This window comes from Parafannyhessea umbonata (assembly GCF_012844235.1).
Classification (GTDB): domain Bacteria; phylum Actinomycetota; class Coriobacteriia; order Coriobacteriales; family Atopobiaceae; genus Parafannyhessea.
The window spans coordinates 1-115,343 of sequence record NZ_JABAGR010000005.1; the positions used below are offsets into that span (position 1 = coordinate 1).

90 protein-coding genes, 7 tRNA genes and 1 pseudogene (1 of these 98 running past the window's edge) are annotated in these 115,343 nt (G+C 66.9%); 60 read left to right on the forward strand and 38 right to left on the reverse strand.

Features of this window, described 5'->3' with window-relative positions; genetic code table 11:
- Both HF885_RS05735 and HF885_RS05740 read left to right on the forward strand, forming a co-directional pair.
- Positions 1 to 76: transfer RNA gene (locus HF885_RS05735), tRNA-Lys, on the forward strand.
- A 37-nt stretch (positions 77 to 113) separates the two neighbouring features.
- A tRNA-Lys gene (locus HF885_RS05740) sits at positions 114 to 189 on the forward strand.
- Positions 190 to 245: 56 nt separating this feature from the next.
- Here the strand turns inward: HF885_RS05740 and HF885_RS05745 are convergent.
- On the reverse strand, positions 246 to 1,040 hold the full coding sequence (locus HF885_RS05745; RefSeq protein ID WP_170103960.1) for a 2,3-bisphosphoglycerate-dependent phosphoglycerate mutase: 795 nt from the start codon (positions 1,038 to 1,040) through the stop codon (positions 246 to 248).
- 167 nt (positions 1,041 to 1,207) lie between these two features.
- Between HF885_RS05745 and HF885_RS05750 the strand changes: the two genes are divergently transcribed.
- From HF885_RS05750 to HF885_RS05780, 7 genes are all read left to right on the forward strand, one after another.
- Positions 1,208 to 1,807: a 5-formyltetrahydrofolate cyclo-ligase gene (locus HF885_RS05750; RefSeq protein ID WP_170103961.1), complete on the forward strand. Its 600-nt coding sequence runs from the start codon at positions 1,208 to 1,210 to the stop codon at positions 1,805 to 1,807.
- 183 nt (positions 1,808 to 1,990) lie between these two features.
- The gene (locus HF885_RS05755; RefSeq protein ID WP_170103962.1) at positions 1,991 to 3,658 is read left to right on the forward strand and encodes a formate--tetrahydrofolate ligase; all 1,668 of its coding nucleotides are present in this window, start codon (positions 1,991 to 1,993) and stop codon (positions 3,656 to 3,658) included.
- A gap of 79 nt (positions 3,659 to 3,737) precedes the next feature.
- A complete protein-coding gene (locus HF885_RS05760) occupies positions 3,738 to 4,382 on the forward strand; it encodes a cyclodeaminase/cyclohydrolase family protein (protein WP_328804339.1) in 645 nt (214 codons plus the stop codon).
- 2 nt (positions 4,383 to 4,384) lie between these two features.
- Positions 4,385 to 5,239: a bifunctional 5,10-methylenetetrahydrofolate dehydrogenase/5,10-methenyltetrahydrofolate cyclohydrolase gene (locus HF885_RS05765; RefSeq protein ID WP_170103963.1), complete on the forward strand. Its 855-nt coding sequence runs from the start codon at positions 4,385 to 4,387 to the stop codon at positions 5,237 to 5,239.
- Positions 5,240 to 5,893 (forward strand): GTP cyclohydrolase I FolE, encoded by a 654-nt coding sequence (gene folE, locus HF885_RS05770; RefSeq protein WP_170103964.1) that lies wholly within the window; start codon positions 5,240 to 5,242, stop codon positions 5,891 to 5,893.
- Between the two features lie 45 nt (positions 5,894 to 5,938).
- Entirely contained in the window at positions 5,939 to 7,456 is a 1,518-nt protein-coding gene (locus tag HF885_RS05775) for a bifunctional folylpolyglutamate synthase/dihydrofolate synthase (protein WP_170103965.1), read from the forward strand.
- 1 nt (position 7,457) lies between these two features.
- Positions 7,458 to 7,883 (forward strand): 6-pyruvoyl trahydropterin synthase family protein, encoded by a 426-nt coding sequence (locus HF885_RS05780; protein ID WP_170103966.1) that lies wholly within the window; start codon positions 7,458 to 7,460, stop codon positions 7,881 to 7,883.
- Between the two features lie 414 nt (positions 7,884 to 8,297).
- On the opposite strand, the gene HF885_RS05785 is transcribed toward HF885_RS05780, so the two are convergent.
- Positions 8,298 to 9,968, reverse strand: coding sequence for a DEAD/DEAH box helicase (locus tag HF885_RS05785; RefSeq protein ID WP_235927334.1), 1,671 nt, complete (start codon positions 9,966 to 9,968; stop codon positions 8,298 to 8,300).
- Positions 9,969 to 10,135: 167 nt separating this feature from the next.
- On the opposite strand from HF885_RS05785, the gene HF885_RS05790 reads away from it, so the two are divergent.
- A complete protein-coding gene (locus HF885_RS05790) occupies positions 10,136 to 10,828 on the forward strand; it encodes an NUDIX domain-containing protein (protein ID WP_170103969.1) in 693 nt (230 codons plus the stop codon).
- 111 nt (positions 10,829 to 10,939) lie between these two features.
- Here the strand turns inward: HF885_RS05790 and HF885_RS05795 are convergent.
- Positions 10,940 to 11,016, reverse strand: a tRNA-Arg gene (locus HF885_RS05795).
- Positions 11,017 to 11,309: 293 nt separating this feature from the next.
- On the opposite strand from HF885_RS05795, the gene pfkB reads away from it, so the two are divergent.
- Together pfkB and ptsP are read left to right on the forward strand one after the other, a co-directional pair.
- On the forward strand, positions 11,310 to 12,239 hold the full coding sequence (gene pfkB, locus HF885_RS05800) for a 1-phosphofructokinase (protein ID WP_090862241.1): 930 nt from the start codon (positions 11,310 to 11,312) through the stop codon (positions 12,237 to 12,239).
- A 97-nt stretch (positions 12,240 to 12,336) separates the two neighbouring features.
- A complete protein-coding gene (gene ptsP / locus HF885_RS05805; protein ID WP_170103970.1) occupies positions 12,337 to 14,040 on the forward strand; it encodes a phosphoenolpyruvate--protein phosphotransferase in 1,704 nt (567 codons plus the stop codon).
- Between the two features lie 137 nt (positions 14,041 to 14,177).
- On the opposite strand, the gene HF885_RS05810 is transcribed toward ptsP, so the two are convergent.
- The 4 genes from HF885_RS05810 to HF885_RS05825 all read right to left on the reverse strand — a co-directional run bounded on the left by HF885_RS05810 (position 14,178) and on the right by HF885_RS05825 (position 15,752).
- Complete coding sequence (locus HF885_RS05810; RefSeq protein WP_170103972.1) at positions 14,178 to 15,134, reverse strand: diacylglycerol/lipid kinase family protein; 957 nt, start codon at positions 15,132 to 15,134, stop codon at positions 14,178 to 14,180.
- Positions 15,135 to 15,288: 154 nt separating this feature from the next.
- A tRNA-Gly gene (locus HF885_RS05815) sits at positions 15,289 to 15,364 on the reverse strand.
- A 3-nt stretch (positions 15,365 to 15,367) separates the two neighbouring features.
- Positions 15,368 to 15,444, reverse strand: a tRNA-Pro gene (locus HF885_RS05820).
- Positions 15,445 to 15,548: 104 nt separating this feature from the next.
- Positions 15,549 to 15,752 carry a hypothetical protein gene (locus HF885_RS05825; protein WP_170103974.1) on the reverse strand — a complete coding sequence of 68 codons (204 nt, stop codon included), beginning with the start codon at positions 15,750 to 15,752 and terminating at the stop codon, positions 15,549 to 15,551.
- Positions 15,753 to 15,820: 68 nt separating this feature from the next.
- Between HF885_RS05825 and HF885_RS10550 the strand changes: the two genes are divergently transcribed.
- From HF885_RS10550 to clpX, 8 genes are all read left to right on the forward strand, one after another.
- Positions 15,821 to 15,946 carry a hypothetical protein gene (locus HF885_RS10550; protein ID WP_268935589.1) on the forward strand — a complete coding sequence of 42 codons (126 nt, stop codon included), beginning with the start codon at positions 15,821 to 15,823 and terminating at the stop codon, positions 15,944 to 15,946.
- A 322-nt stretch (positions 15,947 to 16,268) separates the two neighbouring features.
- On the forward strand, positions 16,269 to 17,600 hold the full coding sequence (gene gdhA / locus HF885_RS05830; protein ID WP_170103976.1) for an NADP-specific glutamate dehydrogenase: 1,332 nt from the start codon (positions 16,269 to 16,271) through the stop codon (positions 17,598 to 17,600).
- Between the two features lie 304 nt (positions 17,601 to 17,904).
- Positions 17,905 to 19,173: a glutamine-hydrolyzing carbamoyl-phosphate synthase small subunit gene (gene carA, locus HF885_RS05835; protein ID WP_170103977.1), complete on the forward strand. Its 1,269-nt coding sequence runs from the start codon at positions 17,905 to 17,907 to the stop codon at positions 19,171 to 19,173.
- Positions 19,173 to 22,412, forward strand: coding sequence for a carbamoyl-phosphate synthase large subunit (gene carB, locus HF885_RS05840; protein WP_170103979.1), 3,240 nt, complete (start codon positions 19,173 to 19,175; stop codon positions 22,410 to 22,412). The genes carA and carB overlap by 1 nt, the downstream gene beginning before the upstream one ends.
- Before the next feature lie 112 nt (positions 22,413 to 22,524).
- Positions 22,525 to 22,611, forward strand: a tRNA-Leu gene (locus HF885_RS05845).
- Positions 22,612 to 22,685: 74 nt separating this feature from the next.
- Positions 22,686 to 24,026 carry a trigger factor gene (tig, locus tag HF885_RS05850; protein WP_170103981.1) on the forward strand — a complete coding sequence of 447 codons (1,341 nt, stop codon included), beginning with the start codon at positions 22,686 to 22,688 and terminating at the stop codon, positions 24,024 to 24,026.
- Between the two features lie 142 nt (positions 24,027 to 24,168).
- Complete coding sequence (locus HF885_RS05855) at positions 24,169 to 24,780, forward strand: ATP-dependent Clp protease proteolytic subunit (RefSeq protein ID WP_170103983.1); 612 nt, start codon at positions 24,169 to 24,171, stop codon at positions 24,778 to 24,780.
- Between the two features lie 32 nt (positions 24,781 to 24,812).
- The gene (clpX, locus tag HF885_RS05860; protein WP_170103985.1) at positions 24,813 to 26,108 is read left to right on the forward strand and encodes an ATP-dependent Clp protease ATP-binding subunit ClpX; all 1,296 of its coding nucleotides are present in this window, start codon (positions 24,813 to 24,815) and stop codon (positions 26,106 to 26,108) included.
- 192 nt (positions 26,109 to 26,300) lie between these two features.
- Here clpX and HF885_RS05865 read toward each other — a convergent pair whose 3' ends face one another.
- The 5 genes from HF885_RS05865 to HF885_RS05885 form a co-directional block, all read right to left on the reverse strand.
- Complete coding sequence (locus HF885_RS05865) at positions 26,301 to 28,403, reverse strand: DUF6273 domain-containing protein (RefSeq protein ID WP_170103987.1); 2,103 nt, start codon at positions 28,401 to 28,403, stop codon at positions 26,301 to 26,303.
- A 9-nt stretch (positions 28,404 to 28,412) separates the two neighbouring features.
- On the reverse strand, positions 28,413 to 29,378 hold the full coding sequence (locus tag HF885_RS05870) for an FHA domain-containing protein (RefSeq protein WP_170103989.1): 966 nt from the start codon (positions 29,376 to 29,378) through the stop codon (positions 28,413 to 28,415).
- A gap of 174 nt (positions 29,379 to 29,552) precedes the next feature.
- Positions 29,553 to 31,094, reverse strand: coding sequence for a DUF2252 domain-containing protein (locus HF885_RS05875; RefSeq protein WP_170103991.1), 1,542 nt, complete (start codon positions 31,092 to 31,094; stop codon positions 29,553 to 29,555).
- A 58-nt stretch (positions 31,095 to 31,152) separates the two neighbouring features.
- Complete coding sequence (locus HF885_RS05880) at positions 31,153 to 31,923, reverse strand: TatD family hydrolase (protein WP_170103993.1); 771 nt, start codon at positions 31,921 to 31,923, stop codon at positions 31,153 to 31,155.
- A gap of 2 nt (positions 31,924 to 31,925) precedes the next feature.
- Complete coding sequence (locus HF885_RS05885) at positions 31,926 to 32,774, reverse strand: tRNA threonylcarbamoyladenosine dehydratase (protein WP_170103994.1); 849 nt, start codon at positions 32,772 to 32,774, stop codon at positions 31,926 to 31,928.
- Between the two features lie 230 nt (positions 32,775 to 33,004).
- Here HF885_RS05885 and HF885_RS05890 point away from each other — a divergent pair, with 230 nt between their 5' ends.
- Positions 33,005 to 35,692 (forward strand): valine--tRNA ligase, encoded by a 2,688-nt coding sequence (locus tag HF885_RS05890; RefSeq protein ID WP_170103996.1) that lies wholly within the window; start codon positions 33,005 to 33,007, stop codon positions 35,690 to 35,692.
- Between the two features lie 142 nt (positions 35,693 to 35,834).
- Here the strand turns inward: HF885_RS05890 and HF885_RS05895 are convergent, their stop codons facing one another.
- Positions 35,835 to 37,703, reverse strand: coding sequence for an ATP-binding cassette domain-containing protein (locus tag HF885_RS05895; RefSeq protein ID WP_170103998.1), 1,869 nt, complete (start codon positions 37,701 to 37,703; stop codon positions 35,835 to 35,837).
- Positions 37,704 to 38,211: 508 nt separating this feature from the next.
- On the opposite strand from HF885_RS05895, the gene HF885_RS05900 reads away from it, so the two are divergent.
- The 6 genes from HF885_RS05900 to HF885_RS05925 all read left to right on the forward strand — a co-directional run bounded on the left by HF885_RS05900 (position 38,212) and on the right by HF885_RS05925 (position 45,903).
- On the forward strand, positions 38,212 to 40,104 hold the full coding sequence (locus HF885_RS05900; protein ID WP_170104000.1) for a thiamine pyrophosphate-dependent enzyme: 1,893 nt from the start codon (positions 38,212 to 38,214) through the stop codon (positions 40,102 to 40,104).
- The gene (locus HF885_RS05905) at positions 40,094 to 40,672 is read left to right on the forward strand and encodes an indolepyruvate oxidoreductase subunit beta (protein ID WP_170104002.1); all 579 of its coding nucleotides are present in this window, start codon (positions 40,094 to 40,096) and stop codon (positions 40,670 to 40,672) included. The genes HF885_RS05900 and HF885_RS05905 overlap by 11 nt, the downstream gene beginning before the upstream one ends.
- Before the next feature lie 43 nt (positions 40,673 to 40,715).
- Positions 40,716 to 41,951, forward strand: coding sequence for a phenylacetate--CoA ligase family protein (locus HF885_RS05910; RefSeq protein ID WP_170104004.1), 1,236 nt, complete (start codon positions 40,716 to 40,718; stop codon positions 41,949 to 41,951).
- A 169-nt stretch (positions 41,952 to 42,120) separates the two neighbouring features.
- Entirely contained in the window at positions 42,121 to 42,552 is a 432-nt protein-coding gene (locus HF885_RS05915; protein WP_090846166.1) for a zinc ribbon domain-containing protein, read from the forward strand.
- 550 nt (positions 42,553 to 43,102) lie between these two features.
- A complete protein-coding gene (gene thrS, locus HF885_RS05920) occupies positions 43,103 to 44,872 on the forward strand; it encodes a threonine--tRNA ligase (RefSeq protein ID WP_170104006.1) in 1,770 nt (589 codons plus the stop codon).
- Positions 44,873 to 44,982: 110 nt separating this feature from the next.
- The gene (locus HF885_RS05925) at positions 44,983 to 45,903 is read left to right on the forward strand and encodes a PLP-dependent transferase (protein WP_170104008.1); all 921 of its coding nucleotides are present in this window, start codon (positions 44,983 to 44,985) and stop codon (positions 45,901 to 45,903) included.
- A 53-nt stretch (positions 45,904 to 45,956) separates the two neighbouring features.
- Here HF885_RS05925 and HF885_RS05930 read toward each other — a convergent pair whose 3' ends face one another.
- From HF885_RS05930 to HF885_RS10640, 6 genes are all read right to left on the reverse strand, one after another.
- A complete protein-coding gene (locus tag HF885_RS05930; RefSeq protein WP_170104009.1) occupies positions 45,957 to 46,472 on the reverse strand; it encodes a dihydrofolate reductase in 516 nt (171 codons plus the stop codon).
- 7 nt (positions 46,473 to 46,479) lie between these two features.
- Complete coding sequence (gene thyA / locus HF885_RS05935; protein ID WP_170104010.1) at positions 46,480 to 47,328, reverse strand: thymidylate synthase; 849 nt, start codon at positions 47,326 to 47,328, stop codon at positions 46,480 to 46,482.
- 77 nt (positions 47,329 to 47,405) lie between these two features.
- Positions 47,406 to 47,699 (reverse strand): hypothetical protein, encoded by a 294-nt coding sequence (locus HF885_RS05940; protein ID WP_170104012.1) that lies wholly within the window; start codon positions 47,697 to 47,699, stop codon positions 47,406 to 47,408.
- A 44-nt stretch (positions 47,700 to 47,743) separates the two neighbouring features.
- The gene (locus HF885_RS05945; protein ID WP_170104014.1) at positions 47,744 to 48,178 is read right to left on the reverse strand and encodes a (deoxy)nucleoside triphosphate pyrophosphohydrolase; all 435 of its coding nucleotides are present in this window, start codon (positions 48,176 to 48,178) and stop codon (positions 47,744 to 47,746) included.
- The gene (locus tag HF885_RS05950; protein WP_170104015.1) at positions 48,178 to 48,897 is read right to left on the reverse strand and encodes an acyl-[acyl-carrier-protein] thioesterase; all 720 of its coding nucleotides are present in this window, start codon (positions 48,895 to 48,897) and stop codon (positions 48,178 to 48,180) included. Before HF885_RS05950 ends, HF885_RS05945 begins: the two co-directional genes overlap by 1 nt.
- 65 nt (positions 48,898 to 48,962) lie before the next feature.
- On the reverse strand, positions 48,963 to 49,901 hold the full coding sequence (locus tag HF885_RS10640) for a diacylglycerol/lipid kinase family protein (RefSeq protein ID WP_170104017.1): 939 nt from the start codon (positions 49,899 to 49,901) through the stop codon (positions 48,963 to 48,965).
- 126 nt (positions 49,902 to 50,027) lie between these two features.
- On the opposite strand from HF885_RS10640, the gene rnd reads away from it, so the two are divergent.
- From rnd to HF885_RS05985, 6 genes and pseudogenes are all read left to right on the forward strand, one after another.
- Positions 50,028 to 51,158, forward strand: coding sequence for a ribonuclease D (gene rnd, locus HF885_RS05960; RefSeq protein ID WP_170104019.1), 1,131 nt, complete (start codon positions 50,028 to 50,030; stop codon positions 51,156 to 51,158).
- Positions 51,159 to 51,384: 226 nt separating this feature from the next.
- Positions 51,385 to 52,071, forward strand: a complete 687-nt coding sequence (locus HF885_RS05965) for a zinc metallopeptidase (protein WP_170104020.1) — start codon at positions 51,385 to 51,387, stop codon at positions 52,069 to 52,071.
- Positions 52,072 to 52,073: 2 nt separating this feature from the next.
- Entirely contained in the window at positions 52,074 to 53,501 is a 1,428-nt protein-coding gene (gene xseA, locus HF885_RS05970) for an exodeoxyribonuclease VII large subunit (protein WP_170104022.1), read from the forward strand.
- A 26-nt stretch (positions 53,502 to 53,527) separates the two neighbouring features.
- Positions 53,528 to 53,797 carry an exodeoxyribonuclease VII small subunit gene (xseB, locus tag HF885_RS05975; RefSeq protein WP_170104024.1) on the forward strand — a complete coding sequence of 90 codons (270 nt, stop codon included), beginning with the start codon at positions 53,528 to 53,530 and terminating at the stop codon, positions 53,795 to 53,797.
- Positions 53,798 to 53,842: 45 nt separating this feature from the next.
- A pseudogene (locus tag HF885_RS05980) lies at positions 53,843 to 54,124 on the forward strand (HIT domain-containing protein); the annotation flags it as partial.
- A 213-nt stretch (positions 54,125 to 54,337) separates the two neighbouring features.
- Positions 54,338 to 55,516, forward strand: coding sequence for an acetate/propionate family kinase (locus tag HF885_RS05985; protein ID WP_170104168.1), 1,179 nt, complete (start codon positions 54,338 to 54,340; stop codon positions 55,514 to 55,516).
- A 180-nt stretch (positions 55,517 to 55,696) separates the two neighbouring features.
- Here HF885_RS05985 and HF885_RS05990 read toward each other — a convergent pair whose 3' ends face one another.
- Positions 55,697 to 56,578 carry an aldose 1-epimerase family protein gene (locus tag HF885_RS05990; protein WP_170104026.1) on the reverse strand — a complete coding sequence of 294 codons (882 nt, stop codon included), beginning with the start codon at positions 56,576 to 56,578 and terminating at the stop codon, positions 55,697 to 55,699.
- 157 nt (positions 56,579 to 56,735) lie between these two features.
- Here HF885_RS05990 and pckA point away from each other — a divergent pair, with 157 nt between their 5' ends.
- From pckA to HF885_RS06015, 5 genes are all read left to right on the forward strand, one after another.
- Positions 56,736 to 58,337: a phosphoenolpyruvate carboxykinase (ATP) gene (gene pckA, locus HF885_RS05995; RefSeq protein WP_170104028.1), complete on the forward strand. Its 1,602-nt coding sequence runs from the start codon at positions 56,736 to 56,738 to the stop codon at positions 58,335 to 58,337.
- 200 nt (positions 58,338 to 58,537) lie between these two features.
- Positions 58,538 to 60,343, forward strand: coding sequence for an NAD(P)-binding protein (locus HF885_RS06000; RefSeq protein ID WP_235927335.1), 1,806 nt, complete (start codon positions 58,538 to 58,540; stop codon positions 60,341 to 60,343).
- Positions 60,337 to 62,160 (forward strand): [FeFe] hydrogenase, group A, encoded by a 1,824-nt coding sequence (locus HF885_RS06005; RefSeq protein ID WP_206109823.1) that lies wholly within the window; start codon positions 60,337 to 60,339, stop codon positions 62,158 to 62,160. The genes HF885_RS06000 and HF885_RS06005 overlap by 7 nt, the downstream gene beginning before the upstream one ends.
- Before the next feature lie 258 nt (positions 62,161 to 62,418).
- Complete coding sequence (locus HF885_RS06010) at positions 62,419 to 63,012, forward strand: TetR/AcrR family transcriptional regulator (RefSeq protein WP_170104030.1); 594 nt, start codon at positions 62,419 to 62,421, stop codon at positions 63,010 to 63,012.
- Positions 63,013 to 63,069: 57 nt separating this feature from the next.
- The gene (locus HF885_RS06015; protein WP_170104031.1) at positions 63,070 to 64,059 is read left to right on the forward strand and encodes a DUF5692 family protein; all 990 of its coding nucleotides are present in this window, start codon (positions 63,070 to 63,072) and stop codon (positions 64,057 to 64,059) included.
- Between the two features lie 118 nt (positions 64,060 to 64,177).
- Here the strand turns inward: HF885_RS06015 and pta are convergent, their stop codons facing one another.
- The gene (gene pta / locus HF885_RS06020; protein WP_170104032.1) at positions 64,178 to 65,155 is read right to left on the reverse strand and encodes a phosphate acetyltransferase; all 978 of its coding nucleotides are present in this window, start codon (positions 65,153 to 65,155) and stop codon (positions 64,178 to 64,180) included.
- Positions 65,156 to 65,358: 203 nt separating this feature from the next.
- On the opposite strand from pta, the gene glf reads away from it, so the two are divergent.
- Both glf and HF885_RS06030 read left to right on the forward strand, forming a co-directional pair.
- On the forward strand, positions 65,359 to 66,558 hold the full coding sequence (gene glf / locus HF885_RS06025) for a UDP-galactopyranose mutase (protein WP_170104033.1): 1,200 nt from the start codon (positions 65,359 to 65,361) through the stop codon (positions 66,556 to 66,558).
- A gap of 64 nt (positions 66,559 to 66,622) precedes the next feature.
- The gene (locus HF885_RS06030) at positions 66,623 to 67,654 is read left to right on the forward strand and encodes a glycosyltransferase family 2 protein (protein WP_170104034.1); all 1,032 of its coding nucleotides are present in this window, start codon (positions 66,623 to 66,625) and stop codon (positions 67,652 to 67,654) included.
- A gap of 265 nt (positions 67,655 to 67,919) precedes the next feature.
- Here the strand turns inward: HF885_RS06030 and HF885_RS06035 are convergent, their stop codons facing one another.
- From HF885_RS06035 to ppk1, 6 genes are all read right to left on the reverse strand, one after another.
- Positions 67,920 to 69,032 (reverse strand): glycosyltransferase family 8 protein, encoded by a 1,113-nt coding sequence (locus tag HF885_RS06035; RefSeq protein WP_170104035.1) that lies wholly within the window; start codon positions 69,030 to 69,032, stop codon positions 67,920 to 67,922.
- A 173-nt stretch (positions 69,033 to 69,205) separates the two neighbouring features.
- Positions 69,206 to 70,222: a P1 family peptidase gene (locus HF885_RS06040; RefSeq protein WP_170104037.1), complete on the reverse strand. Its 1,017-nt coding sequence runs from the start codon at positions 70,220 to 70,222 to the stop codon at positions 69,206 to 69,208.
- A complete protein-coding gene (locus tag HF885_RS06045) occupies positions 70,207 to 70,836 on the reverse strand; it encodes a Maf family protein (RefSeq protein WP_170104038.1) in 630 nt (209 codons plus the stop codon). Before HF885_RS06045 ends, HF885_RS06040 begins: the two co-directional genes overlap by 16 nt.
- A 118-nt stretch (positions 70,837 to 70,954) precedes the next feature.
- A complete protein-coding gene (locus HF885_RS06050; RefSeq protein WP_170104040.1) occupies positions 70,955 to 71,140 on the reverse strand; it encodes a ferredoxin in 186 nt (61 codons plus the stop codon).
- Positions 71,141 to 71,272: 132 nt separating this feature from the next.
- A complete protein-coding gene (gene rlmD, locus HF885_RS06055) occupies positions 71,273 to 72,589 on the reverse strand; it encodes a 23S rRNA (uracil(1939)-C(5))-methyltransferase RlmD (protein WP_170104170.1) in 1,317 nt (438 codons plus the stop codon).
- Between the two features lie 86 nt (positions 72,590 to 72,675).
- Complete coding sequence (gene ppk1 / locus HF885_RS06060; protein ID WP_170104042.1) at positions 72,676 to 75,504, reverse strand: polyphosphate kinase 1; 2,829 nt, start codon at positions 75,502 to 75,504, stop codon at positions 72,676 to 72,678.
- A gap of 610 nt (positions 75,505 to 76,114) precedes the next feature.
- On the opposite strand from ppk1, the gene HF885_RS06065 reads away from it, so the two are divergent.
- The 6 genes from HF885_RS06065 (at position 76,115) to HF885_RS06090 (ending at position 85,061) form a co-directional block, all read left to right on the forward strand.
- Positions 76,115 to 77,368, forward strand: coding sequence for an arginine deiminase (locus HF885_RS06065; protein WP_170104043.1), 1,254 nt, complete (start codon positions 76,115 to 76,117; stop codon positions 77,366 to 77,368).
- Positions 77,369 to 77,486: 118 nt separating this feature from the next.
- Positions 77,487 to 78,482, forward strand: a complete 996-nt coding sequence (gene argF, locus HF885_RS06070) for an ornithine carbamoyltransferase (protein ID WP_170104045.1) — start codon at positions 77,487 to 77,489, stop codon at positions 78,480 to 78,482.
- A gap of 154 nt (positions 78,483 to 78,636) precedes the next feature.
- Positions 78,637 to 80,118 carry an amino acid permease gene (locus tag HF885_RS06075; protein ID WP_170104047.1) on the forward strand — a complete coding sequence of 494 codons (1,482 nt, stop codon included), beginning with the start codon at positions 78,637 to 78,639 and terminating at the stop codon, positions 80,116 to 80,118.
- A 73-nt stretch (positions 80,119 to 80,191) separates the two neighbouring features.
- Positions 80,192 to 81,322 (forward strand): aminotransferase, encoded by a 1,131-nt coding sequence (locus tag HF885_RS06080; protein WP_170104048.1) that lies wholly within the window; start codon positions 80,192 to 80,194, stop codon positions 81,320 to 81,322.
- Between the two features lie 376 nt (positions 81,323 to 81,698).
- On the forward strand, positions 81,699 to 83,297 hold the full coding sequence (locus HF885_RS06085; RefSeq protein ID WP_170104050.1) for a YfcC family protein: 1,599 nt from the start codon (positions 81,699 to 81,701) through the stop codon (positions 83,295 to 83,297).
- Positions 83,298 to 83,585: 288 nt separating this feature from the next.
- Positions 83,586 to 85,061 carry a YfcC family protein gene (locus HF885_RS06090; protein WP_235927336.1) on the forward strand — a complete coding sequence of 492 codons (1,476 nt, stop codon included), beginning with the start codon at positions 83,586 to 83,588 and terminating at the stop codon, positions 85,059 to 85,061.
- 173 nt (positions 85,062 to 85,234) lie between these two features.
- Here HF885_RS06090 and trpS read toward each other — a convergent pair whose 3' ends face one another.
- Positions 85,235 to 86,287, reverse strand: a complete 1,053-nt coding sequence (gene trpS / locus HF885_RS06095; RefSeq protein ID WP_170104054.1) for a tryptophan--tRNA ligase — start codon at positions 86,285 to 86,287, stop codon at positions 85,235 to 85,237.
- Positions 86,288 to 86,346: 59 nt separating this feature from the next.
- Positions 86,347 to 87,081 carry a M48 family metallopeptidase gene (locus tag HF885_RS06100; RefSeq protein WP_170104056.1) on the reverse strand — a complete coding sequence of 245 codons (735 nt, stop codon included), beginning with the start codon at positions 87,079 to 87,081 and terminating at the stop codon, positions 86,347 to 86,349.
- Between the two features lie 109 nt (positions 87,082 to 87,190).
- On the opposite strand from HF885_RS06100, the gene HF885_RS06105 reads away from it, so the two are divergent.
- Entirely contained in the window at positions 87,191 to 87,802 is a 612-nt protein-coding gene (locus HF885_RS06105; RefSeq protein ID WP_170104171.1) for a 5-formyltetrahydrofolate cyclo-ligase, read from the forward strand.
- A 49-nt stretch (positions 87,803 to 87,851) separates the two neighbouring features.
- On the opposite strand, the gene HF885_RS06110 is transcribed toward HF885_RS06105, so the two are convergent.
- From HF885_RS06110 to HF885_RS06150, 9 genes are all read right to left on the reverse strand, one after another.
- On the reverse strand, positions 87,852 to 88,919 hold the full coding sequence (locus HF885_RS06110; protein WP_170104058.1) for a type II 3-dehydroquinate dehydratase: 1,068 nt from the start codon (positions 88,917 to 88,919) through the stop codon (positions 87,852 to 87,854).
- 175 nt (positions 88,920 to 89,094) lie between these two features.
- Positions 89,095 to 90,390, reverse strand: coding sequence for a shikimate kinase (locus HF885_RS06115; protein WP_170104172.1), 1,296 nt, complete (start codon positions 90,388 to 90,390; stop codon positions 89,095 to 89,097).
- Positions 90,391 to 90,400: 10 nt separating this feature from the next.
- Positions 90,401 to 91,546 carry a bifunctional chorismate mutase/prephenate dehydratase gene (locus HF885_RS06120; protein WP_170104060.1) on the reverse strand — a complete coding sequence of 382 codons (1,146 nt, stop codon included), beginning with the start codon at positions 91,544 to 91,546 and terminating at the stop codon, positions 90,401 to 90,403.
- Positions 91,547 to 91,637: 91 nt separating this feature from the next.
- Positions 91,638 to 92,762: a chorismate synthase gene (gene aroC / locus HF885_RS06125; protein ID WP_170104062.1), complete on the reverse strand. Its 1,125-nt coding sequence runs from the start codon at positions 92,760 to 92,762 to the stop codon at positions 91,638 to 91,640.
- Between the two features lie 3 nt (positions 92,763 to 92,765).
- Positions 92,766 to 94,070, reverse strand: a complete 1,305-nt coding sequence (gene aroA, locus HF885_RS06130; protein ID WP_170104063.1) for a 3-phosphoshikimate 1-carboxyvinyltransferase — start codon at positions 94,068 to 94,070, stop codon at positions 92,766 to 92,768.
- Between the two features lie 17 nt (positions 94,071 to 94,087).
- Entirely contained in the window at positions 94,088 to 95,182 is a 1,095-nt protein-coding gene (gene aroB, locus HF885_RS06135) for a 3-dehydroquinate synthase (RefSeq protein WP_170104065.1), read from the reverse strand.
- On the reverse strand, positions 95,179 to 96,042 hold the full coding sequence (locus HF885_RS06140) for a prephenate dehydrogenase (RefSeq protein ID WP_170104067.1): 864 nt from the start codon (positions 96,040 to 96,042) through the stop codon (positions 95,179 to 95,181). Before HF885_RS06140 ends, aroB begins: the two co-directional genes overlap by 4 nt.
- A complete protein-coding gene (aroF, locus tag HF885_RS06145; protein ID WP_170104069.1) occupies positions 96,042 to 97,079 on the reverse strand; it encodes a 3-deoxy-7-phosphoheptulonate synthase in 1,038 nt (345 codons plus the stop codon). Before aroF ends, HF885_RS06140 begins: the two co-directional genes overlap by 1 nt.
- Before the next feature lie 149 nt (positions 97,080 to 97,228).
- A tRNA-Arg gene (locus HF885_RS06150) sits at positions 97,229 to 97,305 on the reverse strand.
- Positions 97,306 to 97,444: 139 nt separating this feature from the next.
- Between HF885_RS06150 and HF885_RS06155 the strand changes: the two genes are divergently transcribed.
- The 13 genes from HF885_RS06155 to HF885_RS06215 form a co-directional block, all read left to right on the forward strand.
- Positions 97,445 to 99,835, forward strand: coding sequence for an HAD-IC family P-type ATPase (locus HF885_RS06155; RefSeq protein WP_235927337.1), 2,391 nt, complete (start codon positions 97,445 to 97,447; stop codon positions 99,833 to 99,835).
- Complete coding sequence (gene acnA / locus HF885_RS06160; RefSeq protein WP_170104071.1) at positions 99,822 to 102,503, forward strand: aconitate hydratase AcnA; 2,682 nt, start codon at positions 99,822 to 99,824, stop codon at positions 102,501 to 102,503. The genes HF885_RS06155 and acnA overlap by 14 nt, the downstream gene beginning before the upstream one ends.
- 78 nt (positions 102,504 to 102,581) lie before the next feature.
- Positions 102,582 to 103,577, forward strand: coding sequence for a zinc ribbon domain-containing protein (locus tag HF885_RS06165; RefSeq protein WP_328804341.1), 996 nt, complete (start codon positions 102,582 to 102,584; stop codon positions 103,575 to 103,577).
- Between the two features lie 107 nt (positions 103,578 to 103,684).
- Positions 103,685 to 104,233, forward strand: a complete 549-nt coding sequence (locus HF885_RS06170; protein ID WP_170104073.1) for a peptidylprolyl isomerase — start codon at positions 103,685 to 103,687, stop codon at positions 104,231 to 104,233.
- A gap of 30 nt (positions 104,234 to 104,263) precedes the next feature.
- Complete coding sequence (locus HF885_RS06175) at positions 104,264 to 105,700, forward strand: tetratricopeptide repeat protein (RefSeq protein WP_170104074.1); 1,437 nt, start codon at positions 104,264 to 104,266, stop codon at positions 105,698 to 105,700.
- A gap of 64 nt (positions 105,701 to 105,764) precedes the next feature.
- Positions 105,765 to 106,808: a rod shape-determining protein gene (locus tag HF885_RS06180; RefSeq protein WP_090846537.1), complete on the forward strand. Its 1,044-nt coding sequence runs from the start codon at positions 105,765 to 105,767 to the stop codon at positions 106,806 to 106,808.
- A gap of 12 nt (positions 106,809 to 106,820) precedes the next feature.
- The gene (gene mreC, locus HF885_RS06185) at positions 106,821 to 107,864 is read left to right on the forward strand and encodes a rod shape-determining protein MreC (protein WP_328804342.1); all 1,044 of its coding nucleotides are present in this window, start codon (positions 106,821 to 106,823) and stop codon (positions 107,862 to 107,864) included.
- A gap of 20 nt (positions 107,865 to 107,884) precedes the next feature.
- Entirely contained in the window at positions 107,885 to 108,457 is a 573-nt protein-coding gene (gene mreD / locus HF885_RS06190) for a rod shape-determining protein MreD (protein ID WP_170104075.1), read from the forward strand.
- Positions 108,458 to 108,466: 9 nt separating this feature from the next.
- Positions 108,467 to 110,500 carry a penicillin-binding protein 2 gene (gene mrdA / locus HF885_RS06195; protein ID WP_170104076.1) on the forward strand — a complete coding sequence of 678 codons (2,034 nt, stop codon included), beginning with the start codon at positions 108,467 to 108,469 and terminating at the stop codon, positions 110,498 to 110,500.
- Between the two features lie 93 nt (positions 110,501 to 110,593).
- The gene (locus HF885_RS06200; protein WP_170104174.1) at positions 110,594 to 111,754 is read left to right on the forward strand and encodes an FtsW/RodA/SpoVE family cell cycle protein; all 1,161 of its coding nucleotides are present in this window, start codon (positions 110,594 to 110,596) and stop codon (positions 111,752 to 111,754) included.
- A 36-nt stretch (positions 111,755 to 111,790) separates the two neighbouring features.
- The gene (locus HF885_RS06205) at positions 111,791 to 112,873 is read left to right on the forward strand and encodes a hypothetical protein (RefSeq protein WP_170104077.1); all 1,083 of its coding nucleotides are present in this window, start codon (positions 111,791 to 111,793) and stop codon (positions 112,871 to 112,873) included.
- The gene (locus HF885_RS06210; RefSeq protein WP_170104078.1) at positions 112,863 to 114,749 is read left to right on the forward strand and encodes a TIGR03960 family B12-binding radical SAM protein; all 1,887 of its coding nucleotides are present in this window, start codon (positions 112,863 to 112,865) and stop codon (positions 114,747 to 114,749) included. Before HF885_RS06205 ends, HF885_RS06210 begins: the two co-directional genes overlap by 11 nt.
- Positions 114,736 to 115,343, forward strand: the 5' portion of a protein-coding gene (locus HF885_RS06215) for a TIGR03936 family radical SAM-associated protein (RefSeq protein WP_170104079.1). Its footprint extends 127 nt past the window's final position; only the first 608 of its 735 coding nucleotides appear in the window; it begins with the start codon at positions 114,736 to 114,738; the stop codon falls past the right edge of the window. Before HF885_RS06210 ends, HF885_RS06215 begins: the two co-directional genes overlap by 14 nt.

Genomic DNA, 115,343 nt, shown 5'->3' on the forward strand with positions numbered 1-115,343 from the left:
GGGTCGTTAGCTCAGTTGGTAGAGCAGGGGACTCTTAATCCCAAGGTCGAGGGTTCGACCCCCTCACGACCCACCATTGACCTCTTCTCTGGCACACGCCAGCACACATAGATGGGTCGTTAGCTCAGTTGGTAGAGCAGGGGACTCTTAATCCCAAGGTCGAGGGTTCGACCCCCTCACGACCCACCATCGCAAACGCAAGCCCGGCGCATCCGCGTCGGGCTTTTTTGTGCTCGGGACGCGCGCTATGCCGGGCTCGAGCCCAGCGCAAGCGCCTCCGCCGCGCCTCGGCTCGCGGCGTCCGGGTCCAGCCAGCGCCCGGGGCCGGCCAGGCGAAGCCCTCCCATACCGCCGGTCTCGAACTCGTACACGCGGGGCTGGCCCGTCGGGACGTTCACCTTGCGAATCTCGTCCGCGGACACGCCCTCTATAACCTTTATGAGCGAGCGCACAACGGAGCCGTGCGTCACCACGAGCACCGTCTGCCCCAGCAGCAGGGGCGGCGTCACGTAGGCGCCCCAGAACGGCTCCAGCCGCGCGATCACGTCCTTAAGGCACTCGCTGCGAATCTGCCGCGGGTCCGTAGCGTCAAGCCCGTCCTGCGAAAGCGTGCCGTAGCGCGGGTCGTCTGCCTGGAAGTACGGGGAGGCGGGGTCGATCTTGGGCGGCCTCACGTCGAAGCTGCGCCGGTACGCGTTAAACAGCTCCTCGCCGTACGCCTTGCGCATGTCGGGACGCGTCTGCCCCTGGAACGCGCCGTAGTGGCGCTCGTTCAGGCGCCAGCTGCGGATGACGGGCACCCACAGGCGGCCCACCTCGTGCAGCGCGATGTCCGCGCTCACGATGGAGCGCTCCAGAAGCGACGTGAACACCGCGTCCGGCTGGATGCCGGCCTCGCGCATGAGCCTGCCCGCCTCCGCCGCCTGGGCGCGCCCGCGCTCCGTCAGCGGAACGTCCACCCAACCCGCGAAGCGGTTCACCCGCTTGTCCGTCCACGCGCTCTCGCCGTGGCGCATGATCACCAGCGTCGCCGTCGCCATGGCAGCCTCCTCGCATCGATCGCCCTGCCTGCGCTACCCTAGGGCGAGGGTAAGGCGGGCGCGGCGCCGCACGGGCGCGGCGCCCCAGATTTCACCCAACGCGCACGACGGGCGCGACGGGCACGAAGGGCGCGGTGCAACGGGCCGAGCCGGGAAGGGGGCACCGCATGGACGGCGATGGGACGCGCGGGCGCAAGCGCGAGCTGCGCCGCCACTACAAGGAGGTCAGGAGCGCCCTCGGCGAGGACGGCCGGGCGAGAAGGGACGCCGCCATAGCGGGGCGCGTCACGCGGCTTCCGGAGTATCTGGCCGCAGACACCGTCCTCACGTACCTGTCCGTGGGCGACGAGGTCGACACCCGCGCGCTCGTGCGCGACGCCTGGGCGCGGGGCAAGTCCGTCGCGCTTCCGTGGTGCGTCCCCGGCACGCGTCGCATGCGCTGGTTTCGCGTGTCCTCGCTCGACGGTCTCGTGAGGAGCCCGTTTGGCGTGGAGGAGCCCGTGCCCGACCCCACGCTCGAGGCGGACCCAAAGGCGTCGCGCCGCGCGCTTGCGATCGTGCCGGGGCTCTCGTTCGACGAGCGCGGCTATCGCATGGGCTACGGCGGCGGCTTCTACGACGTCTTCCTCGCGGACTTTGCGGGCGTCTCCGTCGGCCTCTGCCGCGAGCCGCAGATGAGCGCGGTGGGCGCCCTCGCGCTCGACGGGCACGACGTCCCGGTCGATGTCGTGGTGACGGAGGGGCGCGTCATTCGACCGTCCCGCTAGGGAACCGGCGAAGGGTGCGGCTCTTCTCGGCCGCCCGAATTGCGACTATTCGATATCCGCCGCTCGATCCTCGGCAAAAATGTCCCCTGGAACGCGCACAATGGGGTAACGGTCAGTTCGTCCCGTGAGACCCGGTAACCGTTGGAGCTCGACCGCTCCAAGAAGCGAAAGGAAGCGCCGAGGATGGCAAAGTCAGACATTGAGATCGCGCAGGAGGCAACGATGCTCCCGATCACCGAGGTGGCCAAAAAGGCCGGCCTCGGTCCGGAGCAGCTCGAGCTCTACGGAAACTACAAGGCGAAGGTGGACATCCACGCCTTCAGGGACAAGCCCATGAAGGGCAAGCTCATCCTCGTGACGGCCATCAACCCCACGCCTGCGGGCGAGGGCAAGACCACTACGTCCGTCGGCCTGCAGGACGCCCTGTGCAGGCTCGGCAAGAACTCTATGCTGTGCCTGCGCGAGCCCTCCCTCGGCCCGGTCTTCGGCATCAAGGGCGGCGCCGCCGGCGGCGGCTACGCGCAGGTCGTCCCCATGGAGGACATCAACCTGCACTTTACGGGCGACTTCCACGCCATCGGCGCCGCGAACAACCTGTGCGCCGCCATGCTGGACAACCACATCAAGCAGGGCAACTCCCTCGGCATCGACCCGCGCCGCATCGTGTGGAAGCGCTGCGTCGACATGAACGACCGCCAGCTTCGAAACGTCGTGGACGGCCTAGGCGGCGTCGCGAACGGCATGCCGCGCGAGGACGGCTTCGACATCACCGTCGCGTCCGAGGTCATGGCCGTGTTCTGCCTCGCGACGGACCTCATGGACCTGAAGGCGCGCCTCGGCCGCATGGTCATCGCGTACACGTACGACCGCAAGCCGGTCACGGTCCACGACATCCACGCGGAGGGCGCCATGACGGCGCTCCTGAAGGACGCCATCAAGCCCAACCTCGTCCAGACGCTCGAGAACAACCCCGCGTTCGTGCACGGCGGCCCGTTCGCGAACATCGCGCACGGCTGCAACTCCGTCGAGGCCACGACGACGGCGCTTAAGCTCGCGGACTACGTCGTCACGGAGGCCGGCTTCGGCGCGGACCTTGGTGCCGAGAAGTTCCTGGACATAAAGAGCCGCTACGCGAACCTCCATCCCGACGCCGTCGTGCTCGTGGCGACGGTGCGCGCCCTCAAGTACAATGGCGGCGTGCCGAAGGCGGAGCTCACGGAGGAGAACCTCGACGCCGTGCGCGCCGGCCTTCCCAACCTGCTGCGCCACGTCTCGAACATCAGGGACGTCTGGGGCCTGCCCGTCGTCGTCGCCGTCAACGCGTTCCCCACGGACACCAAGGCAGAGCTCGACCTCGTGGCCAAGGAGTGCGGCAAGCTCGGCGTGAACGTGGCGCTGTCCGAGGTCTGGGCAAAGGGCGGCGAGGGCGGCGAGGCCCTCGCGAACGAGGTCATCCGCCTGTGCGACCAGCCGAACGACTTCCGCTTCGCCTATGACGTCAACGACAGCATAAAGAACAAGGTCGAGGCCATCGCGACGAAGGTCTACCACGCGGACGGCGTGGACTTCACGCCGAAGGCGGCGCGCCAGATGGCCCAGCTCGAGGAGCAGGGCTTTGGCGACCTGCCCATCTGCGTCGCGAAGACCCAGTACTCCTTCACGGACGACCCCAAGCGGCTCGGCGCGCCCGAGGGCTTCCGCATCACGGTGCGCAACCTGAAGGTCTCCGCGGGCGCGGGCTTCATCGTCGCGCTCACGGGCGACATCATGACCATGCCGGGCCTCCCGAAGGTGCCGGCCGCCGAGAAGATCGACGTCACGCCCGACGGAAAGATCGTCGGCCTGTTCTAGCCGCGTCCTTCTCGTCCGTACAACCAATCTGACCTGCGGGGTGCCCGATGGGGCACCCCCTCATGGGAGTGTGCATATCGTGCAAGAGAGGCCCGAAGAGAGGCTCGCAGACAAGAGCTGCGCCCGCTTTGCGGAGGAGCTCGCCGGAAGGAGCCCCGTTCCCGGGGGCGGCGGCGCCGCGGCGTACGCGGGCGCGCTGGCCGCCGCGCTGTGCTCAATGGCCGGCGCGTTCACGCTGGGCAAACGCCGCTACGCCCCCGTCGAGGCGGACGTGCGGCGCATGGTGGAGCAGGCGGGGGAGGTGCGCCGGCGCCTGGTAGAGCTCGTGGACGAGGACGCCCGCGGCTTCCTGCCGCTTTCGCGCGCGTACGCGCTGCCTAAGAGCGACCCCGCGCGCCCGCAGGCCATACAGGACGCGACGCGGCTCGCGTGCGAGGCGCCGCTCGCGGTGATGGGACAGGTGTGCCGCGCCATCGAGCTTCTGGAGGAGATGGGCGAGAAGGGCTCGGCCCTGCTCGTGGCAGACGTCGGGACGGGCGCGCACCTTGCCCGCGCCGCGCTGGAGGCCGCGAGCCTGAACGTGTTCGTGAACGCGGTGGCGCTGGAGGACCGCGCGTGCGCGAAGGAGCTGGAGGCCCGCTGCGACGGCATGCTCGCGGCGTACGTGCCCCGGGCTCAGGCGCTTGCGCGCTCCGTGACGGACCGTGTGAGGGGAAGGGGATAGTCTTGGCGGAGTTGTTGAAGGGGGCGCCCGTCGCCCGCGCCCTCACGGAGGAGCTTGGGGCGCGCGTGGCGGCACTTCTCGCCCGCGGCGTCACGCCAGGGCTCGCGATGCTGCGCGTGGGGGAGCGCCCGGACGACCTCTCGTACGAGCGCGCCGCGCTGAGGCGCTGCGAGAAGGTGGGAATCGCCGCCCGGCGCGTCACGCTGCCGGCGGACTGCACACAGGCGGAGCTGGAGCGCGCCATACGCGACGTCAACGCGGACCCGTCCGTGCACGGGTGCCTCATGTTCCGCCCGCTGCCGGCCGCGCTGGACGAGCGCGCGGCGTGCGCGGCGCTCGACGTGGCCAAGGACGTGGACGGCGTCACCGCGGGGTCGCTCGCGGGCGTGTTCGCGGGGGAGCCCGTCGGGTTTCCGCCGTGCACCGCGGAGGCCGTGCTGCAGCTGCTGCGCCACCACGGCGTGACGCTCGACGGCGCGGACGTCGTGGTGGTGGGGCGCTCGCTCGTGATCGGGCGGCCGGTGTCCATGCTGCTACAGGCGGCAAACGCCACCGTGACCATGTGCCACACGCACACGCGCGACCTTGCGGCGAAGTGCGCCGCCGCGGACGTCGTGGTGGTGGCCGCCGGCCGCGCGGGCACGTTTGGCGCACGCTGCGCGCGCCCAGGCCAGGTCGTGGTGGACGTGGGCATCAACTGGGACGAGGGCGCGCAGCGCCTTGTGGGCGACGTGGACTTCGACGCGGTCGAGCCCATCGTGGGCGCGATCACGCCCGTGCCCGGCGGCGTGGGGTCGGTCACGACGGCCTGCCTCGCGAAGCACGTGGTGGAGGCCGCGGAAAGGACGGTTGGATAGATGGTGCCAGAGACGACATCGTTTCGCGCGGCGCGGCCCACGGGCGAGAAGGACCGCTACGGCCGCCCGCTGAACGACCAGGGGTTCGCGCCCATAGACAAGCCGCGGGCGGAGGCCGCCGTGCGCGAGTTCCTGCTCGCGATCGGCGAGGACCCGGACCGCGAGGGCCTCAGGGGCACGCCGGAGCGCGTGGCACGCGCCGCGGAGGAGCTCTTTGGCGGAATGCAGGAGGACCCCGCCGCCCACCTGCGCCGGCAGTTCCAGGAGGAGCAGAACCAAGAGATGGTCGTCGTGCGCGACATCCCGTTCTCTTCCATGTGCGAGCACCACATCCTGCCGTTCGAGGGGACGGCCAGCGTGTGCTACATCCCGCGCAAGGGGCGGATCACGGGGCTTTCCAAGATCGCGCGCTGCGTCGTGGGCTACGGGCACCGCCTGCAGGTGCAGGAGCGCCTGACCGCGCAGGTGGCGGACGCGCTCATGCGCGAGCTCGACCCGCTGGGCGTCATGGTGGTCATGCAGGCGGAGCACACGTGCATGACCATGCGCGGCGTGCGCGCCGCAGGATCGTCCACCGTCACGAGCGCCGTGCGCGGCGTGTTCAAGGCAGACAGCAAGACGCGCGAGGAGGCGCTCAGGCTGCTGAGGGGCTAGCCCCGCGGCCTGCGCGCGCCCGCGCAAGAAGGAGCGCATTCCATAATGTACCAGGTTCCCTTCCAGATACCTTCCCTTGGCTACGCGGACGCGATGGCGCGCCTCGCCGCCACGAAGCGCTTTGGCATCCAGCCCATGCTCGAGAGCGTGGAGGACATGCTCGCAGAGCTTGGCAACCCCGACGAGCGCTTCCAGAGCGTGCAGATAGCGGGCACGAACGGCAAGACCTCGACTGCGCGCTTCACGGCGGCGATCCTTGGGGGAGAGGGGCTTCGCGTGGCGCTGTACACCTCCCCGGAGCTCGTGAGCATGACGGAGCGCATGGAGGTGGCGGGCCATCCCGTGAGCGAGGAGCGCTTCGCGCGCGGCGTCGCGGCCGCCGTGGCCGCCGGCGAGCGCGTGAACGCGCGCCGCGAGGCCGCCGGCGAGCGCCCGTACGACATCACGGAGTTCGACGTGCTGACCGTTGCGGCCATGGTGGTCTTCGCCGAGGCCGGCGTGGACGCGTGCGTGCTGGAGTGCGGCATGGGCGGCCGCTGGGACGCCACGAGCGCCGCGCACAACATCCGCTCCGTCGCCGTCACGGGCATCGGCCTGGACCACATGCGCATCCTGGGCGACACGCTCGAGAAGATCGCGGGCGAGAAGGCCGCCATCATCAAGCGGGGCCGCAGCTGCGTATTGGGCGTGGGCACGGCGACGCCGGACAGCGTGGAGGACGTGTTTCTCGCCCGCTGCGCGGAGCAGGGCGTCACGCCGACGCTGCTGAGGCCGACCGACCCTGCGGACGCCGCGGGCGAGATGCATCCCGGCGTGCCACGCGCGCACGAGGGGCTGCCTCACGCGACGTATTGCATAACGCGGCGCCCGGACCGCATAGGCGCGCCGCTTGTGGTGGACGTGAGGACGCCGGGCGCGGACGGCCGCGCGTACCGCGAGCTGTCCGTGCTGAAGCCCGCGTACCAGGCGGCGAACCTCGCGTGCGCCGTCACGCTGGCACAGCAGTTCCTCGGGCGGCCGCTGGACGCCGAAGCGCTGTTCCAGTCCCTCGTCACGTGCCCGACGCCCGGTCGCTTCGACCTGGTGGTGCCAGACCCGCCCGTGCTCATCGACGCATGCCACAACCCCCAGAGCGTCCAGACGTTCTTGACGGCCGTCCGCGGCGTGGACCCCAACGTGGCCACGCGCCCGGCGCTTCTGTGCGCCGTGCTCGCGGACAAGGACGTGAGGGGCATCGTGGGCCTGCTCGCGCCGGAGTTCCCGCGCGTGTACGTGACGCAGACGTCGTCCGACCGGGCGCTTCCGGCCCGGGACCTTGCCCGCGTCTTCGAGGAGTGCGGCAGGCGGCCGGACGCGGTCTTCTCGTCCGTGCGCGAGGCGACGGACGCGCTCTCGGGCACGCCGTACGTCGCGTGTGGGTCGATCACGACGGCCGGTGAGGTCGCGGCGCTGCTCAGGCCGGGCGTGCAGAACGCGGCGGGCCCCGTGCGGCCGCACGCCGCGCCGGACCACCATCCAAGGGTGCAGATTTTCGACGACGCCGCGGACGACGGGAGGGACTAGCGTGTACCAGCTGAAGACGGAGGCGAGCTTCGACGGCGCCCACTTTCTGACGGACTACCACGGCAAATGCGAGAACCTCCATGGCCATCGCTGGCGCGTGGTGGTCTACATCAGGCAGGCCTCGCTTGGCACGGACGGGACCGGGCGCGACATGGTGCTGGACTTTGGCGAGTTCAAGCGCATCGTGCGCGAGGAGGTTGCGCGCTTCGACCACATGTTCCTGGTGGAGGAGGGCTCGCTGGCGCCGGAGACCGTTGCGTGCCTGCAGCGTGAGGGCTTCACCCTCAAGATGCTGCCGTTTCGCACCACGGCGGAGAACCTCGCGCGCAACTTCGCGGAGGTCCTCGTTGGCCGCGGGCTGCCCGTGAGCCAGGTGGACTGCTACGAGACGCCGCTGAACTGCGCCACGTACCTGGTGGACGAGTAGCCGCGGGTCCGGCCGGTGAAAAGCGGTCGCGGGTCCAGACGGTCCGCTCGCGCGGGCCGCGGCCGCGGCCACGCGCGTTTCCGATGGCACAAGCCCACCACTTTCTGACAGATCAAGCTTCTGTCAGAAAGTGGTGGGCTTTTCGGGCTCCAGGGGCCCTTTCCGCATCACTATCTGACAGGTCGCGCTTCTGTCAGATAGTGGTGAGCCTTCTGTCCCCACTAACTGACAGGTCGCGCTTCTGTCAGTTAGTGGCTGGATTTCGAGGCAATCGAGGCCCAATCGAGGCCGTATGTCCCTCACTACCTGACAGATCGAACATCTGTCAGGTAGTGAGGTCCGCAGGATTCCAACTAACTGACAGGTCGCGCTCCTGTCAGATAGTTGGCGGACCCTGGCGCTATCGGCCGCGCGCTAACCGCGCCTGCCGCCGCGGTCGCCGGGATGGCGGCTCAGCTTCTTCGTGGCAGAGCGCTTCGGCTTGCCGCCGGGGCCATAGGGCATCGCCTCGTCGCGCGGGGCGTTCCGGCGCCTCGGCTTCCGGGGCGTGCGCGCGGCCTTCGCGGCCTTCGGCGCCGTGCCCTTCACCTTCGTGGCCTTCGCCTTCGCGGCCTTCGGCGCCGTGCCCTTCACCTTCGCGGCCTTCGGCTGTGCGGCGGCGTCGCCCTTCGCGTGCCTAGCGCCCTTGGACCTGGTGCCCTTCGGCCTCGCGGCCTTGACCTGCGCGCCGAGCGACTCGGCCGCCTGCTCGCAGGCAGCGCGTCGTGCCTCGCGGCGGGCGGCGCGCTCCTCGGCCATCTTCTTGCGGGCCTTCTTGCCGGGGAGCTTCTCGCGCGGGTCGTGCGCGGGGTCAAGCCGCAGCGGCTCTGCCCCCAGGTCGATGCCCACGGCGCGGGGGTAGTCGGGCACGACCTTGCCCATGAGCGCCTCGGCGTCGCGAAGCTCCAGGTAGTCGTCCTCCGTCACGAAGGTCAGCGCCCAGCCGGACTCGCCGGCGCGGCCAGTGCGCCCAATGCGGTGGATGTAGTCCTCCGCGTCTCCGGGCACGTCGAAGTTCACCACGTAGCGTACGTCGGGGATGTCGATGCCGCGCGCAAGGACGTCCGTCGCCACCAGCACGTCCACCGCGCCCTCGCGGAAGCTCCGCAGCGCGTTCTCGCGCTGGCGCTGCGTGCGGTTGCCGTGGATGGGCGCGCACAAGAAGCCTGCCTTGCGCAGCTTGCGGCAGATTGCGTCCGCGCGGTGCTTGCCGCGCGTGAACACGATCACGCGCTCGGCGCCCTCGCGGCGCAGCACTTCCGCGAGCACGGCGTGCTTCGCCTCCGGCGAGACCCCCAGCGCAAACTGCTCAATCGTCTGGGCCGGCGTGCCCTTGCGCGCGATCTTCACGTGGGCGGGGTCGCGCACGAGCGAGCGCGTGCTCGCGATGGCGTCGTCGTCCAGCGTTGCCGAGAAGAGCAGGGTCTGCCGCTCGGACGGCGTGCGGGCCACGATTTTCTTCACGGCCGGCAAGAAGCCCATGTCCAGCATGCGGTCCGCCTCGTCCAGGACGAGCACGCCCACGTGGTCGAGGCTCGCGTGGCCGGAGTCCAGAAGGTCCTGCAGGCGGCCCGGCGTCGCCACCAGCACGTCGCAGCCGCGCTCGAGCGCCTGGTACTGAGGCTCGTACGCGACGCCGCCCACCAGCGTCACGGTGCGGTGCCCCGTGTGCGCGCAGATGGTGCGCGCGACGCCGTCAATCTGCTGGGCAAGCTCGCGCGTGGGCGTGATGATCAGCATAAGCGGCCCCTCGCCGGCGCCTACGTGGCCCAAGCGGCTGAGCGTGGGCAGCAGGAACGCCTCCGTCTTGCCGGTGCCGGTCTGCGCCGCGGCCAGCACGTCCCTGCCCGCGAGCACGAGGGGGATGGCCTGCGCCTGCACGGGCGTCGGATGCACGTGGCTCATCTCGGCGACGGCGTCAAGCACTTCCTGGCTCAGGCCCAGCCGGTCAAATGTCGGAGTCTTCTCGCCCGCGGGCGCCTCCTGCGCCTCGCGAACGGTGGCCGCGTCCGTGCGGTCCTTCTTGTGGTGATGGCGGTCTGCCAATATGCACTTCCAATCAAATCTGTAAATGATGCGTTGGCATCGTATCCGCAAACGGCACCCACGAGTCCGTCGGCGGCGCATCTACCAAATAAACCCACGTCGTGCCGCCCGTCAGGCGATACCATTGAGCAACGTGCCAGTGGCGTCGCAACAAGGGAGGAGCCTGCATGGACGGCGAGAAGGACGAGGGCTGCCGGGCGGATGACGCCCGCGGGCGCGAGACGGGTGCCGGCGCCGCGATCGAGGCGGCGGCGGGCGCGGACGGCCGCGAGACGGCGGGATCGCCCGACGGGCTCGAGCGCATCCGCGAGCTTCTGCGCGACGACGCGCGCCTGGTGGAGCGCGTCGTGGGCGAGACGCGCGTGTGGGACGGCAGGATCTTTCGCGTGCGGACGCTTGACGTGGCGCTTCCCGACGGCACGAAGGGGTACCGCGAGGTCGTGTGGCACAACGGGGGCGCAGGCGTGTGCGCCGTGCGCGACGGCAGGATGTGCCTGGTGCGGCAGTACCGCGTGGCCATGGGCCGCATGAGCCTGGAGATTCCCGCGGGCAAGCTGGACGCGGGGGAGGACCCCGCGCACTGCGCCGCGCGCGAGCTCGCGGAGGAGACGGGGCTCGTGGCGCAACGGCTCGAGTTCGTCGCGCGGGCGGCGGGGTCGATCGGCTTCACGAACGAGGCGACGAGCGTCTTTCTGGCGCATGGGCTCTGTGCCGGGACGGCGCGGCCGGACCGCGGCGAGTTCGTGGACGTGGCATGGCTTCCCGTGAGGGACGTGCTCGCGGCGGCGCGCGCCGGCCTCATCCAGGACGGGAAGACGATTATCGGGGCGCTCGCTGCCGTGGAGCGCGGGCTCGCATAGCGCGTCGCGCATGGCTCGCGTCGCGCATGGCTCGCGTCGCGGCGCCCTGCGTGCAGAGGGCAACAAAAAAGCAGGTCGGACGCCCAATTGCGCCGACCTGCCGTCGCGTTCTGGTGCTCCCTAGGCGATTCGAACGCCTGACCTGCGGTTTAGAAGACCGATGCTCTATCCAGCTGAGCTAAGGGAGCGCGTAGTCGATAGTAGCACGAAGTGGGCGCGCGCGGCCGGCTCAATCGCCGCGGATGCGAGCGCGCATGGCCGGGCGCGTGCCGCAACATGTGGGTCGCACCCGCCGAGTTGACCACTAGTCCGTGTACATGCCCTTCTCCGATTCATCGCGGCTGTTTGCGAGATGTTGGCGAAAACGCGACGATTCTGGCCTATTGTTGAATGCGATGTAGGGTTTTAGCTTTTTTCACGATGTCGGGGCAGGTCGTTTGAGTCATAATGTAGCCAAATTGTGTGCTGGAAGGAGCCTACGTTGATTTACACCGTAACTTTGAACCCGGCTATTGACTATGTCATGCATCCGCTGACGCTTGACATGGGCTTCACGAACAGGTCCTCGAGCGAGGAGCTGTACTGTGGCGGAAATGGCATCAATGTTTCAACTCTGCTCAACGAGCTTAAGGTAATCAACGTCGCCTTCGGCATCGTGGCCGGGTTCACCGGCGACTACCTGGTCAAGACGCTCCAGAAGAACGGCATCTCGTCCAACTTCGTGCGTCTGGACAAGGGCTTCACCCGCATCAACGTAAAGCTGAACGGCATCGTCATGACGATGGTGAACGGCATGGGCCCCAAGATCTCCGAGAAGAAGGTCGACGAGCTGCTCGAGCGCATCGACTACATCGGCGAGGGCGACACGCTGGTCCTGACCGGCTCCATCCCGAAGTCGCTGCCCGAGGACATGTACAGCATCATCATGAAGAGGCTGAAGGGCCGCGGCATCCGTTTCGTCGTCGACGCACCCGGCCAGCTGCTGCTCGAGTCCCTGGAGGACGAGCCGTTCCTCATCAAGCCCAACAACCACGAGGTCGGGCGCATCTTCGACGCGCGTCCCGAGACCCCGGAGGAGTGCATACCCTTCGCGAAGGAGCTGCACGAGCGCGGCGCCCGCAACGTCATCGTGTCCTGTGGCGGCCACGGCTCGCTCCTGTACGACGAGAAGGGCGAGGTCCACACCGTCCCGACCGCGAAGATCCGCCTGGTCAACGCGACCGGCGCGGGCGACTCCATGGTCGCCGGCTTCGTGGCCAAGGTGCAGGAGGGCGCAGACTACGAGACCGCGCTCCGCTTCGCTTCCGCCTGCGGCACCGCGACCGCGGCGAGCAAGGGCATCGCGAAGCGCGCGACGATCGACCGCGTCTACCAGAACCTGAACGAGATCATCGCGAAGCAGGGGAAGTAGCGCGAGAAGAGCCATGTTATCTGGCGGGGGCAAAGGGGGAGCTCCCGCCAGACGTATAGGTGCATGGGATACTTGGCAATGCAAATGGGAGGTTTAGATGTTCGAAGGCGTAAATGCTTCTGACGGCTACGGCATTGGTGTCGCACAGGTTGCGGTCGCACCCGACCTGTCCTTCACCCCGACGAAGCCCGAGGATCCGGAGGCCGAGAAGGCCCGCTACAACGAGGCTCTCGCGAAGTTCATCGACCAGACGAACAAGCAGATCGAGCGCATGAAGCAGTCCGTCGGCGAGGAGGCTGCCGCCATCATGGGCGCGCACATCGAGTTCGCCGAGGACGAGGGAATCAAGGACATGGTGAACGGGTCCATCGATTCCGGCATGTGCGCCGAGCAGGCCGTGAGCGAGGCCTACGACATGTACTTCAACATGTTCTCCAACATGGAGGACGAGCTGTTCCGCGAGCGCGCGGCCGACGTCGCCGACGTCAAGACCGGGCTTCTGGCCGACCTCCTCGGCAAGCAGGTCGTCGACCTGTCGTCCCTCCCGGAGAACTCCATCGTCGTCGTCAAGGAGCTCACCCCCTCGATGACCGCCGACATCGACAAGGAGAACGTCGCCGGCATCGTCACCGAGACCGGTGGCCGCACCTCCCACTCCGCCATCATTGCCCGTGCGCTCGAGATCCCCGCAGTCCTTTCCGTCGCGGACGCCACGAAGAACATCAAGTCCGGCGAGATGGTCATCGTCGACGGCACCCTCGGCAAGGTCATCAACAACCCCGAGGACGACGTTCTGGACAACTATCGCGCCAAGGCGAAGTCCTACGCCGAGGAGAAGGCCGCGCTCGAGGCCTATCGCGGCAAGGAGACGGTGACCGGCGACGGCGAGAAGGTCCTTCTCGTCGCGAACATCGGCAACCCGGACGACGCGAACGTGGCGGCGGAGCACGACGCGGAGGGCGTTGGCCTGTTCCGCTCCGAGTTCCTGTTCATGGACGCGAAGGAGCTCCCGACCGAGGATGAGCAGTTTGCCGCGTACCAGAAGGTCGCCCTGCGCATGAAGGACGAGCCGGTCATCATCCGTACGCTCGACGTGGGTGGCGACAAGGAGATTCCGTATCTCAACCTGAAGAAGGAAGATAACCCCTTCATGGGCTTCCGCGCCGTCCGCTACTGCCTGAACAATCCCGAGCAGTACAAGGTGCAGCTCACCGCGCTGCTTCGCGCATCCGCGTTTGGTGACGTGAAGATCATGCTGCCGCTCGTCACCACCCTGGACGAGGTGCGCCAGGCGAAGGCCCTCGTCGAGGAGTGCAAGAAGGAGCTGGACGAGCGCGGCGTCGCGTACAACAAGGACATCGAGGTCGGCACCATGATCGAGACGCCGGCCGCGTCGCTCATCGCCGACGACCTCGCGGAGGAGTGCGACTTCTTCTCCATCGGCACGAACGACCTCATCGGCTACACCATGTGCGCCGACCGCGGCAACGACCGCGTCTCTTACCTGTACACCGTGTACCAGCCGGCCGTCCTGCGCTCGCTGAAGAGGATCATCGAGTCTGGCCGCGAGAAGGGCATCATGGTTGGCATGTGCGGCGAGGCCGCGGCTGACCCGCTGCTCATCCCGGTGCTGCTGTCCTTCGGCCTGAACGAGTTCTCCGTGTCCGCCCCGTCGATCCTGCGCACCCGCAAGATCATCTCCGAGTGGACGAAGGAGGAGGCAGACGCCCTGACCGAGAAGGTCATGAAGCTGAAGACCGCCACCGAGGTCAAGGTCATGCTCCAGGCTGCCCAGAAGTAGGCAGAGCGAGGCTGCAACCTCTAACGCAAACAAGGGGGGACGTCCGGAAGGGCGTCCCCCTTTTGCATGCAGGGCTTTTGGGGTCTGGGGGCGGCTATGCGGGTGAAAGCGATTGATGGCCTACTATTGCCAGCCGTCTACCATGTGGGCGCCACGAGCGTAAGCGAGCGCGGCCGAACCTCTACGTCGTACGTGCGCCCATGGAGCGGCTCGCCGTCTGCCTGGCATGGCGGCTCGCGCTCCAGGAACTCTATGTGAAGGTGCATGACCCGCCTTGTGGCGATGGCGCGCGACCCCGCGTGCCTGCCCGTGCGCGCAAGGGCAAACAGCGCGAGGACATGGGGGAGTGCGGGCACGCTCACGTTGTAGCAAAGGTCGAGGCTGCCGTCGTACGGGTCGGCGTCCGGGCAGATCCTGAAGCCGCCGCCGTACGTGGGACCGTTCTGCACGGCAAACACGATCGAGTTGAGGTGGACGTCCTTCTCGCCGTCCATGGTGACGCGCGAGGGATAACCTGACGCCTCGCCCCTGACCTTGGAGAGGATCTTGATGCCTGACGTCGCGAACAGCCCGGATCCCTTCTGGTGCGTCTGCGCGGCGCGGCGGTCGGTCGTGTCGAGGGCGATGGCGGCGTCGAGCCCAAACGAGAGCGTCTGCACGAAGTAGGCGGACTCGCCGGCGTCGCTTGCTACGTGGCCAAGGTCAAGCTCGAGCCTGCGCCCGCGCAGGATCTGCCCAAGGGCGGCGATTGGGTCGTTTGTGGCGGCACCGATGGTACGCGCGAAGTCGTTTCCCGAGCCGACGGGGACGACGGCAAGTGCCGGCCGCTCGTGCGGCGCCACGGACATGAGGCCGTTTGCGACCTCGTGGATGATGCCGTCGCCGCCAAGCGCGACGACCGTGTCGAAGCCGGCGGACTCCCGCGCCATCCGCATTCCGTCTCCCGGCGCCTGGGTAAGGCGAAGCTCGAAGCCTTCTGTCGCGTTTGCGTAGGACGAGAAGAACCTCTCCACGCGCTCGGCGGCCGCGGCTCCGTCGCCGCTGTGTGCCACCGGGTTCGCTATCACGAGCGTCCTGCCAAGGCTTTCGTTCATGCTGGTTCGACTCCCATCCATCGCCCTGTAAACAATCTAGCGCCACTGGTGCTTGTGCGTAGGGGAGGGTGGGACGAGGATGCCGCGTTGCGCGGTGGGTGGTGGGACCGAACAAAAAAGAAGGCCACGGGATAACCCGTGGCCTCATGTGCAATGGAGCGGCGGACGGGACTCGAACCCGCAACAGGCAGCTTGGAAGGCTGCTGCTCTACCAATTGAACTACCGCCGCATATGGTCGGGGTGACTGGATTCGAACCAGCGACCCTCTGCTCCCAAAGCAGATGCGCTACCAAACTGCGCCACACCCCGGAGCCGCTCTGAAAGTATAGGGTACTGCGACGGTTTGGGCAACCGTCGATCCAACAATCGGCACAACTAGTTGGATTATGGGAGGCGTCTACGTGTCGTGATGACTAGTGATGATGGTTCGTCATGTACTCGTGAGTAGCCATCATGAGGTAGTAGTCCTCGTCATGCTTTTCCGCCTTGGCGCGCTCCTCTGGCGTCATCTTCTGACGTTCGCGTGCGCGAGAGTTTGCCGCAGCCTGAATCAGTCCGATAAGAAGGCCAATGCCATAGAGCACGAGAATCAGGATGCATACGCCGTAGAAATCCATGATGTCGCCCCCTCGGTCCCTAGCTGTCCGACGCCCATCTTATCGATTATGGTACCCAGAAGGTCAACGTGAAATATGTCGAGTTCCGCGAGGACGTGAGCCGCAAGAACGGTTATGCGCACTTCCTGCGGGATGCGGCCGCCGGCCACACGGCGGAGCACGTGCAGATACTGCGCTCCGCGCTCGGGGGCTAGGTGTCCCGTTACCGCAGTCGCATGCTGTCCCCGTGAAGAGCGGGGCAAGGCTGGGTCCTTCTCGCCTGCGCATCCATGCATCTTGCAACTACGTTGGAAGGCAGCTTTCAATGTGGCATGCGCATGGGGCGCATGGGCTGCCGGGGTGCGGCGTTGTCGAATCGCTATCACGCAGGCCACAATTGCGCTCGCATGTACATTCTGTTACGCAAAACCGCGTGAAACCATTTCAAACCCGTGAAATAACTATCCTGATTTTGCACCGGTTACGATGTCTCGCAAGCGTCGCCTGCCCCCTGGCAGACGGAGAGGAGATTAGCACATGAACTATTCCGAGCGAGTGATTGCCGATCTGGAACAGCGCTACTCTGACCAGCCTGAGTTTATCCAGGCCGCGAAGGAAGTCCTGACCACCCTACAGCCTGCCCTCGACAGGCATCCCGAGTACGAGAAGGCCGGTCTCCTCGAGCGTCTGGTCGAGCCCGAGCGCATCGTGATCTTTCGCGTGCCCTGGGTCGACGATTCCGGCAAGGTCCAGGTCAACCGTGGTTACCGCATCCAGTTCAACTCTGCGATTGGCCCCTACAAGGGCGGTCTGCGCCTGCATCCCAGCGTCAACCTCTCCATCCTCAAGTTCCTGGGCTTCGAGCAGATCTTCAAGAACTCCCTCACCACGCTTCCCATGGGCGGCGCCAAGGGCGGCTCGGACTTCGATCCCAAGGGCAAGTCCGACAACGAGGTCATGCGCTTCTGCCAGTCCTTCATGACCGAGCTCGTCAAGCACATCGGCCCGGACACCGACGTCCCCGCCGGTGACATCGGCACGGGCGGCCGCGAGATCGGCTACATGTTTGGCCAGTACAAGCGCCTCACCAACTCTTGGCAGTCCGTCCTCACGGGCAAGGGCCTCTCTTACGGCGGCTCCCTTGCGCGTCCGGAGGCCACCGGCTACGGCGCCGTCTACTTCCTCCTGGACATGCTGAAGGAGAAGGGCGACTCCATCGACGGCAAGACCATCGCGGTCTCTGGCTCCGGCAACGTCGCACAGTACGCCATCCAGAAGGCGGAGCAGCTTGGCGGCAAGGTCGTGACCTGCTCTGACTCCAACGGCTACGTGTACGACCCCGAGGGCATCGACTTCGACCTGCTGTGCCAGATCAAGCAGGTGGAGCGCGGCCGCATCAAGGAGTACGCGGAGCGCAAGGCTGGCGCCACCTATCACGAGGGCGAGCGCCCCTGGGGCGAGAAGTGCGACATCGCCATGCCGTGCGCCACGCAGAACGAGCTCGAGCTCGATGACGCGAAGAAGCTCGTCGCGGGCGGCTGCAAGTACATCGTCGAGGGCGCGAACATGCCCACCTCGACCGAGGCTACCGAGTACGTGATGGCCAACGGCGTGTTCTTCGCACCCGGCAAGGCCGCGAACGCCGGCGGCGTCGCTACGTCCGGCCTCGAGATGTCCCAGAACCACGAGCACCTCTCCTGGACCTTCGACGAGGTCGACGAGAAGCTCCATGGCATCATGGACTCCATCTACGCAGCCGCGTCCGGTGCGGCCAAGGAGTACGGCCACGAGGGCGACCTGGTGTTTGGCGCGAACATCGCGGGCTTCCTCAAGGTCGCGGACGCGATGATGGCGCAGGGCATCTGCTAGAGCGGGACAACCCATGGCGGTCCGGGGGGCTTCGACTACCCGGGCACGCGAGCACATGAGAGAGGCGGGATCGGGCATGCGTCCGGTCCCGCCTCATCGCTTTTCTCGGCTGTTTGTAACAGAATCATAAACATGACCACGAATTGATACTAAAACGCATATCAGACCCTCTACAATACGAAACAACCTTTAAGGACGGTACGGAGATACCGTAAAGGATGACCATGCGTCAAGGTGATGATTAGGGATTCCGCCAAGGGGTGGGGTCCCTCTATTTGGCGCGCGGCACGGAGAGGATGGTTGCATGAACCCACTTGTGAGCAGGGAACGGCAGACACAGGCGCTTCTGGCGCTCGAGGACGGCACGGTGTACAGGGGTCGAAGCGCCGGTGCCGGCGGCGAGGCCTTTGGCGAGATCGTGTTCAACACCTCGATGGCGGGATACCAGGAGATCGTGAGCGACCCCAGCTACGCGGGACAGATCGTGACGCTCACGTATCCGCAGGTTGGCAACTACGGCGTGAGCGCCGCCGCCATGCAGTCCGGCGGGCTTGCGCTTTCCGGCCTGGTGGTGCGCGACATGTGCCGCGAGCCCAGCAACTGGCAGAGCGAGGGCAGCCTTCCGGACCTGCTGCGCAAGAGCGGCGTCGTCGCGATCGAGGGCGTGGACACGCGCGCGCTCACGCTGCGCATTCGCTCGGCGGGCGCCATGCGAGCCGCGATATCGACGGAGGACCTGGACCCCAAGAGCCTTGTGGCGCGCGTGTGCCAGGCACCCGGGATATCGAGCCACAACTATGTGCCGGACGTTTCGACCAAGCAGGAGTACGTGGTGCCCGCGGCGGGGGAGCGGCGCTTCCGCGTGGTGGCGTACGACTGCGGAGAAAAGCGCGGCATCGCGGACGGGCTCGCGGCCGTGGGGTGCGAGACGGTCGTGGTGCCGTGGGACACTCCGGCCAGGCGCGTGCTTGCGCTTGGGCCGGACGGCGCGGCGCCGGACGGCGTGTTCTTCTCGAACGGGCCGGGCGATCCCACCCAGGTTGGGGCGACCGCGCAGGCGGCGCGCGAGCTGATGGGCAAGGTGCCGGTGTTTGGCATCTGCCTGGGCAACCAGCTGATGGCCCTTGCGGCGGGCGCAACGATCGAGAAGCTGCCGTTTGGGCACCACGGCGGCAACGAGCCCGTGATGAACCTGCTGACCGGCAGGGTGGAGATAACGGCCCAGAACCACAACTACGGGCTGGTGTTCGAGTCGCTGGGCAAGATCGTGCCGGAGGAGTCCGGCGGCTTTGCGGAGCATGAGCGCGACCTGCGCGCATGGAGCGAGCGCCACGTGGCGCCCGTGGTCATGAACGAGCGCTTTGGCCGCGTGAGGCTGACGCACGTGAACCTGAACGACGGCACGCCGGAGGGCGTGCAGTTCCTGGACGTGCCCGCGTTCTCGGTGCAGTACCACCCGGAGGCGTGCCCGGGGCCGCACGACTCCGCGTACCTGTTCACGTCGTTCGCACGGCTCATGGCAGGCGACGCAGACTGCCTTGACATCGACGTGCGCGAGGGGAGGCGCTTCTGATGCCCAGGCGCGATGACTTGCACAAGATCCTGATAATTGGCTCCGGCCCCATCGTGATCGGCCAGGCCTGCGAGTTCGACTACTCCGGCACCCAGGCGTGCCGCGCGCTGCGCGAGGCGGGCTACGATGTGGTGCTGGTGAACTCGAACCCGGCGACCATCATGACGGACCCCGAGACCGCGGACCGCACGTACGTGGAGCCGCTCACGGCGGAGGCCGTGGGCAGGGTCATCCGCAAGGAGCGGCCGGACGCCATCCTGCCCAACATGGGCGGCCAGACGGCGCTGAACTGCGCGATCGCGCTGGGGGAGTCCGGCGTGCTGGACGAGTGCGGCGTGGAGGTCATAGGATGCGACCTGGACTCCATCCGCGTGGGAGAGGACCGCGAGCTGTTTGCGAAGGCCATGGGCGAGCTGGGGCTGGAGGTTGCGGACTCCGGCTTCGCGCACAGCCTGGACGACGCCCGCGCCGTGGCGGCGCGCCTGGGATACCCCGTCGTCATACGCCCGAGCTTCACGCTGGGAGGCGCCGGCGGCGGCGTCGCGCACGACGAGGGCGAGATCGAGATCATCGCCGGGCAGGGGCTCTCGCTCAGCCCGGAGCACGAGGTGCTGGTGGAGCGCTCCATCGCGGGCTGGAAGGAGATCGAGATGGAGGTGATGCGCGACGCCCAGGGCAACGGCATCGTGATCTGCTCCATCGAGAACCTGGACCCCATGGGCGTGCACACAGGAGACTCCATCACGGTCGCGCCCGCCCAGACGCTCTCCGACGCGGAGCTGCAGCGTCTGCGCGACTACTCGCTTGCGATCCTGGAGAAGGTGGGCGTGGCAACCGGCGGCTCCAACGTGCAGTTTGCCGTGAACCCCACGGACGGCCGCGTGATCGTGATCGAGATGAACCCGCGCGTGAGCAGGAGCTCGGCACTTGCCTCGAAGGCGACGGGGTTCCCCATAGCCAAGGCCGCGGCCCTTCTCGCCGTGGGCTACACGCTGGACGAGATAACGAACGACATCACGCGCGCCACGCCGGCGTGCTTCGAGCCGTCCATCGACTACTGCGTGGTGAAGGTGCCGCGCTTCGCGTTCGAGAAGTTCAAGGGCACGAGCGAGACGCTCGCCACGCGCATGAAGAGCGTGGGCGAGGTCATGGCGATCGGCCGCACGTTCGAGGAGGCGCTGCAGAAGGCGCTGCGCTCGCTGGAGCAGGGCCATAGGGGTCTGGGCATGGACGGCGTGGACGACCTTTTCGCGCTGGGCGAGAAGGACCTGGAGGAGCGTGTTTCCACCCCCACGCCAAGGCGCATCTTCCACGTGGCCGAGGCGCTGCGCCGCGGCTGGGACGTGGCGCGCGTGCACGCGCTGAGCGGCATCGACGCGTGGTTCCTGGGAAGGGTCCGCGACATCGTGGCCGCGGGCGGGCGCATCCGCGAGCTTGGGCTGGCGGGGCTCGACGCGCCCACGATGCTCGCCGCGAAGCAGATGGGCTTTTCCGACGAGCAGATCGCGTGGCTCACGGGCACCAGCGCCGAGGTGGTGCGCGCGCTGCGCGAGGTGGAGGGCGTGCGTCCCGTCGTGAAGACGGTGGACACGTGCGCGGGCGAGTTTGCCGCGCGGACGGACTACCACTACCTCACGTACGAGGCCGCGCCCGTACTGGGCGCCGTGCCCGCCGGCGAGCACGCCGAGGGCGCGCGGCCGCGCGTGATGATCCTTTCCGCCGGGCCCAACCGCATTGGCCAGGGCATCGAGTTCGACTACTGCTGCGTGCACGCGAGCGCGGCGCTGCGCGAGCGCGGCTTCGAGACCGTGATGGTGAACTGCAACCCCGAGACCGTCTCGACGGACTACGACACGTCGGACCGCCTGTACTTCGAGCCGCTCAAGTTCGAGGACGTCATGAACGTGGTGGAGGTGGAGCGGCCGCAGGGCGTGATCGTGACGCTTGGCGGGCAGACGCCCATCAACCTCGCCCACAGGCTGAAGGCGGCGGGCGTGCCCATCATGGGCACCCAGCCGGACGCCATCGACCTGGCTGAGGACCGCGACCGCTTCAGCCGGCTGCTCGACAGGCTGGGCGTGGCCTACCCGCCCAGCTCCACGGCCCAGACCGTGGACGAGGCCAGAAGCGTCGCCCGCAGCCTTGGGTTCCCGCTGCTCGTGCGACCGAGCTACGTGCTGGGCGGGCGCGGCATGGCCATCGTGTACAGTGACGACGACCTGTCCACGTACATGTCCGCGGCGGCGCACGTGTCGCCCGACCACCCCGTCTACCTGGACGCCTTCCTGGAGGACGCCATCGAGCTGGACGTGGACGCGCTCGCGGACGGCGACGAGTGCTACGTGGGCTCCGTGCTGGAGCACATCGAGGAGTGCGGCATCCACTCCGGCGACTCCGCGTGCTGCTACCCGTGCTTCTCGCTCTCCGACGCCATCGTGGCGCGCGTGCGGCAGATCACGCGGCAGCTCGCGCTCGCCGTCGGGATCGTCGGGCCGCTCAACGTGCAGTACGCCGTCAAGGACGAGCAGGTGTTCGTGATCGAGCTCAACCCCCGGGCCAGCAGGACCGTGCCCTTCTCGTCCAAGGCGTCCGGCGTGAGCCTCGCCCGCTGCGCCGCCCGCGTCATGGCGGGCGAGAAGATCCGCGACCTCGGCCTGCCGCCGGAGGATAGGGAGGTGGGCTACTTCGCGGTGAAGGAGGCCGTGATGCCGTGGTCGCGCTTCCCGGGAGCGAACGTGGAGCTTGGCCCCGAGATGAGGTCGACGGGCGAGGTCATGGGCATCGCGCGGAGCTTCCCCGAGGCGTACGCGAAGACGCGCCAGGCCATCGAGTACAGGATGCCGGAGCGCGGCACGGTGTTCGTGAGCGTATGCGACCGCGACAAGCGCGCCATCGCGCCCGTGGCGCTTGCCTTGAGGGGCCTGGGCTACGACATCCTCGCGACGCGGGGCACGGCGAAGACGCTGCGCGCCGCCGGCATAGAGTGCGAGGTGTGCCGGCGCCTGAGCGAGGGGCACCCGAACGCCATCGACGAGATGAGGTCCGGACGGATCTCGTTCATCATCAACACGCCGCACGGGCACGACTCGCGCGGCGACGGGTCCAGGATTCGCGAGGAGGCGGTGAGCCGCGGCATCACGTGCGTGACGGCGCTCTCGGCGACGGTGGCGCTGGTGCAGTCGCTCGCGGCCGTGAGGGACCGAGAGCTGGACGTGTACGCGCTGCAGGACCTGCGCTAGGCAAGGGCCCCCGCTCGAGGGGCCCTTTTGCGCAGCTCGCATGGAAAGATTTGCGGACAGCGGGGTAAAATGCGAAACGTTTGCTATCATGCATAGGCTGTGCATGAATCATGCGGGCGTGGCGGAACTGGTAGACGCGCTGGATTTAGGTTCCAGTGGGAGAAATCTCGTGAAGGTTCAAATCCTTTCGCCCGCACCAATGCAAAGCAGAGTAACTGCGCAAGGGGGCAAGACGTGGGCCCTGCTCCCTGGCACGAGAACACTGGAGGAACGTTGAACATCACCGTCACCGCTGAGAAGCCCGAGAATGGCAAGGTAGTCGCCACCATTACCGTCCCTGCCGCCGAGGTCGACAAGTACGTCGCCCGCACGTACAAGGACATCTCTCACAGGTACCAGTTCCAGGGCTTCCGCAAGGGCCACACCCCGCGCCCCGTCATCGACGGCATCGTCGGCCGCGAGGCGGTTCTTGGCCAGGCGACCGAGGACCTCATGAACGACGCACAGCCCGCGATGCTCGAGGAGCTTGACATCGTCCCCGTCGAGAGCCCCGACTACGGCGAGGATCCCCTGGCCGTCGTGGAGCACGAGGACTTCACCGCTACCGTGACCGTGAGCGTGCCGCCCACCTGCGAGCTGGACAGCTATGACGCGCCGGCCATCAACATGCCTCCCGAGGAGGCCACCGAGGCCGAGATCGACCAGCAGCTCGAGCAGCTCATGAGCTACCACAACACCTACGAGGACGTCGAGGAGGACCGCGAGGCCACCAAGGACGACGTCGTCTCCCTGGACGTCGAGGACAAGGCCGAGCAGAAGTCCGGCCTCGCCGGCACCGACCGCCAGCTGAACCTCGCGAGCACCTACCTGCCGGAGGAGTTCGTGGCGGGCGTCGTCGGCATGAAGAAGGGCGACCAGAAGGACATCGCCTGGACCGAGAAGCAGGGCGATAACGAGCGCAACTACGAGGTCTCCGTCACCCTGAAGGCCATCAAGAAGTCCGTCACCCCCGAGCTCGACGACGAGTTCGCGAAGAAGAACTTCGGCTTCGACACCGTCGCGGAGCTTCGCGACGCCCTGAAGGAGGACATCGAGAACGACAAGAAGTCCAGCCTTCCCTCCCTCAAGGAAGACCGCGTCGTCGAGGAGATCGGCAAGCACCTCACCCTTGAGGAGGTCCCCGAGGCCTATCTCAACCAGGTGTTCAACGAGCTCGGCCAGGAGGTCCTCGGCCAGCTCCAGCGCCAGGGCATCAGCCTCGACATGTACCTCGCGGCTCGCAACATCAAGAGCCAGGACTTCGTGAACGACCTCCACGAGCAGGCCGAGGAGCGCGCCCGCCAGTCCCTGGCGCTCGACGCCCTGGCCGACAAGCTCGGCCTCGAGGCCACCGACGAGGACGTGCGCGCCGAGTTCGAGAAGGCCAACGTCGACGACGTCGACGCCCGCATCGAGGAGTTCAAGAAGGGCGGCCAGCTGCCCGCCATCCGCGAGTCCATCCGCCGCTCCAAGGCCGTGGACTGGATGGTCGAGAACGCTCCCGTGACCGTCGTGGACGAGGTCGCCGAGGCCCGCGCGAAGGCCGAGGGTGCGGATTCCGAGGACGCCGAGTAACTCTCGATAACTTAGACTACGGGAAGCGCTCCGAGGGTAACAGGTACCTCGGAGCGCTTTTTGCAACCATCGTAGTGGCATTGCATGGGACAGGTCCCATGTTCTGACGGCCGGCCCAACGTTCCGGCAAGAAGGAGAACGCATGCACAACCCCATGAACACACCCCTCATCCCGTACGTGGTGGAGCAGACGCCGCGTGGCGAGCGCAGCTACGACATCTACTCGCGCCTGCTGAACGACCGCATTGTCTTCCTGGGCGAGGAGATCACCCGCGACTCCGCGAACCTCGTGATCGCGCAGCTGCTGCATCTCGAGAGCCAGGATCCCGACAAGGACATCTCGCTCTACATCGACTCTCCCGGCGGCGAGGTGTACGCGGGCCTCGGCATCCTCGACACCATGAACTTCATCAAGCCGGACGTCTCGACCATCTGCGTGGGAATGGCCGCCTCCATGGCGTCCGTCCTTCTCGCCGCGGGAACCCCGGGCAAGCGCCTCGCGCTTCCCAACTCGATGATCATGATTCACCAGCCGAGCTCCGGCGCCCAGGGACAGCAGACCGACATCCAGATCGTCGCCGACGAGACCAAATACATCCGCGAGCACATGAACGAGCTCCTCGCGCAGTATACTGGTCAGTCCGTGGAGAAGATCAACGCGGACACCGAGCGCGACAACTACATGCGCGCCCAGGAGGCAAAGGAGTACGGTCTCGTCGACAAGGTCATCGCCTCGCGCAACGAGCAGGCGTAGCCTCAAGGCGAGCAGCTTAGGAAGAGAACCAGATGCCGAACAACGACATGAACATGCCCGAGATGCACTGCTCGTTCTGCGGCAAGAGCAGGAGCCAGGTTCGCAAGCTCATCCAGGGGCCCAACGGGGTCTTCATCTGCGACGAGTGCGTGAAGGAGTGCTCCGACATCATCAGCGAGGACGACGCGCACGTGGTGGAGGAGGGGGAGAAGGGCAGCGACCTCATCGAGAACCTGCCCACCCCGCACGAGATCTACGAGGAGCTCTCGCAGTACGTTATGGGACAGGAGGCCGCGAAGCGCGCCATGAGCGTTGCGGTCTACAACCACTACCGCCGCGTCCAGATGGGCGACGACGAGGTCAACTCCGCGGGCGAGGAGGTGGAGCTCGCCAAGAGCAACATCCTCCTGCTTGGCCCGACGGGCACGGGCAAGACGCTCCTGGCCCAGACGCTCGCGCGCTTCCTGGAGGTGCCGTTCGCGATCGCGGACGCCACGACGCTGACCGAGGCCGGATACGTGGGCGAGGACGTGGAGAACATCCTGCTCAAGCTCATCACCGCGGCCGACGGAGACGTGGAGCGCGCCGAGGTGGGCATCGTCTACATCGACGAGATCGACAAGATCGCGCGCAAGGCCGAGAACCTCTCCATCACGCGCGACGTCTCCGGCGAGGGCGTGCAGCAGGCGCTCCTGAAGATCCTGGAGGGCACGGACGCGAGCGTCCCGCCCCAGGGCGGCCGCAAGCACCCCCAGCAGGAGCTCATCCACATCAACACGAAGAACATCCTCTTCATCTGCGGCGGCGCCTTCGTCGGCCTGGACAAGATCGTGGCCGACCGCATCGGCAAGAAGGGCATCGGCTTCAACGCGGAGCTCAACAAGAAGGTCGAGGAGAACTCCGACGAGCTCATGGCCCAGGTCATGCCCCAGGACCTGCACAAGTTCGGCATGATCCCCGAGTTCATCGGCCGCATCCCCGTCATCACCTCCACGAAGGAGCTGACGGAGGACGACCTGGTGGAGATTCTGACGCAGCCGAAGAACGCCATCGTGAAGCAGTACAAGCGCATGTTCGAGATCGAGGGCGTGAACCTCGAGTTCCAGGACGACGCGCTGCGCGAGATCGCCCGCGAGGCGATCGCGAGGAACACCGGCGCCCGCGGCCTTCGCGCCATCTGCGAGGCGACGCTCGAGGAGACCATGTTCGACATCCCGAGCGACCTCGAGATCACGGACGTCGTGGTGACCCCGGAGTCCGTCGGCGGCAAGCAGCCGCCAAAGATCGTCCGCAAGTCCGGCTCAGGCTTCGGCAAGCACTCGGCGTAGCCCGCAGGGCGCGCCTGGGCGAGAAGGACGAGGCGCCTGGCACGAGGCGTCCGCCAGAGGCTCAAGACACGATGCCCGCCGTACGGTATCACTCCGTACGGCGGGCATTCTGCTGCTCTTGCGCCTCGTGGGCGCGCGTGACGTGTGGGGCGACTCTCCGGGCGTACGCTGGGGACGTCCCCTGCCGCCGCCCTAGATGGCGAATCCCGGCAGCACGGTCGAGTCGTTGTCGTCTCCCGTCGCCGCCACGGCGAAGCGGAAGACGTCCCCACTCGGCCCCACGCGGTTGAACCAGGTCTGTCCATCGTCCTCGGAGCAGTCGGGGCTGGGGGAGCGCGTCCACCAGTAGCACTTCGAGCCCTTCCAGCGCTCTGCCGTCGCGTCGTTCGCCCTTGCGTTCGTGGAGACCTTGCGATCCTTCCAGTAGCGGTACTGGGTGCCCTCGGCGTTTATGATTCCGGCCAGGTACCCATAGCCCTTCGAGAAGGAGGCGGTCGTGCGCTTGCCGCCGAGCTCTGCCATCGAGAAGAGCCACACGGAGTCCTTGGTGGCGGTGACGGAGTCTGCGCTTCTCGTTGCGCCCGCGTTGTTCGTTAGCTTCGAGACGGGGACGATGACGGAGGACAGCTCCTCTGGCAGCATCGCGAGGAAGTCGTCGTTCAGCCACGCGCGCATGTCGCAGTCCTTCCAGCCGCCCTGGGCCATCTTGGCGTCGCTCATGTTCCTTGCCGCGACCGGCGCCCTGAAGGCGAAGGTGAGCCCCGCCTTGCCCTTGCCGTCCGAACGGTCGTCGTGGTGGTAGCCGACTATCCGCACGGTCGCCTTCGTGCCGTCTTGAAGCTCGATGTCCTTCGTGAGGTTGCCGGCGATGGACCCGTCCTTCCTGGCGATGCCGTACTTGACGGCAAGTGACAGGGCCTCCTTGGAATCCCCCGCGTTTGCGATCTTGCGCGCGACCTTGGAAAGCTCGTCCCAGCTGCTGTCATTCAGGCCGTGGTCGGCAAGGGCGCCGAAGAGCTGCGTGCGGTACGCGGCGATGCCGAGCGCCGCGGCACCTACGGCGCATCCGGCTCCGATCAGGAGCGAGCGCCTGGAAATCACTATCTTGCCCTCGGACGCCTGGGGCGCGGCGGTGCCCTTCTCGCCCGCGGGCGTTGTGGGACCTGCGATCGGGACAGAGGGTGCGTAGGCGGAGACATATCCGCTCTCGAGGTGGGCTTTGCCGTCAACCTTCGGCGCCTGCTCGCGTACGAGCTCGATGGCGTGCCCCGTCGTCTTCTCCTGCCACGCGGCGATGCCCCGGAAGAGCTCGCTAGCGGAAGGGCGGTCATGGGGGCTTGCCGAGAGGCAGGGCATGAGGGCGTCTATCAGGGGTTGGTCTGCGTCGATGTGCGCCACGAGCGGCTCCGGCGCGTGGCTCGTCTTGATTTTGAACGCGCTTTCGCCCGGATGCTCGGAGAGCCTGAACGGCGTCCTTCCCCCGTACATCTCGTAGAGCACGCTGGCCAGCGCATAGACGTCGATGGAGGGGGAGCGTCGCGCCTCGATGTAGCTCCTGTCGTCGAGCGCGAGCATCTCGGGTGGGGCGTACTCCGGCGTCGCGGCGCGCCATACGTCCATGGTGCGGGTGAAGGTCGCCTCGGTCCTGCTCATGAAGATGGAGCTTCCCAGGTCGATGAGACGGAGGTCCAGGACGTCGCCCGAATCGCCGTTTGCGGGGAGGACCATGATGTTGCGCGGGGATATGTCGCGATGGATGAAGGTGCCGTCGAGGCAGCTGGTGGAGACGAGCGTCTGCAGCGCGCCGAGGGCGAGCGCCGCGACGGCATGCCCCGTGCAGCCGCTGCCGTCCTCGCAGAGTGGGAGGTCCTGCGCGCGCTCCGCGGCGAGCAGGGTCTTTCCGGGTATCCACTCCATCAGGATAGCGGGGTCTCCCGCCCGCGTCACGCCGTAGCCGTAGACCCTCGGGAAGCCCCTGAGAGAGGAGACCGCAAGCATGGTGCGGTACTCCTCGAAGAGTGCTGCCTCGCGCCCGCGGCGAGAGAGCGGGTCCGTGTCGGTGGGGAGGGGGCGGAGGCGCTTCAGGGCGAACAGGTCGCCCTCGGTGTTGTGTGCCGCCAGCACCTCGCAGTCCGAGAGGTGGTCGGTTGCTGGCCGCCTCTGTGCAAGCACCGTCATGTACTTGCGGCGCACGGTTCCCTCATCCTTGGGGTTCACGGCAAAGGAGGTGTCGAGCTGGGCGAACTCCACGACCTCGAGAGCGCTATTACCCTCCTCGTTGGCTTCGTGCTTCAACCTGTCCTCCTAGCTCTTCTCGCCCGCTATGCGCATGACGAGGAACTCCGTCGACGCCCCGAGGCGCAGGACGTCGCTGTTTGATATCCTGACCGGCCCGTACTCCCGGCCGGGCTCCCGTTGGGACTGGGGCGGCTCGACGACGGTGACCTCGCGCGTGTCGCCCGAGACGAGCGTCGTGCCGTTTGTCGAGTGCAGGCCCTGGAGCCACCAGGTGCCATGCGACCGCCAGATCCTGGCGTGCCGGGCGGAGACGTCGCTTCCGACGGCGGTCACGTCCTGCGCACCCGGTGCGAGCGCGCCGATGATGGTCCCCTCCGGCTCGAGCGAGAGCGGGTATACGGGAAGTCTTGCCTCGCCGTTGTCGATGCGAAGTATTCCCAGGCAGACATCGTCTTCCGCCGCTGCGCTAGACGGACGCTCACTGCCGATGCGCGTCTCCATGGTGTGGAGGCCGTCCGCGTAGCATGCCCGCGAGTAGGCATCCACGATGCCGATGGAGACCCGAGGGTCGCCGAGGCACCCGGTCGCCACGAAGAGCATGAAGCCGAGGTGGCTCTTCTCGCCGTCGCCTAGCTGCTTAGCGGCCCAGATCCTGTCGAGCGCGTTCTGGTAGAGGTTCCCGTCCTGCCCGAACCTCGCGATTGCGTTGCGCATGGAGTCGGCGGCCTGCCCGCGGTAGTGCCTGTCGAACTGCGCGGGACCCGAGCCTGCCTCCCTGAGGTGGGAGAGGATCAGGTTCTCGAGCTGCTGGGCGGACCTTGGGAAGCTGTTGAACGCCTCCGTTCCGTAGCGGCCGGGCCTTGCGTGGACGATGTCGCGCGAGAGGAACGTGCGGTCGGTGCCCGCGCGCCCGCGGATCGGCATGCCGTTGGCGCTTGCCGTCGGGCTCAGGAGGATCATGGCGGCGTCGCGGTTGGATATGTGGCCGAAGGCCTTGAGGTCAGCATAGAGAATGTGACTTGGAGTCTCCATGTATGCTTGCGGCCTTTCCTGCGATGTGGTGACGATGTGGGACAAGAGAGATTCGCCACACCCAGGCGACCAAGCCCCCACGTTCCGGGCTTGCGGACTTCGTTTCCGTTCCTAGGATGGTACGGCAGCGCACGGTGACGCATCCGCAAAATGTTGCGCAACATTTTGCGGACCTCAGCAGAGGCGCCCCGCCCTGCGCGCGGCGAGAAGTGCCTCGTAGTCCCTCTCGGTCTGGTCCGCATACCTCGTGGCGAACGTGCGGAGCGCCTCGTCCGCCTTGTCGTCCTGTCCGAGGTATGCCGCGATGGCGAAGCGGTTTCCCGTGCGGGCGTGGGCCCGCGCGAGGGTCCATCCGCACAGGGCGGAGAGGTGCGCAAGGCGATGCGCGTCAATCTTCGTGAGGTCGGGAGCGCCCTTTCCGTCCCATAGCTGCCTCACGTAGTAGTCGTGGAGCCTGCCGTCATCCGCGGGCAGGCGCGTCCATCCCAGGAAGGCGTCGGACGCGACCTGGATGGCGCGCTGTCCCTCCACCACGCGCTGGCCGTGCTCCGCGTAGCCGCTCCTTCCCACGTAGCGCTCGAGCACGGACTCCTCCGCCTCCTTGATTTGCAGCACGAGCGCGTCGGCGGGACCTGCGCCCTCGAACACGCAGATCCACGTCCGCAGGCCGACGGACCCCACGCCCACGACCTTGCGCGCGATGTCGACGCCGTGGTAGGAGTCGAGGAGCGCGCGCCTGCTCTCTGGCAGCGACTTTCGGTAGCCCCTGAGGATGAGACGTATGAGCTTTGCGGAGGCGTCCTCGCGGGTGAGGCTCGCGTCGTGGGCGAGCCTGTCCGCAAGCGCGGCCGCGGCATCGCCCTGCGGGCTCTGGGCCTCGATGTCACGAAGGGGGACGATCAGGGGAGGGTCGCTCACGAAGCGGAGCCCATTGTCCGAGACCTCGGTGAACTTGGCGACGGCGCGGGCGTTGTTTCTCTTCTCGGCCTTGTCGAAGTCCTTCGCGAACGCCTTGCGGGTCGACTTGTCGCCATGCTCCTCGACGAGCTCCTCGACGTGCTCCTCGTCCGCCTCGGCGTACCACACCTCGAGGTTGCCCATCTCGGCGAACTGCCGCATGGCCTGGTGGTAGCCTCCGACGCAGGCGAGAACGGCCTTCTCGGCCTTGCCGCCGGAAAGCCCGAGCATGCGGGCGCACACCTCCACCGAAGCGGCGAGCCGCTTGAGGTCCCACTCCCAGGGGCCGCGTGCGGTCTCGTCGAAGTCGTTGAGGTCGAATGCCAGGTGGCGCTCCGGGGTGGCGAATATGCCGAAGTTCGCGAGGTGGGCGTCGCCGGAAGCCTGCACGCGGAGGGAAGTCGTGGGGAGGCACGCGAGGTCGCCGGCCATGGGGAGTGCGCAGCCGCGGTAGTACGCGAAGGGGTCGGCGGCCATGCGCTCGTAGCGGATGGGGACGAGCTCGCTCACGCGGCTGGCGTCCTGGTCCCTGAGCAGATCGAGCGGGTCGGGACGGGTGGTGCCGGCCGGCGGCCATTGCGCAAGCGCCGCAGGCGGGAGCTTGTCTCTAAGCCTCGTCCCGAGGGCGCGTGACTCCTCGGGGCTTAACTGCGTCGGCTGCTCGAACGCCGCCCGCAGCAGGTGCGTGACCCTTTGGGCGATCGCCCCCGCGGCCGCGCTGCCCAAGACGCCCTTACGTTGTGTCGAACCGTCGGCCATGGAACCTCGCCCTTCTCGCCCCTCTTGTCCTGCGCTCCCTCGCCATCGCCGCCAACCGCTATGCGAGGAGCCGCTCCGCGTTGTCGCACACGGTGCGCGCCAGCACATCCGCGTCGCACGAGCGCGCCTCTGCGATGCCCGCGAGGCACTCCCTGAGAGCGCCCTCGATCTGGGCGGCGGAAAACGGCACGCCCTCGCCGGGCGGAAGGTCCGTCTCGGTCAGGAGGTGGCCGAGCGGTACCTGCCGCGCGTACTCGCGACCGCGGCGCGTGCGCAGCATCATGGGGTTGACGGAGAACCAGCAGCCCGCGACCACGGAGGCGTGGAGCTCGTCCGAGCTGCCCGAGAACCAGTGGAACACGCAGCGGCAGCGCTCGAGGCAGCCCGTTTGGCTCAGGATGCCAAGCACTTCTCCCGCGGACCTGACGGAGTGGATGGACATGACCGTGGGATGCGCGGGGTCGCTCCCGGCGGCCGCGGCCTCGCAGACGAGCCGAAACGCTGCCCGCTGGGCGTCCCGCGAGCCCTCCGGCACGTGCCTGGGCGAGAAGTCCATGCCGACCTCGCCCACGTAGCGTGCCGTACCGGCGAGGTCGGCCGCCGCCCTGACGTCCGCAGGCGAGAGCCGTCCGTCCGCCACCCACCACGGGTGCGCGCCCACGGCGACGCTCACGTTGGGAAGCCCCGCAAGGGCGTCCCGCGCGCGCAGGTAGCCCCGGGGCGTCACCGTGGTCGCGAGCACGTGCAGGCCGTCTGCCTCGGCGTCGCGCGCGACGTCGCCCATGTTCGACATGAAGTCCAGGTGGCAGTGCGCGTCGAACAGCCGCATGGCTACCTGCCCCCGCGCCTGCGTGGCGCCACGATGGGCTCCTGCACATCGAGGTCGCTGTGCAGGTCCGCGAGGTCGCATATAACGCGGCCGGCTATCATCTGGCCCATGATGGGCGGCATGTAGCTCATGGTGCCCAGCGTGACGCCCTTCTCGGGCCGCCTGCCGTCCGGCAGCTCGGCGCCGCGCGGCGTGACGGGCATGGGCACCTCGGACGAGTACAGCACCTGCAGGCCCCTGATGCCGCGCTTGCGACACTCCTTGCGCATGACCTTGCAGATGGGGCACGACTTGGTCTTCTCGATGGTCGAGAAGCGCAGGCGCTCCGGGTTTAGCTTGTTCGCCCCGCCCATGCTGGATATCAGTCGCAGCCCGCGGTCCTGGCACCACTTGGCGACGATGAGCTTCTGCGAGATGGTGTCGATGGCGTCCACCACGTAGTCAGGGCGGGGGAGCGCCTCGAGCGTCGGTACGAGGTTCTCCTTCGAGAGGAACTGGTGCACGGTGGTGACCTTGCAGGTCGGGTTGATGTCGTGCACGATCTCTTCCATCACGTCCGTCTTCGCGCGGCCGATGGTTGAGTGGTACGCCACGGCCTGCCGGTTGATGTTTGACGGCTGCACCACGTCGCGGTCCACCAGCACGAGCTCGCCCACGCCGCCGCGCGCGAGCGCCTCCACGCAGTTCGACCCGACGCCGCCCAGCCCCAGCACGAGCACGCGCGAGGACGCGAGCACGTCCAGGCGCTCCTGGCCCAGGATGATCCTCAGCCTGTCGGTGGCCGTCTCCGGCTCGATCGCGCCGCCCCCCGAGCTGGCTCCTGCCGGAACGTCCGCGTTCTTCTCGCCCATGCGGTTCCCCTCGATGCCTAGCGGGGGCCGACGGCCCCCTAACGATGTGTGGTAAAGACTGTAGCACGGCGTGGCGCGTGGGGCACCGCCCGGCCGTGCTATGCTGTTTGCTTGACTTTGCCCGCTGGCTGCGGGCGGGTCGCAACGTAAGCCAGCCTCGGCGGAGGCGCGCGCTCACTACACGAGTGCCAACACCGTCTGCGGGGGCGCGTAAGAAGGCGGTACACACCGTGGAAGAAATGCCAAAGAACTACGACCCGCAGACCGCGGAGCCCGAGCTCATCAAGAGCTGGATCGACGCGGGCTGCTACCAGCGCAGCAAGGGAGTGGGCGACTGCACCGTCGTCATCCCGCCCCCCAACGTCACGGGCATCCTGCACATGGGCCACGCCATGGACGACACGATCCAGGACACGTTCATCCGCTACAACCGCATGCGCGGCCGCTCCACCCGCTGGATCCTGGGCACGGACCACGCCGGCATCGCGACGCAGACCAAGGTCGACAAGAAGCTCAAGAGCGAGGGCATCTCTCGCCTGGAGATAGGGCGCGAGAAGTTCTTGGACGCGTGCTGGGACTGGACCCATGAGTACGGCGGGACCATCGTCAGCCAGATCAAGCGCATGGGCTGCTCCATCGACTTCGACGACGAGAAGTTCACGATGTCGCCGGAGTTCAGCCGCGCGGTGCGCAAGGTGTTCTGCGACTGGTACCACGACGGCTTGATCTACCGTGGCAAGCGCATCGTGAACTGGTGCCCCAGCTGCCGCACGGCCATCAGCGACGACGAGGCGGAGTACCACGATGAGCACGGCCACCTGTGGTTCTTGCGCTACCCGCTCACGGAGTCCGTCGACGGCATCGAGTACGTGACCGTGGCCACCACCCGCCCGGAGACCATGCTCGGCGACACCGGCATTGCCGTGAGCCCGCAGGACCCGGACAAGCAGAAGCTCGTGGGCAAGACCGTCATGCTGCCGATCGTGGACCGCGAGATCCCCATCTTCAGCGACTGGCACGTCGACCCCAAGTTCGGCACCGGCTTCGTGAAGGTGACGCCCGCGCACGACCCGAACGACTACGCGATGGGCCAGACGCACGACCTGCCGCAGATCAACATCTTCGACGAGACGGCCCACGTGGTCGACGGCTACGGCGAGTTCAGCGGCATGGACCGCGACGAGTGCCGCGAGGCCGTCGTGAAGTGGTTTGACGAGCATGGCCTGCTCGATCACATCGAGGACCTCGAGCACTCCGTCATGCACTGCTATCGCTGCGACACCGCTCTCGAGCCGTGGCTGAGCGAGCAGTGGTTCGTGGCCGTGGACAAGCTGAAGGAGCGCGCGACCGAGGTCGTGAGGGACGGCGAGATCAAGTTCCACCCGGAGCGCTGGACCCAGACGTACCTCACGTGGATGGACAACCTGAAGGACTGGTGCATCAGCCGCCAGCTGTGGTGGGGCCACCGCATCCCGGTGTTCTACTGCGAGGACTGCGGCTGGGAGGACGCCCTCATGGAGGACACGGACGTGTGCCCGAAGTGCGGCGGCCACCACGTGCACCAGGACCCCGACGTGCTGGACACCTGGTTCAGCTCGCAGCTGTGGACCTTCGCCACGCAGGGCTGGCCCGACCACCCCGAGCAGATGGAGGGGCACCACCCCACGAAGGTGCTCGTGACCGCCCGCGACATCATCGCGCTGTGGGTCGCGCGCATGATCATGAGCTCGCTGTACTTCACGGACGAGGTCCCGTTCCACGACGTGTACATCTACGCGACGATCCTGGCCAAGGACGGCAGCCGCATGTCCAAGTCCAAGGGCAACGGCGTTAACCCCATGGACCTGATGGCGAAGTACGGCGCCGACGCCATGCGCTTCAACCTGCTGACGCTCATCACCAACAACCAGGACGTCAAGTTCGACGCTAACATCAACAAGAAGACGAAGGAGCTCATCGACAGCCCGCGCACCGAGCAGGCGCGCTCCTTCGTGACGAAGATCTGGAACGCGAGCCGCTTTGTCCAGATGAACCTCGCGGGCTACGTGCCCGGCGCCCCCAAGGCCGAGACGCCGGAGGACGCGTGGATGCTCAGCCGCCTCGCGAAGGTGGTGGCGGAGTCCACGAGGCAGCTCGAGGACTACGAGTTTGGCGACTACGCACGCAACATCCAGTCGTTCTTCTGGAACGAGGTGTGCGACTGGTACATCGAGCTGTGCAAGGGCCGCCTGCTTGACGGGACGCCCGAGGAGAAGCTGCAGGTCCAGCGCAACCTCGTCTTCGTGCTGGACGCGTCGATGCGCCTGCTGCACCCGGTGATGCCGTTCGTGACGGAGAGCGTGTGGGACAAGCTGCCGGCAAGCGGCCTGGACGACCACTCCGCCAAGTTCCTGATGGTCGCGAAGTGGCCCGAGCCCGATGACTTCGCGAAGTTCGTGAACGACAAGGCCGAGCACGACTTCGACCTCGCGAAGCGCGTGGTCTCCGCCGTGCGCTCCACCCGCGCCCGCTACCGCCTGTCCCCGAAGGTCGAGCTGGACGTCGCGGTGCGCTCCTCCGCGGAGGACGCCGCGGTGCTCGAGGCCCAGCGCGGCTTCATCTGCTCCGTCGGCCGCGTGGACCAGCTCGCCCTTGGCCACGAGCAGCAGAAGCCGGAGGGATCGGTCACGGTGGCCGACGGCACGCTCGAGATCTTCGTGGCGCTCGGTGGCCTCGTCGACCTTGCCGCGGAGGCGAAGCGCCTGAGGAAGGAGCTCGAGAAGGCCGAGAAGGACCTGAGCTCCGTGAGCAGGACCCTCTCCAACGAGGGCTTCGTCGCGAAGGCGGCACCTGCCGTCATCGAGAAGAAGCGCGCGCAGCAGGCTGAGCTCACGACCACGATCGAGCAGCTTAAGGGCCAGATCGCGGACTTCGAGTAGCATTGGTGCGCTGCCGCGCGTGATAGCGTGACAAGAACGGGGCGGTCGCTGGCATGGTGCCGGCGGCCGCCCGTTTGCATGGCTCTTCTCGCCCGCGCGCGGTGCGGGAGCCGTGCTACGGCTGCTGAGCCAGGCCTGCTGGCTACGCCTGCTGCGGGCGAGGGTAGAACTCCCAATACAGCGCAGGGAGCGGCGGGCGATGCCTGCCGCCGGCGTCCACGAGCGCGCCGTCGCGAATGAGGTACGCGCCGTCGCAGACCTCCTCCAGGTCGTTCAGGAGGTGGGACGACATGAAGACGCAGCGGCCCTCTTCCGCGTACGCGCGGACCTGCTCGTTCGCGAGCTGTCGGTTCGTAGGGTCGAGCGCGTTCATGGGCTCGTCCAGCAGCAGGACCGGCGCCTGCGTCGCGAGCGCGACCGCGACGGCAGCCTGCTGGCGCATGCCCTGCGAGAGCGTGGCGATGCGCTTGCGCCTGAAGCCATCGGCCGCCATGTCAGCGAGCGTGTCGCGTTCCGGCACGCAGCGCCACAGGCAACGCACGAGCTCGATGGTCTGGTCGGGCGTCAGGTGGTCGTACAGCACGGAGCCGGCGCCAGGCAGCAGGAAGACGGACCTGCTCCACGCGGCCTGGCTGCGCGGGCTGACGCAGCCGCCGCCCGCCGCCGCCACGGCCACGGCATCGACGGACGTTGCGCGCGGGCGCTGCGGGACGCCCGCGAGCGCGGCAAGGAGCGTCGTCTTGCCATATCCGTTTGGCGCGACGAAGCCCACGACGCCGCCGCTCGCAAGGGAGAGTGCGCCTGTCACGAGCGGCTGGTTCTTGGTGTAGCCCACGCTGACATCGCGTGCCACGAGCAGCCGTCCCCTGGGGATGGCCTGCTCCGATGCCGCCTTACGCGCATGGCCGTAGGACCTCGCGAGCGCGGCCGACCTCGCGAGCACGCCGGCCAGCCCCATGAGCGCGATGAGCACGGCGATGGAGAGCGCGCCCCGCGTCGCGTTCGCGCCTGCTATGGGTATGGCGTTCTGGGCGCCAATGCCGCCGAGCCTGCCAAGGATCCTGTCTGCGGAGAAGTACGTGGACGGCAGGGAGGCTAGCGCGTCCGGGAAGATCGCGCCCAGGTCATAGTAGTCGTCCAGGCACGGCGGCACCAGAAGCGCGATGCCGGCGGCCATGACGGCAGGCGCCCGCAGCGAGGTCGCGAGGTGGCAGAGCGTGCCCAGGCAGAACCCCGCAATGAGGAAGAACCCCGCGTACCGCACGAGCTCGCGTCCGAGGGTCGTCCTCACGAGCACGTCGTCCTGCCAATAGATGATGGGGTAGGCGAGGTCACCCACGCCGTTCCTGATGACGCCCAACACAAAGGCGGGAAGCATGGGGACGAGCGAGAAGACGAGAGCGAGCAGTGCGCCGAGGCATCCCAGGTACAGCCACATGCCGGCGGGGGAGAGCGGTGCGTGTGAGAGGAGCCTGGACGATGCGTTCTCCCGCGCGATGACCCACAGCAGGGCAAACGGCGCGAGCAACAGAACGGGGGAGGGCAGCGCCCCAAGGTAGTATGCGACCAGCATTAGCCCGGGCATGTCGTCCGTTCCCTGGTACAGGGCGGGCGAGCTCAGCTTGCACACCGCGTTCAGGAACGTGGTCGTGAAGGAATACAGCCTTCGCGTGTCCGGGTCCGACGACCGGCCCTGGGATTTCCGCTCCTTGATCCCCCGAAGCTCGTAGCTGCGGACCTTGCGGCAGTATTCAGCCGGGTCCGTCTCTTCGATGATCGACTCGAGCCTTCTGGCCTGTCGGTGTTCCGCATCGCTTATGGTTCCGCCTTGGTGAAGGAGAAAGCTGTACGTCTCGTAGTACCTGTCCACCGAGTAGTTGTACGCGCTGTCTGTGGCAAACGGCACGAGCGTGGCGAGAAGGACGGCCCCCGCGATCGCGGCGAGCATGGCCAACGCCCAACGCCTTCTGGACAGAAGGAGGTAGGACCTGAGGTAGGGAACGCGAGGCATGGCGGTTCCTCCCGGCGAGATCGCGCGTTGCAAGAAGGTGCTCGCCCCACGTGGGACGACTGCCTGCGCCACATGATAGGCGTTATCCTTCGCCTGCCCGTCATGCCGCACGAAGTGGCTGGCAGGTGGTACCAAGGTGGGGCGAGCGGCCTCGTTTGCGCACAATTGCCCGCGGCAACGTCGAACGAATTCGCACATCGCGATGTGCGAATTCCCGCGTTTTTGCGTTCTCGCAGCTAGTTGGTCTGGAGGGGTTCATCGCACACGGTCGCACATCGCGATGTGCGATTTTTTGAGCGCGTCCGCGCGCCGCCAATGTGACGCCGACCGCATTCCCCGCTCGCCAGGCGTGCCCTGCCGTGCGCGGCCGCGCGCTCGATTAACAGATTCGAAAGTTTGCCAACTTGCGGCGCGGCCGCGCCGCTCCTTTTGTAGAGTGATTAAAAGCTTGTTGTGTGCCGATGCATGGCCGCGCGCTGCGGGCGCGGCTGGCGGGGGAGGTTTGCCCATGCACAAAGAGTTCCTGATGGGAAACGAGGCGATGGCACTGGGTGCACTCGCCGCCGGCGTGGACGTGGTGGCGGGGTATCCCGGCACGCCCTCGACGGAGATCATCGAGACCGTCGCGAAGCGCAACCCCGGCGACGTGTACGTGGAGTGGTCCGTGAACGAGAAGGCCGCGCTCGAGGTGGCGGCCGGCGCGTCGTACGCAGGCGCACGCTCGCTCGTGACCATGAAGTGCGTGGGCCTGAACGTGGCGGCCGACCCCCTGATGAGCCTGGAGTACATCGGCGTCAAGGGCGGCATGGTCATCGTGGTCGCGGACGACCCCGGTCCCATCTCGTCGCAGACCGAGCAGGACACGCGCACGTTTGCCCAGTTCAGCAAGGTGCCGTGCCTTGACCCGTCCGGCATCGCGGACGCGTACCAGATGATGCGCGACGCTTTCGCGCTCTCAGAGGAGCTCCACAGCCCCGTGTTCCTGCGGCCGACCACGCGCGTGGACCACGGGTATGAGGCGATCGACGTCCTCGAGCCAGAGGACTACCTCAGAAGCGACCCCGAGGGCTTCGTGAAGGACTCCTCCAAGTGGGTCATCTTCCCGCGCCTCTCCGTGCAGGCGCACGCGCGCATCGAGCAGAGAAACGCCAGGCTCTCGCACGAGCTGGGCTCGTACGCCGGAAACTTCGTGGATTGGGAGGCGGGCCACGGCGCCGCAACCCACGCCGGCGCTGCAACCCCCGCCGGTGCCGCAACCCATGCCAGCGCCGCGGCGCCGCGCCCTTCTCGCAAGGCAATTGCGACGCACGGCATCAACTACCAGTACGTTCGCGAGAACCTTGCCGAGGGCGAGTGCCGCGTGCTGCGCGTGGCGACGCCGTTCCCGTTCCCGGACGACCTTGCGCTCGAGTTCCTGGACGGCGTGGACGAGGTCCTGTGCGTGGAGGAGCTCGACCCCGTGATCGAGCGCGCCCTCACGGCGCTCGCGGGCAGGCACCACCTGGACGTGACGGTGCGCGGCAAGCTCTCCGGCGACGTGAAGCCGTCCGGAGAGAACTCCGTGGAGTACGTGGGCCAGGTGCTCGACGCGTTCCTGGGGCGCGACGTCGCCTGCGGCGCTGGCTGGCCTGATCCGCCGCAGCTTCCCGTGAGGCCGCCCGTGCTCTGCGCCGGCTGCCCGCACCGCGCGAGCTTCTATGCGGTCAAGCAGGCCATGCGCGGCAAGAAGACCATCTACTGCGGCGACATCGGCTGCTACACGTTGGGAAACGCCCGCCCGCTCGACATGTGCGACACCTGCCTGTGCATGGGCGCCGGCATCAACATCGCGCAGGGCGTGGGCCGCGTGGAGCCCGACACGCACTGCTTCGCTTTCGTGGGCGACTCCACGTTCTTCGCGTCCGGCATCACGGGCGTCGTAAACGCGTTCTACAACCAGGCCAACATGACGCTCTGCGTGCTGGACAACTCCACCACCGCCATGACCGGCCACCAGCCGCATCCCGGCACGGGCCGTACGGCCATGGGCGAGAAGGTCACCCCCGTGAGCATCGAGCGCGTCCTCAGGGCAATCGGCCTTACCGTGGTCGAGACGGTGGACCCGCTCAACCTGCAGGCGACGGTGGAGACCGTCGCGCGCGTGGACGCGGAGCCCGGCGTTAAGGCCATCATCTTCAAGAGCCCGTGCGTGTTCCTGTACAAGCCGGGCGCGCAAAGCCACGTGGACCAGGCGCGCTGCGTGGGCTGCCAGCGCTGCGTGAAGCAGCTGGGCTGTCCCGCGCTCGTGCCGCAGGCAGACGGCAAGGTAAAGATAGACGACTCGCAGTGCACGGGCTGCACGCTGTGCGAGCAGGTGTGCCCGTTCGACGCGATATCGGGAGGCTGTGCGTATGAGGCGTGACATCGTGTTGTGCGGGACGGGCGGCCAGGGCACGGTGCTCGCGTCCCGCCTGCTTGCGACGGCGGCCATGCGGAAGGGGCTTCCCGTCAAGACGGCAGAGACCATTGGCATGGCGCAGCGCGGGGGCTCCGTCCTCAGCCACGTGCGCGTGGGCAAGGGCGTGGCTTCGCCCCTGGTGGGCAGCGGCCGCGCGGACGTCATCCTCGCGTTCGAGCCGGCGGAGGCCGCGCGCCAGCTGCACCTGCTCAAGCCCGACGGCGCCGTCGTCGTGAGCGGGCGGCCCGTCGTGCCGGTATCGGCCGTCACGGGCGGCCCGGCGTACGACCTCGATGCCGTCATGGGCTACCTGGAGGGCGCCGTCAAGAGCCTCACCGTGGTGGACGCGGACGCCGCCGCGCGCGAGCTTGGCTCCACGAAGGTGCTGAACGTGCTGCTGCTGGGTGCGGCCGCGCGCACGGGCGCGCTCGGCTTTTCCGTAGAGGAGGTGCGCGCCGCCGTGCACGACGTGGTGCCGGAGCGCTTCCTCGCGCTCAACGACCGCGCGCTCGACTACGGCGCCTCGCTGTAGCACGCCGCCGCGCCGTACAAAGACCACCCAACCGGGAGGAAAGATGCAGATAAGCGACACCCAGCTCGAGCTCGTCAACACGCAGATCGCGCGCCTCCGCGCGTCGGACAACTTCTACGGACGCCGCCTGAAGGAGGCCGGGATCTCCGGCGTGGCAGACGCCGACGACTTCGGGCGCCTGCCCTTCTCGTCCAAGCAGGACCTCCGCGAGGCGTATCCGCTGGGCCTCGCCGCGGTCCCAGAGGAGAAGATCGTGCGCATCCACTCGAGCTCAGGCACCACGGGCACGCCGGTCATCGTCCCGTACACCGCGCGCGACGTGGAGGACTGGGCCACGCAGTTCGCCCGCTGCTACCAGATGGCCGGCGTCACGAACCGCGACCGCGTGCAGATAACGCCCGGCTACGGCCTCTGGACCGCGGGCATCGGCTTCCAGGCCGGCGCGGAGAAGCTCGGTGCCATGGCCATTCCCATGGGCCCCGGCAACACCGAGAAGCAGCTCCAGTTCATGATGGACATGCAGTCCACGGTCATCTGCGCCACGTCCAGCTACGCGCTGCTGCTGGCGGAGGAGGTGCAGAAGCGTGGCCTCCGGGACGGGATCTGCCTGCGCCGCGGCGTCATAGGGTCCGAGCGCTGGGGCGAGAAGATCCGCCGCCGCATCAACGAGGGCCTCGGGATCGAGTCGTTCGACATCTACGGGCTGACGGAGGTGTACGGTCCGGGCATCGGCATCAGCTGCAGGGAGAACGACGGCATCCACTACTGGGACGACTACGTCTACATCGAGGTGGTGGACCCTGCCACCGGCGAGCCCGTGCCGGACGGCGAGTGGGGAGAGATCGTCATCACCACGCTCGTGAAGGAGGGCGCGCCGCTCATCCGCTTCCGCACGCACGACCTCAGCCGCATCATCCCCGGCCAGTGCCCGTGCGGCAGCCGCTTTCCGCGCATCGACACCATCCGCGGCCGATCGGACGACATGTTCAAGATCCACGGCGTCAACGTGTTCCCACGCCAGGTCGAGGAGGTTATCGCGTCGTTCCCGCAGCTGTCGAGCGAGTACCAGATCCGCCTGTCTCACCTGGAGGGGCGCGACACCATGCGCCTGTACGTGGAGACGGACGGCACGCAGAACTTCCTCGCGCTCGCGGACGAGGTGGCGCACGAGTGCCGCAACCGCATAGGCTTCACGCCGCTCGTGAAGATCGTGGAGCTGGGCGTGCTGCCGCGCAGCGAGAAGAAGACGCGCCGCGTGTTTGACGAGCGCTACGATTAGCGGCAACGCCGCGGACGTTGCGCGATGTAGTGAGCTTGTGCGCAACCTGCACAAATGCCCATCGCGCGCGGCGCCCGCGCGCAGTCTGTTACAATCTTCTGCGATGCTGCAGCTTCCTGCGAGCGCAAGCCGGGAAGCACGTATGTCAAATAAGAAAGGTCACTAAGACATGTCTGAGCTTCTCGACCAGCTGATTACGCCCGAAGTCCGCATGGTGCTCTACCTCATGGTTGCGTGCCTTGTCATGCTCTACATCCTCTCCATCGTCTACGTCATCCGCGACGCCCAGCGCCGCGGGGCGGAGCCTTGGTGGCTGTGGGCCGTCATCTCCATCATCCCCATCGTGGGCCTTCTGGCGTACGTGATCCTGCGTCCCAGCTCCTACCTGGTGGACCGCGAGGAGCAGGACCTGGACATCGCGCTTCGCGAGCACCAGCTCAGCCACTATGGCATCTGCCCCAAGTGCGGCGCGCCCATCGACCGCGACTTCGTGGTGTGCCCCATCTGCAACACCCAGGTGCGCAACGTCTGCCCCACCTGCCACCGCCCGCTGAACGCGGACTGGAAGGTGTGCCCGTACTGCCGCACCCGCATCCAGTAGCGCGACATCCGATAGCGTCGCACAAGGAAGTCACCTGCAAGGGCACCGCGCAAGTCGCGGTGCCCTTTTCGTGCCGGGTGCATGGCCGCCTCGCGTGCCTGCGCATGTGGCTTTTGGCTGACGCGGAGGTCGCGGCCACATATCGCACGAAGCTGTTGTAAAGTAGTCACGTCTGTAATTGGTTTGCGAACGGCCGTGGGCCGTCGGCAAACGCAAGTCGTGCCGTCAGGCACGGGGGAGTCGTCAGGTCATGCGTTCGAACAGTGACGAGTACAGGTTCTGCCCACGCACGCGCGCGAGTCGCGCCAACGCGAACGGTATTCCCACCACCACTACGACGACTATCTAGGCGCCTGTCCTTTCGATGGGACGGCCACGCGCCGTCTTGCGGCAGGCGCCGCGCTGCGTTGACCCCAGGGCTTCGGCCGGGCGCGCACGCTCTTCTCCCTTGGTATGAGCAAGGTCATCACACGGCACTTACATCATTTCACGGCAATGTCTGAGGGCGGGACCCATGGCGGGCACGCCCCACACACGAAAGGTTGCGAGCATGAAGGTTCTTTACAACGACGGTCACGTGGGAGAGGTTCCCGCCGACGAGGAGCTCCACGTACTTCGTCACTCCGCGGCGCACATCATGGCGCAGGCCATCAAGCGCCTGTACCCCCAGGCGGACTTCGCGTACGGCCCCGCCACGGACAACGGCTTCTACTACGACATCGACCTTCCCGAGGGCACCAAGATCTCCGAGGACGACTTCCCGGCCATCGAGGACGAGATGCGCAAGATCTGCAAGGAGAACCTGAAGTTCGAGACGTACGAGCTCCCGCGCGCGGAGGCCATCAAGCACATGGAGGAGCGCGGCGAGAAGTACAAGGTGGAGCACATCGGCGACCTTCCCGAGGACGCGCGCATCACGTTCTACAAGCAGGGCGAGTACGTTGACATGTGCGTGGGCCCGCACATCCTGTACACGAAGGCGCTGAAGGCGTTCAAGCTGACGGGCGTCTCTGGCGCGTACTGGAAGGGCGACAGCAAGAACAAGATGCTCACCCGCGTCAACGGCGTCGCCTTCCGCAACAAGCAGGAGATGGACGAGCACTTTGCCCTGCTGGCGGAGGCCGAGAAGCGCGACCACCGCAAGATCGGCCAGGAGATGGAGATCTTCATGATGAACGAGGCCGGCCCCGGCTTCCCGTTCTGGCTGCCCAACGGCATGCGCATCCGCAACTCCCTCATGCAGTACTGGCAGGAGATGCAGGACAAGTACGGCTACGACCAGGTGCAGACGCCGATCATCCTCTCGCGCAAGCTGTGGGAGACCTCCGGTCACTGGGACCACTACAAAGAGAACATGTACACCACGAAGATCGACGACGAGGACTACGCGATCAAGCCGATGAACTGCCCCGGCGCGTGCCTCATCTACAAGAGCAAGCCGCGCAGCTACCGTGACCTGCCGCTGAAGCTCGCCGAGGCCGGCATCGACCACCGCCACGAGCTGAAGGGCGCGCTGCACGGCCTGTTCCGCGTGCGCGAGTTCCAGCAGGACGACGCCCACCTGTTCATCCGTCCGGACCAGATCACGGAGCAGGTGACGGACGTCGCGCACCTGATCACGGCATACTACGCGCAGTTTGGCTTCCCGTACCGCGTGGAGCTGTCCACCCGCCCGGAGAACTCCATGGGCTCCGACGAGGACTGGGAGCGCGCGGAGGAGGGCCTGAAGAAGGCGCTCGAGGCCATGCACGTGGACTACAAGCTCAACCCCGGCGACGGCGCGTTCTACGGCCCCAAGATCGACTTCCACCTGGAGGACTGCCTGGGCCGCGAGTGGCAGTGCGGCACCATCCAGCTCGACTTCCAGCTGCCGCACAACTTCCAGCTTGAGTACGTGGACAAGGACGGCACCAAGAAGCAGCCGATCATGATCCACCGCGCGGGCTTCGGCAGCTTCGAGCGCTTCATCGGCATGCTCATCGAGCAGTATGCCGGCAAGTTCCCCACGTGGCTCTCGCCCTGCCAGGTCAAGGTGCTCCCCGTGAGCGAGAAGACCCGTGACTACGCGAACGAGGTCGCGCAGACGCTGCGCGACGCCGGCGTCCGCGTGAAGGTGGACGACCGCGACGAGAAGATCGGCTACAAGATCCGCGAGGCCCGCTCCGTGGACCGCGTCCCCTACATGCTCATCCTGGGCGAGAAGGAGAAGGAGGCCGGCAACATCAGCGTCCGCGACCGCGCGACGAACGAGACCACGCAGCGCGACCTTGCCGACTTCGTGAAGGACATCTGCGCCGAGATCAAGGAGCGCCGCGGCTAGGGCAGCGCGACACCATCTTGGCAAGACAGGGGCCGTCCCGCGGGGCGGCCCCTTTTGCGACGGCGGCACACGTGCGCCACGGGGGCGAAACGCGCCGGGAGGGGAGAGCGATGGGACAGGAGCAAACGCGCACGGACGCGGCACGCATGGACGCGCCGCACGCCGGGCGAGAAGGGCGCGACGCCTTGGCGGGGGAGACCCTGCGGGACGCCTGCCGCACCTTTGCCCGGGCCCTTGGCGGCCGTAGCCGCGCGTGGGTCGTTGCGGCGCCGGACGTCGCGGACGTGGCACGCCGGCTGGGAATCGACCCGACGGCCGTGGCGGAGCCCCTCGGCGGGACGCCCATCCGCATGCGCGACGTGCGGACGCTGGCGCGCCGCCGTGACGAGGCGCCCGTCGCCGAGCGCATTCCGCTTGCGGTTGACGTGAGCCTGACGTCCGCACTGGGATGCCCCGCCGGCAGGCTGGGGGCGGACGTTGCCCTCGCCTCGCTCGACCGCGTCGTCTGCCAGTCCGGCTGCGGCATGGCGATGGTGGGCCTCCGCCGCGAGGCCCTGCAGGGAAGGGATGGCTGCGCCGGCATGGCGGACGTGGCGTCTGCGCTGCCCGTGCCGGACGGGCAGCGGCTGCGCGCGCTTGCGGCCGGCATGGCGACCTTCGACGAGCGCCGCCGCCGCGCGAACGACGTCGCGCAGGTCATGGCGGCATACCTGCGCTGCCACCCCGTGGTGCGCGACGTGCGCTACCCCGGCCTCACGGACGACCCCTCGTACGAGGCCGCGGCCGCGAACCTGGAGGACGGCTTCGGTCCCGTCGTCGACGTGCTCGTGGATGCGGACGTCGCGTGGCGCGCGGTGGACCAAAGCGTGGACGGCTCCGTCGACCTGTGCGGACGATACGTGCCCGGCGCCACGGCAAGCCGCGTGCAGCGCCTGGCCACGGCCGCGGGCGGCGCGTGGCTCAGGGTCGAGTGCGGCTGTGGGGACGCGAGGGAGCTCGTGGCCGCGGCGGAGGCTCTTCTCCGCCCGTAGGCCCTGCGGCCATCGTAGTGGATGGACGGCCCCGTGCCCGTCCGTATCAGACGTTACGCGCGCCTGTCGTAGCGCGCGAAGTCAAATGCGACGCCCGCCTTCGTGACGCCGCCGTCCTCGCGCTCGGCGAGCACCCACGAAGGGTCCTCGTCCAGGTTCGGGAAGAACGCGTCCGCGCCGGGCACCACCGTGTCGTTTCTTGTGACGTAGCAGCTGGAGCAGCGGGAAAGAAGGGCGCGGTACAGCGACTCGCCGCCTATGAGCCACACGCGAGCGTCCGCGGACGTCGCGTCGAGCGCCGCCTGCGGAGACGTCACCACGTCCACCGTCGTGCCCGCGGGGAGGTCCTCCGCCTTGGGCGGCACGTAGGCGGCGTCGTGCGTCACGATCACGTTGCGGCGGCCCTTGAGCGGACCTCCCGGGAAGCTCTCGTAGGTCTTCCGGCCCATGACGCAGGTGCAGCCGCGCGTGAGCTCCACGAAGCGGTGCATGTCCGCCTTGTTGCGGACCAGCAGCCTGCCGGCTTTACCGATGGCCCAGTCGCGCGTGACGGAAACGATGGCGTCCATGGTCCTCCTAGATCGCTATGGGAATGTCCTTCACCTGCGGGCCGTGGCTGTAGCCCTCCACGATGAGGTCGTCGGTCGTGAAGTCGTAGAAGTCGTGCACGTACGGATTCAGGCGCACCTTCGGGGCGGGGTAGGTCGGCCTGCTGATGAGCTCGCGCACGATGTCGACGTGGCGGTCGTAGATGTGGGCGTCCGCGATCATGTGAACCAGCTCGCCGGCGTGCATGTCGCTCACCTGCGCCACCATCATCAGCAGGATGGCGTACTGGCACACGTTCCAGTTGTTCGCGGCAAGCACGTCCTGACTGCGCTGCACCAGCACCATGTTCAGCGTGGGCTTGTCGTCGCCGGGCCGTTCCGTCACGTTGTAGATCGCGTTGTACGCGCACGGGTACAGGTGCATCTCGGACAGGTCGGAGAACGTGTACAGGTTCGTCATGATCCTGCGGCTGAACGGGTTCTCGCGCAGGTCCTTCAGCACGCGGTCCATCTGGTCGAAGTCGCCGTCCGCGTAGTGGCTCACCTGGGCCACCTGGTAGCCGTACGCCTTGCCGATCGACCCGTCCTCGTCTGCCCACTCGTCCCAGATGTGCGGCTTCAGGTCGTGGATGTTGTTCGACTTGCGCTGGTAGATCCACAGGACCTCGTCCATGCAGCTCTTTAGCGCCGTGCGCCTGAGGGTGAGCGCGGGGAACTCCTCGCGCAGGTCGTAGCGGTTGCACACGCCAAACTGCTTTATGGTGTACGCCGGCGTGCCGTCCTCCCAGTGCGGGCGGACCTTCTGTCCCTCCGTCGTGGTGCCGTTCTCGATGATGTCCCGGCACATGGAGATGAAGATGTCGTCAGCCTTGCTCATGCGTGCCTCCTTCGTGGATGCTGCCCTGGCTCCATCAGCCGTCCTGGTCGTCGTAGGTGTTCCATGCGTCGGAGTCGTCAGAGTACCCCGTACGCGCCGTCGGGCACGTCAAGCTCAATCGTGTCCGAGTGACGTCCCAGCTCGTTCAGGAGGGCAAACCTCGTGACGCCCGCGACGAACCCTCCAAGCGCGTTCGCCAGAAGGAGAAGGACCACCACGCCGACCGCGGCGATCACCACCGGCTTCGCGCCGGAGTTCGCGTTGTCCGGCGACGTCGTGGCCGATGCCGTCTCTATCACTGCGGGGCGCGTCGCGGCGTCCGCCTGGGCCATGCTCGTCTGGTCGCTCGCGACCGGTTGGGTGTCTGGCATGTATATCCTTTCTCTAACTCAGGGCATTATCATAGCAGCTGCGGCTACAGGCGCCCCTCCGTGAACACCTCGTCCCAGCTCATGCCCAGGCTCATGACGACGTCGCGGTCCGCGGGGAGCCACCCCACGTCCAGGAGCTCGTCGCGCGCAAGCCAGCGCTCTGCCTCGTGCTCCCTCGAGTGGGGCGCCTCGCCCGCGGCGGGGGTGCACGCGAACACGTCCATGCTCAGGTGGAAGTCGTCGTAGTCGTGCTCCACGGTGTCAAGGTAGAACACGCCGCCCAGCTCGCAGCCAAGCTCCTCCCTCACCTCGCGGCGCAGCGCCTGCTCCGGCGCCTCGCCCTTCTCGACCTTGCCGCCGGGGAACTCCCAGCCGTCCTTCATGTCGCCGTATCCGCGCTGGGCGGCGTACACGCGGTCGTCCCTCCAGATGACCGCCGCCACCACGCGAACCACTGGCCTGTCGTCCTGCGTGCCCATCAGTCGCGCACCTCTATCCTCACGATCGCGTACGGCTCTCCGTCCGGCCGCGCGAGCCTGACCGTGCGGCCGCCCTCGGAGCGAAACACCTGCGGCTCCACGGTGTCGTGCAAGAGCGCCATCGACTCGTACTGCACCGTGATGCGCCACGGCACAAGGGCCTGGCCTGTCTGCTCGAGCGCGTCGAGCGCCATCTGGATGTACTGCGCGTTGTTGACGTGGCCGTTCGTGTCCAGGTGCTGGCGCGTCACCGTGAGCGCGGGCGCGCATGCGAAGTCGCCTTCGACGTCGATCTTGCGCCGCGTGGGCGGCATGTCCAGGCGCGGCGTGTCCTCCAGGTAGGCCATCTGGGGCTCCGGGAACTTGATGGGCCGGCCGAGCTTCGTGTCGAACAGGAACCACAGCGAGTCCGCGCGCACGTACGGGGTGCCGTCCTGGCCCGATATGGTGAAGTTCCTGCTGGCGAGCAGGCGCTTCACGCCGTAGCACCATGTGCTGACGGCGATGGGCGTGTTGAAGCGCGGCAGGTCCTCGATCTCTATCTGCCAGGCGGAGAGAAACCACGCATAGTGGTTCCTCCTCATGTCGTCTAGGCCGATGCCAAGGCTCTCGCTCTGGAAGCACGAGCAGTCCTGCAGGTAGTTGACGAGCCCCAGAAGCGACAGCCGCGCGTCGCTTGCGCACTCGCTGTAGCGGACCCTGCTCTCGAACGTGTACATCTGTCTCCTATCGCATCGCAAAGGCCCCCGGACTCCGGGGGCCAAGGCGCTCTTGCTCCGTTGTGCTATCCCAGCTCGACGCGGTTCCTGCGGTCGAAGTACGGGCTCGCCTGGTCGACGACGAGCTTGTTGCACCGGGGGATGACGTGGGCCTTGTAGCCCATGACCATGCCGGGGATGGTGTCGCCGTCCACCTGCATGGGGATGGGCGAGTCGGACCTCACCTCGATCTCGCTGCCCGAGAAGTGCTCGATGAAGGGCCTGCCGCCCTTTGCCTGCTTGTCGAAGAGCCCCGTGAAGATGGGGACGAGCAGCTGGACGGCATCGGAGGTCTCGAGCACGATAACGTCGAGCTTGCCGTCGGACATGGAGCAGTCCGGCACGATCTGGATGTCGGCCTGCATCTTGGCGGTGTTCGCGACGATGCAGGCGATGCCGTCGCGCTCGAACGTCTCGCCGTCGACGGTGATGGTGAAGTGCTCCACCTTGGGGTGGGCGTTCGCGAGGGCCGCGGTGAAGTACGCGGCCTCGCCTATGATCTGCTTGTTGGGGATGGCCTCGCGCATGAGCACGGCGTCGTAGCCCGAGCCCGCCATGAGGCCGAAGCCGCGCGAGTCGCTGTTGCCGTCCGTGTCCGTCCACGAGATCTCGCCAAAGTCCGCGCGCACGAAGTAGCCGTCGCGGCACGCCTTCGCGATGGAGGCGGGCTCCGGGGCGTTCGCGAGGTTCTCGAACACGAGGTTCGCGGTACCAGAGGGGAAGACGCAGGTCAGGACGTTGCGGTCGCGCAGCTCGTACAGCAGGCTCGTCACGGTGCCGTCGCCGCCCGAAACGACGACGAGGTCGAAGGACTCCGCGTCGCGCAGCTCCTCCTCGCCCTGCGAGTTGGAGTCGAGGCCGCGGATGACGATCTCGTCGTCCTCGCGCATGAGCGCGTGGACAAAGTCGAATACGTCGATCGAGCTCATGCCCGACTTGAGGTTGTGAACGATGAGGATGCGCACGATGCCCTCCCGCCTTGTTATGTATCATGGTGTAGTCGCGCCGACGTCGCGAGCCATATCCACAAAGGATAGCGTAACGCCCGTCGGCGCAGGGCGAATGCTGACACAATCAACGAAAGAGCTTGCGTGTATATATCTGATTCAAAGGAGCTTGCCGCGTTCTGCGAGCGAGCCTCATCCTCGCGGGTGCTTGCCGTCGACACGGAGTTCCTGCGCGAGAAGACCTTCTATCCCAAGCTGTGCCTCATCCAGGTCGCGACGGAGGACGAGTCCGCGGCCATGGACCCCATCCTCATCCGCAACCTCTCGAGCCTCCGGGCGCTGTTCGAGGACGAGTCGATCACGAAGGTGTTCCACGCCTGCACCCAGGACCTCGAGGTCATCCTCGAGGAGATGGGCTGCATTCCCGCCCCCGTGTTCGACACGCAGGTCGCGGCCGCGTTTCTGGGCTACCGCCAGCAGATAGGCTACGGCGCCCTCGTGGAGGCGTGCTGCGGCGTGAGGCTCCCGAAGGCGGAGTCGCTCACGGACTGGTCGAGGCGCCCCCTCGACCCCGAGCAGCTGCAGTACGCGGAGGACGACGTGCGCTACCTGCCAGGCATATACCGGCAGATGACGGAGGAGCTCACGCGCCGCGGCAGGATATCGTGGATCGCCCCCGAGATGGCCGAGGTCACGAGTCGCGAGCACTTCTCGCGCCCCCCGGAGCTCGCGTACCTGCACCTGAAGCGCTCCGGCTCGCTCACGCGCAAGCAACTTGCAGTCGCGCGCGAGGTGAGCGCGTGGCGCGACGTGGTCGCGGCGGACCGCAACATCCCGCGCAAGTGGGTCGTGTCCGACGAGGTCATCATCGAGTCGTGCAAGCGAGTGCCGCGCTCCGTGGACAGGCTGCGCCGCATCCGCGGCACGGAGCAGCTGAGCGCGAAGGACGCGCAGGGCATGGTCGACGCCGTGGGCCGCGGCGTCGCGTGCCCGCCCGACGACTATCCCCAGACGAAGCGCCACGACCGCCCGTCCGCCGAGACGGAGAGCGTCGTGGACCTCATGTACGCGATGCTCCGCCTGATATCCGAGAAGAGCGGCGTCGCCACGCAGGTGATCGCGACGAGGGACGACCTGCTCGACGTCGCGAGCGGCAGGAAGGGGTCGCGGCTCATGAAGTCGTGGCGCTACGAGCTTGCCGGACGTGAGCTGGAGGGGCTGCTTTCCGGCAGCGTCGGGCTCACCGTGAAGGACGGCAGGGTGGAGCTGCTGTAGCCTCGGGCACGCCTCTCGTGCGCGACGTTCGCTACCGCGACGCCGCCTTTCGTGCCGGATTCGCGCGCAGCGAGCCCGACCGGCGACGCGGCTTACAGCAAATCGCGATTTGTTGTTTGGGCGCTGCGGCGCGGCCCCGATTGCGTTACGGGTTCGGCTCCGGGGGAATTTGTGTCCACCGCGTTGGGTACAAGGACTCCATACGTCTACTAGATCGGAGAATCACATGTACTACGGCTACGGCATGGACTACGCCTACCTAGGGATCATCATCCTCTCCATCGTCCTGGGCGGCATCACGCAGTCCTACATAAACTCCCAGTACAAGAAGTGGTCGCGTGTGCCGGCGTCCATGGGCAAGACCGGCGCCCAGGTCGCGCGCGCCATGCTCGACTCGTCCGGCGCCTCGTCCGTGGGCATCGGCACCGTCGACGGCCACCTGACTGACTACTTCGACCCGCGCGACAACAACCTGCACCTCTCGAGCGAGAACTACGAGGGGGGCTCCGTTGCGTCCGTCGCCGTCGCATGCCACGAGGCCGGCCATGCGGTCCAGACAGCGAAGGGCTACGCGTTCGGCCGCTTCCGCACGGCGCTCGTGCCCGTCGTAAACTTCACGTCGCGCACGTGGGCGATCGTCCTCGTCATCGGCATGGTGCTCGGCATCGCCGGCCTCACGCAGCTCGCGGTCGCGTTCTTCGCGTTCTCCGTGCTGTTCCAGCTCGTGACCCTCCCGGTCGAGATTGACGCGTCGCGCCGGGCCGTGCGCTACCTCTCCACGGCGGGCGGCGGCATCGACGAGCGCGGAGCGCGCCAGGTGCTGACGGCGGCGGCCCTCACGTACGTCGCCGCGGCCCTCATCTCCGTGCTCCAGCTGCTGTACCTGCTCGGACGCACGGGCGACAGGAACTAGCCGTGGGTGCTGCACAGGAGGGGCCGCTCTCGGTGCACGAGGCGGTCACCGTCGCCGGCGCGCACGTGGACGCCATACCCTCGCTAGTCGTAACGGGCGAGGTCAGCGGCTTCCGCGGCCCCAACGCGCGCTCTGGGCACTGCTACTTCCAGCTGAAGGACGACCAGTCCGCCATGGACGCCATCGTGTGGCGCGGCACGTACCAGAAGTGCGGCTTTGCGCTCAGGGACGGCCTGAAGGTCGTCATGGGCGGCAAGTTCAACGTGTACAAGGGCTCGGGCAGGCTCTCGTTCGTCGCGCGCACGGTGAGCCTCGCGGGCGAGGGTGCACTCAGGCAGAAGGTCGCGGAGCTCGCGCGCAGGCTCGAGGCAGAGGGCCTCATGGCGCAGGAGCGCAAGAGGCCCATCCCGCGCTTCTGCACGCGCGTGTGCGTCGTGACGTCGCTCTCCGGCAGCGTGATCGACGACGTGAAGCGCACGCTCGCGCGGCGAAACCCCCTCGTCCAGATTCAGGAGGTCGGCTGCTCCGTGCAGGGGCCCGGTGCGCCGGCGACGATCATCCGCGCGCTTCGCGTCGCCGCGGAGGCGCGGCCGGACGCCATCCTGCTCGTAAGGGGTGGCGGGTCCTTCGAGGACCTCATGACCTTCAACGACGAGGCGCTTGCGCGCGCCGTCGCGGCCAGCCCCGTGCCCGTCGTCACGGGCATCGGGCACGAGCCGGACACGTCCATCTGCGACATGGTGTCCGACAGGCGCTGCTCCACGCCCACGGCCGCGGCCGAGTCCGTGGCGCCCGCGCTCGAGGAGATCGTGGGCATGATAGAGGACCGCAGGACGCGCCTCGTGCGCACCATGCAGGGCATCGTCAGGGCAGACGTCGCGGCCGTCGACCAGCTGGACGGCTCTTCTCGCGTGGCGATGCGGGCGTACCTCGACAAGAGGCGCCTGTACGTGGAGTCCATGGCGTCGCGCAAGTGCCTGACGGACCCGTACTCCACCATCGAGGACAGGTCCGCCCAGCTCAACATGACGGAGGAGCGTCTCGCGGCCTCGATGCCCCGGCTGATCTCTCGTCTTGCGGACGGCGTCGAGGGCGACGCGCGATCGCTTCGAGGCGCCATGCCGGGCGCGCTCGCTCGTGCCGAGAAGGGCGTGTCCCAGAGCGGACGCGCGCTCGGCGTGCTGGGAACGAGGCTGCTCGCACCGTACGAGAGCGGGCTTGCGCGCATGGCGGGACAGCTGGACGCGCTCTCGCCGCTGAGGGTGCTCGGCAGGGGGTACGCGATCGCGCGGGGGCCGGCCGGCCACGTCGTGAGCGACGCCTCGAGGCTCGCCCCCGGCGACGCGGTGAGCGTGCTTCTGGGCAAGGGCTCGTTCGAGGCGACGGTGAGTGCCGTCGACACCGCAGGAAAATCCGCACCGGAACGCTGACGTAACGCATGCAACTTGGAGGAGACATGGCAGAGACCGAGTTCAGGAACATTGACGAGATGAGCTTCAAGGAGGCCTCCATCGAGCTGGAGCAGATCGTGAGGTCGCTCGAGGCGGGCGATCTGGAGCTCGAGGAGTCGCTCGCGCGCTACACGAGGGGCGTCGAGCTCCTGAAGAGCCTGCGCGAGCGCCTCGCGAACGCGGAGCAGAAGGTCCAGGTGCTGATGGACGCGTCCGACACGGACGTGAAGGCGGACAGCACCGCGGCGCCGGCGACGGCGTTCCTGGACGACTAGACGGCTTTCGGCAGGCGGAGAACGCAAACAAGGGAGAGTGCCAGCATGGCCAAGAAGGACGACTGCATCTTCTGCAAGATCGCGAACCACGACATCGAGTCCGACTACGTGTACGAGGACGACCTCGTGTGCGCGTTCAAGGACATGAACCCCCAGGCCCCGGTGCACGTGCTCGTGGTGCCGAAGGACCACTACGACAACATCGTGGACGACGTTCCCGGCGAGGTCCTCGCCGCGATGGCGAACGCGATCAAGGAGGTCGCGAAGAGGACCGGCATCGACAAGACCGGCTTCCGCGTCATAGCGAACACCGGCGAGGCGGCGGGCCAGACGGTCATGCACCTGCACATGCACGTGCTGGGCGAAAGCCCCTCGGCGAGAGGATCATCTAGCCGAATCTCCACGGATATGGTGGAGCTATGGCCCGCGGCACCTTTTTCCTGTGGCGAAAGAGGTGCCGCGGGTTTAATATGTCCAAGGTTCTTTAGTCATTTGGGCTTATCGAAGCTATGCGGTCATGCACCGCGCGAGAGGAGACTCATGATAGTACTCGTGATCAACGCCGGCAGCTCTTCGCTGAAGTACCAGCTGCTCGACACCGCGACCAAGAAGGTCTATGCAAAGGGCAACTGCGAGCGCATCGGCATCGACGGATCCTTCATCGGTCACGAGGAGAACGACGGCGGCAAGCAGAAGCTGGAGGTCGCCCTCCCTGACCACAAGACCGCCATCAAGCACGTCTTCGACATCCTGGCCGAGGCGGGCTTCGACACCGACAAGATCGAGGGCATCGGCCACCGCGTCGTCCAGGGCGGCTGGTACTTCCCCGAGTCCAAGGTCGTCACCGACGAGACCCTGGGCTGGGTGCGCGAGGTCGCGCCCCTGGCGCCGCTGCACAACTACGCAGAGGCCGACGTCATCGAGATCTGCCGCGAGATGTTCCCCTCCATCGGCAACGTGATCGTCGCCGACACCTCGTTCCACTACAACATGCCCGAGAAGGCCTGGCGCTACGCGCTGCCGCGTGACGTGGTCGACAAGCTGCACATCCGCAAGTACGGCGCTCACGGCACCTCTCACCGCTACATCTGGAAGACCACGAGCGAGTTTTTGAACGGCGACGTCCACAAGCTCGTCTCCTGCCACCTCGGCTCCGGCGCGTCCCTCTCCGCAATCGAGGACGGCCACGACATGGACACCACCATGGGCCTCACGCCGCTCGACGGCCTCATCATGGGCACCCGTTGCGGCACCATCGACCCCGCCACCGTCTGCTACCTCCAGCGCGTCGGTGGCTACTCTGTGGACGAGGTCGACACCATGATGAACAAGCAGTCCGGCCTGCTCGCCGTCTCCGGCGTCTCGTCCGACTCGCGCGACATCGAGGCCGGCGCGCACAACGGTGACGCCAACTGCCAGATGGCACTCGACATGTTCTACTACCGCACGAGCCAGCTCATCGCCGAGATGGCGCAGTCCATGCACGGCTTCGACACCATGGTCTTCACGGCCGGCATCGGCGAGAACTCCGCCGAGATGCGCCTGGGCGTCGCGAAGGAGCTCGAGTGGCTCGGCGTCAAGATCGACGAGAAGGCCAACGAGGTCCGCTCCGACGAGCCGCGCGTCATCAGCACCGACGACTCCAAGGTGAAGGTGCTCGTCGTCCCGACGAACGAGGAGCTCATGATCGCCCTCGACGTCGAGGCGCTGCTCGGCTAGAACTCAGCCTTCGGCCAAGGGGCCGCAGGGCGAGAAGAGCGCAAGAAACGGGGCGGATGGCGATACGGGTCGCCATCCGCCCTTTGTCGTGCCGGCCCGTTGTCTGGGCGAAATCTCACGTGCAAGGTCGCGAAGCGTCTCTGCGCGCCGCGCGGACGCTCGCTTGGAATGGGCGCGGCCCTACAGGGGCATGAGCGAGAACGACCACGCGCGCCTCTCGCCCGGCGCAAGCGTCGTCATGCCGCGCTTGTGCTCGAACTCGTCGTCCTCGTCGGTCGCGGTGGCGCAGCCGGTCCAAGGCTCGAGTGCCACGAAAGGCGCGTCGTTTGCGGCGGACCAGACGCCCAGGTAGTCAAAGCCGTCGAAGTCGACCTGCATGCCGTGGCCGGCGGGTCCCACCAGTCGCACGGAGCGGCCGGGCACGTCCTCGAACACGAGCGTGTCCACGTCGAACAGACGGCGCGTCAGCGCGAGCGTGTCGGCGTCTTCCAGGAGCTGGAAGCGGTCCTGGAAGTTCAGCAGGCCGGTCGACGTGTCGATGCGAGGGCTCGCGTACGTCCACGGCCGCGGAAACTCGAGGCGGTAGTCCGAGAAGGACTCGCCCTCGTCGCCGGCGACGGGGACGTTGAACGCGGGGTGTCCGCCGAGCACGAACGGCAGGGGAGAGTCGCCGGTGTTCGTGACCGTAAACGTCTGCGCGAGGCGGCCGTCGGCGGCGACATAGGTCGTGTCGAACTGGAAGTCGTACGGGAAGGACTGGCGCGTGGCGGCGGAGGAGCGAAGGCGGAACGCGAGCGTGCCGTCCGTGGAATCCAGCGCGTCGAACTCGCAGTTGCGCGCGAGGCCGTGGCGCCCCAGGCGCACCTCGCCCCCGCGGGAGTGGGCGCGGTCGTCGCGGATGTTGCCGACGATGGGGAAGAGCACGGGCGCCCTGCGCGGCCACCACGTGGGGTCTCCCTGCCACAGGTACTCGCGCCCGTCCTTGCGCAGGCTCATGAGCTGCTCGCCCTTGGAATCGACCGTGAACGCGAGGCCGCCGGCCTCGCACGAGTGCAACGACATGACTCCTCCTTCTGGCATGCGGCCCAAGGCGCGGATGGCAGATCTTCTCGGCCGCCGAATCTTGCGGATGACTTGATTGTAAACTCTCTTCTAACTTGCCGGTAATAGGTTCAAAATGTCATATGTGAAGAGTCCATGTTCGTCTTTTGGAGGTCCAATGGTAATTGAGGAGCTTGCAAAGTACGGCATCAACCACACCGATGACAGGACGGTCATAGACGGCTCCACGGCGGCGCTCGTCGAGAAGGCGCTCGAGCGCGGAGAGGGAACCCTCACGGAGACGGGTAGCCTGCGCGTCATCACGGGCGCGTACACGGGCCGCTCCCCGCACGACCGCTTCATCGTCGACACGCCGGACGTTCACGACAAAATCGCCTGGGGCAGCGTGAACGTGCCGTTTACGGTCGAGGGATACGAGAAGATCAGGGCGGAGGTCATCGGCTACCTATCGGAGCGCAGAATCTTCATGGTCCACGCGCTGGCCGGCGCCGACCGCCGCTACGCCCGCAAGGTGCTGGGCCTGTGCGAGCTCGCGAGCCAGGCGCTCTTCATGAGGCAGATGCTCGTGCGCCCGACTGAGGAGGAGCTCGAGGACTTTGGCGACGCTGACTTCGTCGTGATGGCAGCCCCGATGCTGAAGCTCGACCCGAAGGAGTACGGCACGAACTCCGAGGCCGCGGTGCTCCTGAACTTCGAGCGCCACGAGATCCTTGTTGTGGGCACGCAGTACTCCGGCGAGATCAAGAAGTCGATCTTCTCGATGATGAACTACCTGCTCCCGGTCGAGAACAACGTCCTGAGCATGCACTGCTCGTGCAACATGAACCCCCGCAGCCACGGCACCACGGTGTTCTTTGGGCTTTCCGGCACCGGCAAGACCACGCTTTCCGCCGCGGAGGACAGGCTCCTCATTGGCGACGACGAGCACGGCTGGGCGGATGACTCCGTCTTCAACATCGAGGGCGGCTGCTACGCGAAGACCATCAACATTACGCCCGAGACCGAGCCGCAGATCTTCAACGCGATCAAGTTCGGCTCCATCTGCGAGAACGTCGTGATCGACGCGAAGACCCGCAAGCCCGACTACTTCGACACGTCGCTCACCGAGAACGGTCGCGTCGCATACCCCGTTGAGTTCATCGACAACGCCGTGGTGAGGGGCGTCGCCAAGCGCACCCCGGACGTCGTGATATTCCTGACGTGCGACGCGTTTGGCGTGCTGCCCCCGATCTCGAAGCTGGACGAGAACTCGGCCATGTACCACTTCATGACCGGATTCACCTCGAAGGTCGCCGGCACGGAGCGCGGCATCAAGGAGCCTACGCCCACGTTCTCGTCGCTGTTTGGCGAGCCGTTCATGCCGCTTGACCCCATGGTGTACGCGGAGATGCTCGGCAAGCGCATCAGCACGGGCGGCACGCGCGTCTACCTGGTGAACACCGGCTGGAGCGGCGGCCCCTACGGCGTGGGCAGCCGCGTGAAGCTGAAGTACACGCGCCGCATGGTCGAGGCCGCGCAGTCCGGCATCATCGACGAGTGCGAGTTCGTGCACGACGACCGCTTCAACGTGGACGTGCCGACGGAGTGCCCCGGCGTTCCCGCGGAGCTGCTGAACCCGAAGGCCACGTGGGCGGACGGCGACGCATACGAGAGGACCGCGGAGAAGCTCGCGCGCATGTTCGAGGAGAACGCCCAGAAGCGCCTGACCTCCATGACGGAGGAGGTGCGTGCGGCAGGCCCGCATCCTCTGTCAAAGTAGCGAAACCGCGGCGGAGATTGCATCAAATTGGTTGTTCACCGTCGAATTTTGACATCTTACCGACGAATAAATGACCATCAATCGCTAGTCATATAGGTTATTGAGGGGGGCGCTGTCCGGCGTCCCCCTGTTTTTTTGGGAGCCGTCGAGGCTCCCGACGACTTGCCACGATTGGGGGAACTATGGCAAGAATGCACGTAATGGAACGTAGCGAGGCGCAGCAGATCATGGACGAGCTGCACGATGCGGTTGGTCGGCGCCTTGCGGTGAGCTCGCTGGCACCTTGCCCGGTGGAGTTCACGATGGCCTTCGTCGACATGTGCTCGACGCAGAGCTGCGGAAAGTGCACGCCGTGCCGCGTGGGCCTGAGGATGCTTCGGCACATGCTGTCGGACGTGCTCACCGGCAAGGCCACCATGCAGACGCTGGATGACATCGAGAGGCTCGCGAGGAGCATCTACCTGTCCGCCGACTGCGCCATCGGCTACGAGGCGGGTGCGATGGCGCTGAAGGCCATCCGCGGCTTCCACGACGACTTCGTTCACCACGTCACGCAGCGCGCCTGCGGGTTTACGCAGTCCCAGCTCGTGCCGTGCGTGTCCGGATGCCCGGCTGGCGTCGACATCCCGGGCTACATCGCGCTCGTGCGCGCCGGCAGGAACACCGACGCCGTGAGGCTCATCCGCAAGGACAACCCGCTGCCCCTGGTCTGCGGCCTCGTGTGCGAGCACCCGTGCGAGATGAACTGCCGCCGCGGCATGGTCGACGACCCGATGAACATCCGCGCCATCAAGCGCTACGCGTGCGAGCACATGGAGGGGGACTACGCCCCCAGCATGGCGGAGCCCACCGGAAAGAGGATCGCCGTCGTGGGCGGCGGCCCGGCCGGCCTGAGCTGCGCCTACTACCTCACGCTCATGGGGCACCACGTCACGATCCTAGAGCAGCGACACCACCTTGGCGGCATGCTGCGCTACGGCATCCCGGCGTACAGGCTCCCGCGCGAGCGCCTGGAGGGCGAGATCCAGTGGATCCTGGACCGCGGCATCGACGTCGAGCTCGACACGTCCGTGACGGACGTCGCGGCACTGCGCGAGAAGTACGATGCCGTGTACCTGGCGATCGGCGCCCACGCCGACAAGAAGCTCGGGCTCGAGGGCGAGGACGCCGACGGCGTCGAGTCCGCCGTGCAGATGCTGAGGGCCGTGGGCGACGGAGAGATGCCCGACTACACCGGACAGCGCGTGTGCGTCGTGGGCGGCGGCAACGTCGCGATGGACGTCGCGCGCACGAGCGTGCGCTGTGGCGCGGAGAAGGTCTCCATCATCTACCGCCGTCGCGTGGCGGACATGACCGCGCAGGACGAGGAGATCGCCGGCGCCCAGGCGGAGGGCTGCGAGCTGCTGGAGCTTAACGCGCCGCTGCGCATCTCCGTCGGCGAGGACGGCAAGGTGAACGGGCTCGTGGTGCAGCCCCAGATCATCGGCGAGGTGAAGAGGGGCCGTCCTTCTCCGCGTCCTGCGGACAAGCCGGAGGTGACCATCCCCTGCGAGCGCGTGATGGTGGCCATTGGCCAGGCGATTGACTCGAAGCCGTTCGAGGAGCATGGCGTCCAGACGAAGTGGGGGCGCATCGTGACCGACGCCGCGGCGGAGGTACCGGGGCTCGACGGCGTGTTCTCGGGAGGCGACTGCCAGACCGGCCCGGCCACGGTGATCCGCGCGATCAACGCCGGCAAGGTCGCGGCGGGCAACATCGACGGCTACCTGGGCTTCGAGCACAAGATCGAGCTCGACGTGGACATCCCGCAGGTGCAGTTCCAGGGGAAGATGGAGTGCGGCCGCTGCGAGACCACCTTCCGCGAGGCGGAGGAGCGCAAGGGCGACTTTGACGAGATCGAGAACGGCCTCACGACCGAGGAGGTCATGCAGGAGTGCTCCAGGTGCCTGCGTTGCGACCACTTTGGGTACGGCGCGTTCCGTGGCGGGAGGATCGTGGAATGGTAGAGCAGCTCAAGACGAAGGTCTCCGCGAGGGACGCGGAGAGGATCGTGACCGTCACGGTCGACGGCAAGCAGGTGCAGGTGCCCGGCAACACGACGATTCTGGACGCGTGCCGCAAGGCGGGCCAGAACGTCCCGACGCTCTGCTACCTGAGGGGCATCAACGAGATCGGCTCGTGCCGCGTGTGCGTGGTCGAGGTCGAGGGCGTGGACCAGCTGGTGGCCTCGTGCAACAACTACGTGCTGGACGGCATGAGCATCAAGACGAACAGCCCGAAGGTGCGCCTCGCGCGCCGCGAGAACGTGATGCTCTTGCTGGCGCAGCACGACACCACGTGCACCACGTGCGCGAGGGGCGGCAACTGCAAGCTGGCGGAGGTCTCGAACGACCTGGGGATCATCGACTTCCCGTACAAGAGCATCCTCGCGAACACCCCGTGGCCGCACGACTTCCCGCTCATCCGCAACAACGACAAGTGCATACGCTGCATGCGCTGCATCCAGATCTGCGACAAGGTGCAGGCCTCCCACGTCTGGGGCATCACGAACCGCGCGACCCACACCCTGGTGGACGTTGCCGGCGGCGCGAACATCCACGACGTGGACTGCACGCTGTGCGGCCAGTGCATCACGCACTGCCCGACGGGCGCCCTGCGCGAGCGCGACGACGTCATGCGCGTGTATGACGCCCTCGCCGACCCGGACGTCACCACGATCGTGCAGATAGCGCCCTCGGTCAGGACGAGCTGGGCCGAGCACTGGGGGCTTTCGGACGACAAGGCCACCATCGAGCACATGGTGGCGGCGCTGCGCCCGATGGGGTTTGACTACATCGTGAACACGGACTTCTCGGCGGACCTCACCATCATGGAGGAGGGGACCGAGCTTCTGGAGCACATGCGCAGGAACGCGAACGGCGGCTCCGGCTTCCCCATGTTCACGTCGTGCTGCCCGGGCTGGGTGCGCTTCGTGAAGGCGCACTACCCGGAGCTGGTGGACGACGTGTCGACGAGCAAGAGCCCGCAGCAGATGTTTGGCGCGGTGGTGAAGAGCTACTATGCCGAGATGCTGGGAATCGACCCGCACAAGATCTTCTCGCTGTCCATCATGCCGTGCGTCGCGAAGAAGGCGGAGTGCGCGTACCCCAACATGAACGACGCGTGCGGCGACCCGGACGTGGACTGCGTGCTGACGGTGCGCGAGGTGTCGCGCATGCTGCGCGCCGACCACGTGGACGTGGCGAACCTAGAGCCCGAGCCGTTTGACGAGCCGCTTGGCTATGGCACGGGCGCCGGCATCATCTTTGGCGCGACAGGAGGCGTCATGGAGGCGGCCCTGAGGACCGCGTACCACATCGTGACGGGCAAGGTGCCGAAGGACGACATGTTCGACGAGGTCAGGGGCCTGAAGGGCTGGAAGGAGGCCACGTTCGACATGGACGGCACCAAGGTCCGCGTCGCGGTGGCGTCCGGCCTGCAGAACGCGAAGGAGCTGTGCGACGCCATCCTGAGCGGCGAGGTGAGCTACGACTTTGCCGAGGTCATGGCATGTCCCGGCGGCTGCGTGGGCGGCGGCGGGCAGCCCATACACGACGGCGAGGAGCTCGCGGGAGCGCGCGGCAAGGTGCTGTACGGCCTGGACCGTGTGGCTAAGTATCGCAATTCCTACGAGAATCCGGACATCGTGAGGTGCTACGAGGAGTACTTTGGCGAGCCCATGAGCGAGCGCGCCGAGAGGCTCCTGCACACGGACCAGCACGGCTGGATGATGCCTGCGGAGTGGATTCGCCAGGCGGAGGAGGCGCCCGCGGCGGGGGAGTAGCCCGCGCGGCGTCGCATGGGCGCCGCGACCGCGAGGCATAGGCCAACGAGGCAGGCGAGGGCGGGCCGGGGTGGATGCTCCGGCCCGCCCCCTTGTGCTTCTCGGCGTTCCGTTGGTACGTGGCGTGCCTACGAACGCACGATTTGGCTCGGTGGGCGGCGTATGTTGACACATTGTCAAAACTGTTCGTTGCTACACAGACCCTTCACATATACCATCTGGGCGTAAGTTGACACGGTGTCAGCGAAGGAGGTGGCGATGTCGAAGGCAGAGGCGGCGGAGGCAAGGCGCGAGCAGATCGTCCGCGCGGCACGCGAGCTGTACGAGGAGCGCGGCATCGACCGCACCTCCGTGACGGACATCGCGGCGCGCGCCAGCATGACGCGAAGCCTGTTCTACCACTACTTCACGCACAAGGACGAGGTCACAGCCGCCATCCTGGACGGATACGTGCAGGGCTTCGTGGAGGCCGTGCGGCAGTGGGACGAGAAGCGCGTGCGCGGCGACGTCGCGGGCGCGCTCGGGAGCTGCGTCGCCATGCTGAGGCTGCACCTCTTCGACAGGGACTCGTTTCGCACCGACCTTCGCAAGAGCCAGAACGCCCAGCTCTACCAGCGCTTCAGCCAACAGGTCGCAAGCACGCTCGCCACGTACTTCTCGTCCGTGGTCGTGCCCGAGTACGCGTGCTACCACCACGTGGAGGTGCGCCATCCCTACGAGGAGTTCTACCTGCTGATCATCGGCCTCATGAGCTACATGAGGACCCATCCCGAGGCGCCGGACGAGCTCGTGGCGGACCTGATTTCCGACACGCTCCACCTAGACCTCGACCCAACCAACACCGCGGACTAGCCGCGCCGCGCGCGACGGCTTGCACGTGCCTGTCAGCCTCTCGAGAGGGGAAGTGTCATGTTGTTCGACCACAGTGCCAACCTGCCGTTCCAGCTTCTGGGCTGGGTGATGGTCTTCGTGGGGCTCATCGTGCTCAACGAGTTCGCCCGCAGGTCAAAGCTCGGCGGAATCGTGATGTTTGGCGTGCTGCCCGTCGCGATGACCGTGTACTGCGTCGCGATCGCCGTCGGCGTGGCCCAGGGCCAGCAGTGGGCGCTCACCAACCCGACGCACGTGTACCAGAACAGCTGGTTCCACTACGCGAAGGTGTATGCCGCGCTCGCCGGCTGCATAGGCTTCATGGCGATCAAGTACGAGTGGGGGAAGCTGGGCAAGGCCAGGTGGTTCCGCGCCTTCCCGTTCGTGATCGTCGCCATCAACATCCTGATCGCCGTGTGCTCCGACTTCGAGAGCGCGTACCACTACTTCGCGCTTGGCCAGTCCACGTGGGTCACGTCCGAGGGCGCCAAGCAGCTTGCCGGCTGGAACAACGTGTTCAACGGCGTCGCGGGCCTCATCAACATCTTCTGCATGACGGCGTGGTGGAGCGTGTACTCCTCCAAGGACGGCCGCGACATGCTCTGGCCCGACATGACGTGGGTCTTCATCGTGGCGTACGACGTCTGGAACTTCTGCTACACCTACAACTGCCTGCCGCACCACGCCTGGTACTGCGGCCTTGCCCTGCTGCTTGCGCCCACGGTGGCCAACGCCCTGTGGAACAAGGGCGCCTGGATCCAGAACCGCGCGAACACGCTTGCCATCTGGTGCATGTTCGCCCAGGTGTTTCCCGCGTTCCAGGAGAAGTCCGTCTTCGTGACGCACTCGACGCTGAACCCTGCCGTCGCGACCGCCGTCTCCGTCGTCGCGCTCGCGGCGAACGTCGCGGCCATCTGCTACATCGCGTACCGCGCGAAGAAGCTTGGCGTGAACCCGTACAAGCAGGACGTCTTCCGCGGCACGCGCGACTGGGAGCAGGCAACTGCCCGCCGCGCCGACGTGGCGTAGGCCCGCGCGCCCGCGCTTGCGGGTATGACATAAAGAAGTGGGGGCGCCGTCGCAGCACGTGGTCTGCGGCGGCGCCCCCGTTGCGCACGGAGCGCGTGCGCGGGTCGCTTAGTGGCGGCTACTCTGCCATCTGGGCCTGGACCGCGGTGATGGCCACGACGCCCACGATGTCGTCTGCGGAGCACCCGCGCGAGAGGTCGTTCACCGGCTTCGCGATACCCTGCAGGATCGGGCCGTACGCCTGGGCGCCGGCGAAGCGCTGGACGAGCTTGTAGCCGATGTTGCCGGCCTCGAGGTCCGGGAAGACCAGGACGTTCGCCTTGCCGGCGACGGCAGACCCCGGGGCCTTCAGCGCGGCGACGGACGGCACGAGCGCCGCGTCGAGCTGCAGGTCGCCGTCGACGGAGAGCTCGGGCGCCTTCTCGTGGGCGAGCTCGGTCGCCTCCTGGACCTTCGTCGGCACCTCGCCCTTGGCGGAGCCCATGGTGGAGAAGGACAGCATGGCCACCTTCGGCTGGGTGCCCATGTACTTCTCCCACGAGCCCGCGGACGCGATGGCGATCTCGGACAGCTCGTCCGCCGTGGGGTCGATGTTCAGGCCGCAGTCGGCGAACAGCAAGGTGCCGTCCTCGCCGTACTCCGCCTTGTCGGTGCACATGATGAAGAACGCGGACACGAGCTTCGTGCCGGGGGCGGTCTTCAGGATCTGCAGCGCCGGGCGCAGCGTGTTTGCGGTGGAGTGGCAGGCGCCGGAGACCAGGCCGTCGGCGTCGCCCATCTTGACCATCATGGTGCCGAGGTAGGTGGCGTCGTTCATCTGCTCCATGGCCTCGGGCAGCGTGACGCCCTTCTTCTTGCGGAGCTCGGCGAAGGCGGCAGCGTACTCGTCGTGCTTCTCGGCGTTGCGCGGGTCGATCACCGTGACGCCCGGCACGTCTATCTTGCTGGGGTCGCCTAGGATGATGAGGTTCGCCAGGCCCTCGGCGACGATCTTCTTCGCGGCCTCGATGGTCCTGGGATCCTCGCCCTCGGGCAGGACGATCGTCTTCTTGCTGGACTTGGCAGCCTTCTTCATTCTTTCCAGAAAATCGCTCATTAAAGCTCCTTTGCCTTGCCACGCGCGGCCAAAGCCACGCACTTGAACGACGATTGTGCACGTCGGCTGGGTATTTTCCCCGGCAGTCCTGTATTATATGCCCTCGTGATAGAATCGGCTCCGTGAACGCCCGCCGCGCGCGGGCCAGAGCAATGGTCGCCGCCGTGGATGGCGGCGCCAGTACATGAAGGGAATCAATCGACATGGGTATCACCAAAGGTCTTCCCGAGGGCTTCAACCCCCAGAACTACGACGTCATCGTCGTGGGCGCGGGATTCGCCGGCGCTGTCTGCGCACGTCGTCTTGCGGAGGCCTGCGGCGACAAGGTTGCCATCATCGAGCGCAGGGACCACATAGCCGGCAACGCGTACGACTGCTTGGATGACGCCGGGGTGCTGATCCACAAGTACGGTCCGCACATCTACCACACCCAGAGCGAGCGCGTGCACGAGTACCTCTCGCGCTTCACGGAGTGGACGGACTACAACCACAAGGTGCTGGCGAACATCCACGGCACGCTGATGCCCGTGCCCTTCAACCACCAGTCCCTGAAGCTCGCGTTTGGCGACGAGAAGGGCGAGCACCTGTACCAGAAGCTCGTGGCTGCCTTCGGCGAGGACAAGAAGGTCCCCATCATGGACCTCAGGGAGAAGAACGACCCCGAGCTCGCGGAGGTCGCGGACTACGTGTACGAGAACGTCTTCCTGCACTACACCATGAAGCAGTGGGGCAAGACGCCCGACCAGATCGACCCGTCCGTCATGGGCCGCGTGCCCGTCTTCGTCGGTGACGACGACCGCTACTTCCCGAAGGCCCCGCACCAGGGCATGCCCGCCGTCTCGTACACGGACCTCTTCGAGCACATGCTCGACCACGACCTCATCTCCGTGTTCCTGGACGTGGACGCCCGCGACCTGCTCTCCCTGGGCGACGGTCACGTCAACGTGTGCGGCCAGCCGTACGGCGGCGAGGTCATCTACACGGGCGCCCTCGACGAGCTGTTTGGCTTCGACCTCGGTGCGCTTCCGTACCGCACGGTCGACATGGTGTTCGAGACCCTGGACGAGGACCAGTTCCAGCCGGTCGGCACCGTCAACTACACCGTGTCCGAGAACTTCACCCGCATCACGGAGTTCAAGAACATGACCGGCCAGGTCGTTCCCGGCAAGACCACGATCCTGCGCGAGTACTCCAGGACGTACCTGCCCGGCGTGGGCGAGACCCCGTACTACGTCATTAACGAGCCGCAGAACATCGAGCTGTACAAGCGCTACAAGGCGCGCGTGGAGGACATCCTGAACTTCCACGTCGTCGGCAGGCTCGCGGAGTACCGCTACTACGACATGGACGGCGTCACGGCCTCGGCGCTCGAGCTGTCCGACGACCTCATCTCGAACCACTAGGAACAATCGATAGGGTGCCGGCCGTCGCTTGCGCGTCGGCCGGCTTTTGGCATGTAGGAACCATATGAACAAGATTCTGAGCTTCGGGATACCCTGCTACAACTCCTCCGCGTACATGGACCACTGCATCTCGTCCATCCTCGAGGGCAGCGACTACGCGGAGGACGTCCAGATCATCGTCGTGGACGACGGCTCCACCAAGGACGACACCCTCGCGAAGGCGCAGGACTGGGAGCGCCGGTACCCCGGCATCGTCAAGGCGGTCCACCAGGAGAATGGCGGACACGGCATCGCCGTCATGAAGGGGCTCGAGAACGCGGAGGGCACCTACTACAAGGTGGTCGACTCGGACGACTGGGTGGACGCGGACGCGCTGAAGGCGCTCCTGAGGCAGCTCAGGCGCTTCGAGGAGCTGGGCACGAGGGTGGATCTCGTCATATCCAACTACGTGTACGAGCACGTGGAGGACGGCAAGCAGAACTACGTGAGCTACGAGGCGCTCCCCAAGAACAAGATCTTCACCTGGGACGACATCGGCCACTTCAGCATGAGCAAGTACCTGCTCATGCACTCTCTCTGCTATCGTGCGGACGTGCTGCGCGACGGCGGCCTGCCCATGCCGCCCCACACGTTCTACGTGGACAACATCTATGCGTACGTGCCGTTCCCACGCTGCAAGACGTTGTACTACCTTCCGGTCGACCTCTACCGCTACTTCATCGGCCGCGAGGACCAGTCCGTCAACGAGAAGGTCCTCACCTCGCGCATCGACCACTACTGGCGCGTCGCGCGCGTCATGATGAAGTCGTACCACCTCTACGACGACATCAAGAGCGCGAAGCTCCGCAGCTACATGCTGAGCTACTTCACCATCATCATGGCGATTTGCTCCGTGTTCTCGCGCCTCTCGGACCGCCCCGACGCCATGGACGAGCTCGACAAGCTCTGGGCGGAGCTGAAGGCGTACGACCCGCGCATGTACCGTCACGCGAAGCACGGCGTCGTCGGCACGTTCACGAACCTTCCCACCAAGGTGGGCGAGAAGACCACCATCGGTCTGTACAAGGCCGCCCAGAAGCTCGTCAAGTTCAACTAGCCGCGCACGTGTCGCCGCACGCAGCACGCCGTGCGACGCGCGAGAGCCGCGTGCAAGGAGCGGGCGCCGGATAGCGTGCCGAAATGGCGCGCACAAAGGGGACCTTGTCGCAAATCGCGATTTGCGACAAGGTCCCCTTTTACGTTTTCGCAGCTAGAGGCACAAGTGACCCAATTCGCATATCGCGATATGCGAATTGGGCGAGCCGCGTCGCGCCATTCGGGACTACGTCGCGCCCCTCAGGCCCGCACGTCGCGCATGGCCGCTATCCCAGGTCGCCGCCGATTGCGACGTAGCCCTTGATGAGCTTCGTGCGGCGCTTCGTGCCAGGGGGAAAGGTCTTGTCCACCAGAGGCATGATGCCCTTGAAGATGACGCTCACCTTCGCGCGGTCGAGCTTGCCCGCGACGGTGGTCTGGGACTGCTGCAGGCGCTCCTCCAGCACGTCGGCAAACGCGCTCCTCTTGGCATAGTCCCAGAAGTAGGCACCCATGTCGCAGTCGGGGTAGTCCCACGGGCGGTCGTCCGGCCCGGCGTAGTGCACGATGGCGGGGTCCTGCCGCGCGGTCTCGTACTGCTCGCGGAGCTCCTCCGGGGCCTGGGCGATGATCTTCTCGCGCCTTATGCCCTTCCAGTCCATCAGGGTGTTCCAGCGCATGTCCACGCGGACGTAGTTGCCGTCGGCCAGCATGTTCAGGATGTCCTGGTCCAGCCAGCGCCACACGTGGACGGTCGACAGGCTCAGCATGTCCGCGACCGTGAACGCGTAGCGGAACGCCTCGAGGTTCATCACGAGCACGCCCGCCTGGAAGTACTGCATGGGGTCCGTGAGCTTGATCTCGTTCTCGAGGTACGGCCCGACGGTGCCGTCGTAGCCCAGCATCATGCCAACGGTGTCCGCGTCGCGCGTGGCCCCCAGGAGGCAGCCCTCGACGTCCGTGTCAAACAGCTCCGCCACGTCCGTGAGCGCCACGAGGTCGCTGTCTAGGTACACGGCCTTCTTCACGTTGGGAAGGAGCCATGGCGCCAGCAGGCGGAAGAACGTCTCGGGCCTGAAGTGGCCGTGGTGGGGGAGCTTCGTGCCCTTGAGTGCGACCTCCGGGTTCAGGAAGCCAAGCGACATGTTGGGGTAGGGGAGGTGCCCCACAAGGGAGTCGATGGTGCGCTGCGTCAGGTCGCGCGTGAGCACCACGATGTCGTAGTGGCGCTCCGGTGACATGTGCTCGACGATGGACTGGATGGCCACCGCGGTGTACGGCACGAAGTACTCGTTGCACGCAAGCAGGATGACCACGTCGTCGAGGGCGAGGCCCATCTCCTCGACGGTGCACGAGAGCCTGGTGAGCATGCCGGGTTCAGACGATGAGCTGGTAGGCATAAAACCCCATAGGTGCCTGAGCTGGCTTGGGCGCCGGCGCAGGCGAGACAAGTTGCTGATGTGACAACGTGAGTGTATCAGAGCGCAAAACGCGGCCCCCGCTCGCGCCACAGATTGCCGATAGGTAACACGATACGCGCCGTGGGCGAGAAGGGCGCGGCCCCTCTGTGGCGTCAGAGGTCGCTGGCCGCGGTGAAGCCGTACGCGGAGCGTGCCTCGCGGGCACCGCGCACGATGGCCCCCTCGAGGGCCCTCACGGCGAGCATGCCCACCGCGTCCACGGGCGCCTCGACCGAGCCCGTCGCCATCACGAACACGGTGTCGCCGTCGTTCGTGGTGTGCGTGGGCATTATGGCGTGCGCGTACGCGTCCGCGGACATCTGGGCCACCTTCGTGGCCTGCGCCTTCGTCAGGCGGGCGTTCGTTACCACGCAGCTGATGGTCGTGTTCGACCTCAGCCACGGCGCGGCGGCCGCAACGGCGGCGATCGGGTCCGCATCGACCGCGATCGAGCGCCCGTCCTGGGCAAGAGCGCCTGCCACGGGGGCGCCGGTCGCGGGGTCCACGACGTTTCCCAGGGCGTTCACGGCAGCGACGGCGCCGCACACGAGCTTTCCCGCACGCTCCACGTGCTCACCCAGGCCGGACTTCATCGCGCGCTCGGGCCCCAGGAACTTGCCGACGGTGCACCCCGTGCCGGCGCCGTGGTTGCCGCACGCGAGGGGCCCGTGCGGGCCGTCCAGCGCCAGGGCGGCAGCACGTGCCCCGTCCGCGGCCGTGGGCCGCACGTCGGGGGCGCCGCACGCAAGGTCGAACAGGCACGCGGAGGATACGATCGGCACCCTGCCCACGCCCACGTCCACCCCTATGCCGCGCCGCTCCAGCTCCTCCGCGACGCCGCACGAGGCTGAAAGCCCAAACGCGCTGCCGCCGGACAGCACCACGGCATGCAGCACGTCCACGGTCTCCTCCGGCCTCAGCAGGTCAGTCTCGCGCGAGGCGGGCGCCCCTCCGCGCACGTCCACGGCGCCCGTGGCGCCCCGTGGGCACACGATCACGGTGCAGCCCGTGCCGGCCCCCTCGTTCGTGACGCTCGCGGCGTACACGCCGTCTATCTGCGCGACGCCCCCAAGGGGCCCGAGGCACTCGCCGCCCGAAGTCACGACTCCCGATCCTACCTGCCCAGACATGGCTCTCCTCTCAGCGCGCTGCATACGACGGACACCTTGCCTCCCGCGCCCTCTCCCACAAGCGCGTCCAGCTCTCGCGCAAGACGCGCCACGGGGAGCCCCACGATGTTGAAGTAGTCCCCCTCGATCCCGCTCACGAGCAGCCGGCCGTGCCCCTGTATGCCGTACGAGCCCGCCTTGTCGCGCGGCTCGCCGCTTTGGACGTACGCGTCGATCTGGTCGGGCGAAAGCTCGAAGAACGTGACGGAGCTCGTCTCCACGAACGAGGCCTCGCCCGCGGGTGCCAGCATGCACACGCCCGTCGAGACGTGGTGCGTCCTTCCGGACAGGCGCGTCAGCATGGCGCGCGCGTCCTCGTCGTCGTGGGGCTTTCCCAGCTCCAGGCCGTCTATCCACACCGTGGTGTCCGCCGCGATGACGACCTGGCCCAGGAGCTTGTCGGGCAGGCCCTTCTCGCATGCGCGCGCCTTCTGGCACGCAAGGCGCAGCACGAGGCCGGTGGGAGACTCGCCGGGACGCGGGGTCTCGTCGATGTTCGCGGGGCGCACGACGGGCGAGAAGCCCATCTGCCGTAGCAGCTCGAGCCTGCGGGGCGAGCCAGATGCCAGGATCATGGCGTTCCTTTCCGGCGACGACTGCGCACGCGGGCGCGCGGCATGCGTCGCACAAAAACGGGGCCGCCCGAGGGCGACCCCAACATTCTAGGCGAATCGCTGTGCGACGTGCCCGAGGCTACTCGACGGTGATGGCGCCGACGGGGCAGCCCTCCTCGGCCTCCTTGGCGGCATCCTCGTACTCCTCGGGGATGTCCTCGTCGATGGCGACGGCGACGCCCTCGTCGCCGATGCTGAAGACGGCGTCACACGTGCTCTCGCAGAGGCCGCAGCCGATGCACTCTTCGCTCACAGTAGCCTTCATGGTGAATTCCTCTCCTAGACCCTTGGGTCCCATACCCAAGTGGGTTACATGACTTTTTTACTCTAAAGGGCGCCCGAGTTCTACCCCCAATCTCATATTTATTTTTCGGCCAGCGGCGGCAGGCTCCGTGCCTCAGCGTCTGCGCAGGATGGTTACGTCCTCAACGTGGTACGTCTGCGGGAACAGGTCCACGGGCGTGACGGATTGAACCGCGAACGCGCCTTCCTGCTCGAAGCGCGAGAGGTCGCGCGCGAGCGTCGCGGGGTCGCACGAGACGTACGCGATGGCGCGAGCGGGCTGACCGGATAGCTTGCGCACCACGTCCTGGGCAAGGCCGGCGCGCGGCGGGTCCACCACGATCACGTCCGCGTCGGAATCCGGGAACTCGCGGTCGGCGTCACCGCCCACGGGGTCGGCGTTGTCGAGGCCGGCGCGCTCGAGGTTGCGCCTGAGGTCGCGCACGGCGGGTCCGTAGGACTCGACGGCGTCCACCCACGAGGTCCTGCGCGCGAGCGGCAGCGTGAACGTCCCGGCGCCGGAATAGAGGTCCATCGCGACGTCCGACTCACCTGGCTCAAGGCCTGCGAGCACGAGGTCCACGAGCTTCTCGGCGCCCTTCGTGTTCACCTGGAAGAACGAGGGGGCGGAAACGGTCATGCGCTCGTCGCCGATGAGCTCCGTCCAGCTGCCCGCGCCCGAGAGGCGCTCCACGCCCACGACGCGGCGCGCCTTCTTCGGGCCCTTGGTGAGCACGCGCACGATGGACGTGGCCGAGGTGGCGTCGCCCAGGATCTTCGCGGCCTGCGCGCGCGGGAACGCCCCCGGCTCCGTCCAGAGCGCCACCTCGACGTCGCGCGTCCGCCTGGAGGCGCGGATGCCCACGCGGTCGATGTCGAGCCCGTGCGAGTTCGACAGGTACGAGAGGGCGCCGGACACGGCCTTCGCGAGCTTCTGGTGACGTGACTCGAGCAGCAGGCAGCGGTCCACCCTGACCACCCCCGTGCCGCCGGCATCGTGCATGCCGATAACGGCTCGCTGGCCACGGCGCTCGAACGCGAGCTCGATCTTGTTGCGGTAGCCCCACGGCTCGCCAGGCTGGACGCATGGCGCCACGAGCTGACGGGCGCGGTCTGCGTCGAAGTGGCCGATGCGCGTGAGGGCGTCTACCACGTTGTCGCGCTTTGCCGCGAGCTGAGCCTGGTACGAGACGGACGCCCACGGGCAGCCGCCGCAGACGCCCGCGAACGGGCACGGCGACTGCACGCGGTCGGCCGACGGGTCCAGCACGCGCGTCACGCGCGCCTTCGAGAAGGACGGTCCGTCCTGCACGAGGGCCGCCTCCACGGTGTCGCCCGGGACGCCGCCCTGGACGAAGACGGTCTTGCCCTCGTCCGTGTGGGCGATGGCGTCCGCCCCGTAGGCGAGCCTCTCTATCTTGAGGGTGAGCAGGGGCCCGTCCTGCGGGCGGGGCGCCTGCTGTGGTGCGATGGGCCTTTGGCGGGCGCTGCCGCCGTGGTTGTTATGGTGCGTGGGCACTAACGACTCCTTCGCGTAAGGTTTCCGGTAAAGAGCTCCGCAAAGCCGAGCCCGATGAGCTTGAGGGCGACTGCGAAGCGGTTGGGCCTGCGGATCTCGATGGACGTGGTCTGGGCGTCGCCGCGGGACGTGCGCTCGGAGGGCGGCTCTTCCTCGATTACGCGGGCGTCCACGGGCGCGGGCTGCGGCTTGGACTCGGGCTGCGGCGCCGGCTTGCCCTCGGGCTTCGGCTCGCTTGCCGCCGGGACCTCCGGGGCCGCGGCCGGCACGTGCTCGTCGTTGGGGGCGGCCTCCGCGGGGGAGGGCGCCTCGTCCTTCTCGGCCGAGCTCATGTGCTTGGGAGCCGTGGGCGTAGCCGGCGCGGGGGCCTCGCCTGCGGTCGGCGCGGGCTCGGCGTGCGACGCGGCCGCCGCGGCGTGCGACTCGCCGCCGATGCCCAGTATCTGGCGCTCTTCGCGCACGAACTCCCTTGGCGTCACGATGCGTGTCCTGACCTGCGGCTCGCCGTCCACATCCACCTCGTAGCGGCCTATGCGCGGCAGCGCCTGCAGCGTCTGGCTCGCGTCCGCCTCGAGCATGGGGTTCGCCTTTGCCACGAGCGACGCGTCCACCGCGGCGTCCGCGTACTCCTCGGTCTGGAGGTACGCCTTGGCAAGCAGCAGCTCCTGCGCGTCGATCCGGGGTTCGTCCGCCGCGGGCGCCAGCTTCTCCCACGTGCCCTCGCGCGTGAGCCTGCGTGCCTTCACGTTGTCTGCAAGCTGTAGGTTCACGAACTCGATCACGCGCTCCTTGCACGCGGGGTCGAGCACGGGGTACGCGATCTCGACGCGGCGCTCGGTGTTGCGGGTCATCATGTCCGCGCTGGAGAGGTACAGGATGTCCGTGTCCACGCCAAACGCGTACACGCGCGCGTGCTCCAGGAAGCGCCCCACGATCTGGTGGGCGATGAGACCCTCCGTCTTGTGCGGGATGTCCGCCTTGATGCAGCAGATGCCGCGAATCACCAGCATAACGCGCACGCCGGCAAAGCACGCCTCGGAAATCTTGTCGATAACGTCACGGTCCGTGAGGGAGTTCATCTTCATGAACACCTGCGCGGGCTCGCCGGCGCGCGCACGGCCGATCTCACGGTTCAGGCCACGCATCACCAGCGGCTTCAGGCCGGACGGTGCGACGCCCAGGTAGCTGTAGCTGCCCTTCAGGTTGCCAAGCGACAGGTTCCTGAAGAACGTGTTGCCGTCCTCCGCGATGCCCCTGTGCGCCGTGAGCAGCATGAAGTCAGAGTAGAGCTTCGCCGTCTTCTCGTTGAAGTTTCCGGTGCCCAGGCAGGTGATCCTGCTGATGCCAGACTCGTCGTGGTACGTGATCTGGCAGATCTTGGAGTGGACCTTGAAGCCCTCCTGCCCGTAGATCACCGTGCAGCCCGCCTGCTCCAGCCTGTCCGCCCACTCGATGTTGTTCGCCTCGTCAAAGCGGGCGCGCAGCTCCATCAGGACGGTGACCTCCTTGCCGTTCTCGGACGCGGCTATGAGGCTCTCGCAGAGCTTCGAGCGCTTCGCGACGCGGTACAGCGTGATCTTGATGGAGATGCACGCGTCGTCGCCGGAGGCCTCGCGCAGCAGCTGCAGCAGGGGGGACATGCTCTCGTAGGGATAGGTGAGAAGAACGTCGTGGTCCTCCACCTGCGGCCGCATCGGACGCGAGGCGTCCACCATGGGCGAGACCTGCGGTACGAACGGGTCGAAGACGAGGGCGGGGCGGAAGGCCTCCGGGATCTTTCCCTCGAGCCCGTACACGTAGCCGTCCAGGTCGAGCGGCATGTCGGTCTGGAACACGCGCTTGCTCGTGAGGCCGAGCCGCTCCCGAACCTCCGTCAGCTGCTCCTCGGGGAGGTAGCCCTCGACCTCCAGGCGCACCGGCTGCAGGCGCTGCCTGCGCTTCAGCACCTTCTTCATGTGCTGGCGGTAGTCCTCCTCCTCCTCGACGCCTTCGCCGTCGGGGTCGATGTCCGCGTTTCTCGTCACGCGGATCACGGCGGAGGCGGTGGGGGCATAGTCGCCAAAGCAGCCGCTCAGCATCTCGAGCATCGCGTCCTCCATCAGGATGTAGCGATACTCGCGCTCCGTCGAGGGGAGCTTGATGACGCGCCCGAGCGAGGTGGGGACCTCCACGATGCCCAGAAGGCCCTTCTCGTCCTCCCCGTCAAGCGCGCACGTCACGTACAGGTTGCCGTTGCGGAGGTTGGGGAAGGGGTGTCTGGGGTCGATGATCATGGGAGATATGATCGGCGCGATGGACAGGTCGTACGTGCGCTTGATCTGCGCCCTGTCCGCATCCGTCAGGTCCTCGCTCGCGACGCGCGTGAGGCCGTGCTCGGCAAGGCTCCTCTCGATCGAGGCGAACGCGCGCCCCTGCCGCGCGATGAGTTCCGGCAGCATCCCGAGCACGGTGTCGATCTGCTCGGACGGCGTCTGGTTCGACTTGTTCTCGCGCGGCTGGTGCTTGAGCAGCGTCAGGTCGCTCAGGCCGCCGATCCTGATCATGAACCACTCGTCGAGGTTGCTCCCGAAGATGGAGACGAACTTCAGCCGCTCGAACAGGGGAACGGTCTCGTCGAACGCCTCGTCCAGCACGCGGTTGTCGAAGCGTAGCCAGCTGACCTCCCTGTTCTGCGTATACGAGAAGTCCCGGGCCTTCGCATGGGCGTCCTTCTGGTCCTTCGCGCTCACGTACTTCGCGGCCCGCTTCTCGAGGGCCGCCTCGGTGTGCTCAAAGTCGGTCGTGGAGTCCGCGGCCGTCGCCTTGTCCTTATTCTTCTTCTTTCCCATTGCCTTCCGTCCGTCCCGAGTCGCCTTGGCCTCCGCGTGCCAAGGGCATGGCGCGCGGCTGGTGTAGGTATTAGATTTTATCGCTCGAACGGGCACGGCGTCGCTCGTCGGCCAATCATTACGCAGACGTAACCGCGGGGCGACGTAGCGTCCACGGGACTTCCCGCGTGGGGGGGCAGCGTACGCGTGGCGATTCGTTTTCCCCGCATATATGGTGTTGTCGTAATAGTGAATATAAGCTCATTTTGATAGTATATTTATGCTGTCAATAACGCGTTTGAGTCACTGGGCTGATTACGCTCTTTTGCGCGGGTAGTTTCTAATAGTGCACGATAGGAATCTAGAAATATGCAGGTAAAGACAGCGTAAACTCAACTCAACCAAACCAAATGAACCGTTTGGGGGCGCTTTGCTACCGTTCCCCCAACAAGAAAAACTTTGCCTATTTCGAAAAAAGTTATTGGATATAGTTGGTTTTGGCGTTATTGTTGGAGCTGCAAGTTCGACGCCAGTTTCCGAGTCAGCTCGCTGGTTTGGTAGCACGTAGCGATTGCAGCGTCTTATTCATCTCGTTAGTCGGGTTTACCCGACGCGAAAGGAGTGGGAGGACATGGCTAACGGACTCTACGTCCACAGCGAGATCGGTCCCCTGAAGAAGGTTTGCCTTCACCGCCCCGGCGAGGAGCTCCTGAACCTCACCCCGGACGACCTCGAGCGCCTTCTGTTCGACGACATCCCCTTCCTGGAGGTCGCACAGGCCGAGCACGACAAGTTCGCCGAGCTGCTCCGCGAGCAGGGCGTCGAGGTTCTCTACCTTGAGAAGCTCGTTGCCGAGGCTCTCGATGCCGCAGGCTCCCGCGAGGAGTTCACGCAGCAGTGGCTGAACGAGTCTGGTCTCAAGGGCAAGGAGGCTCGTGCCGCCGTCAAGGAGTACATGGACTCCATCAAGGACACGAAGGCCTTCGTCGACAAGTGCATCGCAGGTCTCCGCAAGAACGAGATCGACCTGCCCGTCAGGTCCAGCAGCACCCTGTCCGAGCTCGTCGGTACCGACCAGGACGGCGAGACCGATCTTCTCGTCGACCCGATGCCGAACACCTACTTCACCCGCGACCCGTTCGCGGTCGTCGGCCGTGGTGTGAACCTGAACCACATGTTCTCTGTCACGCGCAACCGCGAGACGCTGCTCGGCAAGTACATCTTCCGCGATCACCCCGATTACAAGGACGCTCCGCTCTGGTACCGTCGTGACAGCGCGTTCCACACCGAGGGTGGCGACGTCCTGAACATCAACGCCCACACCCTCGCAATCGGCATCTCGCAGCGCACCCAGGCTGCCGCCATCGACGCCCTCGCACAGAACATGTTCTGGGGCGACAACGCCGAGAAGTGCGAGATCACCGACATCTACGCCTTCAACATCCCCGTGTCCCGTGCCTTCATGCACCTCGACACCGTGTTCACCCAGATCGATGTTGACAAGTTCACCATCCACCCGGGCATCATGGGCACCCTGCAGGTCTTCAGGCTCACCAAGGGCGCTGCCGAGGGCGAGGTCAAGATCGAGGAGCTCAACGACACCCTCGAGCACATCCTCGAGAAGGCCACCGGCGTCGACGCCATCAAGCTCATCAAGTGCGGTGGCGGCGACCCCGTTGCGGCTGCGCGCGAGCAGTGGAACGACGGCTCCAACACCCTGGCTGTCGCACCTGGCAAGATCTGCGTCTACCAGCGCAACTCCGTCACCAACGACGTTCTGTACAAGGAGGGCCTCGACCTCATCGTCGTGCCGTCCGCAGAGCTGTCCCGTGGTCGTGGCGGTCCCCGCTGCATGAGCATGCCGTTCGAGCGTGAGGACATCTAAGTCCTAGCTAACCTTTGGCTAGACCGGGGACGCCTCGGCGTCCCCGGCATTAGTACGTTTAGTCAGACTGCATACCCACCAAAAAGTGCGTTGGGGTGCAGATATAGAAAGGAACAACATGGGCGTCAATCTTCGTGGCCGTCACTTCCTGAAGCTTCTGGACTTCACTCCCGAGGAGATCAACTACCTCCTGGACCTCTCCACCGACTTCAAGAACATGAAGCGCGCCGGCGTTCCCCACCGTTACCTCGAGGGCAAGAACGTGGCCCTTCTCTTCGAGAAGACCTCCACTCGTACCCGCTGCTCCTTCGAGGTCGGCGCCTATGACCTCGGCATGGGCTGCACCTACCTTGACCCCAGCGGCTCCCAGATGGGCCACAAGGAGTCCATCGCCGATACTGCCCGCGTCCTCGGCCGCATGTTCGACGGCATCGAGTACCGTGGCTTCGAGCAGTCCAAGGTCGAGGAGCTCGCCAAGTACGCCGGCGTCCCCGTCTGGAACGGCCTGACCAACGAGTTCCACCCCACCCAGATGCTCGCTGACATCCTCACCATGAAGGAGAACTTCAACAACGACATCAAGGGCCGTCAGCTCACGTTCATGGGCGACGCTGGCAACAACGTCGGCAACTCCCTCATGGTCGTCTGCGCCAAGCTCGGCGTCAACTTCGTCGCCTGCGGCCCCAAGGAGAACATGCCTTCCGCCGACCTGGTCAAGGAGTGCGAGGCCATCGCGGCCCAGAACGGCTCCACCGTCAAGCTGACCGAGGACGTCCACGAGGGCGTCAAGGATGCCGACGCGATCTACACCGACATCTGGGTCTCCATGGGCGAGCCGGACGAGCTCTACAAGAAGCGCATCCCTCTGATGGAGCCGTACCGCGTCACCTCCGACGTCATGAGCCAGGCCCACGACGACTGCATCTTCCTGCACTGCCTGCCCTCCTTCCACGACACCAACACCAAGAAGGGTGCCGAGGTCGCCGAGAAGTTCGGCATCACCGAGATGGAGGTCACGAACGAGGTCTTCGAGTCCCGTGCCTCCAAGGTCTTCGACGAGGCCGAGAACCGTATGCACACCATCAAGGCCGTCATGTACGCGACCCTGAAGTAGTCAGGTCGTAGCATACTGTTGAGCCTCCGCGGCTTGACCGCGGAGGCTCTTTTGATGCCTCGGTTGCAAATTGTATTTTTAATGTTCGAAACTATAAAACAATTTATTAAATATGTTGTTTTATGGGTGTCCCTTACATAAAGGGAGGATTTTCATGGCAAACGATAACGCAAAGGTCGACAACCCTAACGGCGTAAGCTTCTTCGGCCTCGTCGGCATGGTCGTCTCGTCCTGCATCGGCTCCGGCGTCTTCGCCTTGACCGGACAGCTCGCCAACGTCGCGTCCCCCGGCGCCGCGCTCGTGGCGTGGCTCGTGTGCGGCCTTGGCTTCCTGTTCCTGGCCCTCGCGCTCGCATACGTCGGCTCCAAGCGCCCTGAGCTCGACGGCGTGTGCGCCTACGCCGAGGAGGGCTTTGGTCCGTTCCACGGCTTCATAAGCGGCTGGGGATACTGGCTGTCCGCATGGCTTGGCAACGTCGGCTTCGCCACGATGATCGCCCAGGTCCTCGGCTCCAAGTACTGCCTCGGCGGCCTTCTGCCCGGCGTGTTCTCCAACCCGCAGACCGGCAACCCCGCCGTCGTCGGCGTCGTGGTCGTCTCCGTGCTCCTCTGGGCCATCACCTTCCTGGTCATCAACGGCGTCGAGTCCGCCGCGTTCCTCAACGCGGTCGTCATGGTCGTCAAGTGCGCCGCCATCCTTCTCTTCATCGTCTTCGCCGTCGTGAGCTTCAACGCCGGCGTCTTCACCGCCGACTTCTGGGGCACCGCGCAGCGCAACGCAGTGATCATGGCCGCTAACAAGACGGGCCTTGGCTCCGTCGCGCACCAGGTCACCCAGTGCATCCTCGTCATGATGTGGGTCTTCATCGGCATCGAGGGCGCGTCCGTCATGAGCAACCGCGCGAAGAAGAAGTCCGAGGTCGGCTCTGCCACCATCCTCGGCCTCGTCGTTCTTCTCGTCCTCTACATCGGCGCTTCCGTGATCCCGTATGGCGTGCTTCCCTACAAGGAGCTCGTCGCCGCCCCGAAGCCTGCCACCATCACTGTGTTCGAGCACATGCTCCCCGGCTTCGGCGGCGCGTTCATCAGCTGGGCGATCATCATCTCCGTCGCGGGCTCCTGGCTGTCCTTCACCATGCTGCCCGCCGAGGTCTCCTCGATGATGGCAGACCACCACGAGCTGCCCGCGAAGTGGGGCGAGCTGAACAAGAAGAACTCCCCGCAGTACTCGCTGCTCATCGTCGGCGCCCTGACCGAGATCTTCATCATCGTCGCGACCTTCGCCGCGGACGCCTACACCTTCGCGATCTCGATGTGCACCGTCACCATCGTCGTCACGTGGGCATATGCCGCCGCCTACCAGGTGAAGCTCGCAAAGGCCAACAACGACACGGGCCAGATGGTCATCGGCGTGCTCGCGCTGCTGTTCCAGGTCGTCGGCGTCCTGTTCACGGGCTGGGGCTTCCTGCTGCTTGCCTGCCTGGGCTACATTCCCGGCTTCTTCTTCTACAAGCAGGCTCGTGACGCCGAGGGCAGCGGCATCGTGAAGAGCGAGGTCGTCCTCGCCGTCGTGATCGCCATTGCCGGCATCATCTCGATTCCCCTCACCGCCGTGGGCATCATCCCCGTCTTCTAGGCGAAGGGCAATCTAAACCAGCGAAGGGCGAGGGGCTGATGTGCTTCTCGCCCTTCTGTGTAAGGAGGAACCTATGAACAACCCTATCAAGCTCATCGGCTGCGAGGACTGGCTGAACGTGTACGAGAAGAGCGCGAAGTGGGATATCGCGCAGTCCACCTTCGCCTCGTTCACGATGGACGAGCTGATGGCCCTCGACGGCGAGGAGGGTGCGACGTTCTATGAGAGCCTCAACCGCGAGGTCATGAACTACGGCTGGATCGAGGGGTCCCCGGAGTTCAAGGACGAGGTGGCGAAGCTGTATCGCAACCCCGTGAGCCCGAGCAGGATCCTGCAGACGAACGGCTGCACCGGCGCGAACCTGAACGCGATGCACGTGCTCATCGAGCCCGGCGACCACGTCGTGGCGGAGTGGCCCACGTACACGCCGCTCTACGAGGTTCCGCGCCAGCTTGGTGCCGAGGTCGACTACTGGGAGCTCGAGGAGGGACTCGGCTGGAAGCCGGACATCGAGAAGCTGAAGCGCCTCGTCAAGCCCAACACGAAGCTCATCTGCATCAACAACGCGTCCAACCCCGTGGGCTGCGTGCTGGACAAGGACACGCTCGAGCAGATCGCTGACATCGCGAGGTCCGTCGGCGCGTATGTCCTGTCGGACGAGGTGTACATGCCGATGGACGACACGGAGAACTACTGGTCCATGGCCGACGTGTACGAGAAGGCCATCGTCACGAACTCCGTGAGCAAGACGTACTCCACCCCCGGCGCCCGCATCGGCTGGGTCGTCGCGGACGAGGACGTCGCCCAGCGCGTGCGCGTCTACAGGGACTACTCCATGATCTGCGCCGGCGTGTTCAATGACATCCTCGCTACGTACGTGCTGAAGAATCGCCAGACCATCCTCGAGCGCAACCGCAGGATCTGCCACACGAACCACGACATCGTGGCGGAGTGGGTGAAGGGGCAGCCCCGTGCGAAGTGGAACGACCCGAAGGGCGTGTCCGTCTCGTACCTGCAGCTCGACATTCCCGAGTCGGACGAGGAGTTCTGCAAGAGGATCCTGGGCGAGAGGGGAGTGCTGCTCGTGCCCGGCACCAGGTTCGAGCTGCCTAACGGCGCAAGGCTCGGCTACTGCTGCCACGAGGACGTCCTGAGGAAGGGGCTTGCCCTTCTCGGCGACGCGCTTGCGGAGTACGACAAGTAGAGACTTCTGACGAAAACAGTAATATTTTTGAAGCGGATATGCATAATACATATCCGCTTCTTCATATTGAATACAGCGGGGTGAGAGGAATTTCCCTGTGACCCAAAATGACGTCATGACCTTGAGCTGGCATTTGTCGCGCGTGCAAAACCCATGCATCGGCAAGCGGCTTAGTTTCGCTGGTGGGCGCATCGAATTCTGTAAATAATGTCCGTGTAACAACTCACCGACTATTGGATAACGCTCACGAACCGCGTGGACGAGATTTGGGGAATGCGTGTAGGATATATAGCGGAATTGAGCGTTTTGTGTACCGATGGTGTTACACAGGCGCTGTAAAGTTCAAGGGCGCCTTGCGCCGAAAGGAGTTGCGGTCATGTCTGATACGACAGCGCAGCCGAAGAAGAAGAGGAAGATGCTCACGTCTTTCTCGATCATCTTCATTCTGTTGGCCCTCGTGGCAATCATCTCGATTCTGCTGAACGGAACCTCGTTCCACTATGAGGACATCCAGGGAACCGTCACCGGCGCCACGCTCGGCAGCTTCACCATGGCGTCCGTCAACGGCTTCAAGGACGCCGTCGACGTCTGTCTCTTCGTCATGGTCCTCGGTGGCTTCCTCGGCATCGTGAACAAGACCGACGCCCTTGCGACCGGCATCGACGTCCTCGTCGCGAAGATGAACGGCAACGAGCTGAAGCTCATCCCCATCCTCATGGCGATCTTCGCCTTCGGCGGCACCACGTACGGCATGTGCGAGGAGACCGTCGGCTTCTACGCCCTGCTCTCCGCCACCATGATCGCCGCAGGGTATGACTCCCTCAGCGGTGCCATGATCGTGCTGCTCGGCGCCGGCGTCGGCTGCCTCGGCTCCACGGTGAACCCCTTCGCCACCGGCATCGCGAGCTCCGCGCTCACCGACATGGGCATCAAGGTCAACCAGGCCGTCGTCATCGGCCTCGGCCTCGTCCTCCTCGTCGTCTCCTACGCGATCTCCGTCTTCTTCGTCCTGCAGTACGCCAAGCGCGTCAAGGCCGACCCCTCCAAGTCCCTCATGAGCCAGGATGAGATCGACGCGTCCCTCGCCTCCTATGCCAGCGACAACGAGTCCGGCGAGAAGAAGAGCCTCACCGGCAAGCAGAAGGGCGTCCTCTGGGTCTTCGCGGCCGCCTTCATCATCATGGTCATCTCCTTCGTGCCCTGGGAGGACCTCGGCGTGAACGCGTTCGTGGCCGGCTCCTCCTCGCACGACGAGACCTCCACGGTCACCGCGGCTGACATCGAGCAGCAGTACTCGGACGACGATCTCGGCACCCTTAAGCTCGACAAGAACGTCAAGGGCAAGCTCACGACCACCGTCACCGACAACGCCGGCTGGTCCGCGTTCCTGACGGGCACCCCGCTCGGCCAGTGGTACTTCGCCGAGTCCACCACCTGGTTCCTGCTCCTCGCCATCATCATCGGCATCATCGGTGGCCTTTCCGAGCACGAGATCGTCGACACGTTCATGGCGGGCGCCGGCGACATGATGTCGGTCGTCATGATCATCGCGGTCTCCCGTGGCGTCTCCGTCCTCATGAAGAGCACGGGCCTCGCGAACCTGGTCCTCGCGAACTCCGCGAACGCCCTCAACGGCACCCCCGCGGTCGTGTTCACCATCGGCTCGTTCCTGCTCCTCTTCCTGCTGTCCTTCCTCATCCCGTCGACCTCCGGCCTGGCAACGCTGTCCATGCCCATCCTCGGGCCCCTGGCCGCAAGGCTCGGCTTCAACCCCGCGATCATGATCATGGTCTTCTCCGCCGCGTGCGGCGTCGTGAACCTGATCACCCCGACCTCCGGCGCGATCATGGGCGGCCTGGCCCTGTCCCGCATCGAGTACGGCACCTGGGTCAAGTTCGCGCTCAAGATCGTCATCGCGATCTCGGTCGCCTGCATGGTCATCCTCTCCATCGCGATGGTCGCCATCCCGGCGTAGCCTGCGCGCAAGAGGCAGAGAAGGGCGTCTCCCTCGGGAGGCGCCCTTTTTGGGATGCACGGCTTGGCAGCGGCACGTTTACCGAAGGTTGCCCACGTCTGCAAACATGTAAGAATTTCATGTTACGAAGATGTTACAGTACATCTGTTATCGAATGGTTGGGCCGCATGGGCGGCCCGTTTTCATGAGAGGGTGTACCGTATGTCAGCTGGGCACAAGCGGAGAATGCTCACATCGTTCTCCATCATGTTCATTCTTTTGTTCGCAATAGCGATACTCAGCCTCGTAATGTCACGCTTTACGAGCGAGGTGACGGCCGTTCCGTTTGGGAACCTCATGATGTCCCCTGTGAACGGTTTCAAGGACGGCCATGGCGTCGCGCTCTTCGTCTTTGTGCTCGGAGGCTTCCTGGCAATCGTGAACAAGACTGACGCGCTGTCCGCGGGCATTGGCGCGCTCGTGCGCAAGATGGGCGGAAACGAGCTCAAGCTCATCCCCGTCCTCATGCTCATCTTCGCGATCTTGGGCAGCACGTACGGCTTCTGCGAGGAGACGGTCGGATTCTACGCGCTACTTTCCGCGACCATGATGGCCGCGGGGTTCGACGCGCTCACGGGCGCGATGATGGTCCTTCTCGGCGCAGGCGTCGGCTGCCTTGGCTCGACGGTGAACCCGTTCGCGACGGGCATTGCCGCGGACGTGCTGGCGTCGAGCGGAATCGTCGCGGACCAAGGCGTGGTCATCGGTCTTGGTCTGGTGCTTCTTGTCACGTCCTACCTCGTCTCAGTGTACTTCGTGATGAGGTATGCGAAAGGCGTGAAGGCAGACCGCTCGCGGACGCTCATGAGCGCGGACGAGGTCGCGGCCTCGGAGGAGGCGTACGGCGACACGACGACCGCCGGCAACCAGTACGAGCCGCTCTCGCGCAAGCAGAAGGTGGTCCTGTGGCTGTTTGGGCTCTCGTTTCTTGTGATGATCGTGGGGTTCGTGCCCTGGGGCAAGCTTGGCATAGACGCGTTCTGTGCGGGCTCGAGGTCACACGAGGTGACCGAGACCGTGACGGCGAAGGACATCGAGCGCCAGTACGAGGCGGACAAGCTGGGACGCCTTAGCGTCACCCCGAAGGACGCCAAGGGGACGCTCACAAACGAGGTCGTGGACGACGCGGGATGGTCGTCCTTCCTCACGGGCGTTCCGCTGGGCGAGTGGTACTTCGCGGAGTCGACCACGTGGTTCCTCGTCATGGCGATCGTGATCGGCATCGCCGCGGGCTTCGACGAGCACGAGCTCGTGTTCACGTTTCTCTCTGGCTGCGGAGAGATGACTGGCGTCGTGATGATCGTGGGCCTCTCGCGCGGGGTCGCCATCCTCATGGGACAGACGGGGCTCTCGCTTTACGTGCTGCACCACGTGGCGGCTGCGCTCAACGGCACGTCACCCGTCGTGTTTGCCGCGGGAAGCTACGTGCTGTACTTCCTGCTGTCCATCCTCATTCCGGGCACCTCGAGCATGGCGACGATCTCGATGCCCATCATGGGGCCGCTGACGCAGTCGCTTGGGTTCAACCCGGCCATCATGATCAACGTGTTCGCCGCTGCAAGTGGCGTTGTTAACTACTTTACGCCCGCGAACGGCGCGATCATGGGCGGACTTGCGCTCTCGCGCGTGGAGTACGGCACGTGGCTCAAGTTCGTGGGCAAGGTCGTGCTGGTGACGGCCATCGTGAACGTGGCGGTGCTCGCCGTCGCGATGGTGGTGCTGTAGGCGTACCTGCGCGTGGCATACTGCCGAGCCCCGGAAGGGGGGCCACACATAAACCGGGAGCCCTTCTCGCCCGCGTCTTGCGCGGCGGCCGAGAAGGGCTCCCGTCTTCGTTGGTGCAAGTGGTCGGCAGCGGTGTCTGCCGTGCCCGTGGCGGCCCTGCGGACCGCGCGGCGCTAGTAGACCATGCCCATGGCCTCGCGGACCTCGTCCAGGGTCTGGCGCGCGATGTCGTTGGCCTTGGCGTTGCCGTCGTGCAGGACGTCCCTCACGTAGTCGAGGTCGTCCTCGTACTGGTGGCGACGCTCGCGGATGGGCTCGAAGTAGTCGTTCACGGCCTGCGTGACGTACTTCTTGAGCTGACCGGAACCGCCGTTGCCGATCTCCTCCGCGATCTCACGCGGGTCGCGGCCGGTGCAGATGCCCGCGGTGGTGAGCAGCGCGGACACGCCGGGGCGGTTGTCGGGGTCGAACGTGATGAAGCGCTCGGAGTCGGTCTTGGACTTCTTGATGAGGCGCGCGGTCTCATCCGCCGTCATGGAGATCGAGATGGCGTTTCCGTAGGACTTGCTCATCTTGCGGCCGTCGAGGCCGGGGATGAGCGGCGTGGAGGTGAGGAGGCCCGTCACGTCCGGGAACACCTTGCCGTAGCGCTCGTTGAAGCGGCGCGCGATCTTGCTGGTGACCTCTATGTGGGGGAGCTGGTCGCGGCCGACGGGCACGATGTTGCCCTTGCAGAACAGGATGTCGCACGCCTGGTGCACCGGGTAGGTGAGCAGAAGCCCCGTGAGCGAGTGGCCGGACGCCTCCATCTCGGCCTTCACGGTGGGGTTGCGCTGGAGCTCTGCCTCGGTCACGAGCGAGAGGAACGGCAGCATGAGCTGGTTCTCGGACGGGACGGCGGAGTGGGTGAAGATCATGGTCTTGGCGGGGTCGATCCCGCAGGCGAGGTAGTCCATCACCATGTTGTACACGTTGTCGCGGATGTGCTCCGTCGTGTCGCGGTCCGTGATGACCTGGTAGTCCGCGATGATGATGTTCGTGCGGACGCCGAGGTCCTGCAGGCGTACGCGCTCCTTGATGGTGCCGAAGTAGTGGCCCAGGTGCAGGCGCCCGGTGGGCCTGTCGCCCGTGAGCATGGTGTACTTCTCGACCTTGCCGGCGGCGATGTCCGACTCGACCTCCCTGCTGCGCTTCAGGGCGGCCTCGTAGCTTCCCTCGTTGGGCATGGGTTTCTCTCCTTGCGTGGTTTGGTGTCAGGTGCCGGCGAAAGGCCAGCCCCTCTATCCTACGGCAAAACGGGACGCGTGGGCGGCAGGGAGTTGAGCTCTGCCCTGGCCTCGCGCCACCAGGGGCAGAAGCCGTCCATGAGCGCATGAAAGCGCTCGTTGTGGCTGGGCTCCAGCAGGTGGCAGAGCTCGTGCGCGACGACGGACTCCACGCTGGACGCGGGATGGCACGCGAGCTCGAGGTTGAGCGTGACGCGCCCCGTGCGGACGTTGCACGAGCCCCAGCGCGACGTCATGCGGCGGAGGCGGATCCCGGTGCAGCGGACGCCCATTAGGCGCTCGTAGCGTTCGAGCAGGGGAGGGAGAAGCTCCTCCAGCGTGGAGCGCCACAAGGACTGCAGCGCGAGGTCCACGCTTGCGGGGCCGGCGTCCGCGGCGTCCACGTGGGCGACGACCGCGCCGTCTGCGCACGTGGCATGCGGCGCGGAGCCGGAGGGGAGGTCCTTCTCGACCGAGAGGGCGAGCGTCCTGCCCAGAAGGCGCGTGGTGCCGCCGTCTTGCAGGGAATGGGCGCGCGCGGCCTGGCGGGCGAGCGCCTGCGAGCGCGCGGAGCGGACCCAATCCTCGCGCGACTCGACGAACGCGCGGATCTGCGCGAGCGGGACGCGGGCGGGCGCGCTCACGGCGACGGAGCCGTCGCGACGAACGCGCAGGTTGACGCGGCTGACGCGCTTTCTGGTCACGGTGACGTCTATGGTGCCGAGGTGGATGGTCTGTTGCGCGGTCTGGGGCACGGGCGCATCTCCATTGTGGGACGAAATTGTTGCCGGGCGGGGATGGACGTCCCCGTTGCGGGCCTGTATGGGTTAGACTTTAGACGAATGCGACGTGGAAAGGGAGCCGATGGCCAGTTCTTGTGGTGAGGATGCGAGCAAGTCTGCGCTCCGCGAGAGCTACCTGGCCGTGCGGAAGGGGCTGAGCCCCAGGTTCAGGATGAGGCTGGACGGAAGCATCGCCAGCAACCTGAGGGCGCTTCCGGAGTACCGTCGCGACACGTGGCTTCTGGCGTACGTGCCGTTCGAGGACGAGATTCCCACCCGCAAGATCGTCGAGCGCGCATGGGCGGACGGCAAGCGCGTGGCGCTGCCGCGCTGCGTTCCCGGTCCGACGTCGCTCCAGTTTGTGGAAGTGTCCACGCTGGACGGCCTGCGCGCCGGCGCGCGCGGCGTGCTGGAGCCCGCGGCGGACGAGGCCGCCGTTTTGACGAGCGAGGCGCTTGCGGACTCCGTCTGTCTGGTGCCGGGACTGGTTTTTGACGCGGAGGGCCACCGCATTGGCTACGGCGCCGGCTACTACGACAACTTCCTGGCGGGGTACGCGGGCACGAAGGTGGGCCTTGCGCGCGGCATGCAGATTAGCAGCAACCCGCTTCCGCACGACGACCACGACGTGGCCGTGGACGTGATCGTGAGCGACGGCGCAATCTGGCGCTGCCGCAGGGACGAAGGCAGGTAGCGCCCGGACCGGGGCGCCTTGTGGCGGGGCTCGGGGCCGGCGGGGGACGCTAGAGCCGCGACAGGTGGTCTGCCAGGTCGCGGATGGCCTTCGCGTAGCCCTGGATGCCCATGCCCATGATGGTCTCGAAGCACGCCTTGCGCACGTAGGAGACCTGGCGGAAGTCCTCGCGCTCGCTCACCTTGGAGATGTGGACCTCCACCGCGGGAATCTGCACGGCCTTGAGCGCGTCCAGGATCGCGACGGACGTGTGCGTGTAGGCGGCCGGGTTGATGACGATGCCGTCGATGGTGCCCATGGCCTCCTGTATGCGGTCCACGATGTCGCCCTCGTGGTTGGACTGGTAGCACTCGCACGACGCGAAGCCGGCGTCCTGGGCCACCTCGTGGCAGAGCGACAGCAGCGACGCGTAGTCCTCGTGACCGTAGAGGTCGGGCTCACGCACGCCCAGCAGGTTGATGTTGGGCCCGTTGATCACGAGCAGGCGCGGGCCGCTGGCGGGGAGGGCGCCTTCGCCCGCGGCACCCGCGTCCTTCTCGCCCGCGGGGACGTCCTCCGCGGGGTCGTCCCCGAACGTCTCGTACAGGTCGTCGGCCTCGTCGTCCGGGTCGATGGCGTCGTCCAGCTCCATGAGGCGCTGCAGGTCGAGTGCGCCGTCGGCGTCCGCCGCGTTACGCGGGCGCCCGGCCTCGGGCGCATGGGGGAGAGGCGCCTGCGCACGGGGCTGGGGCGTTGCCGTGGAGGCGTCGTCCACGGCGCCCGCGGGCCCGTCGAAGACGGTCTCGCGTGGCTTGGCGTCCGTTATGTGCACGTTTATGCCGTTTGCGGCGCGCCTTCCCAGGGGCGGGAGCTCCATGGTGGGCTCCAGGCCCGTGAGCTCCTGGAACGCGTCGAACACCTCCTGCACGGAGCGCGGGCCAAACACGACCTCGAGCCCATTGGAGCCAAAGGTCACCACGCCGAGCACGCCCTTCGTGCCGATGAGAGCGTCGCGGTCGATGAGCGTGGGGTTTGCCACGCGCAGCCTAAGACGCGTCATGCACAGGTCGTTCTGCACGACGTTGCCCTTGCCTCCGATGTTCTTGAGTACCGCCCGCGCGGCCGCCTGCGCGTCCATATGCCAGAGTCTCCAAACGTTGAGCCTTGTGTCCGAAGCCAAGTATACGGGTGCGCGGGGAAAGAGGCGTTTCCATTGGGTGTCGGCGGCGTGAGCGTAGCGATGTTTTCCGTAAACGTTCCCGACAACGTTTCCGAGAAGCGCTCGTTCCCGGAACGCGCCCCACGTGGCACGGCTATCGCGCAGAGAGCCCCAACGACGCCGCGATGGCGCGGGCGTCGCCCGCGGCGCTTCCCGTGCACGGCTGCACAAGGTCCGCCCACGCGCGGTACAGCGGCAGGCGCTCCCTCGCGAGCGCCTGGACGCCGCGCTCCTGTGACAGCGGCCTGTTTGCCTGCGACAGCTGCTCGGCGGGGCGGTCCAGCTGGACGATGGTGCCGTTCTGGTGCAGGAGGTCGTAGTTGCGCGGCTGGGTGACGATGCCGCCGCCGCAGGCCACCACGAGGCTGGAGCGGCTGCCGTAGTCGGCCGCGACCCGCGTCTCCCTCGAGCGGAACTCCGCCTCGCCGTGCGCGCGGATGAAATCGGCCGCCGAGGTGCCAAACTCGAGCCTGAACGCGTCGTCCAGGTCCACGAACGGACGTCCCAGCAGGTGCGCGAGCGCACGGCCCGTGGTGGTCTTTCCCACGCCCGGCATGCCAATGAGCACGACGTTGGCGGTCTGGCTCAAGATCTCGCGCTCGATGGCGCCCACGAGCGACCGGTCGAGCGGCGTGCCCTGGAACAGCTCGCTCGAGAAGAGCGCCTGCGCCACCAGCATGGCCAGGCCGCTCTGCCACGGCAGGCCCAGGCGCTCCGCCGCAAGGCAGATGCCGGTGCGCCGCGGGTTGTACACCACGTCCAGAACGCCGCGCAGCTCCGGGAGCGCGGCGAGGTCGTCCTCCGCCACCACGGAGGCCGGGCACTTGGGGTACATGCCCACCGGCGTCGTGTTCACGACGAGAAGCGCGTGGGGGTGCCGCCCGGGAAGGCCCTCGTAGCCGTCGTTCCCGTGGCGCGATATGACGGACACGTGCGCGCCGGTGTCCTCAAGCGCCGCCTGCACGGCCTGGCTCGCGCCGCCGTCGCCAAGCACGAGGACGTCCGCCCCCGAAAGCGCGGAGGCGCCCGCAAGGCCCAGGCGCTCGCGGCAGAACGACTCCAGCATCCACCCAAAGCCCAAGACGTCCGTGTTGTCCGCGTAGACGCTGCCGTCCGGCCTGCGCACGAGCGTGTTCGCAACGCCCAGGCGCTCCACGCGCTCGGAGCGCTCGTCCGCGAGCCGCGCCGCGTCGCGCTTGTACGGGATGGTCACGTTGAGGCCGCGCCACGACGCGTCCTCGCGCACGAACGGGGCGACCTCATCGGGCTCCAGCTCGATGAGGTCGTACGGGGTGGAGCCCAGCCGCGCGTGGATGAGCGGCGACCAGCTGTGGCCAAGCGTGCGTCCCAGCAGGCCAAAGCGGCCGTCGCGCGAGGGCGCGCTCTCCATCTGCGACACGTCAGATCACCTCGCTGTAGCTGCCGAGGTAGCGGAACTCCTCGCACGTGGACTCCAGCGAGCGCACCAGCGTGAAGAACTCCGGGGAGGCGGCGGGGCAGTCGATGTCGAAGTAGAACATGAACTCGAAGTCGCGGTCGGGTATGGGGCGGCTCTCGAGCTTGATGATGTTGATGTCGAGGTCGTAGAACTTCGCGAGCACCTTGTACAGCGCGCCCGGCTCGTGGTTCACCACCAGCATGAACGTGCTGCGGTCGGCGCCGGGGTAGATGGCGAGGTCCTTAGATATGCACGCGAAGCGCGTGTAGTTGTTGCCCTGGTCCTGCACGCTCGACGCGAGCACGTCCAGCCCGTAGATCCTGGCGCACGCGCGGGACGCGAGGGCGGCCACGTCGCGCCGCTCGCTCTCCGCAACCATCTTCGAGGCCATGGCCGTGTTCTCGCACGCGTGCACCGTGACGCCCTCAAGGGACGAGAGGAACTCGCCGCACTGGTTGATGGCCTGTTCGTGGCTATAGATGTGACGTATTTCCCCAAGGCCGCAGCCGGGCTTCGCCAGCAGGTTGTGGTCCACCTTCAGGCGGCACGTGCGCACGATGTGGAAGTTGTGGCGCATCATGGGGTCGAACACCTGGTTGACCGAGCCGGCCGTGCTGTTCTCGATCGGCAGCACGCCGAAGTCGGCGTAGTTCTCCTCCACGGCGCGGAACACCGCGTCGAACGTGTCGAAGTAGCCGATGTTCGCGTGACGGAAGATGCGGTCCGTCGCGATCTGCTGGTACGCGCCCTCGACCCCCTGGCACGCCACGTACGCGTCCCGCGGGAACAGCTCCGGGCTGTGCGCGAGGGCGTCGCGGATCTGCTCCACCGTGTGGCCCTCCGTGCCCAGGTGCTCGCCCTGGCGGTTGCGCGACGCCTCCATCAGCAGCTCAAACAGCACCTCCGTGTAGACCTTCATGTCCTCGGGCACCTGCGCGGCGCGCCTGGACAGCAGCTCGCGCTCGCGCGACCTGTCGAGCACGGGCAGGTCGTGGGCGCGCTTGTACGCGGCGACCGCGTCGGCGCACGACATGCGGCGCTTGAAGAGCTCCACGATCTGCGTGTCTATCGAGTCGATCTCTTTCCTGATGTCAGAGAGGTCTTCCACTGTTCCTCCGTGGTCCTTCTCGCCCGTGGCGCCGGCCTGGCTAACGCGCGGGCCTCGTGTTACGTGATTGGTGGGCGTGCACGCCCGGGCGCTACGCCTGGGGCTCCGGCGGGAAGCTCAGGAGCGCGTCCAGCAGCGCGAGCGCGCAGATGGCCTCCGCCACGGGCACGGCGCGCGTCGCGACGCACGGGTCGTGGCGTCCGTGCACCTCGAGCGTAGCGTCGGAGCCGCTGGTGAGGTCGACGCTCTCCTGCGGGCGAGAGATGCTGGACGTGGGCTTGAGGGCCATGCGGAAGAGCACGGGGGCGCCGGTGGTGATGCCGCCGAGCGCGCCGCCCGCGTTGTTCGTGACGGGCGTGACGGCGCCGTCCACCATGCGGTACGGGTCGTTGTCCTCGCTGCCGCGCAGGCGCGCTGCCTCGAACCCGCGGCCGAACTCCACGCCCTTCACGGCGGGCACGCCAAACGCCGCGCGCGCGACGAGGTTCTCGATGCCGTCGAACATGGGCGAGCCCACGCCCGCCGGCATGCCCGTGGCCACGCACTCCACGACGCCGCCGACGGAGTCGAGCTCGCGGCGAGCGTCGTCTATGGCGGCGAGCATGGCCTTGCCGGCCGCGTCGTCTATCGTGGGGAACGTGCGGCCGTCCGCGAGCGCGTCGAGCTGCGCCCGGAGGCGCGCCTGGGACGCAGGCGCGTTGTCGAGCGCGCACAGCGGCTCGTCGCGCACGTCGGCCACGCTCAGGAGGTGCGCGCCCACGCGCACGCCGCGCTTGGCCAGCACCTGGAGCGCGATGCCGCCCGCGGCGCACAGGGGGGCCGTCAGCCGGCCGGAGAAGTGGCCGCCGCCGGGAACGTCCTGGTTGCCGTGCCACTTTGCCCATGCGGTGTAGTCCGCGTGCCCCGGGCGCGGCACCGCCATGAGGTTGTCGTAGTCGCGCGAGCGGGTGTTCGTGTTCTCGATCACGACGGCGAGCGGGGCGCCGCACGTGGCGCCCTTGGGGTTGAGGCCGCTCACGACGCGCGGGAGGTCCGCCTCCTTGCGCGGCGTCGTCCACGGGCCCTGGCCGGGCGCGCGTCGCGCCATGAAGCGCCGGAGCGCCTCCATGTCGACGACGTGGCCGGAGGGGAGCCCCTCCACGACGCAGCCGACGGCCTGCGAGTGAGACTGTCCGAACACGGTGACCCTGAGGGCGTTTCCAAAGGTGGAGGGCATGGCTTACTCTCTTTCGCGCGCGACTCCGCCCAGCGAGCGGAAGTCCTCGAAGAAGGTGGGGTAGGACTTCGCGACGCACTCCGCGCCGCGGATGGTGGTGGGGCCCTGCGCATGCGCGGCGCACACGGCCGCCATCATGGCGATGCGGTGGTCGTTCGCCGCGTCGACGACGCCGCCGGGAAGGGTCCCCGTGCCGCGGACGAGAAGGTCGTCGCCCTCGACCGTGGCGTCGCCTCCCATGCCCGCGATGGCGGCGCGCACGGTCTCGAGTCGGTCGGACTCCTTCAGGCGCAGGCGCGCGGCGTCGGTGATGCGGGTCTCTCCCCGGGCGTACGCGGCCATGGCCGCGATGGGGGGCACCAGGTCCGGGATCTCGGCCACGCTCACGGTCCTGCCCACGAGCGCGGCGTGCTCCGCGGTTGCGGCTTCGCCCGCGGTGCGCGCGCGTGCGCCCAGAAGCGACGCGGCGCCGACGATGGCGCGGTCGCCCTGGGAGCTCCTGGGGTCGAGCCCCGTCACGCACACGGGTCCGCGGATGGCGCCGGCCGCGAGCCAGAACGCGGAGTTGGACCAGTCGCCCTCGACGGCGACGGTCCCGGGCGTGCGCACCGGCTGGTGCGCCACCTCGAACACCTCGAAGGACGTGCCGTCCGCCTGCTCGCGACCAACGCGGACGTCCACGCCGAACGTGCGCAGGGCATCCGTCGTGATGGTGACGTACGCGCGCGACTCGAACGGCTCGCTCACGCGCACGCGCACGCCGCCAGGAAGGAGCGGCGCCGCCATGAGGAGGCCCGAGACGTACTGGGACGACACGTCGCCCGGGATGTCGAACGTGCCGCCGGCGAGGCTTCCCTCGACGCGAAGCGGCAGGACGCCCCTCTGGGAGAGGCGCGCGCCGTGGGACAGCAGCTCCTCGTAGAGGGGGGAGAGCGGGCGCTTGGCCAGGCGGCCGTGGCCGTCGAGCGCGCACGGGCGCCCCAGCGCCGCCGCCACGGGCAGCATGAAGCGCAGCGTGGAGCCTGACTCGCCGCAGTCGAGCGTCGCGCCCGAGGCGGCAAGCGGCGCGCCGTCCGCGTCGCGCGGGATGGGCCGCACGCGGAAGGCGCGCCTCGTGCGCGCGATGCGCGCGCCGAGCGCCTCGAGGCAGCGAGCCGTGGCGTCGATGTCCTTCGAGGTGGTGTTGCAGTCTATGTCGGTCGTGCCGTCCGCGAGGGCCGCGAGGATGAGCAGCCGGTGCGCGACGGACTTGGAGGCCACCGCCGCTACCGTGCCCGAAAGCGGATGGGGTTCGATCGTGACGTCCATGCTCTTCTCCTTAGGGCCTACGCGGCGCCCGTGCCGCAGCCCAGGTCGACGAGGTGGCGGAACTCGGGCAGCGAAACGGTCCTGACCTCGACCGCGCCGATGCGCGTGGGCACGACGACGTTCACCGTCGACCCGTGGCGCTTCTTGTCGTGCGTGGCGAACGAGAGGAGCGTGTCGTGGTCGACCGCGGTGTCCGTGGGGAGCCCATAGGCCGCCACGGCGCAGACGATGTCGTCCGCGACGTCCTGCGCGCACCAGCCCATGCGCGCGGACGCGCGGGCGATGCAGCACATGCCCGCGGCGACGCTCGAGCCGTGGCCGAGCGCGAAGTCGCTCGCCGCCTCGATCGCGTGGCCGATGGTGTGGCCGAAGTTCAGGATCTGGCGGAGCCCGCGCTCGCGCTCGTCCGCGTCAACCACGTCGCGCTTGATCTCGACGTTGCGGCGGATCACGTCCGCGAGCTCCTGGCGGTCGAAGCCCTCGGCGTTGATGGGATGCGCCGCCAGGCGGCGGAACAGCGCCTCGTCGCGGATGACGCCGTGCTTGATGACCTCGCCGCACGAGTCCGTGAGAAGCTCCGGGGTGAGCGTGTCGAGGCAGTCGACGTCCGCGACGACGAGCGACGGCTGGAAGAACGCGCCGGCCAGGTTCTTGCCGGCCTCGAGGTCGACGGCCGTCTTCCCGCCGACGGAGGAGTCCACCATGGCCAGAAGCGACGTGGGCACCTGCACGATCTTGCATCCGCGCAGGTACAGCGCCGCGGCGAGCCCGCCCATGTCACCGGTGACGCCGCCGCCGACCGCGACGACGACGTCGTCGCGCGAAAGCTCCGCCGCGGCGAGGCCCTCGAGCAGGTCCGAGAGGGTGGATAGGCGCTTGTGCCTCTCGCCCGCGGGAAACACCTGGAGCGTCGTGCGGTAGCCGGCGTCCTCGAGCGACTCGGCCACGGCGTTCGCGTACAACGGCGCCACGTTGTCGTCCGAGATGACGCATGCCGCCGCACCGCCGCACGCCCTTCGCGTGAGCGTGCCGACCTCGTCGATCACGCCCTGGCCGATGAGGACGTCGTAGCTGCGCGACGGCGTCCTCACGTGAACGGTCGAGGTGCTCATCTGCGCTCGGCCTCCTTCTTCAGGCGGTCGCCCTCGGCGAGAAGGGCCTCGAGCCTCTGCCCGTCGCGCGCGTCGATCGCGTCCTTGTACTGCTGGAGGTTTCCTATCAGCGTCCCGATCTCGCGCGAGAGGTTGTCCGCGTTGTCGAGGAACAGCTCGCGCCACATGGGGGCGTTCAGGCGCGCGACGCGCGTGAGGTCCTTGTACGAGCCGGCGGAGAAGCCCTTGTGGCTCTGGGCCGCGGGGCTCTTGACGTACGCGTTGGAGACGACGTGCGCCAGCTGCGACGTGTACGCGATCTGCTCGTCGTGGAACGCCGCGGTCGCGAGCGTGAACGAGCCGAAGCCGCACGGCTCGAGCAGGTGCTTCAGGCGCTCGAGCACGCTCGCGCGGTCGAAGTCGTCCATCTTGGGCGGCACGACCACCATGGGCGCGCCGTGGAACATGTTCGCGCGGGAGTGCGCGAAGCCGGAGTACTGGGTGCCCGCCATGGGGTGGCAGCCCACGAACGTCCAGTCGCGGCCCTCGGCGATGGCGAAGCACTTCTCGCATATGACGCGCTTCACGCCCACGGCGTCGATGACGATGGCGCCGGGAGAGACGAGGTCCGCCTTCCTCTGCAGCCAGTCGATGGAGAACTGGGGGTAGCCCGCGAGGATGACGAGCTCGCACGTGGGGATGATGTCGTCGGTGAGCTCGCCGTCGATGGTCTCTATCTCCGCGAGCTCCACGGTGGCGTGCGTGCGGTTCCACGCGTACACCTCGCGGCCGCCCTCGTGCTCCGCCTTCGCGAACGAGCCGCCCATGAGGCCGAGGCCGACGACGCCGACCCTGTCGGGAACGTAGGTCGACTGTGCCATCACGCCTCGACCCCGCTCTCGTCGAGGTCCTGGCAGATGGCCTCTCGGATGACGCGGATGCGACGCATGGCGTCGTCGAACTGCGCCGGCGTGAGCGCCTGGGCGCCGTCGGACCACGCCTGGGACGGGTTGTCGTGCACCTCGATCTCGAGGCCGTCCGCGCCGGCGGCCGTCGCGGCGTACGCGGCGGGGCGCACGTAGCGCGTGTAGCCGGTCGAGTGGCTGGGGTCGCCGATGATGGGCAGGTGCGACAGGTGGTGCACCACGGGGATCGCGTTCACGTCGAACGTGTTGCGCGTGCGGGTCTCGAACGTGCGGATGCCGCGCTCGCACAGGATGACGTTGGGGTTGCCCTCGCTCATGATGTACTCCGCGCCCATGAGGAGCTCGTCGATGGTCTCGGACATGCCGCGCTTCAGGAGCACCGGGGTGCGGGTCTTGCCGACCTCGCGCAGGAGCGGGAAGTTCTGGGCGTTGCGCGCGCCGATCTGCATGACGTCGATCCCCTTGTCCAGGAAGAGCTGGACGTCGCGGGGGTCCATGACCTCCGTGACGACGGGCATGTCGAGCTCCGCGGACGCCTCGAGCAGGATGTCGAGGCCCTTCTCGCCCATGCCCTGGTACGAGTACGGGCTGGTGCGGGGCTTGTACGCGCCGCCGCGCAACATCGTGGCACCGGAGCGCTTCACGGCTCGGGCGATGTCGATGAGGCCCTTGCCCTCGACGGAGCACGGGCCGGCGATGACCTGGAAGTTGCCGCCGCCCAGAAGCACGCCGTGGCCGCAGTCGACGACGGTGTCCTCGGGGTGGAACTTGCGGTTCGCCTTCTTGAACGGCTCGGAGACGCGCCTGACCTGGTCGATGATGTCCATGGACTCCAGCAGGAACGGGTCGATCTGCGTGGTGTCGCCGATGATGCCGACGATGGTCTCGTTCTCGCCCTTCGAGACGTTGGTCTTGAAGCCGCGGTCCTCGATCCACTTGACGAAGTGGCTCAGCTGCTCTGGCGTGGCCGAGTCCTTAACGATTGCGATCATGTGCATACCTTTCGTGCGCCGACGCATGCGTGCGGACGCAGTAGCTTTCCATACGTTGACGATGCTAACGCATGGTATTTGGTATGTAGCGCGTCGGTATTCAAAGCGTTACGAAAAAAGGACGCCCGAAGGCGTCCCTCGTCACGCGATGGTGACCCCAGTGGGGCTCGAACCCACGACCTTTCGCTCCGGAGGCGAACGCTCTGATCCACTGAGCTATGGGGCCAAAAAGAGATGTTACTACAAGTTCGCCGGAATGTCTTGCGGGGAGTGCGGGCGCGTTTTGAAATCGGGTAGACTGAGGTGACTGGCTTGACGGCATGCGCGGCGGAAGCCGCGGGACGAGGCAGCGGCGGAGGTGTTTCTTGGAGCGAGGCGACGGAGGCACGTGTCTGGGCGAGGGCGAGCGCGCGACGCTTGGCCTTACGGACGAGCAGGTCGCGCAGCGCGTGCGCGCCGGGCAGGTGAACGCGAACGCGGACGTGAAGACGAAGTCCGTGTGGCAGATACTTCGCGAGCACACGTTCACGCTGTTCAACGCCGTGAACGTCGCGATGGCGGCCCTGGTGGTCTCCACGGGCTCCTACAAGAACGTCGCGTTCATGGCCGTGGTCGCGAGCAACCTCGTCATCGGCGTGTTCCAGGAGATCCGCGCGAAGCGCAAGGTGGACCGGCTGTCAATCCTGACCGCGAAGGACGTGTGCGTGCTGCGCGCGGGCGAGAAGCGCCACGTGCCGGTGTCGGCGGTCGTGCGGGACGACGTGGTGCTACTTGCCCACGGCGACCAGGTGCCGGCGGACGGCGTGGTGCTGAGGGGCAGCCCGCGCATGGACGAGAGCCTGCTGACGGGCGAGAGCAACGCCATAGAGAAGTCCGTGGGCGACGAGGTGCTATCGGGATCGTTCGTGGACTCCGGGGCGTTTGCGTACCGCGTGACGCGCGTGGGACGCGACGCGTACGCGGCGAAGCTCAACGCTGAGGCGAAGTACGTGAAGCGGGTGCGCTCCGAGATACTCTCCACGCTGTCCGCGATCATACGGCTTGGCACCATCGCGCTCATACCGCTTGGCGCGGGGCTGTTTGTCCGCATCATCCTCATGGGCCGCTACGGCTACGACGACGCGGTGCTGCAGACCGTCGCGGCCGTGGTGGGCATGATCCCGCAGGGGCTGGTGCTCCTGACGTCGAGCGTGCTTGCCATCGCGACGACGAGGCTCGCGTCGAAGAGCGTGCTGGTGCAGCAGTCGTACTGCGTCGAGACGCTCGCGCGCGTGGACGTGCTGTGCCTGGACAAGACGGGCACCATCACGACGGGCGCCATGGAGGTGGCGGAGGTGCGCGGCGACGCGGCGCGGGCCGCGGTCACGATCGCGGCCGCGAACGAGGCGGACGCGAACGAGACGGCGCGCGCGATCCTGGAGTACGGCAGGGCGCGGGGCGTTGAGGCGCTCGCGGTGACGAGGGCCGTGCCCTTCTCGTCCAGGACGAAGTGCTCCGGCTGCGTCACGGCCGACGGGACGGCGCTGGTGATGGGCGCGGCGCAGTTTGTGATGGGCGCCGCGTTTGGGCAGGTGGAGGACGAGGTGCGCTCGTTTTCGGGCCTCATGCGCGTGCTGGTGGTCGCGCGCGTGGACGGCTTTGCGCGGGACGGCTCCGCGGTGGGGACCCCGCGCGTGCTGGGGTTCTTGGGCATACGCGACCAGATCCGCCCGACGGCCGCCCAGACGATGCGCTACTTTCGCGAGCAGGGCGTGGACATCCGCGTCATATCCGGCGACGACCCGCGCACGGCGTCGAGCATCGCGGCGGCCGTGGGGGTGCCGGGGGCCGAGAGGTGCGTGGACGCCTCGACCCTGAAGACGGACGCGGACGTGGCGGACGCCGTGGAGAAGTGCCGCGTGTTCGGCCGCGTCACGCCCCACATGAAGCGGCGCCTGGTGCGCACGCTGCGCGAGGCGGGCCATGTGGTCGCCATGACGGGCGACGGCGTGAACGACGTGCTCGCCCTGAAGGACGCGGACTGCTCAGTCGCCATGGCGTCGGGCTCGGCCGCGGCCAGGAACGTGGCCGAGATCGTGCTTGTGGACAACGACTTCGCGCACCTTCCGGAGGTGGTGGCGGAGGGCCGGCGCTCCATCAACAACCTGCAGCGCTCGGCGTCGCTCTTCCTCATGAAGACCGTGTACTCCGCCGTGCTCGCGCTCGTGTGCATCGTGCTGCCGCCGTACCCGTTCATCCCCGTGCAGATGTCTCTGGTGTCCACGGCGATCATCGGCGCGCCGTCGTTCTTGCTGGCGCTTGAGCCCAACCACGAGCGCGTGCGGGGCAGGTTCCTCACGAACGTGCTCTCGCGCTCGCTGCCGGCGTCCGTCGCGATCATCCTCGCGATAGTCGCCTCCATCGCGGCGTCGAAGCTCATGGGCTGGTCGGACGGCGTCATGTCGACGGTCTGCATGTTCCAGATGTTCGCCGTCGGCATCGCGCTCATCTACAGGATCTCGCGGCCGCTCAACCCCATGCGCGTGGGCGTCATCTGCGTGGTGGTTGCCATCGTGGTCGCGGGAACGACGGCGGGGGCCGGGTTCTTCTCGGTCGTTTCGCCTACGTTTAATTCTGCCGTCACGTCCGTCGCGATAGCGGCGGTGGCGATAGTCTTGTTCAACAGGTTGTACGACGAATCCGTTGCGGAGGCCGGCCCCAGGGGCCTCGTCGGGTTCCTCATAAGGAAGTTGGAGGCGCTTGATGACAGTGAGTAAAGAGTTCGAGGCCGCCGTCAGGGCTGCCAGGCACCCCAAGACGCTCGAGGCCGCGGGCACCGGGTATGCGGTGTACGACGTGTCCGGCGTGCCGGGCGCGGACAGGCTGCCCAGGGCGCTCGTGGTGCTGCTCGAGAACTGCGTGCGCCGAGCCGCCACGGACGAGGAGGCCGTCGAGCTCGCGAGCCGCGTGGTCGAGGCCGGCCTTGCCGGCGAGCAGGGCCGCGAGATCCAGTTCATGCCGTCGCGCGTGCTGTTCCAGGACTTCACGGGCGTGCCCGTCTTCGTGGACTTCGCGGCCATGCGCGACGCCATGGTCGAGCGCGGCGGCGACCCGTCCAAGGTGAGCCCGCGCATCCCGTGCACGCTCGTCGTGGACCACTCCGTCATCGCGGACGTGACGGGGACCGAGGACGCCGCCCTCCAGAACCAGCGCAAGGAGGCCCAGCGCAACCGCGAGCGCTTCGCGTTCCTCAAGTGGGCGGCGAACTCCTTCGACAACGTGCGCATCGTGCCGCCCGGGGAGGGCATCTGCCACCAGCTGAACATGGAGCGTTTCAGCCAGGTCGTGGGGACGGACGCGCTCGCCGCGGGCGATGAGCCCGTCGCGTGCTTCGACACGCTCGTGGGCACGGACTCCCACACGACGACGGCGAACGGCCTCGGCGTGCTCGGCTGGGGCGTCGGCGGCATAGAGGCGGAGGCCGCGGCCCTCGGGCAGCCCATCTCGATGCTCGTGCCGCCCGTCGTGTCGCTCAGGCTCACGGGAAGGCTGCGCGACGGCGCAAGCGGCATGGACCTCGCGCTCACCGTGGCGCAGCTCCTGCGCGCGGAGGGCGTCGTCGGCACGCTCGTCGAGGTCACGGGCGACGGCGTCCAGACGCTCACCGCGACGCAGCGCGCGTGCGTCGCGAACATGACGCCGGAGTACGGCGCCACGACGACGCTGTTCCCCGTGGACGAGCGCTCCGTCGAGTACCTGCGCCTCACGGGCAGGAGCGACGCCCAGGTCGAGCTCATCCGCTCCTACCTCGGCATGCAGGGCGTCTTTGGCCAGACGCGCGGCCGCACGTACGCGCGCGAGGTCACGCTCGACCTCGCGACCGTCGAGCCCAGCCTCGCCGGTCCGTCGCGCCCGCACGACCGCGTGACGCCCGCCGGCCTGCCAGAGCGCTTCTCTAAGGGGCTCGCGGCGCACGGCGTGAAGGACCCGGCCGCCCGCTTCGACGTGGCGCTGGGCGAGAAGAGCGTGAGCCTGGGCCACGGCGCCATCGCGATCGCGGCCATCACCAGCTGCACCACGGCGACGGACCCCGCGATGATGGTGGGCGCGGGCATCCTGGCGAAGAAGGCCGTCGAGCGCGGCCTTGCGCCGAAGCCCTGGGTCAAGAAGGTGCTGGCGCCGGGCTCGCGCGTGACGTCGCTCATGCTCGAGCGCGCGGGGCTGACGGGCGCCCTCAGGAAGCTCGGCTTCTACACCTGCGGATTCGGCTGCATGAGCTGCATCGGAAACTCGGGCGACATACCGGAGTCGCTGAAGGAGCTCTCTTCGAGCATGGAGCTCACGAGCGTGCTTTCCGGCAACCGCAACTTCGAGGGCCGCATCTCGCCGTACGTGAGCCAGAACTACCTCATGCAGCCGGCGCTCGTCGTGGCGTACTCGCTCGTCGGCACGGTCGACGTCGACCTCGCGCACGAGGCGGTCGGCGTGGGCGCCGACGGAAGCGAGGTCATGCTGAGGGACATCATGCCCACGAACGAGGAGATCGCGGCCGTGCTGGACGAGGTCCTCACCCCGGAGCTCTTCGCGGAGGGCTCGCGCGGGCTGTTCGAGGGCTCGAGCGTGTGGCGCGACATCGACGCGGGCTCGAGCGACACGTTCGACTGGGACGAGGACTCCACCTACGTGCGGAGGGCCCCGTACTTCGACGACGCCGTGCACCGCGACGTCGTGGAGGTGCGCGGGGCGCGGGCGCTCGCCCTTCTCGGCGACTTCGTGACGACGGACCACATATCGCCCGCGGGCGCGATCGCGCCGGACTCGCCGGCTGCCCGCTACCTGCGCGAGCACGGAGTCAGGCCCGAGGACTTCAACACGTACGGCAGCCGTCGCGGCAACCACGAGGTCATGATGCGCGGCACGTTCGCGAACGTGAAGCTCTCGAACGCGCTCGCTGACGGGCGCAAGGGCGGTTGGACCCGCGACTTCGTCGACGGGAAGGTCAAGAGCATCTTCGACGCGTCCGTGGACTACGCGGAGCACAAGATCCCGCTCGTCGTGGTGGCCGGCAAGCTGTACGGCTCGGGCTCGAGCCGCGACTGGGCGGGGAAGGGCCCGGCGCTCCTGGGCGTGCGCGCCGTCATCGCGCAGAGCTTCGAGCGCATCCACCGCTCGAACCTGGTACAGATGGGCGTGCTTCCCCTGCAGCTCAGGGACGGCGAGAGCGCGGAGACCCTCGGGCTCGACGGGACGGAGACGTTCGACGTGTCGCCCGTGGACGTGAGCGACGGGCTGCCTGCGGATCGCACGGCGACCGTCACCGCGACGAAGGCGGACGGCACGAAGATTGTGTTCGAGTGCGTCGTGAGGGTGGACACGCCGATGGAGGGGGACTATCTTTCATCGGGCGGCATCCTGCCCTACGTGCTGGACGAGCTCGCGGAGTAGAATCGACCTCGCGGGGGTGCGGGCGTGCCCCCGCGAGGCGCTTGCGCCTTCGATCGATGCGACCTGGAGGTCGGTGTTGTGATTTGCCCTAACTGTGGATCAAACGTGCCAGACGGGCTTTCGAAGTGCCCAGCGTGCCACGCGGACATGGACCGCATCGTCGTAGAGCGCGACGCGGACGAGACGTGGTGCAAGAGCTGCGGATCCCTCGTCCCGAGGGGGGAGCTCGTGTGCCCGTGCTGCGGCATGCCGGTGGACTCCGGGGACGACCGAGACTTCGCGGAGCAGGCCATCGAGGCCGGAGACGCGACGGGCGACCTGTCGAGCGACAGCGAGCAGACGAACGTGATGCCCAGGATCGAGAGCGCCATACCCTCCGAGGACGACGACACGAGCACGGTCGCGGAGCACGACCGTCTGCCGCGGGCGAAGGTCATGATCATCACGATGGCGACGGCCGTGGCGGCGGTGAGCGGCCTGGTGCTGCTTATCACGCATCCCTGGAACCCCGGGGCGTTCGACGACAGGGCGAAGACGGACGCGAGCACGTCCATGGCGGGCTATCCCGGCGCGATCAAGGAGCTGAAGGGCCAGGACAAGGACTCGAGCCAGAAGTCTGCGAAGAGCGGGGACGACGTCACCTACGAGGCCCTCACGAAGGCGTACAAGAAGCTCAAGACGCTCGAGAGCAAGGTCGACGAGAACGAGGACCTGTTCAACGACGTCGCGTACTCCGGCTCCCAGGAGCAGAGGAACTCCGGCAAGAGCAAGGCCGAGGCGATATCCCTCGAGATAAGCAACCTCATTGGCGACATCAAGGACGTCGACGTCACGTCCGGCACGTACGCGGAGGACGAGAAGAACCTCCTCACGCTCGGCAACTACATGCGAAACAGGATGGACGCCCTGTACGAGGCCTGGAAGCGCTCCGCGATGTCGGACAACCCGCAGACGGACAAGTCGCTCATAGAGGAGCCCCTGAAGGACGGCGGGGCATCGGTCACGGCAAGCTACAAGAAGCTGTTCGAGGACAACTACGACGACTGGAAGCCGACGAAGAAAAGCTCCGAGTGACGCATGCGTTCTGCCGAATATGTGAAACAATATCGCTGCTGCTAGAATTAACAGGATGAATAGGCTCAACACGAGCGAGAGCTCGACCGTTGTTTGAAGGGGGAGACATGGGATTCTTTTCCGAACCCGTCTACACGCCCGAGTACGAGGTGGCTGGCGACGAGGTCGCCGTGTTCGACACGAGCAAGGGAACCATCCGCGTAAGGCTCGATGGAGAGGGCGCCCCCATCCACGTCGCGAACTTCTGCGAGCTTGCGAGCGCAGGCTTCTATGATGGGCTGAAGTTCCACCGCTACGTCCCCGACTTCGTGATCCAGGGCGGCTGCCCGAACACGAGGGACATGACCCCCGAGCAGGTCGCCTCGGGCATGCCCGGGCCGGACGGCATGCCGTGCACGGGCGGTCCCGGCTATCGCATCAAGCACGAGTACGACGTCAACCCCCGCAACAGCCACGTAGACGGCGCCCTCGCGATGGCGCGCTCCCAGAACCCGGACTCCGCCGGCTCCCAGTTCTACTTCTGCCTCGGCGCGCAGCACTTCCTCGACCCGAACTACACGGTGTTCGGAAACACGATCGAGGGGATGGACGTCATCTCGAAGCTGCGTGCGGGGGACCTCATCCGGTCCATCAGGATTGAGCACGCGCAGCGATAGAAGAACAGAAACACTCGACAGAGGATCATCATGAATCAGCAAGCATACGAGGCCGGTAAGAACGCGTACAAGCAGGGCGATCTTGCCACGGCGGTGGCCCAGCTCACCGCGGCGAAGGCACCGGGCGAGGTCTCGGGCGCCATCGACCACCTGCTTGGCAACTGCCTCATGAAGCTCGGTCGCTTCTCGGAGGCGGCGAACTCCTACGCGGACGCGCTCAGGGACGTGAACTACGGCCACTCCGGCGCGCTCGCCTGCAACCGCGGCCGCGCGCTCATCGCGGCCGGCAAGCCGCAGGAGGCCATCGCCTCGCTCACCCTCGCCGTTAAGGACGAGGGCTATGCGACGCCGTACAAGGCGTACACCGCGCTTGGCAACGCATACATGCGCGTCGGGAACGTGCGCGACGCCGGCGTCGCGTACCGCAACGCCGCAATCGACGAGAAGAACCCCGACCCCAGCTCCGCGCTTCGCAGCCTGGGCGGCTGCTTCATGCAGATGGGGCGCGCGGTCGACGCCGTGGAGGCGTACCGCACGGCGCTGGACTTCTCGTCCCCGCAGAGCAGCCAGAACGCCATCTACGGCGACCTCGGACTCGCGTACGTCGCGGCGAACCGCATGGCCGAGGCCGTCGACGCGTTCAACCGCGCGACGGCTGACGGGTCCTACACGCTGCGACCGGAGGCGCAGGCCGCCTACGACGCCGCGAAGAAGGCCGTCTCCGCGATCACCGATGGCGGTCCGTCCGAGACCGACGCGTTTCTCGCCGCGGCGGGATACGGCACCGGAGCCGCGATCGACCCGCTCGACCCCACGGGCCAGACGGGCGAGTTCATGCCGTCTCCCGAGGACACGGGATTCTTCTCCGTCAAGGAGGAGGACCTAGTCGCGCAGGACAAGAAGGCTCGCAAGGAGCGCAAGGTCCGTCGCAAGAAGAGCCACCGCGGGCTGAAGGTGTTCCTGACCATCCTCGTCATCCTGTTGATCGCGGCCGGCGCCGCGGGATTCGCGTACTACAAGGGCTACGGCTTCCCGACGCAGCAGTCTGTCGTCGAGGACCTGTTCGAGGCCGGGGCCTCCGGCAAGGACATCTCGCCCTACCTCGAGTCCGGCCTCTCCAGCGACGAGAGGGCGCAGATCAAGAGCCTGCTCCCGACCGGTTCCTCCAGCGTCTCGATCGACGGGCTGGACAAGTCGATGAGCAAGTCGACCGTCATGGCGACGGCGACGCTCTCCGCCGGCGGCGAGCAGAGCTACAAGATCTCGCTCGTGAGGGACGGCGTCACCTGGAAGGTGAAGTCCATCGCCCCGGTGTACGCATCCGGTGACGGCAAGGACGCCTCCGTCAGCGACACGAGCACCTCTGCAGCTGACACGACCGCTCAGAATAGTGGAACTGACGTGTCCACGAGCGATGCGAGCGCTTCCGAGGGCGCCTCTACGGGTACCATTTCCACGGGCGAATAGAGCAAGCCCCACAAAGTGAATGAGCGTCGGGCGAGACGGCCCGCATTGGATAGGATTGGGAGCAATGTCGATCATCGACTCACTCTTCGGCGAATATGACGGGGACCTGGCCATCGACCTCGGAACCGCGAACACCCTTGTCGCGGTTCGCGGCCGTGGCATCGTTCTGAACGAGCCCTCCGTCGTGGCCATCGACAAAAGCGAGGATCGAGTGCTCGCCGTCGGCGCCGACGCAAAGCGCATGATAGGCAGGACCCCTGGCTCGATCATCGCGGAGCGTCCCCTGAAGGACGGCGTCATCGCGGACTTCGACGTCACGGAGGTCATGCTCCGCTACTTCATAGAGAAGGCGCGCGGGAGCCACAGGTATCCCTGGTCGCCGAGGCCGAGGGTCGTCATCTGCGTCCCCTCCGGCGTCACGTCCGTGGAGAAGCGCGCGGTCTTCGAGGCGACGATCTCCGCCGGCGCGCGGCAGGCGTACCTCATCGAGGAGCCGATGGCCGCCGCCATCGGCGCGGACCTGCCCATAGAGGACCCCACGGGCTCCATGGTCGTGGACATCGGTGGCGGCACGACCGAGGTCGCCGTCATCGCAATGGGTGGCATCGTCGTGTCGCAGTCCATCAGGATCGCGGGCGACGAGTTCGACCAGACGATCCTCGAGCACGTGCGCGACGCGTACAACCTCTCCATCGGCGAGCGTACCGCCGAGGACATCAAGATCAAGGTCGGCTCCGCGGCTCCGCTCGCGGAGGAGCTCGACGTCGAGGTGAACGGCCGCGACGTGATGAGCGGGCTCCCGAAGAGCGTCAGAATCGAGTCCGAGGAGATAAGGCGCGCCCTCGACAAGCCTCTCGACGAGGTCACGAAGGCCGTCAAGGACGCGCTCGACGTCACGCCGCCCGACCTGGCATCGGACCTCATGTACTACGGCGTGCTGCTTACCGGTGGCGGCGGCATGCTCCGCGGCCTCGACCAGCGCCTTCGCGAGGAGACGGGCGTGCCCGTGAACGTGAGCCCGACGGCGCTAGAGAACGTCGTGAATGGTTGCGCAAAGGTCCTCGAGGCAAACGCCCTCTCCGGCGGCTTCGTCCAGAGCGCCAGCTAGCGGGTGAGCCAGGTGCCGACTCTAAACGGCGGGGGCCTCTCTTCCTCGGGACTGCACAAGGACAACTCGGGAAGCGGCGGTCGTCTCGCCGTCGTGTTCGTCGTACTCTCGCTCGTGATGTTCACCATGAGCGCACGCGAGACGAACGGCGGGTTCTTCACGACGGTCAGGGCCGTGTATTCCACGGTCACGACGCCCGTGCGCTACGTGGGCGTCGTGGTGACCGCGCCGTTCCAGGGGCTGGGAAACGTCTTCGCGAACCTCACCGCGAGCCAGAAGTCCCTCTCGGAGCTCAAGGAGGAGAACGAGAAGCTGAAGGCGCGCAACGCCGAGCTCGAGGAGGCGGAGAAGACCTCCGAGCGGCTCGAGGACCTGCTGAGCCTGCAGAGTACGTACAAGCTGAAGTCGAAGGCCGCGAGGATCATATCCGGGTCGACAGACTCCTGGAGCGACACCGTGACCATCGACAAGGGCTCCTCCTCGGGGCTCGCCGTCGGCATGCCGGTCACGGACTCGCGCGGCGCGATCGGGCAGATCGTGAGCTGCGGGGCGACGTCCTCGACGGTACGTCTCGTAACGGACGAGAACTCGAGCGTATCGGCGATGATCCAGTCGAGCAGGGCCCAGGGCATACTCGCCGGCAGCGCCGACGGGACGCTGCACCTGAATCTCATAAGCACCGACTCCACGGTGAAGGTGGGTGACACGGTCGTGACGAGCGGTCTTGGCGGAGTGTTCCCGAAGGGGCTGCCGCTTGGGACCGTCATGAGCGTGAACAAGTCGGCGGGCGCCCTGTACTACGAGATCGCAGTCAAGCCGTTCTCTACGACGGAGAACTTCGAGGAGGTGCTGGTCATAACGTCGCTGACGGAGGACCAGCGGGCGACGTCCGACGACATCGCCGCCGCGGACGCGCAGGAGTCGGAGGCCGTCAAGGGCGGAAGCGACTCCTCGACCTCGGACTCCTCGAGTTCCGACTCCTCGAAATCCGACTCGTCGGGCACGGACTCTTCCTCTACGAAGAGCGACTCGGGCGAGAAGAGCAGTGGCGACTAGGCGGACGGGGGTGACGTTGGGTGCAGGTCAAGGACTCTAACAGGAACAAGAGGAGCATCGGCTGGCTCGCGCTTGCATGCCTCGTGCTGCAGCTCGCCGTTGCCCCGAACTTCGGCATCGGCAACGGGCGCATCAACTTCGCCCTGATATTCAGCGCCGTCGTCGCCCTCACCATAGGTGGGCGAACGGGCGTGTTGTGCGGGTTTCTCGCCGGATTCGTGTTCGACCTCTCGACCACGGGACCTGTGGGCCTCATGGCGCTCCTGCTGACCGTCTCGTCCTTCCAGATGGGCATGGAGTGCAGGAACCGCCTCTCGGAGGACCTGGGACCGTCCGTCATCCTCTTCGCAATACACGCCCTTGTCGTGAGCCTTATGTATCACCTGGCGATGCTCATAGTGGGGCAGGCGAGCTCCGCGTTCGACGTGATCGTGCTGAGGATGCTGCCGACGTTCTTCCTGACCGTGCTCGCGTTCGCTCCTTTTGCGTACATCTACTCGCGTGGGGGTGGAAACGGTCTCGACCTGGGTAGGAAGAGTGCGCATGGGGGACATGCGAAGCACGGGTCAAAGTACAGCCTCGGCAAGCTATAGGGTCGCGATTTGAGTCCTATCGTCATCATAATCATCGTTCTCGCGCTGGTGCTGATAGCGCTTCTCGTCGCGTTCTTCCTGTTTGGGAGGGGCGAGACGCGCTTCAAGTTCGACATCGGCGGCGGGGCGCCCAGGGCGTCCGGCGGGTCTGACATGTCCACGGAGGGCGGCTTCAAGTCGAGGCTCTTCGGACTTGGCGTATTCTCCGGCTCGATCATCGCGGTGCTCCTGGCGAAGCTCTGGACGATGCAGCTGGTGTCCTCGAGCGAGTACAGCGAGCAGGCGGAGTCGAACAGGTCGAGGACCATATCGACGTCCGCCGCGCGCGGCCGCATCCTGGACAGGAACGGCGTCGAGCTCGTGAACAACAGGGCGAGCCTCACCGTCGTCGCGAAGAGCGACGTGGTGGACGACCCGATAGAGATGAAGCTCGTGGGCAACCTCATCGGCATGCCCGAGATGGCCGTCAAGCGCAAGATCGAGGACGCGACGGGAGGGGCCCAGAGCCTCAGGCCGATCGCCGTGGACGTGTCGCGGCGCGTCGTCGCGTTCATCGATGAGCACCAGTACGTGTTCAAGGGCATCAGCGTGGAGGAGAGGACCCAGCGCCACTACCCGCAGGGGAGCCTCGCGGCGCACGTGCTGGGCTACACGGGCACCGTGAGCTCCGAGCAGCTCAAGAAGTCCGGCACGCAGGACGATGACGCCAAGATCTCTTACGCGTCCGGCGACGTCGTGGGCCAGGCGGGCGTGGAGTACGAGTACGAGAACGTGCTCCAGGGCGTGAAGGGCGAGCAGAAGGTGTACGTGGACGCCTCCGGCAACGTCCTGAGCTACTCGAGCTCCGTGCAGCCGAGGAGCGGCTCGGACATCGTGCTGACGCTCGACGCTAACATCCAGCGCGCGGCGGAGGAGTCGCTTGCGAAGCGCATCCAGAAGCTGCGCGAGATGGGCAGGACGGACTGCCACGCCGGCTGCGCCATCGCGATGGACGTGACGAACGGCGAGATCCTCGCCATGGCGTCTGCGCCCACGTACTCGCCGAACGTGTTCGTCGGCGGCATCTCGAGCGAGGACTGGAAGAGCCTCTCGTCCGACGAGAGCCACTACCCGCTCATGAACCGCGCCATCGCGGGCCAGTACCCCTCCGCGTCCACCATCAAGCCACTCTCCGCGTTCGCGGCGCTGAACTACGGTATCGCGACGACCAGCTCGACGTACTACTGCTCAGGCTACTGGACGGGCTTCGGAAAGGGCTTCGGGCAGTACTGCTGGAAGCACAGCGGCCACGGCACGGTGAACATCCAGAGCGGCATCACGTACTCGTGCGACGTCGTGTTCTACGAGATAGGCAAGGGGTTCTTCTACTCTAAGGAGCCCGAGGGGCTACAGAAGACGTACAAGCGCTGGGGACTTGGCAAGAAGACGGGCATCGACCTGCCGAGCGAGTCCGCGGGCCGCGTGCCGACCCCCGAGTGGAAGTGGAAGTACTTCTCGTCCTCGTCCGAGGACGCGCGCACGTGGCAGGGCGGCGACACGACGAACCTCGTCATCGGCCAGGGCGACCTGCTGGTGACGCCACTGCAGATGCTGTGCGCGTACGCCGGCATCGCGCTGGACGGCACGATATACCGCCCGCACGTGCTGAGGTACGTGAAGAGCCCCATCGGCGACGGGTCCGTGGTGAAGTACAAGCCCGAGGTCGAGCGCAAGGTGACCGAGAAGCAGGCGTACATGGACGACATCCACCGCGGCCTGAAGGGCGTGATCTACGAGGAGTCCGAGGCGCAGACGGAGCATTTCACGAACCTCTCCGTCACCGTCGCCGGCAAGACGGGATCTGCCCAGACCTCGAAGTCGCAGCCGACGGGCTGGTTCATAGCGTACGCGCCGTACGAGGACCCGAAGTACGTCGTGGCGTCCGTCATCGAGTACGGCGGCTACGGCTCCGAGGGCGCCATGTACGTGGTGAGGGACATACTGGGACAGATCTACAACCAGCCGGACACCGCGACGTCGGTGGACAGCTCCGGCGTGCAGTAGGGAGGGGGCGACATGGCCCAGAAGAACTCCGCCGAGGGGGCGAAGGTGAACGAGAAGGGCCTCGGCTCCTTCTCGGCGTTCTACTCTCACATCATGAACCGCCGCGGGATCGCGCCACGGCCGTCCGCCGGGCGAACCATCGCCCGCGGCTCCGTCTACGTTCCGCAGCTCATTCCCGCAATCCTTCTGGTGGTGTACGGCGCCGTCGTCATCTGGTCCGCGTCGCTCTCCATCGCGGACGCGAGGTTCTCAAGGCACCTCGTGGGCATTGCGATCGGCTTGGTCATGGCGGTGCTCATCTGGCGCTACGACTACCGCGCGCTCGCGAACATGACGACGGCGATGCTCGTGACGATCGTGATCCTCATGTTCCTGCCGAAGGTGCCGGGGCTCAGCTACACGGCGCTCGGCATGACGGGCTGGATCAGGATCCCGATCATCGGCATGACGTACCAGCCGTCGGAGCTCGCGAAGCTCGTGACCATCTACCTCATGGCCGCGCTGGGCGCCCAGTACAACGGCAAGGTCGACACCCTGAGGGACTACCTCAAGCTCTGCGGCATCCTGTGCGTGCCGTTCCTGCTCATCCTGACGCAGCCCGACCTGGGCACGGGCCTCATCATCCTTGTGACCGGCGCCGCCATCATCATCTGCGCCGGCGCCAAGCGGTCGTGGGTCATCGTGACCATCGCCGGCATCGTGGCGCTCGCGACCCTCGTCGTCGTGATGTCGATGACCCCAGGCGTGCCTCACCCGCTGAAGCAGTACCAGCTCAACCGACTCATCGTGTTCGCGGACCCCTCCGTGGACCCCTCGGGCAACGGCTACAACCTCCAGCAGGCGAAGATCGCCGTCGGCTCCGGCGGCATGTTCGGCAAGGGCATCGGCAAGGCGACGCAGGCTGGTGGCGGCTTCCTTCCCGAGGCGCACACGGACTTCGTCTTCGCGCTTCTCGCCGAGGAGTTTGGCTTCGTGGGCTCCGTGGTGCTGCTGATGCTGTTCGCGGCGCTCATATTCTCGACCATTCTCCTCGCGATGAGGATCGAGTCCCCGTTTGGGAAGCTCGTGCTCGTGGGGTGCGCTACGATGTGGTCGTTCCAGCTTCTGCAGAACGTGGGCATGTGCATAGGCATCATGCCCATCACCGGCATCCCGCTGCCGTTCGTGAGCTACGGCTCATCCTCGATGTCCGTGCAGATAGCGGCGGTGGGAATGGTGCAGTCCGTCTGGCACCACAAGCCGAAGGCGGCGTAGCGCCGCGTTCGTAAACGACGCCCGCGAGGTGAGGTTATGCCCAAGAAGAGCAAAGTTTCGCTTGGCGACATCGCAGACATCCTGCGTGCCGGCCAGAGGAGCGAGAAGGACAGGTCGACGCCGCTCGGCGTCCTTGTGGTGGTGGACACGAGCGCCGCGAGGGACGTGGTGCTTGCGGTGAAGGACGCGTTCATGCCGCGGCAGGCCACGGCGACGGTGCGCGTGGAGTCGCTCGCAGCGTCAGAGCCGCCGGCACCGGGCTGGGACGCGGCCGTGGTGGTGGCGGGCGCGCACGTCGCGGCCGCGGAGCGCATGGCGGAGGGCCTCGCCCGCTGCGGCGTGCCCGTGGGCCTGGTGGTGGACTCCGTGCTGGACCTGGGCGCGAACGACCTTCCGGAGGAGGTCGCGGCCCTGGTGAGCGCCGTGCCCGCGTCGGGCGCGGACGCCGTGCGCGCCAACCTCGCCGACTGGCTGGTTGACGCCGCGGGCGAGAAGGGCATCGCCTTCGCCGCGAGCTTCCCGTTCTGCCGCGACCAGAAGGTGCGCGAGCTCGTGAGGACGAGCGCGCTTCAGAACGCGGCGGTCGGCGCCGTGCAGGTGCTGCCGAGCGCCGACCTCCCCATAATGACGGTGCGCCAGGCGAAGCTGGCGCTGGACGTGGCGGCCGCGTGCGGGCACCCCGTGTCCGTCGCGAGCTCGGCGGACGTCGCGGCCGTCATAGCGGCGGGGCTCGCGTGGCGCGAGGTGGCGCGCCGCGCGACGCAGGTCGTGCCCGTGCCGCAGTGGGCCGTAAAGGCTGCCGTGGGCTTTGCCGGAACCGTGGCGACGGGCGCGGCCGCGCGCCTGCGCAACGACCCGCCCGTGCTGCCGGACGTGGGAGACCTCGTGGCGGGATCGGCCGTGGGGCCGATCGTGGAGGCGGCGGCGCGGGTGGCGAGCCGCGCCGCGAAGGCCGTGGGCGAGCGAACTGGCGCGGCCAGCGGGCAGCGACAGGAAGAGGCCCCCGCACGTGCGGAAGGCGCGCGCCGCACGCTGCCGGCGCCGTGCGAGGCGACGGGCCGCGAGCGCGGCCGCGACGACGACTACGTGGTGATATCTGGGGGATGCGATGAGGCTTAGGCGAGAAGACCTGTACCCGCGGCTGGAGCCGCTTCTTGGGCAGGTGGCAAAGCCCTCCCGCTACCTCGACCACGAGTGGGGCGCCATCGAGGAGCAGGACGGCCCGTTCCACGTGGTGCTCATGTACCCGGACGTGTACGAGGTCGGCCTTCCCAACATGGGCCTCTCCATCCTGTACACGGCGATCAACCGCGTGGAGGGCATGTCGTGCGAGCGCGGCTACCTGCCGTGGGTGGACATGGCCGACCTCATGCGCGCAAAGGAAGTGCCGCTGCTTGCGCTGGAGAGCTCTTCTCCCATAGCGTCGTTCGACGTCGTGGGCTTCACGCTCGCGCACGAGATGGCGTGCACGAACATCGTGGAGGCGCTCGACCTCTCGCGCATCCCCATCCGCGCGGAAGAGCGCGCGCAGGACGATCCCATCGTCGTGGCGGGCGGGCCGTCCGTGTGGAACTGCGAGCCGGTCTCGCCCATGTTCGACGCGGTGCTGCTGGGCGACGGCGAGGAGGCCATGGTAGAAATCTGCTCGTGCGTGCGCGACGCGCGCGCAAGGGACCTTTCCAGGCGCGACATCCTGCTCGCGCTCTCGCGCGTCCAGGGCGTGTACGTGCCGAGCCTGTACGACGTGGTCGTGGACGAGACGTCTACGCAGTGGGGCTATGCCGTCCCGAAGCCCAAGACGGGCGCGCCCGCGGTGGTGTACAAGCGAAGCCTGCAGGGCTTCTCGTCCACGGAGCCCGTGCCGCAGAGGATCGTGCCGTACATGGACGTGGTGCAGGACCGCCTTGCCGTCGAGGTGCTGCGCGGCTGCGCGCGTGGCTGCCGTTTCTGCCAGGCGGGCATGACGTACCGCCCGGTGCGCGAGCGCCCGGCGGAGCAGGTGGTGGCCGCGGCGCGCGAGGGCCTTGCGCTCACCGGGCACGACGAGGTGTCGCTCACGTCGCTCTCCACGACGGACCACTCGCAGTGCGCGCAGATCCTGCACGCCCTGAATGAGGACGTCCGCGGCACGGGCGTGCGCGTGTCCATCCCGTCGCAGCGCCTGGACTCGTTTGGCGTCGAGATGGCGGCGGAGGTGGGCGGCTCCAAGCGCGGCGGGCTCACGTTCGCGCCCGAGGCCGGCAGCCAGCGCCTGCGCGACGTCATCAACAAGAACGTGACCGAGAAGGACATAGACACCGCGGCCGAGAACGCGTTCCGCAACGGATGGCGCCGCATGAAGCTGTACTTCATGATGGGCCTGCCGACCGAGACGGACGACGACATCGTGGCGATCAACCAGACCGCCGACCGCGTGCTCGAGATCGGCCGCAGCGTCGTCGGCAGGGGTCCGAAGAGCGGCGTGAGCGTGTCCATCTCCGTCGCGGTGTTCGTGCCGAAGGCGTACACGCCGTTCCAGTGGTGCGGGCAGCTGGACCTCGAGGAGGTGCGCCGCCGGCAGCAGCTGCTGCTGGGCACCTGCCCGGACCACGCCATCAAGATCTCGTACCACGACGCGGAGGTGTCGCTGATCGAGGCCGTGCTCTCGAAGGTGGGGCGCCGCGGCTTCGACCTCATCCTCGCGGCGTGGCGGCACGGCTGCCGCTTCGACGCGTGGACGGACCAGTTCTCGTTCGAGCGCTGGACGGACGCGGCCGCCGAGGTGGGCATGGACCTGGAGGCGATCGCCGCCGCGGACACGCCGCTCGACGCGCGCCTGCCGTGGGAGCACACGTCGCCGGCCGTGTCGCAGGGGTTCCTGAGGCGCGAGTACCGCCGCGCGGCGCAGGGCGTGACGACGCCGGGCTGCACGAGGGAGAGCTGCGTGGGCTGCGGCGTGTGCCCGAAGCTCGGTGTGGAGAACGCGATCGTGGGGGACAGGCATGGCAGACACTAGCAACCAGTCGCGGCTGCGCGTGAGGTATCGCAAGGACGGGCGCCTGGCCTACCTGGGCCACCTCGAGGTGCTTGGCACCATCAACCGCTCCATCAGGCGATCCGGCGTGCCGTTTGCCGTGGGCAACGGCTTCGCGCGGCGCATCAGGCTCCAGTTCTCGCAGGCGCTGCCCGTGGGCGCGTCGTCTTTGGGGGAGTACTACGACCTCATGGTGACGGAGCGCCTTGAGCCCGCCCGCGCGCTCCGGATGCTGCGGGACGCAACGCCGCGCGGGCTCGCGCCGGACGCTGCGGCGTACGTGTCGCGCCGGCTCCCCGCGCTCGAGGCGTGGGTGAACCGCGCGGACTGGGACGTGACGGTGCGCGGCCTGCGCTCGGCGGACGCGCTCGCAGCGGCGCTCGCGGACCTGAGGGAGATAGGCGAGCTCCACTACATGAGGGGCGAGAAGCCCAAGTCCATCGACCTCGGTCGCGCGCTGGTGTCGTGGGACGTGGCGCCGTGCGAGGAGGGGCTCCGCGTCCTTCTCGCCACGCGCTCCTCGAACGACGGGGCGCTGCGACCGCAGGTGCTGCTGGACGCGGCGTTCGCGACTGA

Coding starts and splice junctions, on each gene's coding strand:
- HF885_RS05745 (WP_170103960.1), bottom strand. CDS start 1,040: ATGGCGACGGCGACGCTGGTGATCATGCGCCACGGCGAGAGCGCGTGG.
- HF885_RS05750 (WP_170103961.1), top strand. CDS start 1,208: ATGGACGGCGATGGGACGCGCGGGCGCAAGCGCGAGCTGCGCCGCCAC.
- HF885_RS05755 (WP_170103962.1), top strand. CDS start 1,991: ATGGCAAAGTCAGACATTGAGATCGCGCAGGAGGCAACGATGCTCCCG.
- folE (WP_170103964.1), top strand. CDS start 5,240: ATGGTGCCAGAGACGACATCGTTTCGCGCGGCGCGGCCCACGGGCGAG.
- HF885_RS05775 (WP_170103965.1), top strand. CDS start 5,939: ATGTACCAGGTTCCCTTCCAGATACCTTCCCTTGGCTACGCGGACGCG.
- HF885_RS05790 (WP_170103969.1), top strand. CDS start 10,136: ATGGACGGCGAGAAGGACGAGGGCTGCCGGGCGGATGACGCCCGCGGG.
- ptsP (WP_170103970.1), top strand. CDS start 12,337: ATGTTCGAAGGCGTAAATGCTTCTGACGGCTACGGCATTGGTGTCGCA.
- HF885_RS05810 (WP_170103972.1), bottom strand. CDS start 15,134: ATGAACGAAAGCCTTGGCAGGACGCTCGTGATAGCGAACCCGGTGGCA.
- HF885_RS05825 (WP_170103974.1), bottom strand. CDS start 15,752: ATGGATTTCTACGGCGTATGCATCCTGATTCTCGTGCTCTATGGCATT.
- gdhA (WP_170103976.1), top strand. CDS start 16,269: ATGAACTATTCCGAGCGAGTGATTGCCGATCTGGAACAGCGCTACTCT.
- carA (WP_170103977.1), top strand. CDS start 17,905: ATGAACCCACTTGTGAGCAGGGAACGGCAGACACAGGCGCTTCTGGCG.
- carB (WP_170103979.1), top strand. CDS start 19,173: ATGCCCAGGCGCGATGACTTGCACAAGATCCTGATAATTGGCTCCGGC.
- HF885_RS05855 (WP_170103983.1), top strand. CDS start 24,169: ATGCACAACCCCATGAACACACCCCTCATCCCGTACGTGGTGGAGCAG.
- clpX (WP_170103985.1), top strand. CDS start 24,813: ATGCCGAACAACGACATGAACATGCCCGAGATGCACTGCTCGTTCTGC.
- HF885_RS05870 (WP_170103989.1), bottom strand. CDS start 29,378: ATGGAGACTCCAAGTCACATTCTCTATGCTGACCTCAAGGCCTTCGGC.
- HF885_RS05875 (WP_170103991.1), bottom strand. CDS start 31,094: ATGGCCGACGGTTCGACACAACGTAAGGGCGTCTTGGGCAGCGCGGCC.
- HF885_RS05880 (WP_170103993.1), bottom strand. CDS start 31,923: ATGCGGCTGTTCGACGCGCACTGCCACCTGGACTTCATGTCGAACATG.
- HF885_RS05885 (WP_170103994.1), bottom strand. CDS start 32,774: ATGGGCGAGAAGAACGCGGACGTTCCGGCAGGAGCCAGCTCGGGGGGC.
- HF885_RS05895 (WP_170103998.1), bottom strand. CDS start 37,703: ATGCCTCGCGTTCCCTACCTCAGGTCCTACCTCCTTCTGTCCAGAAGG.
- HF885_RS05900 (WP_170104000.1), top strand. CDS start 38,212: ATGCACAAAGAGTTCCTGATGGGAAACGAGGCGATGGCACTGGGTGCA.
- HF885_RS05905 (WP_170104002.1), top strand. CDS start 40,094: ATGAGGCGTGACATCGTGTTGTGCGGGACGGGCGGCCAGGGCACGGTG.
- HF885_RS05910 (WP_170104004.1), top strand. CDS start 40,716: ATGCAGATAAGCGACACCCAGCTCGAGCTCGTCAACACGCAGATCGCG.
- HF885_RS05915 (WP_090846166.1), top strand. CDS start 42,121: ATGTCTGAGCTTCTCGACCAGCTGATTACGCCCGAAGTCCGCATGGTG.
- thrS (WP_170104006.1), top strand. CDS start 43,103: ATGAAGGTTCTTTACAACGACGGTCACGTGGGAGAGGTTCCCGCCGAC.
- HF885_RS05925 (WP_170104008.1), top strand. CDS start 44,983: ATGGGACAGGAGCAAACGCGCACGGACGCGGCACGCATGGACGCGCCG.
- HF885_RS05930 (WP_170104009.1), bottom strand. CDS start 46,472: ATGGACGCCATCGTTTCCGTCACGCGCGACTGGGCCATCGGTAAAGCC.
- thyA (WP_170104010.1), bottom strand. CDS start 47,328: ATGAGCAAGGCTGACGACATCTTCATCTCCATGTGCCGGGACATCATC.
- HF885_RS05940 (WP_170104012.1), bottom strand. CDS start 47,699: ATGCCAGACACCCAACCGGTCGCGAGCGACCAGACGAGCATGGCCCAG.
- HF885_RS05945 (WP_170104014.1), bottom strand. CDS start 48,178: ATGGGCACGCAGGACGACAGGCCAGTGGTTCGCGTGGTGGCGGCGGTC.
- HF885_RS05950 (WP_170104015.1), bottom strand. CDS start 48,897: ATGTACACGTTCGAGAGCAGGGTCCGCTACAGCGAGTGCGCAAGCGAC.
- HF885_RS05965 (WP_170104020.1), top strand. CDS start 51,385: ATGTACTACGGCTACGGCATGGACTACGCCTACCTAGGGATCATCATC.
- xseB (WP_170104024.1), top strand. CDS start 53,528: ATGGCAGAGACCGAGTTCAGGAACATTGACGAGATGAGCTTCAAGGAG.
- HF885_RS05985 (WP_170104168.1), top strand. CDS start 54,338: ATGATAGTACTCGTGATCAACGCCGGCAGCTCTTCGCTGAAGTACCAG.
- HF885_RS05990 (WP_170104026.1), bottom strand. CDS start 56,578: ATGTCGTTGCACTCGTGCGAGGCCGGCGGCCTCGCGTTCACGGTCGAT.
- pckA (WP_170104028.1), top strand. CDS start 56,736: ATGGTAATTGAGGAGCTTGCAAAGTACGGCATCAACCACACCGATGAC.
- HF885_RS06000 (WP_235927335.1), top strand. CDS start 58,538: ATGGAACGTAGCGAGGCGCAGCAGATCATGGACGAGCTGCACGATGCG.
- HF885_RS06005 (WP_206109823.1), top strand. CDS start 60,337: ATGGTAGAGCAGCTCAAGACGAAGGTCTCCGCGAGGGACGCGGAGAGG.
- HF885_RS06010 (WP_170104030.1), top strand. CDS start 62,419: ATGTCGAAGGCAGAGGCGGCGGAGGCAAGGCGCGAGCAGATCGTCCGC.
- HF885_RS06015 (WP_170104031.1), top strand. CDS start 63,070: ATGTTGTTCGACCACAGTGCCAACCTGCCGTTCCAGCTTCTGGGCTGG.
- pta (WP_170104032.1), bottom strand. CDS start 65,155: ATGAGCGATTTTCTGGAAAGAATGAAGAAGGCTGCCAAGTCCAGCAAG.
- glf (WP_170104033.1), top strand. CDS start 65,359: ATGGGTATCACCAAAGGTCTTCCCGAGGGCTTCAACCCCCAGAACTAC.
- HF885_RS06030 (WP_170104034.1), top strand. CDS start 66,623: ATGAACAAGATTCTGAGCTTCGGGATACCCTGCTACAACTCCTCCGCG.
- HF885_RS06035 (WP_170104035.1), bottom strand. CDS start 69,032: ATGCCTACCAGCTCATCGTCTGAACCCGGCATGCTCACCAGGCTCTCG.
- HF885_RS06040 (WP_170104037.1), bottom strand. CDS start 70,222: ATGTCTGGGCAGGTAGGATCGGGAGTCGTGACTTCGGGCGGCGAGTGC.
- HF885_RS06045 (WP_170104038.1), bottom strand. CDS start 70,836: ATGATCCTGGCATCTGGCTCGCCCCGCAGGCTCGAGCTGCTACGGCAG.
- HF885_RS06050 (WP_170104040.1), bottom strand. CDS start 71,140: ATGAAGGCTACTGTGAGCGAAGAGTGCATCGGCTGCGGCCTCTGCGAG.
- ppk1 (WP_170104042.1), bottom strand. CDS start 75,504: ATGGGAAAGAAGAAGAATAAGGACAAGGCGACGGCCGCGGACTCCACG.
- HF885_RS06065 (WP_170104043.1), top strand. CDS start 76,115: ATGGCTAACGGACTCTACGTCCACAGCGAGATCGGTCCCCTGAAGAAG.
- argF (WP_170104045.1), top strand. CDS start 77,487: ATGGGCGTCAATCTTCGTGGCCGTCACTTCCTGAAGCTTCTGGACTTC.
- HF885_RS06075 (WP_170104047.1), top strand. CDS start 78,637: ATGGCAAACGATAACGCAAAGGTCGACAACCCTAACGGCGTAAGCTTC.
- HF885_RS06080 (WP_170104048.1), top strand. CDS start 80,192: ATGAACAACCCTATCAAGCTCATCGGCTGCGAGGACTGGCTGAACGTG.
- HF885_RS06085 (WP_170104050.1), top strand. CDS start 81,699: ATGTCTGATACGACAGCGCAGCCGAAGAAGAAGAGGAAGATGCTCACG.
- HF885_RS06090 (WP_235927336.1), top strand. CDS start 83,586: ATGTCACGCTTTACGAGCGAGGTGACGGCCGTTCCGTTTGGGAACCTC.
- trpS (WP_170104054.1), bottom strand. CDS start 86,287: ATGCCCAACGAGGGAAGCTACGAGGCCGCCCTGAAGCGCAGCAGGGAG.
- HF885_RS06105 (WP_170104171.1), top strand. CDS start 87,191: ATGGCCAGTTCTTGTGGTGAGGATGCGAGCAAGTCTGCGCTCCGCGAG.
- HF885_RS06110 (WP_170104058.1), bottom strand. CDS start 88,919: ATGGACGCGCAGGCGGCCGCGCGGGCGGTACTCAAGAACATCGGAGGC.
- HF885_RS06115 (WP_170104172.1), bottom strand. CDS start 90,390: ATGGAGAGCGCGCCCTCGCGCGACGGCCGCTTTGGCCTGCTGGGACGC.
- aroC (WP_170104062.1), bottom strand. CDS start 92,762: ATGCCCTCCACCTTTGGAAACGCCCTCAGGGTCACCGTGTTCGGACAG.
- aroA (WP_170104063.1), bottom strand. CDS start 94,070: ATGGACGTCACGATCGAACCCCATCCGCTTTCGGGCACGGTAGCGGCG.
- aroB (WP_170104065.1), bottom strand. CDS start 95,182: ATGAGCACCTCGACCGTTCACGTGAGGACGCCGTCGCGCAGCTACGAC.
- HF885_RS06140 (WP_170104067.1), bottom strand. CDS start 96,042: ATGGCACAGTCGACCTACGTTCCCGACAGGGTCGGCGTCGTCGGCCTC.
- aroF (WP_170104069.1), bottom strand. CDS start 97,079: ATGATCGCAATCGTTAAGGACTCGGCCACGCCAGAGCAGCTGAGCCAC.
- acnA (WP_170104071.1), top strand. CDS start 99,822: ATGACAGTGAGTAAAGAGTTCGAGGCCGCCGTCAGGGCTGCCAGGCAC.
- HF885_RS06170 (WP_170104073.1), top strand. CDS start 103,685: ATGGGATTCTTTTCCGAACCCGTCTACACGCCCGAGTACGAGGTGGCT.
- HF885_RS06175 (WP_170104074.1), top strand. CDS start 104,264: ATGAATCAGCAAGCATACGAGGCCGGTAAGAACGCGTACAAGCAGGGC.
- HF885_RS06180 (WP_090846537.1), top strand. CDS start 105,765: ATGTCGATCATCGACTCACTCTTCGGCGAATATGACGGGGACCTGGCC.
- HF885_RS06200 (WP_170104174.1), top strand. CDS start 110,594: ATGAACCGCCGCGGGATCGCGCCACGGCCGTCCGCCGGGCGAACCATC.
- HF885_RS06205 (WP_170104077.1), top strand. CDS start 111,791: ATGCCCAAGAAGAGCAAAGTTTCGCTTGGCGACATCGCAGACATCCTG.
- HF885_RS06210 (WP_170104078.1), top strand. CDS start 112,863: ATGAGGCTTAGGCGAGAAGACCTGTACCCGCGGCTGGAGCCGCTTCTT.